This window comes from Achromobacter spanius (genome assembly GCF_003994415.1).
GTDB lineage: Bacteria > Pseudomonadota > Gammaproteobacteria > Burkholderiales > Burkholderiaceae_B > Achromobacter > Achromobacter spanius_C.
The window spans coordinates 3,976,794-4,090,674 of record NZ_CP034689.1; the positions used below are offsets into that span (position 1 = coordinate 3,976,794).

Here is a 113,881-nt window from a genome sequence, read left to right on the forward strand (position 1 = left end):
CGCTGGGTCGAACAATCGCGTTCGTACAGACAACGAACCTGCCCGTGTCGGTCAGCCAGAAACTGGAATTCAATATGCCTTGGGTTGCTCAGCAGCTTTTCCAGGTACAGGTCCGATCCACCAAAGCTGCGCTCTGCGATCAGCCGCGCCCGCGCCCATTCGGCGTCGACATCCTGCGGGCCGTGCAGGGGAATCATGCCGATGCCGCCGCCGCCCGAGGCCGGCTTGATCAAGACCGGATAACCCAGTGCTTGCGCGGCCTGGCGCACCGCATCCAGGTCAGCGCCCAGCACCGCGCTGCTGGGCGCCATCGGCATGCCCAGCGCGGCCATGGCGTCGCGCGCCTGCGTTTTGTGCCCCAGCATCCGGATCCAGCGCGGCGACGGCCCCACAAAGACCATGCCCGCCTGTTCCACGGCCTGGGCAAAGTCCGCGTTCTCGGACAGGAATCCATAGCCCGGATGCAGCGCGTCCGCGCCGGTCTCGCGCGCCACGCGCAGCAAGGTGTCACGGTTCAGATAGCTTTGCGCGGCGGGCGCGGGGCCGATCGCCACCGCCGCGTCTGCTTCACGCAGATAAGGAAGATCGCGGTCCGCCTCGGAATACACGGCAACCGATTCCAGGCCCAGCGCGCGCAGCGCCCGGATGACACGCCGGGCAACCGCGCCCCGGTTGGCAATAATGACTCGTTTCATCTTGCGCTCCCGATGCGGTGTCATGGCCGATAGCCAAAGGCGCGCGGGCCGGGTTCGCGCAAGGGCATCACCACTTCCACGAACTCTTCCAGCACCTTGCGCGTGGTGGCGGGGTCGATGATGTCTTCCACGACAAAGGCTTCGGCGCTGCGAAATGGCGAGGTCAGGCCGCGCACGCGGGCTTCGATCTCGCGCATCTTGGCCTCCGGGTCTGACGCCGCTTCGATCTCGGCTTTGTAGGCCACCTCCAGCCCGCCCTCCACCGGCAAAGACCCCCACTGAGCTGATGGCCAGGCATAGCGGAAATTGAAGCGGCCCGCGCTTTGATGGCCGCCCGCCGCCACGCCAAAGGCTTTCCGCACGATGATGGAGCACCAGGGCACGGTGGACTGCGCCACGGCGGTCAAGGCGCGCACGCCGTAACGCATGGCGCCGGCCTTCTCGGCATTCAGGCCAATTTGGAAACCCGGCACGTCCACCAGGTTCACGACAGGCAGGTGGAACGTTTCGGCCAGGTCCAGCAGGCGCGTGAACTTCTCGGCGGCGGGGCCGTCCCAGCCGCCGCCGTAGTGATAGGGGTCGCTGGCGAATACCGCCACCGGCCAGCCATCGATACGCGCCAGGCCCGCGATCACCGCCCTGCCCCAGCGCTTGCCGATTTCCATGAACGATCCCTCGTCCATCAAGGCCGATACGATGGGCCGCATCTTGTAGACGGCGCGCGGATCGCTGGGGATGGCGTTGCGCAGCCAGTCCTGGTCGCCGGCAGCGCTGCCGGGGCTTGCCGCGCGCGGCGGCAACTCATGCACCGAGCGTGGCAGATACGACAGGAAGCGGCGCGCCATGGCGAAGGCGTCCGCTTCCGAATCGGCTTCATCATCCACCACGCCATTGCGGGTATGGATGTCGCTGCCGCCCAGTTCATTCTTTTCCAGGTTCTGGCCGATGCGCGCCACGACCGGCGGCCCGGCGATGAATAGCTGCGAGGTCTCGCGCACCATCACGGCGTAATGGCTGGCGGCCACGCGCGCCGCGCCCAGGCCCGCCACCGAGCCCAAGGCCAGCGACACCACCGGCACGGTGGCCAGATTTTGCGCCATCAGGGGCCACATGCGCAGCTTGGGCAACAAGGTGTGGCCCTTGATTTCGATATTGCGCACCGACCCGCCGCCGCCCGTGCCGTCCACCAATCGCAACAGCGGCAGGCGCAGATCATGCGCCATGCGTTCGGCCTCGACCAGCTTGTCGCCCACCGCGCCGTCGTTGGCGCCACCACGCACAGTGAAATCATCGGCGGCCACCACCACCGGCCGCCCTTCCACCTTGGCTCGGCCGATCAGCAGATTGGACGGCGTCAGGTCGGTCAGGCGTCCTTCGGAGTCGTACTCGCCGCTGCCCGTCAGCGCGCCCACTTCGCGAAACGAGTCCGCATCGACCATGGTGGCGATACGTTCGCGCACCGGCAGCTTGCCGCCTTCCCGATGCCGGCGCACCTTGGCCTCGCCGCCCATGCGCGCCGCCAACTCCTTGCGCAACGCCAGTTCTTGCAGTTCTTTATCCCAGGACACCTTGTGCTCCTCCCTGCCTGTTGCGATGGCGGCATGCGCCGCCGGTTCAGTCGATGCCGAATCAATCAATCTTGATGTTGGCGCGCTTGATCAGCGCTTCGTTCTGCTTGAGCTCGTCGGCGATCTTCTGCCGGAAAGCCTGCGGAGACTGCGTGGACGGATTGCCCTGCGCCGCCAGCCGCGCGCGCACGGCGGGGTCCTTGGCCACCGCCGCGATCTCGCGGTTCAAGCGGTCCACCACGTCGGGCGGCGTGCCGGCCGGCGCAAAGATGCCCACCCAGAACGAGATGTCGAAATCCGGATAGCCCAGCTCGGCCACGGCGGGCACGTCCGGCAGGTCGTGCCAGCGCTTGGCGGTGGACACGGCCAGCGCGCGCAGCTTGCCGGCCTTGATGAGCGGCACGCCCGACAAGGTGTCGAAACCGAAGTCGACTTCCTTGGACAGCAAGCCTGCCTCCATCGGCGCCGCGCCCCGGTACGGCACATGCAGCATCTGCACATCGGACATGGCGGCAAGCTGCGCGCCGGCCAGATGCATCAGGTTGCCGTTGCCGGCCGAGCCATAGCTGATGGTGTTGGGCTTGCTCTTGGCTAGCGCAACCAGCGACTTGACGTCGGTCACGCCCGCCACGCGCGGGTTCTCGGCGTTGATGGTCAGGATGAAGGGCACCGACACCACGGTCGTTACCGGTGCGAAATCCTTCAAGGGGTCGTATTGCAGATCCTTGTAGAGCAAGGGGTTGACGGTGATGGAACTGGAATTGCTGACCAGGATGGTGTAGCCGTCCGGCTTGGCCTGCGCCACGGCGCGCGCGGCGATCATGCCGTTGGCGCCGGTCTTGTTGTCCACCACGAACGACTGCCCCATGCGGGTGGACAGCGCGTCACCGACGATGCGCGCCACGGTGTCGATGGTGCTGCCGGGGCTGAAGCCCACAACGAACTTCACTGGGGCATTGGGATAGTCCGCGGCGCTTGCCGCAATCGGCGCGGCCGTGGATAACGCGATCGCACCTGCTGCCAGCCATGTTGAAACGGTCATGATGTGTCTCCTCCGAGGTTGCCTGATGCCGTGCCCCGCGCTACGTCGGCGCGGGGCTACGGACGCTTGCGTGCGCGGTTGCGCTTACTGCTGGGCGACGGCGCCAGACGCCTTGACGGCCTGGCCCCACTTCTTCTGTTCCTGCGCCATGAACGTGGCGAACGCCTGCGGTGTGCTGTTCACCACGTCGCCACCCATGGCCTCGATGCGCGTTTGCATGGCGGGCGTGGCGACGATCTTGGATACGTCTTCATAGATGCGTTGCGCCTGGGCCTGCGGCAGCGATGCCGGCGCCAACAGGCCGAACCAGGTGGCCGCCTCGAAGCCGGGCATGCCGGCTTCCGCGAGGGTCGGCACGTCGCGCAGCGCCTGCACCCGCTTGCCGTTGGCAACGGCAAGCGCCCGCAGCTTGCCGGATTCGATCAAGGGCAAGGCCGACGTGATCGTGGCCAGCATCATCTGCACCTGCCCGCCCGCCAGGTCCGTGAAGGCCGGTGCATCGCCTCGGTACGGCACGTGCGTGATGCGCGATTGCGTGGCGATCTTGAACAGTTCACCGCTAAGGTGCTGCGCCGTGCCATTGCCGGGCGATGCGAAGTTGACCGACGCGCTGTTCTCTTTCAGGTACGCCAGAAATTCGGGCAGCGTCTTGACCGGAATATCGGGGTTGACCACCAGCACCAGCGGCACCTTGGTCACCAAGGTGATGGGCCTGAAGTCGTTGACGGGGTCGTAGTTCAGTTTGCTGTACAGGTGGCCGCTGATGGTATGGGCGGACGTGGTCATGAAGAGCGTGTAGCCATCGCCCTTGGCGCGCGCTACCGAACTGGCGCCGATGGTGGTGCCCGCGCCCGCGCGGTTTTCCACGATGACGCTCTGGCCCCAGGCCTGCGTGAGTTTTTCCGCCACGGCGCGCGCCACCACGTCGGTGGCCCCGCCCGCGGGGTACGGCACCACCATCGTCACGGGTTTGGACGGATAGGAATCGGCGACTGCCGTTCCCGCGAACAGCGTCGTGGCACATGCCAGGGCGCACAACCAATTGCGTTGCATCGAGAGGTCTCCTCTTGTCATCGAATGACGGTTTGTATATTCTTATCGTTCCAGTAGACAGAACGCTTATTCTATTTTATATTTTTTCGCACGAAGCCTGTCAACGAATAAATGCATCCGGACGGCGCACGGCCGGTCCGGAATTTCCATCAAGAGAGGAACAACCCGTCATGTCCGAATCCTCGGAAACCCTTAAATCCATGCTGATTGGCGGTGAATGGATCGCCCAGGGCGATGCCGCATTCGCGTCGGTCAACCCGGCCAACGGCGCCCACAACTACCTGATCAGCGCGGCCTCCGATGCACAGGTGGACCAGGCCGTGGAAGCGGCCTGGCAAGCCCAGCGCCAGCCCGCCTGGCGCGACATGCTGCCGCACCAGCGCGCGGCGATCCTGCGCCGCATTGCCGACGGCATGGAACAACACGCGGACCTGCTGGCGCGTTTGCAGATGATTGAAAACGGCAAGGTCTGGGCCGAATGCAAGACGCAGGTGGCCAGCGCCGCGGCCACCTTCCGCTACTACGCGGGCGTGTGCGAAACCTTGGGCGCTGAAGTCACGCCAGCGCGCGGCAACTACCTGTCCATGACGCACTACGACCCGTATGGCGTGGTGGTGGCGATCACGCCGTGGAACTCACCGCTGACGATGGAAGCGCAGAAGGTGGCGCCCGCGCTGGCGGCCGGCAACGCCGTCATCCTCAAACCTTCCGAAGTGACGTCCTCGCCCGCGCTGGCGCTGGGCCGCATCGCCCTGGAAGCGGGCTTGCCGCCGGGCATTCTCAACGTGGTCACGGGCCTGGGGTCCACGGTGGGCCGCCGCCTGGTCGAACATCCCGGCGTGCGCATGGTGTCCTTCACGGGCGGCACCGCCAGCGGCCGGGCCATTGCCCACGCCGCCGCCGAAAAGCTGATGCCGGTGGCGCTGGAGCTGGGCGGCAAGTCGCCGCACATCGTGTTTGATGACGCCGATCAAGACGCCGCGATAGCCGGCGTGATCGGCGGCATTTTTGAAGGCAGCGGGCAGTCTTGCGTGGCGGGTTCGCGCTTGTATGTTCATCGGAGCATCGCGGAATCCTTTATCGCAAAACTGGTGGCGCGCGCGGGTCAGCTGAAGGTGGACCTGCCCGATGCCGCTGGCGCGCAGATGGGTCCGATCGCATCATTTGCCCATCGCGAAAAGATCGAAGGCATGGTCGACGCCGCCAAGCGCGATGGCGCAGAAGTGCTGCTGGGCGGACAGCGACCGGACGGCGCCGCGCTTGAAGCCGGCGCGTTCTACCGCCCCACCATCCTGGGCGGACTGGCGCGCGACGCGCACGTGGTGCGCGAAGAAATCTTTGGCCCCGTGCTGTGCGCGCTGACCTTCGACGACGAAGACGATCTGGTCGAGCAGGCCAACGACAGCGTCTACGGTCTGGCCTCCGGCATCTGGACGGCGGACTACCGCCGCGCCTGGCGCGTGGCCAAGCGCCTGGAAGCAGGCAGCGTCTGGATCAACACCTACAAGCAGCTTTCCATTTCCACGCCTTTCGGCGGCTTCAAGCAAAGCGGCATTGGCCGCGAAAAAGGCGTGAGCGGGCTGCGCCTGTACCAGCAATCCAAGGGCATCTACTTCGGCATGTAGGCCGAGCCGAATTTCGCTTTCTTTCTTCATTTTTCTTTCAGGGCCGCGACGACGGCCTCCCCTTCTTCGGAGACTATCCACATGTCTGAATTTCAACGAGCCGGCTTCATCGGCCTGGGCGTCATGGGCGAACCCATCTGCCGCAACCTGGCCACCAAGGGCGGGCTGCCCGTGCTGGGCTGCGATACCGACCCCGCGCCCTTGCAGCGCCTGGCTTCGCATGGCGTGGTAGCCGCGACCACCACGCAGATCATGCGCGAATGCGACGTGGTGTTCCTGTCGTTGCCATCCGGCGAAATCGTGGCGCAGCTTGCGCGCGCGGCGGATGGTTTGCTGGCCCATGCGCGCCAGGGCCAATTGATCGTGGACCTGAGCACCTCGCCGGTGGACGTCACGCGCGAACTCGCCGCCGAATTCGCGGCCAAGGGTGCCACCTTCATGGACGGCCCTGTCGCGCGCACACGTGCCGCCGCCGAAGCCGGCACGCTGTCCGTCATGATCGGCGGCGACGAGGCGACCTTTGCGCGCATCAAGCCGCTGGTATCCACGTTCGCCAACGAGATCACCTATTGCGGCCCGGTGGGCAGTGGCCAGGTCGTGAAGATCCTGAACAACATGGTGTTGTTCGAGACCGTGGTGGCGCTGTCGGAAGCGCGCGCCATTGCACGCCGTTCGGGGGTGGATCCGCAGGTATTGCTGGAGACCTTCACACGCGGTTCGGCCGATAGCTTCGCGTTGCGCAACCACGGCTTAAAGGCTATTCTGCCCGGTGAATTTCCCGAAAAAGCCTTCCCCGTGGACTATGCCCGCAAAGACCTGCGCTACGCGCTGGCACTGGCGGAACAGACCGGCGTAGAGGCACTGGGCGCCCGCAACGTAGACCACTGGTTTGACGCCGCGATGGCCCAGGGCCATGGCAACCGCTATTTCCCGGTCATCAGCCGGGTCATTGATCCGGACCCGGGAACCACCGCCTAATCATCCCTATCATTCCAATGAGCCGTACCCCTACTCAGGACAATTCCAGTGACGGCGTCGCCGCCGTCGAACGCGCCCTGACGATCGTCGGCGCCGTGGCCGAACGCACCGAGCCCATCACGCTTGCCGACCTTTCCCGAGCCACGGGGTTTTACAAGAGCACGCTCTTGCGGCTCATCGCCTCGCTTGAAAAAGCAGCCCTGGTGGTGCGCCGCGCCGACGGCCGTTATTCATTGGGGCCTTACGCCCACCACCTGGGACGCGCCTACGAAGCCACCTACCGGCTGACGGAAACCATTCTGCCGCTGCTGCAAGGCCTGGTCGACAAGGGCACGGAAAGCGCGTCGTTCCACGTCTATCACGACGCGCATTCCCGCGTGTGCGTGCTGCGCGTCGATTCGCACCATTCCACCCTGGACCGCATTCGCGTGGGCGATTTGCTGCCGCTGGACAAGGGCGCCGCCGGCAAGCTGCTGACGGCCTATCTGGTCGAAGGCAAGTCGCCCGCCGAAGTGGGCCTGATGCTGACATCCATGGGCGAACGCGACCCGAACTGCGCCGCCGTGGCCAGCCCGGTGTTCGGGCCGGACGGCGACATCTGCGGAGCCATCTCGTTGTCGGGTCCCAAGGAACGCTACTCGCCCGCCGCCGTCAAGAAGATGGCCAAGCTGGTGCAGGAAGCCGCGGCCGACGCCACACGGTCCCTGGGCGGACGCTGGCCGTCAGCAAAATAAAAAGCAGCGCAGTCCCTACACCGCCGTCCCCGCGTTTGGCCTGACCACGTCCACAAACCGTTGCAGCAACGGGGCGGCGTCATCGCGCCGGTACGCCAGCAGCAGGCGGCTGGTGGCGTCGGGCGTATCCAGGCTGCGATACACCACGCCGGGAATGCCGGTGCGCGCATAGGTGTCGGGCAGCACCGAAATGCCCATGCCGGCCGCCACCAGGCCGACGATCGTTGCGCCTTCACGAGCCTCTTGCATCAGGCGCGGCGCAAAGCCCGCGCGGCTGGCCAGCACCATCACGTGTTCGAACAAACCGCAGCCCAGGCCACGCGGAAACAGGATGAAGGGCTCGTCGGCCAGCGCCGCCATCGGCAAGGGGCTTTGCGTGGCGGCCAGCGCATGCCAAGCGGGCAGCACCGCCACCAGACGGTCGGTCCACAAGTCCAGCGTCTGGATGTTGGGCGGCGGGCAAAACAGCAGCGACGGGCGCAAGAAGCCCACGTCGATGCTCTTGTCGGCCAAGGCTTGAAGCTGCTGCCCGGTGGACATATGGATCAGGTCGGCGCGGGCGGCGGGATGGCTGCTGCGAAACGTCTGCACCACGCGCGGGAACGCTTCGGCCATGGGCACCGAGGCCGTGAACGCAATGCGCATTTCACCGGCCTCGCCTTGAGAAGCCAGCCGCACCACTTCGGCGGCACGGTCCAGATTACCCAGCGCGCGGCGCGCCTGTTCCAGGAACAAGGCCCCCGCCGTGGTCAGGGCGACGTTGCGTTTATCGCGTTCCAATAGCACCGCGCCCAATTCGGTTTCCAGGGCCTTGATCTGCAGGCTCAGCGGCGGTTGGCTTACATGCAAGCGCCGCGCGGCGGCGCTGAAGCTCAGCTCCTCGGCCACGGCAACAAAATAGCGAAGTTGGCGGAAGTCCAATTTATTTGAAAACCAAATAAGTCGTTGGTGGAAAAAGTATTGGACGATATTAGTCGCGCCCAAGCACCATGTCGACACGAGAACAAGCACACAGGAGACATTGATGCAGAAGACTTACCTCGCCCGTTTTGGCGTAACGCTGGGTTTGGTTGCCGGGCTGGCGGCGCCATTGGGCGCGTATGCCGCCGACACCTATCCCGACAAGCCGATACGCATCGTGGTGCCGTATGCGGCGGGCGGAGGCGTGGACATCGTGACGCGGCTGATCACGCAGAAAATGTCCGAAGAACTCAAGCAGCCGGTCATCGTGGACAACCGCCCCGGGGCCGCCACCAACATCGGCATGGAACACGTGGCGCGCGCCGAGCCGGACGGCTACACCTTGCTGACTGCGTCGAACACGCTGGCCAGCAATGCCGCCCTGTTCCCGAAACTGAACTTCAATCCCGCCAAGGACTTCGCCCCCATCGGCGCCATCGGCTTCGCGCCGTTGGTCGTGGTGGTGCGCAGCGACGCCAGCGCCAAGACCTTGAAGGACCTGGTGGCGCAAGGCCGCGCCAATCCCGACAAGCTGACCTATGGCTCGGCGGGCAACGGCAGCTCGGGCCACCTGGGTAGCGAACTGCTCAAGTCAGAGGGCGGCTTCAAGGCGCTGCACATTCCGTACAAGGGCGGCTCGCCCGCCGTCACCGACCTGTTGGGCGGCCGGCTGTCCTTCATGTCGATCAATCCGCTGGAAGTGGCCTCGCACGTCAAGGCCGGCAAGCTGCGCGCCCTGGCCGTGCTGAACCCGCATCCGGCCAAACTGCTGCCGGATGTGCCCACCGCCGCATCGCAAGGCCTGTCGGGCGCGGATGCCACCGTGTGGTGGGGCTTGGTCGGCCCGGCCGGCATGCCCGAGCCCGTGGTGAACCGTTTGAACAAGGCATTGCAGGCCGCGTTGGCCGACCCGGCCTTCCAGCAACGCATGAGCGAAATCGGCGCCGAAGTCACGCCGGGCAGCGCCGCGGACTTTGGCCGCTTCGTGGCCGATGAATCGGTGAAGTGGACCAAGGTGATCCGCGCAGCCGGCATCAGCGCGGACTGAACAGTCTTTATTTTCAGGAAGAAAGCATGAGCAGCACAACTCAAAACGGCCTGATCGTCAGCGCCCATTCGGCGGACTTCGTCTGGCGCGCGGGCGGCGCCATTGCGCTGTATGCGCAGCGCGGCTTCAACATGACCGTGGTGTGCCTGTCGTTTGGCGAACGCGGCGAATCGGCCAAGCTCTGGCGCGAGCCAGGCATGACGCTGGAAAAGGTCAAGGCGGCGCGGTGCGAAGAAGCCACGCGCGCCGCCTCGATACTGGGCGCGTCGGTGCGCTTTCTGGATTGCGGCGATTACCCGCTGCGCGTCAGCGACGACGCCTTGTTCCAGTTGGCCGACATCTATCGTGAACTGCGGCCGGCCTTCGTGCTGACGCATTCGCTGAAAGACCCCTACAACTTCGACCACCCGCTGGCGACCCATGTGGCGCAGGAAGCGCGCATCATCGCCCAGGCGCACGGGCATCAACCGGGCCAGCCCGTGCTGGGTGCGCCGCCCGTGTTTCTGTTCGAGCCGCATCAGCCCGAGCAATGCGAGTGGAAGCCCGAGGTGCTGCTGGACATTTCATCGGTGTGGGACGTAAAGCGCCGCGCGTTTGAGACCATGGCCGCGCAGGAACACTTATGGGAGTACTACACCCGCGTGGCCTTGCAGCGCGGCGTGCAGGCATCGCGCAATTCAGACCTGAAGATCACGCATGCCGAGGGCTATCAGCGGATATTCCCGCAAGTGACGGGAGCCTTCGCATGAGCGCGCGCGCCATCGCCGTTCGGAACATTGCCCGCGCCGAGCCCGCCGTGATCGATCGCCTGCAAGCGGCCGGCGTGTCCACCGTGCATGAAGCTCAGGGCCGTTCGGGTTTGTTGCAGCCTTATCTGCGTCCCGTCTGGCGCGGCGCGGCGATTGCGGGCAGCGCCGTCACCGTGTTGGCCCAGCCCGGTGATAACTGGATGCTGCACGTGGCGGTGGAGCTGTGCCAACCCGGCGACGTGCTGGTCGTGGCCTGCACCACCGAGAATCACGACGGCATGTTTGGCGAACTGCTGGCCACGTCCTGCGCCGCGCGCGGCGTGCGCGGGCTGGTCATCGATGCCGGCTGCCGCGACGTGATGGCCTTGGAAGCCATGCGCTTTCCGGTCTGGTCGCGCGCGGTCTCCGCCAAGGGCACCGTGAAGGCCACGCCGGGCAGCGTCAACGTGCCGGTGGTGTGCGCCGGCGCGCTGGTGCGGCCGGGCGACATCATCGTGGCGGATCAAGATGGCGTGGTGGTGGTGGAACGCCAGCGCGCCGCGTCAGTGGCGGATGCCAGCGAGGCGCGGCTGAAGAAAGAAGACGCCACGCGCGCCAGGCTGGCCGCGGGTGAGCTGGGCCTGGACATCTACGGCATGCGCGACAAGCTGCGCGCGGCGGGGCTGGTGTATGTGGATGGGCCGGATCAGGTCGAATAGCGGGGACGCCCCGGCCGCCAGAGCCGGGGGGGGTTACAGCGGAAGACACACCCGGGAGTCACACCGGGGAGTCACACCCGGAAATCACATCGCGTCAAACCAGGATTTCCATTGAGGCACGGCGTGCGCGTACGTGCCTCGGTGCGTGGTGGCGCCGGTTGAAATCGCTTCCACCTTGGCGTTGCCCGCCCCCATCGCGTGCTGGTAGGTGGCCGCCAACTGACCCAGGCCCGTGCTGATGGCTTCGTCTGTATCGCCGTAGTAATTGCGTACGGGCGTCTGGATCACCCAACGATATGACTGCGCCTGCGCCACCAGCCGGCCATAGGCGGATGCGGCGAAGAACTTCGGGTTGAAATACTCGGCCTTGATCAGCTTGCGCACATCGGTCGGCACGTCGGCGGCGTTGAACGGTTCACGCGCATAAGCCTTGCGCGACACCTCGTAATACGCCGGGTTGATCAGCGAACGCGCCAGGCCCGGTTCGCCGTAGTAGTTCTCGAACGAGAACGACGACAGGATGAACAGGCTGGTCACCCAGGTGGCGTCATTGGGGCGCGGGAACTGCAAGAACCCGTTCAGCGCCACGAACACATCAACCGGCGCGCTGGCCGTGGCGGTGGCCTGCACCGCCACGCCGGCCGCTTCCAGTTTTTCCAGAAAGGCCATCGTCACGAAACCGCCCTGCGACCAACCCGCCAGGAACAGCTTGTTGCTGCTGCGTTTCAGGTCGGCCAGCACGGCGCGGGCGGCAAGCAGCATGTCGTAGCTGGCTTGTTGATGGCTGCCCTTGACCATGTAGCCCTCGGGTTCGGTCGAGTCGCCCAGCCCGAAGTAATCAGCGCCGATCACCGCGTAGCCCTGCCCCGCGAATTGGGCAATCATCAGCTGCGTTTCTGGCGACTGTTCGGGGTACGAGGGCACCTCGTGTTTGCCGTACACCGTGCCATGCTGGTAGGACACCATCGGCAATGCGGTCTGGGCCGTGTCCGGCACGGCGACGAGGCCGGTGGCCACCGTCGGCAGGTTGCCGCGTTCAGGGATGACCGACGCGTAGCTGACGCGGTACAGATTCACCGCGTTACGCGCGGGCGTATAAGTGGCGCGCGTGCCGGCGAAATTCGGCGTGTCGGTTTGCAGGATGCGGTTGAGGCGTTCGGTGTCCCAGCGCGCAAGGAATTCGTAGCGCACGCCCGAGGCCAGCACGGCGCCTTCAGTGACCTGCGCCTTGGCCCCAGGCTCGGTCGCCTGCGCGGGCCCGCCCCAACCGCTTGCCAGGGCAAGCCCCACCGTCATGCAAAGGCTTGCCGCCAAACCACTGGCTCGGCTGCGTAAGACATGGCCCATTTGAATCACCCCTTGGTGCTATCGACCTGACGCGCAAAGATGGCGCGCCGCACTTACTTCGTTTTTCGAGGCGCGATTGTACTGTGGGCGCCCTTGGAAAATGAGGGCTGATCCGATCGGTCATGTGCAGCTTTGCTTGACAGCTTTGCTTGACAGCCCTCCTTGCGGCGCAAGAACATACGCCGATCTATCGAAACGCGTTGCAAGGACCTTCTGGCATGGCTGAATCCCCGAACGACACCGCCCCCCTGGCGCGGACGTGCCAAAGCCTGTACGCCACGCTGCGGCAAGACGCGCCGCTGGTGCAATGCCTGACCAATTTCGTGTCCATGAACATCGTGGCCAACGTACTGCTGGCGATGGGTGCGTCGCCCGCGATGGTGCACGCCACCGACGAAGCGCCGGAATTCGCGCGCATGGCCGGCGCGGTGGTCATCAACATCGGCACCCTGTCCACGCCGTGGCTGGAAAGCATGCTGCTGACCGCCGCGGCCGCGCGGCAGGCTGGCATTCCCTGGGTGCTGGACCCCGTGGCCCATCACGCCACCGCCTTTCGGCGCGACGCCGTGCGGCAATTGCTGGCCTTGCAGCCGAGCATCGTGCGCGGTAACGCATCCGAGATCATTGCGTTGGCGGGTGGCCAAAGCGCCGGCAAGGGCGTGGACGCGCGTGACGCCGTGGCGCAGGCGGAACAATCGGCCCGCGACATTGCCCTCGCGCATCGCACCGTGGTGGCCGTAACCGGCGAAACCGATTACGTCACCGATGGCAAGCGATCGGTGCGCATTACCGGCGGGTGTGCGCTGATGCCCCGCGTGACCGCCACCGGCTGCGCGCTGACGGCCCTGGTCGGCGCTTTTGCAGCGGTATCCAAAGACGATCCGTACACGGCGGCGGTTGCCGCCCTGTCCTGCTTTGCCATCGCCGGGCGGCGCGCGGGTGAACTGGCCGACGGCCCGGGCTCATTCGCCTGGCGTTTCCTGGATGCGCTGGCGGCCCTGGAAGCCGACTGCCTGACACGGGAATCGCCGCTGCGCTGAATTCGGGTTGCGGCAGGCATGGGGATGTCACCCATCTGGCCGCCGACATCTTGATGACAGCTTGGGCTGCTTACAATAGCGCTGTTGCGTCGCAACATTCCTCGAATCACCCCTAGCCCTCCCCCATGTCTCACCCTGTTTCCCCGCAGCACCGGCCCGCGCTGGTGCTGCTTGCCCTTGCTGTCGGCAGCTTCGCCATCGGAACCACCGAGTTCGCCACGATGAGCCTGCTGCCCTATTTTTCGCAGTCGCTGGGCATCGACGCGCCCACGGCCGGCCACGTCATCAGCGCCTATGCGCTGGGCGTGGTGGTCGGCGCGCCGATCCTGGCCGTGCTGGGCGCGAAGATGCCGCGCCGCCGCCTGCTGATCGCCCTGATGGGGCTGTTCGCCGTGGGCAACGGCCTGAGCGCCATCGCGCCCGACTATCACTGGATGCTGTTCTTCCGCTTTCTTAGCGGGCTGCCCCACGGCGCGTACTTCGGCATTGCGTCGCTGGTGGCCAGTTCGCTGGTGCCGGCCAACCGCCGCACCATGGCCGTGGGCCGCGTGTTCCTGGGCCTGACGGTCGCCACCATCATCGGCGTGCCCATGGCCAACTGGCTGGGCCAGGTGGTCGGCTGGCGCTGGAGCTTCGGCCTGGTATCGCTATTGGCGGTGCTGACCATGATCAGCGTGGCCGTTTACGCCCCCGACACGCCCGCCGACCGCAAGGCCAGCCCGCTGCGCGAACTAAGCGCGCTGGGCCGAGGCCAGGTCTGGATCACGCTGGCGATCGGCGCGGTGGGTTTTGGTGGTTTGTTCTCGGTGTACACGTACCTGGCCGACACGCTTACCGCCGTTACGCAAGTTGCGCCCAGCACCGTGCCCTTCGTGCTCAGCGCGTTTGGCGTGGGGCTGACGGTGGGCAACATGGTGGTGCCGATCTTCGCGGACCGCGCCGTGATGCGCACGGCGGGCTTGCTGCTGGTGTGGTCGGCTGTCGTGCTGGCGTTGTTTCCCCTGATGGCGCACAACGTCTGGCTGATCACGCTGAACGTCTTCCTGGTAGGCGTGGGCGGCGCGCTGGGCACCGTGCTGCAAACCCGCTTGATGGATGTGGCGGGTGATGCCCAGGGCTTGGCCGCCGCGCTGAACCATTCCGCCTTCAACACCGCCAATGCGCTGGGCCCTCTTCTGGGCGGCCTGGCGATTGCCGCTGGCTACGGCTGGACGTCCACCGGCTGGGTGGGCAGCCTGCTGGCCCTGGGCAGCATGCCCTTGTGGCTGTGGGCCGTGATGCTGGAGCGGCGCCACCGCGCCGCGCGCCAGGCTCAACTGGTCGCCAGCACGGAATCGGCATAACAGGCCAGGCCCCGCTAACGGTAATACACGCAGATGCGCTTGCCGCCGATGTCATGCACATCGATCGGCAGTTCATACAACGGGCTCAGCACCTCGGGCCGGATCAGTTCCGCCGGGGTGCCCTGGTGGGCCACGCGGCCCTGGCGCATCGCCACGATGCGGTCCGCATAGCTGGACGCAAAATTGATGTCGTGCAGCACCAGCACCACGGTCTTGCCCAGCTCGTCCGCCGCGCGGCGCAAGGTGCCCATCATGGCCACCGCGTGCTTCATGTCCAGGCTGTTCAAGGGCTCGTCCAGCAACACGTAGCGCGTGTCCTGGCACAGCACCATCGCCACAAAGGCGCGCTGGCGCTGCCCGCCCGACATCTCGTCCAGGTAGCGGTCCGCCAGCGGTTCCAGGTTCAGGTACGCAAGCGCGCGGTCGATGTGGGCCTTGTCGTCCAGCGTCAGCCGGCCGCCCGTGTGCGGATAGCGGCCGAACGCCACCAGGTCCCTGACGGTCAGGCGCAGCGGCAGGTGGTTGTCTTGCCGCAGGATGGCCAGGCGACGCGCCAGCTCGCGGCTGTCCGCGCGGGTCACGTCCAGCCCGTCCACCCGGATCTGTCCGGCGGACACGGGCAGCAGGCGGCTCACCATGGAAAGCAAGGTGGACTTGCCCGCGCCGTTGGGGCCGATGATGGCGGTTATGCCCTGGGCCGGCAGTTGCAGGGTGACGTCATCCACCACCACGCTATCGCCGTATTGCTTGCTGACTTCTGCGATGTCTATCATCGGCGCCCCTTGCGCAAGATCAGGGCAAGGAACATCACCCCCCGCCCACGAATTCAATGACCACGCTGACGGTGGTGTTCAAGCCCAGCACTCGCTCCAGCAAGGTCTGGCCACCCACCAGGAAGATGACGCCCAACAGCGTCGCGGCGGGCACCGTGTATTTGTGTTTGTCGGAGCCCATGGCCTGGTAGGCCAGGTTGCTGACCAACAGGCCGAAGAACGTCACCGGCCCGACCAGCGCCGTGGATACCGACACCAGCACCGCTATCGCCGCCAGCGTCAGCATCAGGCAGCGGCGATAGTCCACGCCCAGGTTCACGGCAATGTCGCGCCCCAGCGCAAGCACGTCGTAGCGATGGCGCAAGCGCCACACCACCAGCGTCGCCACGCAGACGGCGGCCAGCGCAATCGGCAAGAGCGACACGCGCACCGTGTTGAAGCTGGCGAACATGCGGTCTTGCAGCACCAGGAACTCGTTGGGGTCGATCAGGCGCACCACAAAATTGGACAGGCTGCGAAACAGCAGCCCGAAGACTATGCCCACCAGCATCATCAGATGCAGGCTGCGCACCGCATCCGAAAACAGCCAGCGAAACAGCAGGCAGGCAAACGCCGTCATCGCGCAGACTTCCAGCAGAAACGCGGCCACGGGATGCTCGGCGGCCACGGCGGCCTGGCCGAAGCCGAACACCACCACCGCCTGGATCAACAGGTACAGCGCGTCAAAGCCCATGATGGCGGGCGTCAGGATGCGGTTGTGCGTGACGGTCTGGAACAACACCGACGACACCGCCACCGCATACGCCACCAGCAGCATCGCAAGCAGCTTGCCGCCACGAAACGGAATCACGAACGACCACTGACCGTTGGCGCCCAAGGTCATGAACGCGATCACGCAAAGCAGCGCGGCGGCGGCCAGCCACTGCAGGCGCGCGGGTTGCGGCGGGCGCGGCACGGCGCGGGTAGCGCCAGAGAAAGCAGTATCAACCAAGGCGATTCCTCCGCAGTCGCAGCAAGCCCAGGAACAGGACGCTGCCGACCACGCCGACCACGGTGCCGATCGGGATTTCGTAGGGGTGAATCACCAGCCGGCCAATGATGTCGCAGGCCAGCACGAACACGCCGCCCAGCGCCGCCACCCACGGAATGGCGCGCCGCATGTTGTCGCCCAACACCAGGCTGACGGCGTTGGGCACGATCAGCCCCAAGAATGGAATGCCGCCCGCCGTCACTACCACCACCGCCGAAATGGCTGACACAATCAGCAGGCCCACGAAGGTCAGCCGCGCGTGGTTCAGGCCCAGGTTGGAGGCGAACTCGCGCCCCATGCCCGCCACCGTATAACGGTCGGCGGCGGCGTAGGCGGCGCATGCCAGCGCAAAGCCGATCCACAGCAATTCATAACGGCCGCGCAACACGCCCGAGAAATCGCCCGTGGTCCAGGCGTGCAGCGATTGCAACAGGTCGAATCGAAACGCCAGGAAGGTGGTTGCCGCGTGGATGACGCCGCCCAGGATCAAGCCGATCAACGGCACGATGAAGGGCGTGCGCAGCGGCACGCGGCGCAGCAGCGCCAGGAACAGCAAGGTGCCGGCCAAGGCGAAGGCCGTGGCGGTGAGCATCTTGCCGATCACCGGCGTGTCGGGCGCCAGCAAGGTAACAACCAGGATGCCCAGCGTGGCCGATTCCACGGTGCCGGCGGTGGTGGGTTCCACAAAGCGGTTGCGCACCAGCATCTGCATGATCAGGCCCGCCACCGCCAGCGCCATGCCGGCCAGCAGCAAGGCCAGCGTGCGCGGCACGCGGCTGACCATCAGCAGGCGCCAGGCGCGCTCGGCCTCTTCGCCCCCACCCCATAGCGCCGTAAGCGACAACGTGCCCGCGCCCAGGCTGACGCTGGCCACGCACAGCGCCACCAACAGCATCAACACCGCGGCCAGGCCGCCCCAACCGCTTAGCACCCGCCGCCAATTCACAAACGCCCTTCTTGTAAAACCGTCGTGCTGATTGCTTTCATGCCAACTACTTTCCCGCCGCCAACGCCGCCGCGATGTCGTCCACGTTCTGCTGCATGGCCGTCAAGCCGGCGCTGCCCAGCAAATACCAGTTGAAGCCGTTCAAATACACCACGCGCTTGTTCTTCCACGCCTTGGTGGGACGCATCAGTTCGTTGTCCAGCATGCGCTGCGCCGACACACCTTCACGGCCAATCGCGGCATCGCGGTCAATCACGAAGAGCCAGTCCGGGTCCATCTCGGCAATGAACTCAAACGAGACGGCCTGGCCGTGGTTCGACACGTTCAAATCCTTGGAGGCCGGCTTGATGCCAAACGCATCGTGGATGACGCCAAAGCGCGAACCCGGACCATAGGCGCTCATCTTGCCGCCGGTGGTCAGCACGATCAGCGCCGTGCCGGCCGTGGCCGCCTGGCCTTGCAGCGCGGAGATGGACGCGCGCAAGGCATCCAACTGCTGCTTGGCCTGCGCCTCTTTGCCGTAGATGGCGGCCAGGGTTTCGGTGTTGCGCGTCACGCTGCCGACCAGGTCGCGCGGGTTGGCGGTCAGGTCGATGGTGGGAGCCAGCTTGGACAGTTCATCGTATTTGGGCGCCGACCGGCCAGCCACGAAAATCAGCTGCGGCTGGGCGGCATGGATCACCTCGTAGTTGGGTTCAAACAGCGACCCGACTTTCAGGTAGCGCTCGTCGGCGTACTGCGCCAGTTGCGGCGGCAGCTTGGCCACCGTGGGCACGCCCGACACATCCACCCCCAACGCGTGCATCGTATCCAGCACGGCCATGTCCATGACGATGGTCTTGGTTGGATTGGCAGGCACGTTGGTTTCGCCGCGCGCGTGTTTGACGGACACGGTGGCCTGCGCCACGCACACCCCGGCCGCCGCGCTCAGCGCCAACGCGGCGCCCGCCTGTAGCAGCCAACGGCGGGCACAGCTCTTTTTTTTCAGCATCGTCATAGAACCCTCTGTGTATTGCGGGGGGACGAGAAGCGCCCCCCCTTGCTCATTGCGATCAGAATTTCACGCCCACGCCCAGCCAGTAACGGCGGCCGTCTTCCACGTACTCGTAGTCGTCATACGTGACCTGCTTGTCGAACAGGTTGTAGATGCCGGCATACACCGATACGGTCTTGTTCACCGCGTACGACGCGCCCATGTCCACGAAGGTATAGGACGGCGCCACCACCGCCGACGACGACGCGCCCGTGGTGGGCTGGCTTTCCTTGCCTCGGTAGTTCACGCGCGCCCAGGCTTCCAGCGCGTCCGACGCCTGCCAGTTCACCGTGGTGGTGAACAAATGCTTGGGCAGTTGGTTCAGCGGCTCACCCTTGTACTGGCCCGACTTCTGTTCCGACTTGGTGTACGTGTAGCTGCTGGTCATGGACCAGTCACGCGCCAGCGGCAGCTTCATGCTGGCTTCGACGCCACGCGACACGGCCTTGTCCACGTTCATGTAGGTGGTGGGATTGGAGCCGAACTGGTTGGGGCCTTCCGTGCATTGCGACAAGGGGCAAGCCACGCGGGTGATCTTGTCCTTGAAGTCGTTGTTGAACAAAGTCAGGCCGGCGTTGAAGCCTTCGCCATCGTCATACAGGATGCCGATTTCCTCGGTGACCGACTTCTCGGGCGTCAGGTCGGGGTTGCCGTACATGTTGCCGCCCCGGCTGACCTGGCCCCAGCCCGCCACCGTCTGGCGCAGGTCCGGTGCGCGAAAACCCGTGGACACGCCGCCCTTCAAGGTCCAGCGGTCAGCCATGTGCCACACGCCATACAGGCGCGGGCTGAAATGGGTGCCGAAGTTTTCGTCTTCGTCCATGCGCAGGCCGGTGGTGACGGCAAACGATTCGGTCAGGCGCCATTCGTCTTCAGCAAACAAGGCCCACTGATAGCGGTCGACCTTGCTGGGGCCGCCGGCCAGTTGGTTACCGGTCTGGTCGTTCAGGCGCTGGCTCAAATAGGTGCCGCCCAAGGTCAGCATGTGCGAGCCCAGCGGCATGGTCCAGCTGGTTTGCAGATTTAGGTTCTTGACCTTCATCTGACGCGAGCGGTTGTCAAACTCTTCCTGCTGCACATAGCTGTCCGACACGGCCCAGCCCCAGCGCCCGGTGTGCGACAGCGCCCACTTGTTGCTGCGGTAGTCGTTCTGGCCCGACGCCGGGCAGCCGGTGCGTGGGCACGCCACGCCCGGCTCCAGCGGGGCCACCGTCTTGCCCAGCGTTTCCTGCATTTTCTGGCGCATCGTGGTGGCTTCCAGCACGATGTCGTGGTCGCGGTTGGGCGTCAGCGCCAGCTTGGCCGTGACGCTGTCCGAATTGCGCTTGCGAAAGCCGTTGACGATGTCGTCTTCGTCGCGTTGCGAGGCCTGGCCGTAGATCTGCAAACCCAGCAAATCGTTCTTGATGGGACCCGCCAGGTAGAAGTTGCCCTGGTAGATGTCGCCCGATTTATTGCTTTCCTGAATGGTCGTGTCCATGCGGATCTCGCCGCCCCATTCATCGGGAACCTTGCGAGTGATGATGTTGATCACCCCGCCCATGGCGTCCGAACCATACAGCGACGACATCGGGCCGCGCACCACTTCGATGCGCTCGATGGCGGCCAGCGGCGGCGTCCAGCCGCCTTCCACGCCGGCGGAATCCGAGTTGGTGCGGGTTTCACGAGAGCTCTGGCGCTTGCCGTCGATCAGGATCAGCGTGTATTGCGGGCCCATGCCACGCAGGCTGATGTCCTGGCGGTCACCGCCACCCGTGATGATGACGCCCGGCACTTCCAGCAAGGCGTCGTTCACGTCGCGGTAGAACTTCTTGTCCAGGTCTTCGCGGGTGATCACGCTGATGGACGCGGGCGCATCCTGAATCTGCTGTTCGTAGCCACTGGCCGTTACCACGACGGTTTCCAGGGTCTTGGCTTCGTTGGCGTTCTGCGCCCACGCCGCCCCCGGGCCCATGCCCAAACCCGCTGCGCAAAGTGCCGCCGCCAACTGCGTGCGCGATGTCAAAACACGGCCGCCCAAGGCCAGATCGTTGCTGCTCATGATGCTCGCTTGCTCCCGTACCAGACCTTGCCGCGCCCCTTGCGCGGCCTTGGGTCTGCCTCTTATTTCTTAATGAAAACTATTCTCATATTAGAATTGAGGCCTTCGGAACCCGGCAAACACCTTTCCGCAACTTTTATCTTCTTCGCACTTCTTGACACTCCGGCAGGCGGCGTTCAGCCACACTACCGGGTGCGGAACCCCATCAGAATGCTCTTCTCACAATCAGCGCCTGCGCGCCGCATCCTGCTCATCGACGACGACGTCGAACTGGCGCAGATGCTGCAGGAATACCTTGAACCCAATCATTGCCTGCTCAGCCTGGCTCACACGGGCGCCCACGGGCTTGCCCTGTTGGCGCAGCACGACTACGACCTGATCCTGCTGGACCTGATGCTGCCAGATGGCAATGGCCTGGACCTGCTAAAGCAATACCGGCAACGATCGCGACGCCCGGTCATCATGTTCACGGCGCACGGCGGTGAAACCGACCGCGTGTTGGGACTCGAATTCGGCGCCGACGACTATCTGGCCAAGCCCTTCAGCCCGCGCGAGCTCAAGGCGCGCATGACGGCGGTGCTGCGGCGCTTTGAAGAAATTCCGGAAACCACCCGGCCCAGCCTGACGGTGGGCGCCTTGTCGCTGGACCCGGCCACGGGCCGCGCGCGGCTGGACACCGAAGAGGTGCCGCTGACAGGCGCCGAGCAGCGCATCCTGGAACTGCTGATGCGCGCGCCCGGCCAAGTGGTGGCGCGCGAGCAGATCGGCCTGTATGCGCTGGGCCGACGGCCTGACCGCTACGACCGCAGCATCGACACCCACATCAGCGCCTTGCGCAAGAAGCTGCATCTGGACCAGGCCAACGGCGCGCTGTCGATCCGCAACCTGCGAGGCCTGGGCTATGTGCTGGCGGGTTCGGCCTGATGCCCTGGTTGTTGCCCACGCGGTCGCTGTTCTGGCGCGCATTCCTGACGTTCTGGTCTGCCATGGCCATCATCCTGGTCTGCGGCATGCTGTTCACGGCGGCCGTCGCCTGGTATCGCATCAATTCCCTGGACGGCCTGAATCCCGCCAGCCTGACGCACGACGCGGAACAGGTGGCGCGCATCCATGGCGAAGGCGGGCTGCAACGCTGGGTCGAAGCGATGGACCAGCGCTATTCCGCGCTGAAGATCTACATCCTGGACGCAAACGACGCCGAAATCCTGGGCCGCACGCTGCCCGCCCGCATGCACGATTGGCTGAGCGCCTATCGCGCGGCATCCGATCGGCCCATGCAGGCGGACCTGCTTTCCCCCGATCCCGCGGGCCAACGCGTGTCATGGTGGCAACCCCAGCGTCTGGTGCTGCCTGATGGGTCCGAACGGCTGATGCTGTTCCTGCCCTTCGATTCCTCGCACTGGGAAGTGCTGGGGCTGTCGCCCGTGGCGCTGGCCTTGCTGCTGTTCGCGCTGGCCGTCACGGCGCCCTTCTGTTGGGCGCTGACGCGTCACGTCACCGCGCCCCTGACGCAGTTGCGCCACACCACGCATGCCTTGGCGGCGGGCGACCTGGACGCCCATACGCCGGCCAAGCTGGCCGGGCGCAAGGACGAACTTGGCCTGCTTGCGCGCGACTTCAACGCCATGGCGGACCGCTTGAAGGCGGTGGTGGATACGCGCGAACAATTGCTGCACAACATCGCGCACGAGCTGCGGTCACCGCTGGCCCGCCTGCGCCTTGCCAGCGAGCTGGCGCGCCGCAAGGACGAACGCCAGGACGTGCAACTGGACCGCATCGAACGTGAATGCGAGCGGCTGGACGCGCTGGTCGGCAGCACCTTGCGGCTGGCCCGCCTGGGCGCGCTGCCGGAACCGCGCGACGTGCTGGACCTGAGCGACATCGTCAGCGCGGTGGTGGACGACGCCCGCTTTGAAGCCAGCGAACAGCAGCTGCGTATCGTGTGGGAGCCGCAGGCGCCTGTGCCCCTCATCGGCGACCGCGACAGCCTGTCCAGCGCCATCGAAAACGTCATGCGCAACGCGCTGCGCTTCGCGCCCGCCCACAGCGCGATCCGGGTGCGGCTGCTGGAGCACGCCGATGTCGTTTGCGTAGAGATTGAAGACCGGGGGCCCGGGGTTGCGCAGGAAGACCTGGAATCCCTGTTCGAACCATTTTTCCGCGCCGCCTCGGGCGCCAGCACGCCGGGTTCCGGCGCGGGCCTGGGCCTGTCCATTGCCCAGGCCGCGGTGGCGGCACATAAAGGCCGCATCCGGGCACGCAACGTCTCGCCGCAGGGCTTGAGCGTGCGCATCGAACTGCCGCGCGAGGCGCGGCAACCGTTGTCCACCGGCATCAGAACGTGATGTTCGCCGATACCCACAAGCGGCGGCCTTCCAGCACCTGGCGGTACGAGTTGGTCCAGTTGGCGTTCGCCGCGGGCGTGGTGGAACCCACCTTCGTCGGACCGTAGTTCACGAAGTTCTTGTCGAACAGGTTGAACACCGACGCCGACAGGGTCACGTTCTTGTTGACGGTATACGACCCACCCGTGCTGGCCAGCCAGTACGGGTTGTAGAACACCTGCTCTTTTTCCCAGTTCATGTTGTTGAACTGCTTGGCGCGGTATTCGCCACGCGCCCACACGTTGAACTGGTCGTTGATGCGCCAGTTCAAGCCCAGGTTCAGGGCGTGGCGCGGCTGCGAGCCCAGGGGCTGGCCCTGCTTGTCGCCCGAGGTCACTTCGCTGGCGGTCAGCGTGTAGTTGCCGTTGAACGAGACGCCGCCGCCCAGCGGCACCCGGCCGCCCAGCTCAAAGCCCTGGATGGTGGCGGTATCGACGTTCACGCGCTGCGAAAAGTCCGCCACGGGGATGCCGTTGCGTTCCCAGACGCCCAAGTCCAGGCACCCGGCCACCGGGCCGCCCACGGCCAGGCAATTGGGCACGCTTTGGTTGTCGATCTTGTCCTTGAACTTGGTGTGGAATGCCGTCAGGTTGCCGGACAGGCCCTCGCCGTCGTCAAACAGCAGGCCCAATTCAGACGCGGTGCTGCTTTCCGGCTTCAGTTGCGAATTGCCCAGCAAGGGCTTGGTGCCCTGCGCGCCCAGGCCGATGATGCCGTCCGTCATCAAGTTGATGTCGGGCGTCTTGTAGCCCTTGCTGACACCGCCTTTGACCGTCCACATCGGCGTGGCGTTCCACACCAGGTAGCCGCGCGGGCTCCACTTGCCGCCGAATTGTTCGTTGCGGTCGTAGCGGGCGCCGGCCGTCAGCGCCAGGTCGTCGACAATGCGCCATTCGTCTTCGGCGAACAGCGCCCATTGATACTGGCGCTGGTCCAGCGGCGCGGACACCAGCGTGTCCTTGAAATGCTGTTCACGCCACTGCCCGCCCACGGTCAGGTTGTGGCGTTCGTTGAGCAGCGGCGTCGTCCACTTGGTGTCGAACACCCAGTTGTCGTATTCCAGGTCGCGCTTGTCGCCGTCTGTGGGGCGGCGCGGCGCATTCATCGGATTGGTGCGGCCGATGGTTTCGGTGGTGTCGTAAACAAGGCTGGTGTCGGAACTGAGCGAACCGCTGTAGCGGCCCAGGTGCGTCAGCGCGTAACGCTGGCGGTTGAACTTCAATTCGGGTTCGTAGCCGCCGCCCTGTCGCTTGGGCGCGATGCTGCTGTTCAGCGTGCCCAGTTCCTCGTTGCCGTTGTCATAGGTTTGCCAGTTGCTGTCCACGTCGAACAGCACGTCGTGGTTACGGTTGGGCGTCAGCGCCAGGCGCAGGCCCACGTTCTGTTGCGTGCTGTCGCCCAGGCCCGAAAAGGCGGCGATGTTGCCGGTGTAGTAGCCGCTGTCGGCTTCCGCCTGGTTGGCGGGGTAGCTGCCATGCGCGCTCAGCCGGCGGTAGTGGCCGCCGCGCAGGGTCAGGCCCAGCTTGTCGGTCTTGATGGGGCCGCTCAGGTAAAACGCCGCACCGTAGTTGTTGCCGTAGGTGTTGTCGCCTTGCGCGGTGCCGTCCAGCGTGATCTGGCCGATCCATTCCTGGCTGGTCTTGCGCGTGATGATGTTGATCACGCCGCCCATGGCGTCCGAGCCATACAACGTGGACATGGGGCCGCGCACGACTTCAATGCGTTCAATGGCGGCCATGGGCGGGATGAAGTTGGTGTCCACGTCGCCAAAGCCGTTGGGCCGCGCACCCGAACTGTTCTGGTTCAATCGCTTGCCGTCAATCAGAATCAGCGTGTAGTCGCTGGGCAGGCCACGGATGCTGATGTTCATGCCGCCCGCCTTGCCGCCGCGTTCCACCGTCACGCCTTCCACGTCGGCCACCGCATCGGCCAGGTTATGAAACGGCTTGGTTTCAAGCTGTTCACGCGTGATCACGGAAATGGACGCGGGCGCGTTCTTGATTTCCTGCTCGAAGCCGGCTGCGGTGACCACCACGGTATCCAGTTGCGCAACGCCCTGGGTGTCTTCCATGCCCCGGTTGGCCGACTGCGCGTGGGCCGCGCCGGTCATGGCGATGGCCATGACCAGGGGCAGCAGGCGGAAAGCTGGAAGGGTTGTGGGACGAACTGCCCCCAGGACGGTAACGCTTTTCTGAGTAGACATAAGGAATCGCAGGGAACCACCCGGGCGGGTGGCGCGCATCGCGCTGATTGGGATTTTTAACGAACGCCAATGATAGGCATTCCCAATAAGCGGTCCATCCTTTTGCCAGCTTTCATTCAGTTTTTAGAAAGCTTTCAGAAATTTCTTAGATCTGTGATGCATCCCTACGACAACTACTGTCATTTGCGTTAAAAATTCAGGGACGGATTTAGTCGTCGTCCGTCAGAATCGCGGCCGGCAAGCGCGGCAATACTCGCATCGCATTGGCCGTGGTGGCATGCGCCACCTGCGCGGGCGTGATGCCGCGCAGCTCCGCCAGAACGGCGGCGATACGCAGCAATTCGCCCGGCCGGTTGCGGCGCTGGGGCGGGTGCAGCCAGGCAGGAGGAATATCCGGCGCATCGGTTTCCAGCACCAGGTGCGCCAGGTCCACGTCCACCGCATGGCGGCGAATCTGCAAGGCCCGTTCATACGTCATGGCGCCCCCCATGCCCAGCGCAAACCCGTGATCAATGAACGCTTGGGCTTGCTGCGCGCTGCCGTTGAAGGCGTGCGCGATGCCGCCAATGGGGCCATGGCGACGCAGGTATTTCAGCAAAATGTCTTGCGACCGGCGCACATGCAGCAACACGGGCAGCTTGAATTCCGCGGCCATGTCCAGTTGGGCGGCATAGAACCGTTCCTGCCGTTCGCGCGCTTCGCCAGCGGAAATCTCGGGCACGAAAAAGTCCAGGCCAATTTCACCGATAGCAACAAAGCGGGGGTCGCCCAGGCACTGTTTGATGGTGTCGCGCAGCACGTCCAGGTCGGACTCTTGCGCGCGCTGCACGTAAAGCGGATGGATGCCCAGCGCGTAGGCGCCGCCGGCAATCTGGCCGGCCAGCCGTTGCACCACGGAAAAGTTGGCGCGTTCGATGGCGGGGATGACGATGGACCCGACGCCGGCTTCGCAAGCGTGGTCGGCCACCTGCTGGCGGTCGGCGTCGAATTCCGCGGCGTCCAGATGACAGTGGGTGTCGATCAGCATGGGCATGGCCTCCTTGGCGGAATTATGCACCCCTGCCCGGCTTACCCCGACACCAGCCTGCCGCTTTCCATCAACAATTGGCGGTCGGCGCGGGCAGCCAGTTCGGGGTCGTGCGTAACGATGGCGAACGCCGTACCCGATTCCTGGTTCACGCGGGTCAGCAGCTCAAACATCTTGTGCGCCGTGTTGCGGTCCAGGTTGCCGGTGGGCTCATCGGCCAGCACACACACCGGGCGCGTCACCAGCGCGCGCGCCAAGGCGACCCGCTGGCGTTCTCCGCCCGACAACTGACCCGGAAAATGGTCTTCGCGCGCGGCCAGGCCCACCAGCGCCAGCACCTCGCGCGCAGCCTCGCGGGCCTTGTCGCGGCTTTCGCGACGCACGATCAGCGGCATCGCCACGTTATCCAGCGCCGAAAATTCCGGCAGCAGATGGTGAAACTGGTACACAAAGCCCAGGCTGCTGTTGCGCACCGCGCTCTTCTTGGCTTCGGACAAGCCCACGGCCAATTTGCCGTCCACCGACACCGAGCCGCTGTTGGGCACGTCCAGCAGGCCAAGAATGTGCAACAAGGTGCTCTTGCCCGAGCCCGACGCGCCCACGATGGCGACCATCTCGCCGCGCGCCACCGTCAGGCTGACATCGCTCAGCACATCAATGCGGGCAGCGCCATCGTCGTAGAACTTGACGATATTTTCGGCTTGCAGCGCGGGGGTCAGGGCGTCTGCGTTGGGAATCTTAATCATGGCGCAGCACCTGTGCCGGTTGCAGGCGCGAAGCGCGCCAACTGGGATACAGCGTGGCCAGCAGCGACAGCACCAAGGACGTCAGGCCGATGGTGACGATGTCGCCCATTTGCGGGTCCGACGGCAACGCACTGATGAAATAGACTTCGCGCGGCAGGAAATGCACGCCCAGCAGGCGCTCGATGAACGGCACGATCACGTCCACGTTGTAGGCAATGGCAATGCCGCCCACCACGCCCAGCAAGGTGCCGATGACGCCGATCAAGGCGCCCTGCACCAGGAAGATGCGGGCCACTTCGCCCGGCCCCGCGCCCAGCGTGCGCAGGATGGCGATGTCCGACTGCTTGTCCTTCACGGCCATCACCAAGGACGACAGCAGGTTGAACGCGGCCACGGCGACGATCAAGGCCAGGATCAGGAACATCATGCGCTTTTCGGTCTGCACGGCAGCAAACCAGGTGCGGTTGTTGCGCGACCAGTCGCTGGCCATCACGTAGGGCGGCAAGACCTTCTTCAGTTCGACCGCCACTTCGGGCGCTTTCTGCATGTCGGCAATGCGCAGCCGCACGCCCGCCGTGCCGCTTTCGCGGAACACGCGCGCGGCGTCCTGGTTGTCCACGAACGCCAGCGACGAATCGTATTCATAGTGGCCCGACGAGAACACGCCCACCACGGTGAACTGGCGCATGCGCGGCGCGAAACCGGCCGGGCTGATCGAGCCCTGCGGCGCCATCATCAGCAGCGTGTCGCCCACTTTGACGCCCAGGCCATCGGCCAGCTCATTGCCCAGCACCACGCCGAAGCCGCCGGCTTTCAGGTCGGTCAGCTTGCCCGATACCATCTGGCGCGGCAGGTCAGACACGTTGCCTTCGGTGGCCGGGTCGATGCCCCGTACCTGCACACCCCGCAGCGCCTGGCCGCGTACCAGCATGCCCTGCGCCGCCACGAAGGGCGCGCCGGCCTTGACCTCGGGGTTCTGCTCGGCGGCGGTGGCAAACTGCTGCCACTGCTCAAGCACCCGCTCGGGCAAGGCGCCGGGGATATAGAGTTCGATGTGCGGCAGCACCGACAACATGCGGTCGCGCACTTCTTTTTGAAAGCCGTTCATCACGGACAGCACCACGATCAGGGCGGCAACGCCCAGCGCGATGCCCGCCATGGAACTGGCGGCGATGAAGGAGATGAAGCGATCGCGGCGCCCGCGTCGCTGGCGGATTCGGGCCATCCCGGCATAGCGGGCGCCTATCCAGAGTTCGTAGGGTATTTTTAGCACGTGCGCATTATGGCATTAACGGCCTGGAAATCGCGCCGCGGATGTGCGGTTCCACGACCAGCCGTGTCAAGCTATGGCAGGTGCCAACGCCGCTTAGTTCCCGCCGCCTTGCCAGACTACAATCCCCGCCATGCTGATCGTCATTCCGGGCGCCCTGCCCGCCCTTCCCGTTGCCGCCGAACTGGCCAAACTGCTGCCCGAGCGCGCCCCCACGCTGCACCACTGGTTGCAGGCCGGCACCGCCCGCGCCACGCCGTTTGATATGCGCGCCCACGGCTGTACCGCATTTGAATCCTGGCAACTGAACCGCGCGGGCTACCAGGCCGAACCCGGCCTGCTGCAAGGCGCGGGGCTGGGGCCCCTGCTGGCGGGGGACCAAGCCCCTGCCGGCCAGGCCGTTTGGCTGGCCGAGTTGGTCCACCTGGCATTGGGGGCCGATCAGGCCAACCTGCTGGACCCGGCGCAAATGGATTTGCGCGCGCAGGAATCCGACGCCCTGCTGGACACGGCGCGCCCGCTGTTTGACGGCACGGGCTTCGCCGTCCACGCGCTGTCACCCCAACGCTGGCGCTTGACGCTGCCCGAGGGCTTGCGTCCGCAGACCGCGTCGCCGCAGGTAGTGGCCGGCCACCGTCTGAACGAATGGTGGCGCCAAGACGCCGAAACCCGGCCCTGGCGCCGGCTGCTCAATGAAATCCAGATGGCGTGGCACGAACACCCCGTCAACGACGAGCGCGCCGCGCGCGGCCTGCCCCCGGTCAATGCCTTGTGGCTGTACGGCGGCGGCACACCCTGGACGGCCGCGCCTGCCAGTGCGGAATACGTGCTGACCGGGCTGGACACCCCGCAACGGACGGGCGACTGGTCCGGCTGGCTGGACGCCTTGGCCGAACTGGATGCGCAGCACCTGCGCCCGCTGGCCGGCAAGCATGGCCTGCCCGCCGCCCCCACCGAACTGCTGCTGCTGGGCGACGACCGCCAAGCCGCGCTGACCCTGAAACCGCGCGGGGGCCTGCTAGGCTTGCTGCCCGCGCCCAAGAAAAACTGGAGCGCCTGGTGGTCTCACCCCGCTTAACGACCCGACCCGCCGCCCTGGAAGCCTGCCGCATCCTGGAAGCGTCCGGCATCCATCCGCTGCTGGCCCGCCTGTGGGCCGCGCGCGGCGTCACGCACCCTGATCAAACCAAGCTGGCCTGGCCGTCGTTGCTGCCGCCCGCCGGCCTGACCCATTCCGCGCACGCCGCCGGCGTGCTGGCCGATGCCATCCAGGCCGGCAAGAAGCTCTTGATCGTGGCCGACTACGATTGCGACGGCGCCACCGCCTGCGCGGTCGGCCTGCGCGCCCTGTCCGCCATGGGCGCCGACGTTGACTTCCTGGTGCCGAACCGCTTTGAAACCGGCTATGGCCTGTCGCCCGCCGTGGTGGACCTGGCCGTGCGCCACCGCAGCGGCAAGCCCGACATCATCATCACCGTGGACAACGGCATCGCCAGCGTCGACGGCGTGGCCGCCGCCAACGACGCCGGCATCGGCGTGGTCATCACCGACCACCACTTGCCGGGCGACACCTTGCCCGACGCGCTGGCCATCGTGAACCCGAACCAACCCGGCTGCGGTTTCCCGTCCAAGAACCTGGCGGGCGTGGGCGTGATCTTCTACATGATGCTGGCCTTGCGCGCCGAACTGCGCCGCCGTGGCGTCTACCCGGCCGATGGCGGCCCGCGCCTGGATACGCTGTCAGATCTGGTGGCCTTGGGCACCGTGGCCGACGTGGTCAAGCTGGACGCCAACAACCGCCTGCTGGTCACGCAAGGCCTGCAACGCATGCGCAGCGGCCGCCTGCAACCGGGCCTGCGCGCGCTGTTCGCCGTGGCCGGCCGCGAGCCGCGCAGCGCCAATGGTTTCGACCTGGGCTTTGCGCTAGGCCCGCGCATCAACGCGGCGGGCCGTCTGGCCGACATGAGCCTGGGCATTGCCTGCCTGACCACCGACGACGAAGCCCAGGCGCTGGAAATGGCGCGAGAGCTTGACAACATCAACCGCGAACGCCGCACCATCGAAGCCGAAATGCGCGAGCAGGCGCTGGCCGCCATGGAAGAACCCAACGCGGCGGCGGGCGCCACGGTCTGCGTGTTCGACCCCGGTTGGCACCAGGGCGTGGTGGGCCTGGTGGCCTCGCGCCTGAAAGAAAAATTCTGGCGCCCCACCCTGGCGTTCGCCCCCGCGGGCGACGACGAGATCCGGGGGTCGGGCCGTTCGATTCCCGACGTGCACCTGCGCGACGCGCTGGACCTCGTGTCCAAGCGCCACCCCAACCTGATCCGCAAGTTCGGCGGCCACGCCATGGCCGCCGGCCTGACGCTGGGCCGCGCCGACTTCCCCGCCTTCGCCCCCGCATTCGACGCGGCGGTGCGTGAGCTGACCGGCCGCGACACGTTTGAGCCCGTCATCGAAACCGACGGGTCTTTGGAGTCGGGCTACGCCAACGCCGAAGTCGCGGGCATGCTGCAGCAACAGGTCTGGGGCGCCGGCTTTGCCGCTCCCTTGTTCCTGGACGAATTCACCGTGCGCAACCAGCGTTTGGTTGGTGAAAAGCATTTGAAGCTGTCATTGGAACGCGGGCATCAGCGCTTTGACGCCATCTGGTTCGGCCACGACCAATCGTTGCCGGAACACATACAGGCCGCGTACCGGCTGGAGCAGAACGTGTGGAACGGGATGGTGTCGGTACAGTTGGTGATCGAACACGCGGGGTAGAACACAAATTCACATCCGTAGGATGGGTGAAGCGCGGCAAAGTCCGCGCAAGAACGCAGGTGTAGAACGCGCGCAACCCATCAAACAACGCCGAATTCTCATGGGCCGTATCTATACGGTGGCGGCCGGCTGATGGGTTACGCGCGTCCCGCACCTGAATTCTTGCCAACGCCTTCCCGCGCTTCACCCATCCTACGATCAGCGCGCCCGCTCTATCCCATCCGTCCCCCCGTCTTACAACACCCGCCCGCGCTATTGCCTCATCCACGGTAAAATGCCAGGTTTCGCACAAAAGTCATCAGGAATCATCATGGAAGCCGAACGTCAGAACCAGCTCGCAGCCCGCCTCGCCGATTATGCGGAGCGCGAACAGGCTCTACGGAGGTATCTTTGACTACGATGCCAAAGCTGAACGCCTGCACGTTGTAAACGCTGAGCTTGAAGACCCGGCGGTCTGGAACGACCCCAAGCACGCCCAGGACCTGGGCCGTGAAAAGAAAGCCCTGGAAGACGTGGTGGAAACGCTCACCGGTCTTGGCACGGGCCTGGCCGACGCCAATGAATTGTTCGAACTGGCCGAGGCCGACGACGACGATTCCACCCTTGAATCCATCGAAAAAGACGCCGACGCATTCCAGGAAAAGCTCGAAAACCTGGAATTCCGCCGCATGTTCTCCAATCCGGCCGACCCGCTGAACTGCTTCCTGGACATCCAGGCGGGCGCGGGCGGCACGGAAGCGCAGGACTGGGCCTCGATGCTGCTGCGTCAGTACCTCAAGTACGCCGAGCGCAAGGGCTTCAAGGTCGAAGTCCTGGAAGAATCCGAAGGGGACGTCGCGGGCATCAAGTCGGCCACCATCAAGATGGAAGGCGAATACGCCTTTGGCTACCTGCGCACCGAAACCGGCGTGCATCGCCTGGTCCGCAAAAGCCCGTTCGATTCCTCCGGCGGCCGCCACACGTCGTTTGCCAGCGTGTTCGTGTACCCGGAAGTCGACGAATCATTCGAAGTTGAAGTGAACCCCGCCGACCTGCGCGTGGACACCTACCGCGCGTCCGGCGCGGGCGGTCAGCACATCAACAAGACCGATTCCGCCGTGCGCCTGACCCACATCCCCACGGGCATCGTGGTGCAGTGCCAGAACGACCGTTCGCAGCACCGCAACCGCGCCGAAGCCATGCAGATGCTGAAGTCCAAGCTCTACGAACTGGAAATGCGCAACCGCATGGCCGAACAGCAGAAGCTGGAAGACTCCAAGACCGATGTGGGTTGGGGCCACCAGATCCGTTCCTACGTGCTGGACCAGAGCCGCATCAAGGACCTGCGCACGAACGTTGAAATCTCCAACACGCAAAAAGTGCTGGACGGCGACCTGGATCCCTTCATCCAGGCCAGCCTGAAGCAAGGCGTTTAAGTTTGTCGCAGTACTTCCGCTAACCGCACCCAGAGGTCCACGAATGTCTGACACCATCGCAATCCTTACCGGCGCTTCGCGCGGCATCGGCGCCGCCATGGCGCGCGGCCTGCTCAAACCGGGCACCCGCCTGATCACGCTGGCGCGCCGCGAAGACCCCGAACTAGCCGCCTACGCGCGGTCGCAGGATGTGCAACTGGAACAACTGTCCGTGGACCTCTCGGACCTGAAGGCAGCGGAAACCGCGGCCGAACGCATCTGCTCGGCCCTGCCCCGCGATGCCAAGCGCTATCTGCTGATCAACAATGCGGGCACGGTGCACCCCGTGGCCGGCACCGACGCCTTGACCGACAGCGCGGCCATTACCGCCGCGTTCAATCTGAACGTCACCGCCGTCATGCTGCTGACCGCGCGCTTTTTGGCCGCCGTCGAAGACCTGAAGGCCGACCGCCGCGTGCTGAACATCTCGTCTGGCGCGGGCCGCAACCCGAACGCCGGCTGGGGCGTCTACTGCGCCACCAAGGCCGCGCTGGACATGTATACGCGCGTGGTCAAGCAGGAACAAGGCGATGACGGCGCGCGCATCGTCGCGCTGGCCCCCGGCATCGTCGACACCGACATGCAGGTCGCCATCCGTTCCAGCGACCCCGACAGCTTCCCGGCGCTGGCCAAGTTCCAGGACTTCCACGCCACCGGCAAGCTCGCTTCGCCCGCCAACGTGGCCGCCCGCATCCTTGCCTACCTGGATCGCGAAGATTTCGGCACGACCGAAATCGACGACATCCGCAATTACGACTGATCCCCTTACCATGACCGACCACTCGACCACTCCGGCACCCGCCCAGGATGAAAACCGCTTGATCGCCGAACGGCGCGCCAAGCTGGCCAAACTGCGCGAAACCGGGGTCGCGTACCCCAACGATTTCGTTCCGGACGCCCGCGCCGCCGCGCTGCACGACAAGTACGACGGCGAAGAACAGGAAGCCCTGGCCGCCGCCGCCGTCACCGTCAAGGTCGCCGGCCGCATGATGCTCAAGCGCGTCATGGGCAAGGCCAGCTTCGCCACGCTGCAAGACAGCACCGGCCGCATCCAGATCTACCTGGACCGTGGCACGCTGGGCGAAGACAACTACGCCGCGTTCAAGCAATGGGACATCGGCGACATCATCGCGATCGAAGGGTCGGTCTTCAAGACCAACAAGGGCGAACTGTCGGTGCATGCCGCCACCGCCCGCCTGCTGTCGAAGTCGCTGCGCCCGCTGCCCGACAAGTTTCACGGCGTGGCCGACCAGGAACTGCGCTACCGCCAGCGCTACGTTGACCTGATCATGACTGACACCACGCGCCGCACGTTTGAAGCGCGCAGCAAGGCCGTGGGCAGCATCCGCCAGTTCATGCTGAACGCCGGCTTCCTGGAAGTCGAAACGCCCATGCTGCACCCGATTCCGGGTGGCGCGGCGGCCAAGCCCTTCGTCACGCACCACAATGCGCTGGACATGGAAATGTACCTGCGCATTGCGCCCGAGCTCTACCTGAAGCGCCTGATCGTCGGCGGCTTCGAGCGCGTGTTCGAAGTCAACCGCAACTTCCGCAACGAAGGCGTCAGCCCGCGTCACAACCCTGAATTCACGATGATGGAGTTCTACGCGGCCTTTGCGGAATACCGCTGGCTGATGGACTTCACGGAAGAACTGATCCGCCAGGCGGCCGTCTCGGCCACCGGCAGCGCCGTGCTGACGTATCAGGAACGCGAGCTGGACTTGTCCAAGCCGTTCGACCGCCTGACCATCTGCGAAGCCATCCTGAAGTACGCGCCGGGCTACACCCAGGAACAACTGGACGACCCCGCCTTCGTGCGCGCCGAATTGAAGAAGCTGGGCGCGGATGCCGACGGCCCCGTGCTGTCGCGCGCCGGCCTGGGCGCGCTGCAACTGGCGCTGTTCGAAGAGACGGCCGAAGCCAAGCTCTGGAACCCCACCTATATCATCGACTACCCGGTTGAAGTGTCGCCGCTGGCGCGCGCTTCCGACACGCGCGAAGGCATCACCGAGCGCTTCGAGCTGTTCATGACGGGCCGCGAAATCGCCAACGGCTTCTCGGAATTGAACGACCCCGAAGACCAGGCCGAACGCTTCCGCTCGCAAGTGGAAGCCAAGGACGCGGGCGACGAAGAAGCCATGTTCTACGACGCGGACTACATCCGCGCGCTGGAATACGGCATGCCTCCGACGGGCGGCTGCGGCATCGGCATCGACCGCCTGGTCATGCTGCTGACCGACAGCCCCAGCATTCGCGACGTCATCCTGTTCCCGCACCTGCGTCGTGAAGACTAAAGGCTGCTTGGCCAAGGCCGCGTCATGATCTTCAAGATCTTGATGCTGCTGCTGATCGCGGCGGGGCTGATCTACTGGATCAAGCAACCCCGCCGCGTTCTGCCGGCTTCGCCCTATGTCTCCGCGCGGCCGCGCCGGCCGGTGTTCATTGCCTTGTGCATCGCCGCCGCGATCTCCGTGGCGGCCGCGATCTTGACGGCCCTGCTGTGGATGGGTGGTGTGGCCGGCGGCGTCACCGGCGGCGGCTATCACGGCGAAGCCGACTTCCTGCTGCCCGTATCCGCTTGCCTGCTGGCCTTGGGCGTGGCGTGCGCCGTGGCTGCATTCTTGAAGCGTCGCGGCTAGGCGCCGGCATCAGGCGATGGTGATGTGGGCCCACTCGGCGCCGACATCATCGGCGACGCGTCAGCATCCCCCTACAGCGGCCACGCGCCCGCCCCTTCTGGCAGTGTCGGCAACGACGCCGACAACATCGCATCAATGAAAGCCGCCGGCGCCAGACGCCCGTCCGGCTTGTACCACTGCACCGTCAGGTTCATTGCCCCCAGCACGCAGCGCTTGATGACGCGCGCATCGCCCTTGATCAGGCCTGCATCCACGGCCCCCGCCACCACCGACTGCCACATCGCCTCGTAGTGATCGCTTAGCGCCTTCACCGCCGACTGGCTGGGCGCGGACAAGCTGCGCCATTCGTACACCAGCGCGTTCATGGCGTCGCCGCCCGCCCCTTGCAGCATGCTCCACATGTGCACGCGAAACAGCGCCGCCAGGCGGTCGGCCGGCGCGTCGTAGTGCGCCAGCGCCCGTTCGCCGCCGTCGATCACTTCCTGGATGCCGTTGTTCATGACGGCCACCAGTATTTCTTCCTTGCTGCGGAAATGGTGGAACAGGCTGCCGGACTGCAAGCCCACGGCGCGGGCCAGTTCGCGCACGGTGGTGCGCTCGTAGCCGTGCTTGCAGAACAGCCTGCCCGCCGTCAGCACCAGCTCGCGGCGGCGCTCCGACTCCGTGCCTTCATCGCGCGGCGCGGCGGCCACGGTCTTGTTCATGGCGCTTCACAGTCTCTGGATGATGGTCGCCGTGGCCATGCCATGGCCGATGCACATCAGTTGCATGCCGATCTCGCCCTCGGTGGCTTCAAGCCCGGCCAGCATCTTGGCCATCAAGCCCGCGCCGGTCGCCCCCAAGGGATGGCCGTGCGCAATCGCGCCGCCCCACGGGTTCACGCGCGACGGCTTGGCGTCCAGCTCGCGCTGCCAGGCCAGCACCACGCTGGCGAAGGCCTCGTTGATTTCGATCCAATCGATGTCGTCCAGCGCCAGGCCGGCACGCGCCAAGGCCATGCGGGCGGCGGGGATCACGCCCGTCAACTGCATCACGGGGTCTGAGCCGACCGCCACCCGCGCCAGGAACCTGGCTCGTGGCCGCAGCCCGTCTGCCAGCGCCGTGTCGTGGTCGGCCAGCAATACCGCCGCCGCGCCGTCGGCCAATTGGCTGGCGTTGGCAGCGGTGACACCACCCTGCCCCGCCGGCCGCATCGCCGGCGCCATGGCCGCCATGCGCGCCGGGTCGGTAGTTTCGCGGATGCCTTCATCGCGATGCACAGCGGCCTGCGGACCAGGCAGCAATTCCGCGTGCAACCCGGCGCGCGCGGCGGCCCAGGCGCGCGCATGGCTTTCGCGTGCCCAGTCATCCATGTCGGCCTGCGACAAGCGCCAGTGCTCGGCAATGCGCTCCGCGCTTTCAATCTGGTGGATCAGGGCATGGCGTTCCAGCAGCGCCGGGTTCAGCGATTCAAAGCCCTTGAATTCGCTTTGCCCCAAGGTCACGTCCAGGAACATCGGCACCCGGCTCATGCTTTCGACGCCGCCCGCCACCACATAGCGCATATCGCCCGCCGCGATGGCTTGCGCGCCGAAGTGCACCGCCTGCTGGCTGGATCCACACATGCGGTTCAGCGTCACGCCGGGCACGCTTTCCGGCAGGGTCGACAGCATCGCCGCCAGGCGCCCCACGTTCGCGCCCTGCTCGCCCGCCTGGCTGACGCAGCCCGCGATCAGGTCCTCGACCTTTTCACCAGGCAAGCCGGCACGCGCCAGCAAGCCGTCCACCGTCTGCGCCAGCAGCGTGTCTGGCCGCGTGTCGGCCCACCATCCGCCGCGCCGACCGAACGGCGTGCGCACCGCTTCCACGATCACGGCTTCGTTCATGCCATCGTCTCCTCAACGTAGAGCATTTCAATTTCCTTGGCGTAGGTGCGATAGATGCTGGCCCGGCGCACTTTCATCGTGGCCGTCACCTCGCCATCGTCATGATCCAGTTCCTTGGTCAGCAGGTGAAAGCGCTTGATCTGCGACACCGGTGCAAGCCCCGCGTTGGCGCGCGACACTTCCTGCTGAACCAGTTCACGCACCTCGGCCGACTCGGCCAATGACCGGAAATGCGTGAACGCAATGCGGCGCGACTCGGCCCACTTGCCCACCGTGTCGAACTCCAGCTGGATCAGCGCCGACACGAACTTGCGGCCATCGGCAATGACGATGCATTCCTTCACATACGGGCTGCCCTTGACGGCGTTTTCAATTTCGGACGGCGTCAGGTTCTTGCCGCCCGCCGTGATCATGATGTCTTTCAGGCGGTCCACGATGCGTACGCGCCCGTCCTGTTCCGCCACCACGTCGCCCGTGTGCAGCCAGCCATCACGCACCGTATCCGCCGTGGCGTCCGCGTTCTTGTAATAGCCCTGGAACACCATGTCGCCGCGCACCAGCAGTTCGCCGGCGTCACCCATCTTCCACTCCACGCCCAGAATCGGTTCGCCCACCGTGCCTACTTTCACGCGGTCGGGATGCTGGCCGAAGATCATGCCGGCCGATTCCGTCAGGCCATACACTTCCACCAGTGGCACGCCCAGGGTGCGGAAATAGCGCACCACGTCAGGCGGGATGGGCGCGGCGCCGGTCATTGCGACGCGCACGCGCCGCAAGCCGATGAAGTTCTGCAAGGCGCGCAGCACCAGCCAGTACCACAGCGCATGCGTCAGTCGTTCGCCCGGGCTGTACTGCGCGGGCGACTTTTCCAGAAAGGGTGCGCAGCGCGCCAATGCCTGCCGGTACAGCCACTGCTGCAAGCGCCCCGCTTCCTGCATCTTGATCGAAATCGATGCGTGCAGCTTTTCCCAGATGCGCGGCACGCCCAGGAAGATCGTCGGCGCGACTTCGCGCAGGTCTTCCTGCACCGTGCGGATGGATTCGCCAAAGTTCACCTGCGACCCCAGATACAGCGGCACAAAGGTGGACAGCATTTGTTCGGCTACATGGCACAGCGGCAGATACGACAGATGCACGCTGTGCGCGTCCATCGACAAGCGGTCGGCGATGCCCGGCGCCACACCCCGCATGTTGCGGTAGCTGAGCATCGCGCCCTTGGGCTTGCCGGTGGAACCGGAGGTGTAAATCATCAAGCCGGTTTCATCCAGGCGCTGCGTATCCAGCGCGGCGTTCAAGGCCGCGAATTCCGCGGACTCACGGCGTGCCCCATCAGCTTCGATCTCGGCAAAGGTCACGATGCGCTCGCGCTCGGCCGGTGCATAGGAACGCAGCCCCTTGGTCTCGATCATCACAATGCGGCGCAGCAGCGGCAAGCGGTGCGCCACCTGCAACACCTTGTCGGTCTGCTCCTGGTCTTCACACACCACGAGCTCGACGTCGGCATGCTCCAGCACATAGCCCATCTCTTCGGCCGGGCTGGTGGGGTACACGCCCACGGCCACGCCCCCTACCGTGCCCGCCCCCAACTGGGTCAGCAGCCACTCCACCCGGTTCTCGGACACGATGGCAACCCGGCCGCCCACACTCAAGCCCAGGGCGCGCAGGCCGAGCCCTACGCGGCATGCCCGCTGCCAGTAGCCCGCCCAGGTCAGCGGCTTCCAGATGCCAAAGTCTTTTTGCCGGATGGCTATGGCCTCGGGCTGCCGCCGCGCCTGCTCGCGCAGCATCTGCGGCAGGGTCAGTTCGGGCCAAACGGCGGGGTCAATCAACGCAACCATGGCCTTGTCCTTCATGACAGCCAGCGCTTGCGGCGCTTGTAGTGCTTGATGTCGCGAAAGCCGCGCGCGTCGCCCGTGCCGCCCACGCCCAGATAGAACTCGCGCACGTCGGGGTCGGCGGCCAGCTTGTCGGCCGAACCGTCGATCACCACCTTGCCCGTTTCCATGATGTAGCCGTAGTGCGCCACGGCCAGCGCCACCGACGCATTCTGCTCAACCAGCAGCATTGACACGCCTTGCTCGGCGTTGATGCGCGCGATGATGGAAAAGATGTTCTCGACCAGCATTGGCGACAAGCCCAGCGACGGCTCGTCCAGCAGCATCAGCCGGGGCTGCGCGATCAGCGCGCGCCCGATGGCCAGCATCTGTTGCTCGCCCCCGGACAAGTAGCCCGCCAAGCCGCGCCGCCGTTCGAACAGGCGCGGAAAATAGCCGTAGACCAGATCGAAGTCCACGCGCGCGTCGGGCCGACCCGTCAGCGCGTAGGTGGCCGCCACGAGATTTTCTTCCACGGTCAGGTCTTCGAACACGCGGCGGCCCTCCATGACGTGCGCCAGGCCGGCGCGCACCAGGTTCTGCGGCTTGGTGCCTGCGGTGTCATCGCCGTTGAAGGCAATGTGCCCGCGCACCAGTTCCCCGTCCTCCAGGTCCAGCAAACCGGACACGGCCTTCAAGGTGGTGGATTTGCCGGCGCCGTTGCTGCCCAGAAGCGCCACGATGCTGCCGGCCGGCACCGACAGGGACAAGCCGCGCAGCACCTGCACCGCCTTGTTGTAGACGACCTCGATATTGTTGATGTCCAACACCGCCGCAGGCGCGGCGGTGTTGGCCGATGCCGATGTCTGTGCCAACTGCGCGCTTTGTCCCAGGTTCACAGCCGCCTCACTTCAGCACGATCCAGTCGGACGCCGGCACCATCTGCTTTTGCTTTACATCGGCGCGATAGATGCGGCCCACCGGAATGGAGTTGCCCTTGATCGTGACCGGCACGCCGATCAGACCGCCCGTGTCGAAGTCCTTGATGCCGTCCAGCGCGGCCTTCATGTTGGCGCTAGTCAGTTCCTTGCCGGCATCCAGTGTGCGCTTGGCCACTTCCGAAAACAGCATCGCCGCCAGGAAGCCCTGCATATAGCCGGTGCTTTGGTATTGCGGACGCATTTCGCGGATCTTCTTCAACATCGGCGCATCGCCCTCGGTGTCGTAGTAGTAGCGATAAGGCATCACGCCCATGAAGCCTTCGGCGTCTTCACCCATCTGCATCACGGTGGAGTTGTCCATGGTCCAGAACGTGCCCATGTAGCGGGTCTTCAGGCCCATGCGCTTGCCCTGCCCGACGAATTCCGGAATGGGCGCCAGCACATAGCCGTGGAAAATCGTGAAGTCCGGGTCGGCCCGGCGCAGCTTGATCACTTCGGTCGACACATCCACGCTACCCGGCGGCGTCATGATTTCGGTGGCGACTTTCAGCCCCAGCTTTTCCGCCACGGCGCGCGAGCTGGCAATGGGGTCGCGGCCAAACTCGGTGTCGGAATATACAAACGCCACTTTCGCGCCCGGTTGTTCCTTGGCGATGTAGCGCAGCAAGATGCCGAACATCTCGGTGTAGTCCGGCCCCAGCATGAACTGCGCCGGATACTTGGCGGGGTCATTCAGTTCAGTGGCGAACGACGCACCGGTCATCAGGATGTCGCCGGTGCGGTTCAATTCCGCGTTGATGGTCTTTGAAAAGCCAGTGGAATCGCCGTAGTAGAAATTCACCTTGTTCTGGCTGGTAATTTTCTTGAAGGCCGCCACCGACGCATCCACCTTGTAGGCCGTGTCTTCCGGCACGTAGCGCAGCTTGCGGCCCTTGATGCCGCCTTGCTCGTTGATGATCTTTACATAGTCGGAAATGCCGGCGTGGATGCCCTGGCCGGCAAAGGCGAACACGCCGCTCAAGGGAATGGACCCGCCCAGCACGAGGTCGTCCGCCGCCTGTGCTGCCGGCGCCGCCGCCAATGCCGCCGCCAGGCCCAACGGGGCCAACAACTTCGATAAACCGCTGCCTATCCGGATGCGCTTCATGATGTGTCTCCTTGGGTCTTGTAGGTGTTGCAATGCGTTTTGCAATCGGCCAGTCAGCGTTCAGGTCCGGAATGGCCACAGGTGGAAGAAGCGGCGCACGCGCCGCCAGATTTCCGCGAGCCCATGCGGCTCGAAGATCAAAAAGCCCACGATCAGCAGGCCGAAAACAATGGTGCGCACGGGCGACACGAGGCGCAGCGCGTCGCCGCCCACGGGCAGCCAGCCCACGATGAGCTTGAGCAGTTCGGGCACCATGGTCATGAACACCGCGCCCAGAATGGCCCCCAGGATCGAGCCCATGCCGCCCACGATGATGGCGGCCAGGAAGAAGATCGACATGATCAGCGGAAAGCTCTCGGGCGTGACGACGCGAAAGAAATACGCCCACAACCCGCCAGCCACACCCGCATAGAACGACGACAGGCCGAACGACAGCAGCTTGTAGCGCAGCAAGTGGATGCCCAGCACTTCGGCCGAAATGTCGCGGTCGCGGATGGCGATGAACGCGCGCCCGATGCGGGTGCGAAACAGATTCGCCGCGCCCAGCACCATCAGCACCGTCACCGGCACGATCAGCCAATAGATCTTGAAGGACGTATCCAGGTCCACGCCCAGCACGCGCGCGGGCGGCACCTGCAAGCCGCTGGTTCCGCCCGTGAATTCCCAGTTCGCAAAAATGAAGTGCGCAATGAACGAGGCGGCAATGGTCGAAATTGCCAGGTACAAGCCCTTTACGCGTAGCGACGGAATGCCCACCAGCAAGCCGCCCAGCATCGCCACCACGCCGCCGCCCAACAGGTTGACCAGCACCGGCGTGCCCAGCCGCAGTTCCATCACCGCCACGGTGTACGCGCCCAGCCCCATGAATGCCGCCTGCCCCAGGCTGACCAACCCGGTGTAGCCCGTCAGGATGTTCAAGCCCGTGGCGCTGGCGATGTTGATGGCGACCAGACACGCCAGGTACAGCCAATAGGCGTCCGCCACGAAGGGAAACAGCACGAGCGACGCCGCCAGCAAGGCCAGCCATACATGCTGGGTGCGCGTATCGAACAGGGCTTCGTCAGCCAGGTAAGTTTGCTTCGCGGTTGCGATGCGCATGGGTCAAAGCCTCTCGATTTCACGGGTGCCGAACAGGCCATACGGCCTGACCATCAACACCACGACCAGTACGATGAAAGTGGCCAGCAGCTTGAATTCACCACCCAGGTAAGCGCCCGCCCAAGCCTCCAGCAAACCGATGAACACGCCACCCACCAGCGCACCCGCCACGCTGTCCAGCCCGCCCACGATCACCACCACCAGCACCGACAGGCCAAACACGCCCATCGACGAGGAGATGCCGCCGATGGCGCCCACAATCACGCCGGATACGGCCGCCAACGCGCCGGCAGCCACCCACGCCAGCGAGAACACGCGCGGCACGTTAATGCCCATTGCGTAAGCCGCGCCCTGGTCGGATGCCGTCGCCCGCAGCGCCACGCCGCCGCGCCAGTAGCGAAACACCACCAACACCAGCAGCGCCAATACCACCGCCACCCAGAATCCGTAGAACACCTTGGGCGCGACGAACGCCTCGCCGATAATCACCGGCGAACGCGGCATGAACTCCGGCAGGCGGCGCTGATCGGCCGTCCAGATCAGTTCCACCGCACCCACCAGAATCGACGCCAGCCCCACCGTCACCATGAAGACAGAGATCGGGGCCTCGCCCAGCATTGGCCGTATCGTCAACCTTTCGACCAGCGCGCCCAACGCCCCCGACACCACCACCGCGCCGACGATAGCCAGCCATATCGGCCACGCCATGCTGGTTGCGAAGGCATAGAACACGTACGCGCCCAACATCAGGAATTCGCCGATGGCGATGTTCACCACCCGCGTCGCCTTGTAGACGATCACGAAAGCCAAAGCCGCCAACGCGTACAGGCCGCCGCTGCCCAAACCCGCCAGGCTCACTTCCACAAAGAACAGCGCATCCATCACGCGGCCTCCCGCAGGCGGCGGCGCAGGTCGCCCACATCGCCCGCGCCCAGATAGGCTTTGATGACTTCCGGGTTTGCTTGCACCTGGGCGGGCGTGCCGTCCGCAATCACCTGCCCGAAGTTCAGCACCACGACGTGATCTGACAGGTCCATCACCATGCCCATGTCGTGCTCCACCATCAGCACCGTCACGCCCCATTCAGATCGCGCATCCAGGATGAAGCGCGCCATGTCGTCCGTTTCTTCGCGGTTCATGCCGGCCACGGGCTCGTCCAGCATCAGCACCTTGGGCTGCATTGCCAGCGCGCGCGCCAGCTCCACGCGCTTGCGCAAGCCATACGACAAGGCCGCCACCGGAGCGTGACGGATATGGTCGATTTCAAGAAAGTCGATGATGCGTTCTTCGATGTCGGCCCGCAGCGCCATCTCTTCGCGGCGAGCCCGGCCAAAGTAGAACAAGGCGTCCAGCACATTGGTGCGCAGGTGCGCGTGCCGCCCCAGCTTGATGTTGTCCAGCACCGTCATGCCGCGAAACAGCGCGATGTTCTGGAAGCTGCGCGCCAGGCCCAGCCGGGCGCGCTCGGGCGCCGCTACGCGGGTGATGTCCCGGCCTTCAAATCGGATGTGGCCCGTGGCCGGTTTGTAGAAGCCGGAAATGGTGTTGAACAGCGAAGTCTTGCCCGCGCCGTTCGGGCCGATCACCGTGGTGATCGTGCCGGGCGCCACGCTAAGCCCCACGCCGGTCAGCGCCTTGACGCCGCCAAACGCCAAGGTAACCCCATCCACCTCCAGTAAAGGAGCGTGCTTGGACTGATCCACCATTTGTCTCCTCGCTGATTGATCGCGAAGTTTTTTTGCCGCCTTGGGCGGACATTTTTTAAACGATGAATCGGCAACCCGCGAGGCAGGAGATGCAACGAACCTGTCTTTACCTACGCCAATCCAGCGCTGGAAAATCGTTCTATGCGGTAGCACTATGCGTTACGCTAGGTCTGCTTAAAACAAAACCAAGCAAGCGCTCGGTTCAGACCATAGCATCGCGGTTTTTGGATCGACAGTTGGTACTTACCCGATAACGGAGACAAGCCATGACCCAGGAACTTCCGGCGTTTCAGACGCTGCTGTTGACTGCCGATGACGCCATCGCCACGCTGACGCTGAACCGCGCTGACACCCTCAACGCCATCGATGTTGCCATGGCGCGCGACCTGCAACGCGCCGCGCAGTGGATCGAAACGCAGCCCGCTATCCGCGTCGTGCGCCTGTGCGCGGCGGGCAAGGCATTCTGCGCGGGTGGCGACATCAGCATGTTTACGGGCGAGCCCGCGCAGGTCCGCGCCACCTTGCAGAATCTGTTCACGCCGCTTAACGATTTCGTGGCGCGCATCGCCCGCATGAACAAGCTATGGCTGGCGCAGGTGCACGGCGTGGCGGCGGGCGCGGGCTTGTCGCTGGTGCTGGCATGCGACCTGGCCATTGCCGAAGACGACACCCGCTTCATGACGGCATATCTGAAGCTGGGCGCCACGCCCGACGCCGGTATGACGCACGGCCTGGCCCGCGTGCTGGGCCCCAAGCGCGCCTTGGAGCTGCTGCTGCGGCACGATGCCTTCACCGCGCGCGACGCGCTGGCCTGGGGCATCATCACCCGCAGCGCACCGGCTGGCGAATTTTCCCAGGCCGCGGAACACTATGCCGAGGATTTGGCGCGCCACGCGCCCCACGGCATCGCGGGCGCGAAAGACCTGCTGCGCTCAGCCGAGCATGCCTCGTTGGAAACGCAGTTGGCTAACGAAACGGCGCGCTTTTTGGACTCGGCCACGCGCGTGGACTTCGCCGAAGGGGTGCAGGCGTTCCGCGAAAAGCGCGCGCCGGTGTTCAAGGGGCAATAACGCAACCGCGAGCTACCCCTGCGGATCGCTCCAGACTGGCGCTCGCTTGTTCACAAAGGCCGCCAGGCCTTCGGCCGCGTCAGGCGTGGCGGCGGCGTTGCAGAATACCTCGACCGCTGTGGCAAGTTTGCGGCGGTAGTCGTTGTCGTTGGCGAACACAAAGGCGCGTCGCCCCATCGCCAGCACCTGTGGCGGTTTTCCCGCCAAGGACTGCGCCAGCAGTCGCGCGCGTTCCAATAATTGCCCTTCGTTTTCCACGCGCGCCACCAGCCCCAGGCCGTGCGCTTCCTGCGCACTGAATGTCCTGCCGGTGAAGAGCAGGTCAAACGCACGGTGCTTGCCCACGATGGCAGGCAGATGGGCATAGTGGATCGCCGGCAACACGCCAACATCGATCTCTGGATAGCCGAAAGACGCGGTGTCCGCGGCCACGATCATGTCGCTGGAAATGGCGACCGTCATCCCGCCGCCCCGCACCGCGCCAGCCACGACTGAAATCGATGGTTTGGTCAGGTTGAACTGCGCATCGTAAAGCTTGATGTACAGCCGGGTCAGCAGCGCATGCACTTGAACCGGCGAACTGGCCAGCAGCTTCTTCATGTCCAGCCCGGCGCAGAACCGGCCGGGCAAGTCGCTGGCCAACAGCACCGCGCGCACTTGCGTGTCGGCGTTGGCGCGCTCAAGCGCGGCGATCAGCGCATCCAGCATGTCCACGTCCAGCGCATTGACTGGCGCGTGGCACAGATGAATTTCCGCGACCCGGTCGCGGACGTCGTAGCGTAGATAGGTCAAGACGGTTCTCCTGCTTCAGCTTGCAACACTGGCCGGATGTCCACGTGACAATCATCGAGTGCAGACCGAGCACCAATCGGGCTTCACCAGATCAGACCAAGCGCGCTGGCCAAACTGCCGCTGTCGCTGTCGGCAACCGCCGTAGCCGATCGGGTTGGCCGGATCATCATCAATGGCCGCTCACTCGCGTAATCAGCGTTTTAGATCAGCCCCATGCGCTTTTCCACGGCCTGCGCCCAGCGCCGCGCCACGGTGGGCGACGTCGCGCAGGTTGCCGATTCCGTCACCACGCGCACGGCGCGCTCCAGCAATTGGATGTCGGCCTCGTGTTGGCGTGCAACATGCGGGTCTTCGAAGAAGATCACACGCTGGCATTGATGTTCAAGCACCAACTCGGCGATCTGGGCATCACCGCCCAGCGGTCCGCTCAGGTAGCGATGCACCCAGGGCTTATCTTTCGGCCACCCGCGCGACCAGGCCAGGTCATTCAGCCGCCCGCCCGTGGTACCCGTCGCAACCCGACGCGCAAATTGCGACAGCACATCGAAATGCTCGCTTGCGAACGCCACCATCTCGTCCTTGAGCGCATCGTGGGCAATCATGGCCAAGGTCTGACCAGAAAAATTGAACAAGCGCGATACGGACGCATCCGGCGCCAGTCCCGCGTGCAGGCGTTCGACTTCCATCCATTCGATGGCGCCCGCCAAGGTCGAAATGAAAGGACGGCCGTGGGTGATGCACTGCCGCTTCAACGCCAGCGCTTCCGGAAAAATCGACGACGGATCCACTGGGTCGATCAGATAGATTGCCCCGTCAAAGGGCGCCTGCCCATCCCGCCCTTCGGTCACACGGGCCACCAGCTTCATCAGCCCGCCTTCGCGTCCGTAGGGATAGCGAACCAGGCCGCTATAGCCTTGCAGCATGCCTTCGCGCACGATGGCGTCATGCGTGCGGCCAACGGTGTGCAACTGCACGCCGAGCTCGCGTATCGTGGACGAACACGCGCGTAGCCAGGTGAACAGGGCGGCGTCGGGGGTTTCGTGGTGCAGACGGTTGGCGGCCAGGCCAAAGCGCAGTTGGGCAGCGGGCATCAGTAGACTCGAACAGGTAGGATGGTCACAACGTGCGGACCCTTGATGATACCGTGGCCGCCCTTGGCGCGGCATGACGGCCGCGCAAACAAAAACGCTCCCTGTCGGGAGCGTTTTTCGCGTCGGCGGGTCAGTCCGCTTCGTCTATCCAGGCCATCTGGATAGCCTCAAGGATTTTCTCGCCACAGTGGGCGGGGTCGTCGTTGAATTCAGGCAATGCCATGACCCATTCGCGCAACTGCGTAAAGCGCAGCGTCTTGGGGTCAACGTCGGGGTGCGCGTCGACCAGGGCGGTAGCTATGTCGTAGGTATCGGTCCACTTCATCAATGGCCCTCTTTGGCGTGGTTGATGGTGTACTTCGGAATTTCTACCGTCAGGTCTGTGTCGGTCACCAGCGCCTGGCACGACAGGCGCGACGTGGGCGTCAGGCCCCAGGCCTTGTCCAGCAGATCTTCTTCGTCGTCCGTCGCGTCTTCCAGCGCGGAATAGCCTTGCTTGATGACCACGTGACAGGTCGTGCACGCACACGACAATTCGCAGGCGTGCTCGATGTCGATGTGGTTATCCAGCAATACGCGGCAGATCGACACGCCCTTGGGCGCGTCTTCAATCACGGCACCTTCGGGGCAGTAGTCGGGATGAGGCAATACAGTCAGTTTCGGCATATCGTATTTTCAAGCAATCTCATCAAGTTTGCGGCCTGCCAACGCGGCGCGAATGCTGCGATCCATGCGGCGCGCGGCAAAGTCGTCGGTTGCAGCCGACAAGGCCAGCACCGCGGCTTTTACCGTGTCCACATCGTCTGCGGCCTGCGCATCGATGGCGGCTTGCAGACATTCGTCAACGCGCTTGCGTTCATCGGCGTCAAGCAAATCGCCGTCCACTGCCAGCGCGGCCTGCACCGATTCCACCAGTTGGCGAGCGTCCACCTGCTGTTCGCGCAACATGCGCGCGCGGGCATCCGTATCCGCCTGCGCGACACTGTCGGCCAGCATTTGCGCAATTTCGTCGTCGCTCAGCCCGTAGGACGGCTTGACCGAGACCGCGGCCTCGACACCCGTGCTTTGCTCACGAGCGGTCACGCTGAGCAGCCCGTCGGCATCCACCTGGAACGTCACGCGGATGCGCGCTGCGCCAGCCACCATGGGAGGAATGCCGCGCAGTTCAAATCGCGCCAGCGAACGGGAATCCGCCACCAGGTCGCGTTCGCCCTGCACTACATGAATGCTCATGGCCGTCTGGCCGTCCTTGAACGTGGTGAACTCTTGTGCGCGTGCCACGGGGATGGTGCTGTTGCGAGGAATCACGCGCTCAACAAGGCCGCCCATGGTTTCCAGACCTAACGACAGCGGAATCACGTCCAGCAGCAGCCAGTCTTCGCCCGGCGCGCGGTTGCCCGCCAGCAAATTCGCCTGCAACGCGGCGCCCAGCGCCACCACTTGATCGGGATCCAGATCGGTCAGCGGCTCGGTACCAAATACCTTGCCCACCGCGGCACGCACCACGGGCATGCGCGTTGCGCCGCCCACCATCACCACGCCGCGCACGTCAGTTGGCTTCAGCGACGCATCGCGCAAGGCACGGCGCGCGCAATCCAGGGTGCGTTCAATCAGCGGCTGCGCCAACGCTTCGAACTCAGCGCGCGTCAATACCAGGTCAACCTCACGCCCGTCAGACAGCGGCAGCTTCAGCGAGGCGCTATCGGCGGTCGACAGGGCTTCGCGCGCGGTGCGCGCGGCCATCAACAGGCCACGGCGGTCGGCGGGTGAAAATTCACCAGCGGCCAGCTTGGCCACCGCGTGGTCGGCGATCAAGGCATCGAAGTCATCACCGCCCAGCGCCGTATCGCCGCCAGTCGAAATCACTTCGAAAACGCCTTGCGTCAGACGCAAAATGGAAATGTCGAACGTGCCGCCGCCCAGGTCGTATACGGCATAGACGCCTTCCGAGGCATGATCCAGGCCATAGGCAATGGCCGCGGCCGTCGGCTCATTCAGCAGGCGCAGCACGTTCAGGCCAGCCAAGCGGGCAGCATCGCGCGTCGCCTGGCGTTGTGCGTCGTCAAAATAAGCGGGCACGGTAATCACCGCGCCCACCAGATCGTCGCCCAGTACGTCTTCGGCGCGCTGGCGCAACACCGCCAGAATCTGCGCCGACACCTCAACCGGGCTCAGGTCACCCTGCACCGTGCGAATACGCACCATGCCGGGTGCATCCACAAATTCGTAAGGCGCCCGCGTGGCGCGCGCCTCTTCCAACGAGCGGCCCATGAATCGCTTCACGGACACCACGGTGTTCAAGGGGTCTTCAGCCTGCTGCGCCAGCGGCTCGCGGCCGGTCGTGACTTTGCCACCAGGAAAATAACGCACCGCCGACGGCAGCAAGGCATGGCCTTGCGCGTCTGGCAGCACTTCAGCCACGCTGCTGCGCACCGCCGCAACGAGGGAATTGGTAGTGCCCAGATCAATGCCCACCGCCAGCTTGCGCTGGTGCGGCGCGGGCGACTCACCGGGCTCGGATATCTGCAATAAGGCCATGATTGTGTTCTTCTGGTCAGTGAGCAGCGGCGTGCTGGCACCCGCTACGGCGGGAGCCCCGCAACACAGGGTTCGCTATCCGGCGGGCTGGGCGTCTGCCAGCTCTTGCGCCAGCTTTTCCACGAACATCCATTCCCGCACTTTCAGGCCTGCGGCCGCGTAATCGCGCTCGTCGTCAAGCAGGCGCTTCAGCGTGGCGCGCATCGAAACTCGCGCCTCTTCCAGCTCAGTGCGCAACGCCGCCAAGGCATCAGCATCGTCGCGCGCGTCATCCAGCATCTCGCGCCACGTCATCTGCTGCATCAGGAAAGCCGTGTCCATGGACGTGTTGCTCTCGGTCTGCAAATCCACGCCTGCCTGTTCGCACAGATAGCGCGCCCGCAGCAAGGGATCTCGCAACACGCGGTAAGCCTCGTTGGCGCGCGCCGCCCACTGCATGGCGACGCGACGTTCCGCGGCACTGGCTGTGGCGTAGCGATCAGGATGCACCTGCGCGGCAACAGCGCGCCACGAGGTTTCCAAGGCTTGCGCGTCCAGATCGAAACGGGCGGGCAAGCCGAACAGCGTGAAATGGTCGTCTACAGCCAAGACTTACACCGTGAACGACTCGCCGCAGCCGCAGGTCGCCTTCTCGTTGGGGTTACGGAACTTGAAACCTTCGTTCAGGCCTTCGCGGGCGTAATCCAGCTCGGTGCCATCCAGGTAAGCCAGGCTCTTCGGGTCAATGAAGACCTTTACGCCAAAGCTCTCGAACACGACGTCTTCCGGCGCCGAGTCGTCCACGTATTCCAACTTGTAGGCCATGCCGGAGCAGCCCGTCGTCCTAACGCCGAGCCGCAAGCCAATACCCTTTCCGCGCTTTTGCAAGTAGCGGCCGATGTGATTGGCTGCCTGTTGGGTCAGGGTGACGGACATGATCAGCCTGCCACCGCTTCAGCCGGCGCCGAGTGCTTTTCTTTGTAGTTCTGCACCGCGGCCTTGATTGCGTCTTCGGCCAGGATGGAACAGTGCACCTTCACCGGCGGCAAGGCCAGCTCTTCGGCAATCTGCGTGTTGCGGATGCTCATGGCTTGGTCCAACGTCTTGCCCTTGACCCACTCGGTCACGAGCGAGCTGGACGCGATGGCCGAGCCGCAGCCGTAGGTCTTGAAGCGCGCGTCTTCGATCACGCCGGCCTCATTCACCTTGATCTGCAGCTTCATGACGTCGCCACAGGCGGGCGCGCCGACCATGCCGGTGCCCACCGACTCGTCCGACTTGTCGAACGAACCAACGTTGCGCGGGTTTTCGTAGTGATCCAGAACTTTGGTGCTGTAAGACATGTTATTTCTCCACGAATTTCTTGGCGCGGGCGCTTAGTGCGCAGCCCACTGCACGGTGTTCAAGTCAATGCCTTCCTTGGCCATTTCCCACAGCGGCGACATATCGCGCAGCTTGCCAACGCGGCTCTTGAGCAATTCAATCGCGTAATCCACTTCCTTTTCGGTCGTGAAGCGGCCCAACGTGAAACGGATGGAACTGTGCGCCAACTCGTCATTACGACCCAGGGCGCGCAGCACGTACGACGGCTCCAGGCTGGCCGACGTGCAAGCCGAACCGCTGGACACGGCCAGTTCCTTGATCGCCATGATCAGGGACTCGCCTTCGACGTAGTTGAAGCTGACGTTCAGGTTGTGCGGTACCCGCTGGTCCATGTCGCCGTTCAAATAGACCTCTTCGATCTGCGACAGGCCGTTCCAGAGACGGTCACGCAACATGCGGACTCGCTCGTTCTCGGTACCCATTTCTTCGCGAGCCAGGCGGAACGCCTCGCCCATGCCCACGATCTGATGCGTGGCCAGCGTGCCAGAACGGAAACCACGTTCGTGACCACCGCCGTGCATTTGCGCTTCGATGCGGATACGCGGCTTGCGGCGCACGTACAACGCGCCGATACCCTTGGGACCGTAGGTCTTGTGCGCCGAAAACGACATCAAATCGACTTTCAGCTTTTGCAGATCGATTTCCACCTTGCCGGTCGCCTGAGCAGCGTCCACATGGAAAATGATGCCCTTCTCGCGGCAGATCTCGCCCAGCGTTTCGATATCCTGGACGACGCCGATCTCGTTGTTCACCATCATGACCGATACCAGCACCGTGTCGGGGCGCAGTGCCGCCTTGAAGGTGTCCAGATCAATCAGCCCGTCGTCCTTTACGTTCAAGTAAGTGACTTCGAAGCCTTGGCGCTCCAATTCACGACAGGTATCAAGCACGGCTTTGTGCTCGGTCTTGACGGTGATGATGTGCTTGCCGCGTTCCGCGTAGAAATTCGCGGCGCCTTTAATGGCCAGGTTGTCGGATTCCGTTGCACCGGAAGTCCATACGATTTCGCGCGGGTCGGCGTTCACCAGCTTGGCGACTTCTTCGCGGGCGCGCTCAACCGCTTCTTCGGAATCCCAACCATAAGCGTGGCTGCGCGACGCCGGATTGCCGAAGTTTTCGTAAAGCCAGGGCACCATCTTGTCCACGACGCGCGGATCAACAGGTGTGGTGGCCGAATAATCAAAATAAATCGGGCGGGTGGTCATATCTACAACTCCTGATGCTGCTTATACGGTGGCATTGGCCGCTACGGCCGTGGTCGGGGAATTGGCGGCGGCATTGGCGCCCCCCACCCGATTGACACGCACCGCGCAGGCCTGCGCTTGATTGCTGGCTTCCTGCAATTGGCGCACGCGCTGCTGATCGACCAGATCTTGCAGGGACACCGAATCCAGGTAATCGACCATCTTGCGATTCAGCGTGGCCCAAAGCTCATGCGTCATGCACTTGCCCGGCTTGCCGTCATTGCCGCTCGTACAGTCCCGTTTACCGCCACAACTGGTGGCGTCCAGCGGCTCATCGACCGCGAAGATAATGTCTGCAACGGTCACGTTGCGCGCAAGGCGCGCAAGCGAATACCCGCCGCCCGGGCCACGCACGCTGTCCACGAGCTCGTGACGACGCAGTTTCCCGAATAGCTGTTCCAGATAGGAAAGCGAAATGTTCTGACGCTGGCTGATGGCCGCAAGAGTGACCGGGCCGCTATGCTGGCGCATGGCGAGATCGATCATGGCAGTCACGGCGAAACGCCCTTTGGTAGTTAGCCGCATGGTGGGTTCCCTGTGATTCGGCAATGGCCGCCAGCGAATCCAGCGGTCAATACCCGAGTAATTGGGTCAAGTATAGCCTATTCCCGACTAATTTGGTATGGCTCCAGGCCAGAAAAAACCGCGCGGTTGCGCGGTTTTTTCACTGCCAAGTACCTCAAGAGCCGCACTGCTGGCGGTTCTATGTAAAAGCGATCAGGCCGCTTGGTACTGGGTAGCGCGCTTGCGGACCAATTCCAGGACCCCCTGGCAGGCGTCTTCCAAATAATCGAGCACCTTGCCAAAGCCATCAGCGCCGCCGTAGTAGGGATCCGGCACAGTGGCCTCCTCGAACTCATTGGCGAAACGCATCAGCAACATCAGTTTGTGCTGATAGGTTTTGGGGCACTGTTGCTGCATGGCGGACAGGTTGTCCCAATCCATGGCGAGGATAAGATCAAAGTCGCGGAAATCTTCCGCAGTGACTTGACGCGCCTCACAGTGCGTAATCTCGTAGCCACGCTTACGCGCCGCAGCCTGCGCCCGGGCATCAGGCGCCTCGCCAATGTGAAACGCGTGCGTGCCCGCGGAGTCGATGCGAACCACATCGCCCAAACCCGCGTCGTTCACCAAATGGCGAAACACGCCCTCTGCGCTCGGCGAGCGACAGATATTGCCCATGCAAACGAAAAGTACCTTGGTCATCATGGGAGTAAGTGTGCGGGAAAACCCGAGATAAGGCAAGCTTTTTTTGCAAATGGACAATTGGGTACCAGCGTGCATTAAATTTAAATTTACCCAATTAAATCAGCGCATTACAGTCAAATTCAAATGCTGAGACTCATAAGAGAAAGGCGCTGACCCAGTGCGTAGCGAAACTGACGCCACTACACCATCAGGTCTCATGATTTTCAGCTTTATGTAAGCATGGTTGAATGCATGGACAGAGACCAAATGGTCACACAGCCCCGTCCAGAAGTACCCGCTGCTTCAAGGCGGTGAGCGCGTCGCGGGCAGCGGCTGCCTGCTCGAATTCCAGATTCCGAGCGTGGTCCATCATCAGCTTTTCAAGGCGTTTGAGTTCGCGAGCCAATGCCTTTTCATCCTTCAAGAACTCGGCCGGAACCGCAGCTTCCAAAGCGTCATGCTGCACCGGCGCGACGATGCCATCAATCAGTTCTCGCACTGCCTTGCGTACGCCGCGCGCTGTGATGCCATTGTCGATATTGAATTGCAACTGCTTGGCGCGTCGACGGCTGGTTTCCTCCATGGCGCGCTGCATGGAATCCGTAATACGGTCTGCATACAGAATTGCATGACCATTCAGGTTGCGGGCGGCCCGGCCGATGGTTTGAATCAGGCTGCGCTCCGACCTCAGGAACCCTTCCTTGTCTGCATCCAAGATCGCCACCAGCGAAACCTCGGGAATATCCAGGCCCTCACGCAACAGGTTGATTCCAACCAACACGTCGAACGTTCCGAGCCGCAAATCGCGAAGAATCTCCACGCGTTCGACCGTGTCGATGTCGGAGTGCAGATAACGGACCTTGACACCATGCTCGCTCAGGAAGTCAGTCAGATCTTCGGCCATGCGTTTGGTAAGCGTTGTCACCAGGACACGCTCGCCTAGCGATACCCGAGCCTTGATCTGGCCTAGCAAATCGTCCACCTGCGTGCGGGCTGGCAACACTTCCACCAACGGATCGACCAGGCCGGTGGGTCGCACAACCTGCTCGACCACATTGTCGGCATGCTCTTTTTCGTATGCCGCGGGAGTTGCAGACACGAACACGCACTGGCGCATCCGCACCTCGAATTCCTCGAGTTTGAGCGGCCGATTGTCCAGCGCGGACGGTAGCCGGAACCCATACTGCACCAGCGTTTCCTTGCGCGATCTGTCCCCACGGTACATGCCGCTGAGTTGCCCGATGGTCACGTGACTTTCATCAATGAACATCAAGGCATCGGAAGGCAGGTAATCAATCAGCGTGGGCGGCGGCTCCCCGGCAGCCGCCCCCGACAAATGGCGGGAGTAGTTTTCAATGCCTTTGCAGAAACCCAATTCCTGCAGCATTTCCAGGTCGAACCGAGTCCGCTGTTCCAGCCGCTGCGCCTCGACCAGGTGGCCATCGTCGACAAACCGCTTTACCCGTTCACGTAGCTCTTCCTTGATGGTTTCAATCGCACGCAACACCGTATCGCGGGGGGTGACATAGTGCGAACCGGGATAGACAGTGAAACGGGGCAACTTCTGACGAATGCGACCGGTCAGCGGGTCAAAAAGCTCCAGGCTTTCGATCTCGTCATCAAATAGGGTCAGGCGCAGGGCCAACTCGGCACTTTCTGCGGGAAAAATATCGATGGATTCGCCCCGCACCCGAAATACGCCACGGGTGAACTCAGCGTCGTTGCGCGTATATTGCATCGCCACCAGGCGCGCGAGGATTTCCCGCCGCGAGATCTGGTCCCCGCTGCGCAGAATCAGCACCATGGCGTGGTAGTCGCCCGGGTTGCCGATACCGTAGATGCACGATACCGTACCCACGATGATCGTATCGCGCCGTTCGAGCAGGCTCTTGGTGGCCGACAGCCGCATTTGCTCGATGTGTTCATTGATGGACGAGTCCTTCTCAATGAACAGATCGCGCGTGGGCACATAAGCCTCGGGCTGGTAGTAGTCGTAGTAGGAAACGAAGTACTCGACCGCGTTTTTTGGGAAAAACTCGCGCATTTCCGCGTACAACTGCGCCGCGAGCGTCTTATTGGGTGCCAGCACCAACGCGGGACGCCCCAAGCGGGCGATCACGTTGGCCATGGTGTAGGTTTTGCCCGAACCCGTAACGCCCAAAAGCGTCTGGAACATCAGGCCGTCTTCTATCCCTTGCTGCAGGCCCTCAATGGCGGCGGGCTGATCGCCCGCTGGGGATAGGGCTGGAACAGTTGATAGGGGCTGCCTGGATACTCGACAAAGCGGGGTTCGACGCTGGTTCCAGGCACGGCCTCAGACGCTGCCGGCACCACAGAATCCGTAGCGGGATTCTGAGCCAGATCTCCCGCGCCGCTTGGGTCTATTGGGCTGTTTGGCATGCTAGACTGTTCCAGGGTAAACCCCCCATTATCCACAGCACCTCGTACTGCGTCCACCCATCCTCATCAGAAGCCCATGAGCAACCTTTTCGATTCCGTCGAACTCGCGCCGCGCGACCCCATTCTTGGTCTGAACGAACAATTCAACGCGGATACGCGCCCGGGTAAAGTCAACCTGGGCGTGGGCGTGTACTACGACGATCAGGGACGGATCCCCCTGTTGGGCGCCGTTCGCAAGGCCGAAACCGCCCGCATTGAAGCCGCCGCCGCTCGCGGCTATCTGCCTATTGAAGGCATCGCCGGCTACAACCAGGGTGCGCAAGCGCTGCTGTTGGGCAAAGACTCCTCGCTGGCCGCGGCCGGGCGCGTCCTGACGACCCAAGCACTGGGCGGCACCGGCGCACTGAAGATCGGCGCTGATTTTCTGCGCCAACTGCTGCCCACCTCCAAGGTGCTGATCAGCAATCCCAGCTGGGAAAACCACCGCGCGCTGTTCGAGCGAGCCGGCTTTGAAGTTGGCACGTACTCGTACTACGACGCCACCACCCGCGGCCTGAATTTCGAAGCCATGCTGGCCGATCTGAAGGCAGCCCCGGCGCAGACCGTCGTTGTGCTGCACGCATGCTGCCACAACCCCACCGGCGTGGACCCCACGACCGAACAGTGGAAGCAAATCGCTGCGGTAGTAAAAGAAAACAACCTGGTTCCGTTCCTCGACATCGCCTATCAGGGCTTTGGCGAAGGTCTGACCGAAGACGCGGCCGTCGTGCGCATGTTCGCCGATCTGGACATGACCATGTTCATCAGTTCGTCGTTCTCGAAGTCGTTCTCGCTGTACGGCGAGCGCGTCGGCGCCCTGACGGTCGTCGCTGGCAGCAAGGACGAAGCCGTTCGCGTACTGAGCCAACTCAAGCGCGTCATTCGCACCAACTACTCCAACCCGCCCACGCACGGTGGCACGGTGGTGTCGACGGTTCTGAACACCCCTGAGCTCTTCGCCATGTGGGAAGAAGAACTCGCCGGCATGCGCGACCGCATCCGCCTGATGCGCAAGCAGTTGGTCGAGAAAATCAAGGAACACGGCGGCAAGCAGGACTTCAGCTTTGTTCTGGAACAGCGTGGCATGTTCTCGTATTCGGGCCTGACCTCGGCGCAAGTCGACCGTCTGCGCGAAGAACATGGCGTTTACGCCGTGTCCAGCGGGCGCATCTGCGTTGCCGCACTGAATAGCGGCAACATTGACAAGGTCGCTGCCGGCATCGCTGCTGTGCTGTAACTTCGCCCGCCAGCGGGTTCTTGCGAGCCTGCCTGACAAAACGGAGCCTTCGGGCTCCGTTTTGCATTCCGCCAGGCACCAGCTTGCTTTTTTGCGCTGCGTCCCCCAGAATGGCGCTGTATATATGTACAGTCCGCTCGCACCGGATCATCGCCATGGCCAGCAAACTTACAGATCGCCAGCAACAAATTCTGGACCTTATCCGGCAAACCGTCACGCGCACCGGGTTCCCACCGACGCGCGCCGAAATTGCCCAAGCCTTGGGTTTCCGTTCACCCAATGCCGCGGAAGACCACCTCAAAGCACTTGCCCGCAAGGGTGCTATCGAACTCACCGCTGGCGCTTCGCGTGGCATACGCCTGAAAGATGGTGGATCAGCGCCCGCACAAACATCCTCACCACTGCCCTCACTGTCGCAATTGCTGCTGCCACTGGTGGGGCGCGTAGCGGCAGGCAGCCCTATTCTTGCGGCCGAGCATGTGGAACGTGAAGTTGGCGTTGACCCTCACCTGTTCGCGCAAACGCCCGATTACCTGCTGAAGGTGCGAGGCATGAGCATGCGCGACGCCGGGATCCTTGAAGGCGACTTACTCGCCGTTAAGAAAGCGTCCGAAGCCCGCAACGGCCAGATTGTGGTGGCGCGTATTGGCGATGAAGTCACGGTCAAGCGCCTGCAGCGCATTAACGGTCATATCGAGCTTCTGCCTGAAAATCCAGACTTTCAAACCATCGTGGTCGAAGCCGACCAGGAATTTGCACTGGAAGGGATTGCGGTCGGCTTGATTCGTACGCACGCATTGCATTAAGCAAGCGCCACGCATTCGTCTGCGCAATAAAAAACCCCGCCACGTTCAGAACGTGACGGGGTTTTTATTTGGCCGCCCTCTTCTACCTCTAAGGACGGCCAAACCCAAGCAAGCAATCAGTGCTTAAGGACAGGGTCAGTTGAACCCGGTTCCGCCGGTTTGGCCACCAGCGGCTCCTTCACGGCCTCTTCCTCTGACAACGGCTCAGGCAGACGCTCCAAGGCCAGCTCCAGCACCTTGTCGATCCAGCGGACCGGGACGATCTCAAGGTGGTTTTTGACGTTGTCCGGGATCTCCGCCAAGTCCTTGACGTTTTCCTCCGGGATCAAGACCGTCTTGATGCCGCCGCGATGGGCCGCAAGCAACTTTTCCTTCAAGCCGCCGATCGGCAACACCTCACCGCGCAGCGTGATCTCACCGGTCATGGCGACATCGGCGCGCACGGGAATGCGCGACAACGCCGAAACCATGGCCGTGGTGATCGCGATACCCGCGGACGGGCCGTCCTTCGGCGTCGCACCTTCCGGCACGTGCACGTGCATATCGTGCTTTTCGAAGACGCTGTCGGCAAAGCCCAGACGACGCGCCCGTGAACGCACCACCGTGCGAGCAGCCTCAACGGATTCCTTCATCACGTCGCCGAGCGAACCCGTGCGCTGGATGACACCCTTACCGGGCATGTCCGCGACTTCGATGGTCAGCAAGTCGCCGCCCACTTCCGTCCAGGCAAGTCCGGTCACCTGGCCGATCTGGTTTTCCTTCTCGGCCATACCGAACGTGTAGCGGCGCACACCCAGATAGTCACTCAGGTTGTCGCCCGTGACATTGACCGACTTGACCTCAAGGGATTTGCCTTCAGCCTTGGCGCGATCATTCTGGGTCAGCAATTGCTTGATGACCTTGCGGCAGATCTTGCCCACTTCGCGTTCAAGCGCCCGCACACCGGCTTCCCGGGTGTAGTAGCGCACGATGTCGCGCAATGCGCTGTCGTCAACGGTCAGCTCGCTGTCTTTCACGCCGTTGTTTTGCATCAGCTTGGGCAGCAGATGGTCGCGAGCGATATGGATCTTTTCCTCTTCCGTATAACCGGACAGCCGGATCACTTCCATACGGTCCAACAGAGCCGGCGGGATATTCAGCGTGTTGCTGGTGGCCACGAACATGACGTCGGACAGGTCGAAGTCGACTTCGATGTAGTGGTCCTGGAACGTGTGGTTCTGTTCCGGATCCAGCACTTCGAGCAGGGCCGACGAGGGATCGCCACGGAAATCCATGCCCAGCTTGTCGATTTCATCAAGCAGGAACAGAGGATTGCGCACGCCGACCTTCGACATGTTCTGAACGATCTTGCCCGGCATCGAGCCGATGTACGTGCGACGGTGGCCACGGATCTCGGCCTCGTCGCGCACACCGCCCAGCGCCATGCGCACGAACTTGCGATTCGTGGCCTTCGCGATGGACTGCCCCAGCGAGGTCTTGCCCACACCAGGAGGGCCAACCAGGCACAGGATCGGCGCCTTCACCTTGTCTACGCGCTGTTGCACGGCAAGATATTCAAGAATGCGTTCCTTGACCTTTTCCAGACCGTAATGGTCGTTGTCCAGCACCGTCTCGGCGTTGGAGATCGAATTGTTAATCTTGCTCTTCTTCCTCCAGGGGAGGTTGATAAGCGTATCGATGTAGTTGCGCACCACCGTGGCTTCGGCAGACATCGGCGACATGAGCTTGAGCTTCTTGAGCTCGGCATCGGCCTTTTTGCGTGCCTCTTTAGGCATGTGGGCAGCGATGATCTTCTTTTCAAGCTCTTCGATGTCCGCGCCTTCTTCGCCCTCGCCCAACTCTTTCTGAATGGCCTTGACCTGCTCATTCAGGTAGTAGTCGCGCTGGCTCTTTTCCATCTGCTTCTTCACACGGCCACGAATCCGCTTTTCGACCTGAAGAATGTCGATTTCGGTTTCGAGCTGGGTAAGCAGACCTTCAAGGCGCTCGGACGTGCCAACGATCTCGAGCATCTTTTGCTTTTGCTCGAGCTTCAGCGGAAGATGCGCGGCGATCGTGTCAGCCAGGCGGCCCGCATCATCGATGCCAGCCAACGAGGTCAGGATCTCCGGAGGGATCTTCTTGTTGAGCTTTACGTACTGTTCGAACTGGGCGACGATCGCGCGGCGCAGGGCCTCGGTCTCGGAGCCTTGCATGGCGTCCGGTTCGATAGGCGTCACCTGGCAGGTGAAATGCGAATCGGCATCCTCGATGCTGCTGATGCGGGCACGCTGGGTGCCTTCGACCAGCACCTTTACGGTGCCGTCGGGCAGCTTGAGCATCTGCAGGATACCTGCAACGCAGCCGATCTCGTAGACGTCTTCAGGGGTGGGGTCATCCTTGCCGGCGGACTTTTGGGCCACGAGCATGATGCTTTTGCCCGCTTCCATCGCAACCTCGAGCGCGCGGATAGAGCGCGGACGGCCGACGAACAGCGGGATGACCATGTGCGGAAACACCACGACATCACGAAGTGGGAGCAGGGGCAGGTCGATCGGGTCGGAAGGCAGGGTCTGGCTGGCAGACATAGGAGGTTCCTCGGTATGACTCGGCGTATCGGGGACAGGGTGCTCGGGGTGTCCCCGAGCTATCCACGTCAGTTACGTCTGTTATGGGAACAATAGCCGAAAATTCAAGATCCCGGCTGCCGGATAGTCTAAAGGCCAAAAAAAATGCCCCGAAGGGCAGTCCTACGGCAAAAAAACCCGTTACAAGAACGGGCTTTTTTGAAATATTAGGCAGCGGCGTCGCGGACTTCGCCGCGCTCGGGCTTGTCCTTTTCACCGGCCTCGTCAGCGTAGATCAGCAAGGGCTTGCCCTCGCCTTCGATCGCGTTTTCGTCCACGACCACTCGCTTCACGTTGCCCTGCGAAGGCAGCTCGTACATGGTGTCCAGCAGCGTTTGTTCAATGATCGAACGCAAACCACGAGCCCCCGTCTTGCGCTTCAGCGCCTTGCGAGCGATGGCTTTCAATGCTGCCGGGCGCAGGTCAAGTTCTGCGCCTTCCATGGCGAACAGCTTCTGGAACTGCTTGAGCAATGCGTTCTTAGGTTCGGTCAGGATTTGAACCAAAGCCGCTTCGTCCAGCTCGTCCAGCGTGGCGACCACGGGCAGACGACCGACCAGCTCCGGAATCAAGCCGAACTTGATCAGATCTTCGGGTTCGACTTCCGAGAACAATTCGCCCACGCCACGTTCAGACTTGGCCCGCACCGACGCCGAGAAGCCGATACCGGACTTTTCGGTACGGTCGCGGATGACCTTTTCCAATCCGTCGAAGGCGCCGCCCACGATGAACAGGATATTGGTCGTATCGACTTGGACAAAGTCCTGGTTGGGATGCTTGCGGCCACCCTGCGGGGGCACCGAAGCGACCGTACCTTCGATCAGCTTCAACAAAGCCTGCTGCACGCCCTCGCCCGACACATCGCGGGTAATGGACGGGTTGTCAGACTTGCGGGAAATTTTGTCGATTTCGTCGATGTAGATGATGGCGCGCTGCGCCTTCTCGACTTCGTAGTTGCAGTTCTGCAGCAACTTCTGAATGATGTTCTCGACGTCTTCACCGACATAGCCGGCTTCGGTCAGCGTCGTGGCGTCAGCCATGACGAAAGGCACATTCAGCATGCGCGCCAGCGTCTGCGCCAAAAGCGTCTTGCCGGAGCCCGTGGGGCCGATCAGCATGATGTTGCTCTTGGAGAGTTCGACTTCGTCACCCTTGATCTCGCCGTGACGAATGCGCTTGTAATGGTTGTAGACCGCCACGGCCAGCATACGCTTGGGCGAGTTTTGCCCAATGACGTACTGGTCGAGGAAAGTCTTGATTTCGGCCGGAGTGGGCAGTTCGGAACGAATCGCCGCGCGCGCGGTAGCCTGCGCTTCTTCGCGGATGATGTCGTTGCACAGATCTATGCACTCATCGCAGATGAATACCGACGGACCCGCGATCAGCTTGCGGACTTCATGCTGGCTTTTATTGCAAAACGAGCAATGCAGCACTTTTGCGTCTGCCGATCCCTTTTTTTCAGGCATATTTGTTTCGTATCTCAGGTAAAGATGCGCCGGACCGGTAAGAAGTCCAGCGCATGCGCTTACTCAAACTTGATGGCAGCGGGTTCAGATCAACCGGGAAGTCAGCCTTCCGAACGGGAGTTCATTACCTTGTCCACCAATCCATACGATACCGCATCTTCGGCGGACATGAAGTTGTCACGTTCCGTGTCCAGGCCAATGCGTTCCATCGACTGGCCGGTGTTGTCGGCCAGAATTCGGTTAAGACGTTCGCGCAGGTCCAGGATCTCGCGAGCCTGGATCTGAATGTCGGACGCCTGCCCCTGGGCGCCGCCGGACGGCTGGTGGATCATGATCCGCGAATTGGGCAACGTGAAACGCTTGCCCTTTTTGCCCGCCGCCAGCAGGAACGCGCCCATGCTGGCCGCGAGGCCCGTGCACAGGGTGGAAACGTCCGGCTTGATGAACTGCATGGTGTCGAAAATGGCCATTCCCGCATACACCGACCCGCCGGGCGAGTTGATGTAAAGGGAAATGTCCTTGTCAGGATTCTCCGATTCCAGGAACAGCAACTGCGCCACAACCAAGTTGGCCGTTGCGTCATTGACCGGACCCACCAGGAAAATGAGCCGTTCGCGGAGCAGACGCGAATAGATGTCGTAGGCGCGCTCGCCGCGCCCCGACTGCTCGATAACCATGGGAATGTAGCCCAGGCCGGTGGGGGTCACCGAAGACCCGCCATTCATTGCCGCATAGAAATCGGTGAATCTCTGCATAGTGTTACGCCATCCCCATCAACTGATCGAAAGGCACCTTTTCGTCGGTGACCTTGGCCTTTTCCAGAACGTGCGCGACAACGTTGTCTTCAAGCACGATAGCCTCGATTTCAGCACGACGCTGGCGGTCTGCCAGGTAATAGCTGACAACCTGAGCGGGTTGTTCGTAGTTTTCCGCGAATTCTTCGATGCGCGCACGAACTTGCTCGGGCTTGGCTTGCAGTTGAGCTTGCTTGACCAGTTCCGACACCAAGAGGCCCAGGCGGACACGGCGTTCGGATTCAGTCGAGAAGGCTTCTGGCGGGATCGGCACGGACTCGGCGTTGGGGATGCCACGCTGCTTGAGCTCTTCACGGGCAGCGGCGACACGGCCTTGCACGTCGTTGTCGACCAGTGCCTTCGGCACGTCGAACTTGCCGGCTTCGACCAGGGCGTCCATGACGCTGGACTTGGTACGGCCAGCCGAACGAACCTTGACTTCGCGCTCGATGTTGCTGCGGATGTCGGCCTTCAGCTTTTCGACGTCGCCTTCGGCTTGGCCGAGCGACTGGGCGAATTCGCTGTTCAGTTCGGGCAGGACGCCTTCAGCCACTTCCTTGACGGTGATGGTGAATTCGGCGGTCTTGCCGGCAACTTCCACGCCTTGGTAGTCGTCCGGGAACTTCAGTTCGAAGACCTTGGTTTCGCCAGCCTTCAGGCCGCGGGCGGCTTCTTCGAATTCCGGCAGCATGCGGCCTTGGCCGAGCACGAACGGGAAATCTTCGGCCTTGCCACCTTCGAACGGCACGCCGTCGATGGTACCGGCGAAGTCCAGCGTGACGCGGTCGCCGTCTTGCGAGGCGCGAGCTTCACGAGCTTCGAACGTGGCGCGCTGCTTACGCAGGACGTCCAGGGTTTGTTGAACTTCGGCGTCGGTGACGGCGGTTTCGTAACGGGTGACGGCCAGGGCCGACAGATCCGGGACGACGACTTCAGGGTACACCTCGAACGTGGCGGTAAACGCCAGCGTGTCATCGGTGACGCCTTCAGTCTTGGGTTCCAGGTTCGGGGCACCAGCGACGCGCAGCTTCGCGCCGTCGATGGCTTGTTCGAACGCACGGCCAACTTGGCTGTTGATCACGTCGTAGCGAATGCTGGGGCCATGGCTACGCTCGAGCATGGCGAGCGGAGCTTTACCCGGGCGGAAGCCGGGGACCTTGGCGGTTCGAGCCACGCGCTTCAATTGCGCCTGGACTTCCTTTTCGACGTCGGCCACCGAGACGGCCAGATCAACACGGCGCTCCAGGCCGGAGAGGGTTTCAACCACAGGCTGCATTAAAAGACCTATTTTCCGAGAGATGAGATTACGGGCGGATAAACGTGCCATTTTACCGGAAACTTCCGGAACCCTGACGCAAAGGGGCGCGAGTCCCGGATTTGCCCGGATACTCGCGCCCCGTTTTCCGCCCAAAAAGGGAGAGCAAACGTCGCTTCGACGCCTTATTTGGCCTTGGCGATGCGGTCTTCGATGTGTTGAGCGCGCTTGGCCGAGGACGGGTGCGAGCTCATCATATCGCTCTTGCCGCCATCCAGCTCGGCAAGCTTCTGGAATGCCGTCACCAAGCCGCGGGTATTGAGCTTCTTGGCCTGCAACTGGTCGAACGAATAGTCGTCCGCCGCGCTTTCCTGAGATTGCGAGAACTGCGCGTTGATGAACTTCTCGGTCAGATCACCCAGTTGCGACGCGTTCAGGGCGGCAACCGTGGCGCCCCCCGCAGCGCCTGCCGCATCGCGCGCGGCCGACACCGTATAGGCGGTCTGCATGGCCTTCTTGCTATGGCCCAAGGCAACGTGACCGATCTCATGGCCCACCACGCCCATCACTTCGTCGTCCGTCATCATGTCCATCAGGCCGCTATAGACGCGGATGCAACCGTTGGCCATGGCCCAGGCATTGACGTCCTTGGTGATGTAGACCTTGTAGCTGGCTTTCTGGCCATTAACACTGCCACCCAACGCCTTCGCGATCTTCTGCAGGCGCGCGTCGTACTTGCTGCCCGGCGCGGCGATCTTCTCCTGTGCATCGCTTTGCGCGCAAGCCTTGTCAGACAGCGTCTTGATTTCAGCATCGCTCAGCGTGGCAGCTTGTACGACCTTGCTGCCGGCGCCCACCAGGCCGCCGATGTCGAAGGCGTGCGATACGGAAAAAGGGGCAAGCGCAACGGCCAACGCGGCAACGGTGTAGCGGATCTTCATGGGAACAAACTCCTATTGGCTAACTCTATGCGAGCAAGGCGGCAATTCTATATACGCCGAAAGCTCTCCAAGCGTTTCGCCACAGAGTTTCGCAAATGCCAGTTTCGCTTACATAAAAGTCGGGCAAACGCGGCCCGGACGTGCTAACAGCGTCGATAAGCGCAACGGCAAACTGTCATAAAAATCTGCTGCCGGCGTTACGCTGGGGTTGTTAGAATTGCCGCCGCACTTTTATTGCACACCAACATACGGCTCGCACCCAACATGATTGAAAATCCCCCTCCCCGCTTAGGCATGCTGCCCAATCTGATCTTCAGTTCCCGCTGGCTGCAACTGCCGCTGTACCTGGGCCTGATCGTTGCGCAAGGCGTCTACGTCATGCTCTTTCTGAAAGAGCTTTGGCACCTTGTGACGCATGCCAGTAGCTTTGGCGAAATGGAGATCATGCTGTTGGTGCTGGGACTGATCGATGTGGTCATGATCTCGAATCTGCTTGTCATGGTGATCGTGGGGGGATACGAGACGTTCGTGTCGCGCCTGCGCCTTCAGAATCATCCGGACCAGCCGGAATGGCTGAGCCATGTCAACGCCAGTGTGCTCAAGGTGAAACTGGCGATGGCAATCATCGGCATTTCGTCGATCCACCTTTTGCGCACCTTTATCGAGGCCGGCACGATCGGCACGCCGAACGCGCGGTTCACCGAAGCGGGCGTGATGTGGCAAACCATCATTCACGCACTGTTCATTTTGTCCGCGCTGGGCATCGCGCTGGTGGACAAACTGTCGACTTCGCCCACCCATAAGCACTAGAGTCGTGGCGGCGGCGTCAGCTGCAAAAAAAAGCCTCCGCACATTGCGTGTGGAGGCTTTTTTCATGGGTCGAACACCGGGTGCGCCCGGCACGCCACCCCAAAAATGTCAGGCTGCGACCTTGATGTTCTTGGCGCTTGGGCCCTTGGGACCGGTGCCGACCTCAAAGGTGACGCGCTGGTTTTCCTGCAGCGACTTATAGCCTTCGCTGCGGATTTCGGAGTAATGAGCGAAAAGGTCTTTGCTGCCGTCGTCGGGCATGATGAAGCCGTAACCCTTTTCGGCGTTGAACCACTTAACGATGCCGGTTGCCATGGAGTGTCCTTGAACCTAAAAGAAGCGATTGCTCGCGGGGCGCCAGATCATCAAGGATGGGAGAGGAAGCAACCGCAGCACCACTGACGGCGACAAGTTGACGCAGACCGCGTCGCTTGAGAATCTCGCTGAACCCAGTGTATTGGTGAACCCTGAAAAACGTCAAACACGCGGATGGTCGAATCGCGATGGCTTGCGGGCCGCAACCGGCCGCACCAAATTGACGAACATTTTCACCTTGGCAGGAATGGATACACGCCGACACCCGATGAGCGGGCAGTCACGCCCCAGCACCGTGGTTGGCGTCAACCGGCGAAGCCGCCCTCGGCAAGGAAATCTTGTTCAGCTTGGGTCGTCTGCCTGCCCAGCGCGGCGTTGCGATGCGGGAAACGACCAAAGCGCTTGATGATGTCGCGATGCAGAACTGCCCAACGCAGCGTATCCGCATCCAGGGGTTCCATCAGAGCCACGCCACGATTTTGCATTGCCAGACTTTCCGAATGCTCAAACGGCATATAAAAGAACTGCCGCAAAGGCCTCGCCACCGCCAAATCGTGGCCCGCGGCGATTGCGCGCTCCGCGAAGTACTGCGCTAAAGGATCGGTGGCAAACATATGCGCCGTGCCGCGAAAGGCGTTGCGGGGAAACTGATCCAGCAAGATCATCAAGGCGAGCGCGCCGTCAGCATCTTCCTGCCAGGCATCCAACTGCCGAGAAGCGGCTGCCCAATGCGCGGCTTCGAAGCGCCGGCGAAACTCGGCATCAAACGCATCGCTCTTGGCGTACCACTTCTGGGGGCCCGCATCGGTCCAGAAAGCAACCACATCCTGCGGCTGCTGCGTAAGGGGCTTGGGCGTGTGAGATGTCATGGGAAACGATCCTGGAGGGCCTACGGTGCGGCGCTGGCCAAACGGGCGCGGGCTTGCTGCGTGAACTTGAAAGCATAGCGCGCAAAAATAAAAAAAGCCCCCGAAGGGGCTTTTTTGCGAAAAATCAGACCTTTACAGGACCTGAATCTTCGTGGCTTGCGGGCCCTTGGGGCCATTGGCCGTCACAAAGCTGACGCGCTGGTTCTCTTCCAGAGACTTGAAGCCAGAACCCTGGATTTCGGAGAAGTGAGCGAACAGATCCTTACCACCCGCTTCCGGGGTGATGAAGCCATAGCCTTTTTCCGAATTGAACCACTTAACGACGCCGGTTTCCATACTGTATTTCCTAGAGATAATGGGCAAATGCCCGGAGGTCACGAATCAATCAAGGAGGGGACAGTAGAACAATAACGCTGAGCCGGAAAAGGCACGGCACTGAACGAAAATCGCAACGCTTGTGATCGTGTGCCGACACTATCGTTATATTCCCCTCACAAGTCAATATAATCCTAAAAAATACGTGCCAATAATGCAACAAAGAGAAACTGGGTTGAAAATCCGCACGTTTTCATAGGCAAAACTTGTCCCTGCATAGGTGTAAACACCCATACAACATAAAAAAACAATCAGGGCTTATTTAAATGCCGTCTCAACGCGTATGTCTTTCATACGCCTTTTGGATCAGCACTTTGGTTTGCCGTCAGGCTTACTGGTCGATAGGTAAACCCAACAGATCGAGCGCCGCGCCGAAAGCATCGGAACCCGAGCAAAGGAAAACCGCCACGTCGCCTGGATTCATATTCTCCAGGACCTGGTCGATTTGTTCTTGCGCATTATCAACATTGTCGACATTTGAAGCGTGTATATCCGCTCCGGCCTCGACTTTTTCGATGGGGACGATGTCAGCGATCGCATTGAGATCGGTTACGCCCACCACCACGTAAACGCTGATGGGCCCGCCATCCAGCGTCGTGAGCAGCTCGACGCCGCCCGCTACGTCGGCAAGGTGCCGACTTACTATTTCCATGTTCAATCTTCCTTGATCAGCGGGCCTGGCCCGCTTGGACGCACGCACCGTGAAGGTGCAATCTCACGCCCAGGCGCGACTATAACAGCCTTAGCCTAATGTTTTTTGACATTCGGGCCCAAAGACTGTCGGGCGGCCCCAGAAGTGGCCGCCACGCGACGGCAGCGCACCCCGGCGTCGGTCAGGACGGCGATGAGCGGCTTCTGGGCAGCCAGGAAGGCGTCCTTTTCGTCGCCAGCCAGCTTGCAGATGAACATCTGCGCCTGCAACTGGGTCCGGCGCGCGCGCCGGTTGTCGGCCTCTTGGGCCAGCCAGTCGCCGATCCAGGCCGAAGCGGCGTCGGGGTCGGCCTGCAGCTTGACGTGGCCCAGCAGGTCGAAAATTGTCACGCCGTCGATGCGTTCGTCTTCACCGCGCGTGAGGTAAAGCTTGGCAGCCTGGCCCGAATAACCAGGGACCACGGCGAGGCAATCGCGTTCAGCGGGTTTCTTCATAAAGTTCTGTACTTAGGTGTCGGTTGTCTAGAACCATGGACTGTAACCCGGCCTTGCGCCCCGTCGCATTGGCGCCAAGGAACTCTGCTATCGTCGCTCTACCATTTTTCTTACGGTGAACATCATGCAACGCGATTTTGATCTGGTCGTCACGATTCTGGGCGCCCTGCGCGACGCGCCCGGCCCCAACCTGAGCACACACGACATCAAGAACGCCGCCTTGGCTCCGCACCCGGAAGAACAGGGCTTGCAGGTCATTGCGCATCATCTGGATCTTTTGGCGGATGCCGGCCTGGTCAAACAAGTGAGCGAGACGGCAGCCAACGCGGCGGCGACCCGCTGGCGCATCACCTGGAAGGGTTACGACGCCCTGGAACAGGATGAGGACGACGAAGATGATGACGTCTTCGACGCCGAAGAGTAAGCAGGCGGCCTGGGGCTCAGCGGCGCTGAAGGATGCGCCGCGTGAGCAGGGATGCGGCTGTGCCGATCACCAGGCTGAACATGAAGGCGGCAATGGCCAGCATTGCCGACAAGTCGTTGAAGCCGCCGTGGCGCGATAGCAAGACCACGGCTACGCAGACCGCGGCGGCCAACGCAACCACGCCCAGCAGTACCTGTTTGACGGTGCGCAAGCGGCCGCAGAACGAGCCGCCCACCAGCGCGGCCGCCACCATTGCAGCCATGGACCAGAACAAATATTCATACTGCATGACGCGTCTTCCCCTAGGGCGTTGAGGCGACCGCATTATAGGCGTGCGGCCTGCCCGCGCGAAGCCTCGAAGTTCAAGGCGACACCCCTGCCTGGCACCTTGCCAAACTCAGGTTTACCAGCCGCGAAACCGTTCCCATCGGGCCACCACGCCTTGCTCGCCGGCCCGCACAACGTTGTAAGCGTCGTGCTGGGCGCACGTGGCGCAGGCGTGATTGGGGACGATACGCAGCTTCGTACCCAAGGGCAGATCAGGCAAGCGGACGCCGCTGCCCGCGCGCAGCTTGATGATGCCCTGCTCCTGGTTGGTATCCGCCAACAGCAAATCGGGATAGACCTTGCCCTGCGCATCGCACACCAGGCCGTACAACTGATCGACGGCCTGCCTGGCGGTGCCGCGATCGCGCGACATGGCCATCCACCCCGCATCGACCAGAATCCAGCCTTTCTCGGGTTGGTGTCCAATCACGGTCGTCAGCACGGTTGTGGCGATGTCGTCCACCGAACAGACACCCAGGCCAGCCATCACCAGGTCGAAAAATACATACACGCCCGCGCGCACTTCCGTCACGCCTGCCAGGCTGCGAGCGAAATGCGCGGTGGGCGTGGACCCTACGCTGACGACCGGGCATGGCAGCCCGGCGGCACGGATGGCGTCAGCGCAGCCGACCGCCGCTGCGCGCTCCTGCTCAGCCATGTCGGCGATGGCCTCCGGGCTGCGGCAACCATAGGATTCGCCCGCATGGGTCATTACGCCGCGCAGGCAATCCGCATCGGCCAACACTCGGGCAATCGCCAACAGTTGCTCGTGGTTGTCCGGTTGCACGCCAGCACGATGCCCGTCACAATCGATTTCAATCAATGCCGGGAGGGGCACGCCCGACGTCTTGGCCTGCGCCGCCACCGCCCCGGCCGCATCAACGCTGTCGACCACCACCGTCACATCCACCCCGCGCTGGCGCAACGCCAGCACCCGCCCTAGCTTGCCCGGCGCCACACCCACCGCGTAGAGCAGATCGGTAACGCCCGCCGCAGCGAACTGCTCGGCTTCCTGCAACGTGGAAACCGCCGCCGGCCCTCTCGGGCTACTCATGACGCGGCGCGCCACGTCGATGGATTTGGGCGTTTTCAGATGCGGCCGCAACTGCACGCCGTGCGAGGCCATCAGCGCGTCCAGGCGTTGAATGTTGCGCGTCATGCGCGTTTCATCCAACAGCAGGCACGGGGTCTCCAGGCTGTCTAGTGATGTCGGAAATCGGACGGGAGTCATAAGGGGGTCTCGGAAAATGAACAGAGAATGCGGAAATTTCTGGTTTGATGCCTGGAAGTATGGCGCGTCCCTGTCCTGCCGTGTTTAATACAGGCTTAATTTCTTATTAATTCCAAACTAAATGATTACCAGTGACGACCTGCGCTTTTTCCTGAGTTTGGCGGCCACCCCGTCGCTTGCGCAGGCTGCGCGTGCGCTGGACGTGACGCCCCCCGCCGTTACGCAACGGTTGCATGCATTGGAAAAGCGCCTGGGCGTGCGGCTCGTGAACCGCTCGGGACGAGGCACCGCATTGACCGACGAGGGCCGCTTGCTGGCCTTGCGGGCGGGACAAATTTGCGGCGAGCTGGGAAATCTGGCCGATGAACTGGCAGGCCGCCGCGGCGTCGTGGCGGGCCATTTGCGCGTGATTGCCCCCTTGGGTTTCGGCCAGCATTATGTGGCGGCCCTGGTGGCCGGTTTTCGGAATAGCAGCGAGAACGTCACGGCCAGCCTGCTGTTGTCGGACGGCCCGCCACGCCTGGCCACCGACAACTGGGACGTAATGGTGCATATCGGCGAACTGCGCGACTCTACGCTGGTGGCCTACCCGCTGGCGCCAAATCGCCGCATCCTGTGCGCGTCTCCCGCGTATCTGGCGCGCCACGGCGCCCCCGCGAAACCCGAAGACCTGCGGGACCACGACTGCATCGCCTTGCGCGAAAACGACGAGGATGTGACGTTGTGGCGCTTCCGGCGCGGCCGGGGTCCCGCGGTTGGCGTTCGTATCACGCCTGTCCTGTCCAGCAACACGGGGGCCGCCGCGCTGGAATGGGCCCTGGCGGGGCAGGGCATTGTCGTGCGATCGGAATGGGATGTAGCCGACCACCTGAAAACGCGCGCATTGGTGCCGCTGTTGGCTGGTTGGAATCTGCCGGACGCCAACGTGGTGGCGTTGGTGAAGTCACGCCAGGAACAGTCGGCACGAACCGCAGGCTTTTTGGCGTATCTACGCGATGCCTTCGCAACGGTTCCGTGGCGCGACCAAACATAACAGCCACCCGACACCGCGCCATGCTAATCCAGCATGGCTTCCGCTTCGATTTCAATCAGCCATTCGGGCAGCGACAAGCCGCTGACAATGACCCACGAGGATGGTGGCGGGTCCGCCGGAAAACGGTCGCGCAGCGCTTGGGCAATGACTTCCTGATCCTCACGCGCCGTTTCGCAGATGTAAATGCGCAGCATGATGACCTGCGCCATCGTGCCACCCGCGGCCGTCAGCACGCGCGCGATGTTGTCGAGCGCGGCCTCGGTTTGCTCTTGAAGCCCCGGGCCGACGGTGCGTTCGTTGATATCCACGCCGACCTGGCCCGACAGCAATATCCTGCGCTGCCCGGTGACAATCACCGCCTGGCTGAATCCGTACTGGACGGTGTTGAAAACGGTATCGGGATTGACCACGGTTCTGGACATGCTGCGCTCCTGTGAACAGCGCGCCCCGCAGCGCGCCAAAACGGCCATTCTAACGATAGGCCTTTCACATTGCCGCGCTTGCCGCAGGGCGCGCTCGCGCGCCCGGCAAGGCTACCAGCAGCACGACCGCCCCTGCCACGACCGCCGTCCAGAAGCCCGCCTGCACGCCGTAATGGTCGACGACCCAACCGGCCATGGCCGCGCCAGCGGCCACGCCCGCCCCCAACCCAGTGACCAACCACGTCAACCCTTCGGTCAGGCGTTGGCCCGGCACACTGCTTTCCACGAGCGCCATGCCGATAATCATGGTTGGTGCAAACGACAAGCCGGCCAGCAACACGCCCAGTGACAGCGTGATCAGGTCATTCACCAACAGCAGCGGCAAGGTCGTGAACGCCGTCACGGCTGCCGCGATCGACAGCATGCGGCCAAGCGGCATTTGAAACTTCATGACGCCGAACACCAACCCCGCCACGCACGATCCCAGCGCATAGGCCGACAGCACGACACTGGCGCCTGCCGGCACGCCCTGAGCGCGAGCGAAGGCCACGCTCAACACATCAATTGTGCCAACGATGACGCCCATGGCCGACATCATGGCCACCAGCGCGAGCATGGATGGCATGCGCAGCACCGACGCCTCGCGCCCTGCCTGCCTGAGCTGTACCGCGGGTGCGGTGGCGCGCTGCAGCACAAAGGCCGTCACACCCACGGCCAACAGCAACGCGGCGGCCAACGGCCCTGCCTGTGGAAACCAGGCCACGCTAAGCCCCACGGCCAAGGGAGGCCCGAGGATAAAGCTGATTTCGTCCGCCACGGACTCCAACGCGTAAGCGGTGCGGAGTTGCGATTGATCGCGGAAGATCTCTGTCCAGCGCGCGCGGATCATCGCCGGCATGCTGGGCAAGGTGCCGGCCAAGGCGGCGAATAGAAACAGCGTCCAGTCCGGTGCGCCCCATTGCACACACGCGGCCAGGCAGATCAGGGCCGCAACGCAGAGGGCGGCTGCCACCGGCAGCACCCGGCCTTGCCCATGGCGATCCACCAAACGTGAGATACGTGGTGCCAGCAGAGCGGTGGCCAAGGCGAAAGTCGCGGCCACGGCGCCAGCCAGCGCATAGGAGCCTTGCACCTCGGAAAGCATCGTGATGATGCCGATGCCGATCATCGGCAAGGGCAGACGAGCAATGGCGCCGGCCACAACAAAACCGGTTGCACCAGGCGCTTTGAACAACTCGCGATACGGATTCGGCACCGATAACCTTTTGAATATTGAGTGGACGGGCAGATCCTATTCACATACATTGCGTATGTCAATTAAGATACGCACCGTATGTCACTGGAGAGCCGCATGCCCCCCACCCGCCCGGAAATGATCGCGTCCACGCGCAGAAAACTGCTGGCCACCGCCAGGCAGGCATTTGCGCATGAGGGGTATGCCGCGACGTCCATGGACGATTTCACCGCCGCGGCCGGACTGACGCGAGGAGCGTTGTATCACCATTTTGGTGACAAAAAAGGTTTGCTTGCGGCCGTGGTCAAACAGATCGACCATGAAATGGACCAACGGCTGAATGCCATTTCGGACAAGGCGCCCGACGCCTGGAGCGCCTTGCGCGACCGGTGCCGCACCTATCTGCGGATGGCCGCCGAGCCCGAGATCCGCCGCATCGTGTTGCAAGACGCCAGGGCAGTTCTGGGCATGGCCCCAAACGCGGCGCAGCAACAGTGCGCCGCGTCTTTGGCAGCGTTGCTGCAGCGCCTGATCGACGAATCCGTGATCGAAGCCGGCAACCCGCAGGCGCTGGCGCAACTTATCAACGGAGGCCTGACAGAAAGCGCATTCTGGATTGCCGACTCGGCATCGGAACCCCAACGCCTTGAAGATGCCCTGCATGCCCTGGACCTGATGTTGCGCGGCTTGCTGCGGCTCTCATAATGGGCTTATTATCCAAGCGAAAACTTGTTTAATTAAATTGGAGAGCCCGTGGCCACCACCCCGACCCTTGAGTCCAGCGCGTCCTGGGGCGACTTGCTGCACGGCGCCAATGCGCTGCGATCAATCGCCCTGGCGGGCGGCGTGGCCCTGCATGCCATCAACGTCTACATCGTCACCACCATACTGCCCAGCATCATCCAGGATATCGGGGGCCTGGAGTATTACGCCTGGAACACAACCCTGTTCGTGGTGACGTCCATCGTCGGGTCGGCGCTGTCCGCCAAGCTGATCGAAACGCTGGGGCCTCGCAACGCCTATCTTTTGGCTGTTGCCGTGTTCAGCAGCGGCGCGATCATCTGTGCGCTGGCGCCCGGCATGCCGGTGCTGTTGGTCGGGCGCAGCGTGCAGGGACTGGGTGGCGGCATTCTTTTCGCTTTGAGCTATGCGTTGATACGGTTGGTATTCGACGCCCCGCTCTGGACGCGTGCCATGGCCCTGGTGTCGTGCATGTGGGGCGTGGCAACGCTGTCCGGACCCGCGATCGGCGGTATCTTTGCGCAAACGGGGCACTGGCGCATGGCATTCTGGGCGCTGCTGCCGGTGGCCGCCGCGCTGGCGCTGATCGTCGCCTTCAAGGTCGGGGGACGGGCGTCGGTGCCGCCAGCGGCGCCCACTTCCTTGCCGCTGCGCACGCTGGGGCTGCTGGTCGCTTCGGTGCTGGCAGTGACGCTGGCCAGCCTGTCGACTCAATGGGGTTGGAACGCAGCGGGCATCGCAATAGGACTGGCCATCGCCGCGGCCGTTGCGCGCGTGGACTCGCGCGCCCACAACCGCTTGCTGCCCACGGGCGCCTACTCCATCGGCGCGCCACTGGGTGCGTTGTATGCCGTGATGTGCCTGGTGGTGGCGGCCATCGCCACCGAGATATTCGTACCCTACTTTCTGCAGATCATTCATGGGATGACGCCGTTGACCGCCGGCTACATGACGGCCGCGATGGGCGCGGGTTGGACGTTCGCCGCCATGCCCAGCGCCACACGCACCGGACCCGCCGCCGACCGCCTGGTGCGACTCAGCCCCGTCGTGATCCTGGCTTCGTTGATCGGGTTGTCGGTGATGACACCTCAAGCATCGATCCTGGCATCCGTCGCCGGACTCGTCGCATACATCGTTGCACTGATGGGCGTGGGTTTCGGTATTGGCCTTGCCTGGCCGCATCTGCTGACGAAAGTCTTCACGGTCGCCCCCAAGGGCGAGGAAACACTGACATCATCGTCGATCACCACCGTCCAACTTTATGCCGCCGCGCTGACCGCGGCGCTGGCGGGAGTGGTCGTCAATAGCGCCGGCCTGGCCGACCCCGGCGGCGTCGACGGAGCTCGCCACGCGGCGCGCTGGCTATTTGCCGCCTTTGCACTGGCGCCCGCGTTGGCGTTGCTGCTGCTGCCCAGAGTGACCCGCGCCACGTAAGCGCCCATTCGGCACCTGGCCCCGGCGCGTTACCGTCAGAACTTGGACTATTCGAACCGCAAATACAGCAAAGGCGGTATAGAACGTCACACGTGTCTTTGCTACGCTCACAGGCACCTGAAGAAGGTGGCGCCCATGAGCAACAAGATTCGAGTCCTTTGCGTTCAGCCCTCGTCCGTGGCCGCACGATTCGCCTTCATGGCGATCGCTCTGCGGTGGTCTTTGGGCGTTACCCCGCGCCCTACGCGGTTGATGATCGGGCCGCATGACCTGGAGCCGATCGGGTCGGAACCCGCCTTCTGGCGTTTCGCGATGCGGCATGCTCTCTTTGGCCAATCGTTCCTGGTGACGCGCGGCGGCCACTGGGACGTGGCGGCGTCGGTGGATGGAGACGAAGTCCATGCTTTTGGGCGAAAATTTGCCCTTAGCCAGTGCCTGTATTAAATACTTCCGGATTGCATGCGGCGGCGCGATCAATGCCCAGGGATTAACGCCCGGGATTCGCCCCATTCACATGCCTGAACCGGGCTTGCGTTGAAAGGCCGCCATTTCCTCGGCAGTCCAACGCTGCCGCGCTTCGTCTTGACAGCACGAGCGAAAGACCAGGGCGCCTACGTCCAGGAATCGGTCCACATCCGCATCCGTCAGCTTGCCCTGCACCTGCAACAGGCAATCCGCGTAGGCGGACAGCACCCCATCCCAACCGTCCAACTGGTCCGACGCGACGGGTTGAGAAATCATGCGCGCCATCATTTCACTATGGTCCATTCGAATGCCCCCCTCGGATACCGCACCCTCGCCGGCGCGCGCCGACCGTGCGTGCCCGATATCCAGCAAGTGCCATGCCCAAATCCCATCGACAGCTAGGCTCATGCTCTGGAAAGACATCTGCTGACTAACGCCGTGGCGCCACATCCGGCGCCCTGCCCCGCAACAGCGCGTCGGGATGCGTCTGAAGATAATCGGATAGCTCCCGCAACGAGCGGGCGGCTCGGCTCAGCTCGCGCAGGGCGGTGTCGGTGCTCAATGGCAAACCTGAATCAGGCGTCAGCAGCGCGCTCAAGGCAGCGAGTGACCGGTTGGCTTGTCGCAGCATGGCCTGCGCCTCGGGAGCCAACTGCGTATCCATGCGCTTGAGCAGACGGGACGCGCCGCGCAGCGCGCCCGCCAGCTCCGCGCCAATGGCATCAAACGGCACGTTGTCGACCTTGGTCAGAATGCTGTTCAACTGCTGCTGCAACTGATCCAGGTTGTTCGGCACGGTGGGGATGAAAGGTCGGTCTTCCATCTTGAATGCTACCGGTGGCGCATCGGGAAATTCGGCCAGCGCCACATACAGTTGGCCCGTCAGCAAGTTGCCGATACGTAACTGCGCCCGCGTACCGCGCTCCACCATCGCGGTCAGCAATTTGCCGCTTGGGTGGGAGGTATCGGCGCCCGAAAACTCTTTGATGCGCCGGAAGGTTTGCCCTCCCAAGCGTTCGGGATAGACCGTGGCGGAGACCTCCGCAAAGAACAGTTTGGTGACGTCGTCGAAATCCAGGTTGATCGCGTCCACCTGCCCGATGATGACCCCGTAGGCGTCAATCGGTGCGCCGACCGTCAGGCCACGCACCGATTGGTTGAAGCGCATGCGAATCCGCAACGGCACGCCATCTGGCTGGGCGCGGGCAGCGGCTTCATTGGGATAGATGGTGTAGGTGGCGCCGTCTGCGGCGGCTTGGGGCCCGCTCTGGTTCAATGTATCGAAGGCCACGCCGCCGATGAGCACCGACACCAGCGACTGCGACCGCATTTGCAAGCCACGCGAGTCCACGCTGAAATCCACACCGCTTGCATTCCAGAAGCGCGTACTGGGGTTGACGTAGGCATCATTGGGCGCATCAATAAAGACTTGCACGTCCACGCCATCCCCGCCCTTGGACAGGCGGTAGCTCACCACCTGTCCCACCGGAATACGGCGGAAATACACGGGCGAGCCGATATCCAGGGAACCCAGATCGGCAGCATGCAGCGTAAAACGCTTGCCGGCGCGATCCTGAGCCACTTCAGGCGGTATTTCCAGACCAGTGAATTGGGTTTTCCGTTCGCCCGAAGCCCCCTCTTTTCCCGCGCTACCCACCGGGTCCAGACCAATGTAGGAGCCCGACAGCAGCGTGCCCAGGCCGGAGACGCCACTAAGGGTCAAGCGCGGCCTGACCACCCAAAATACGGTGCCCTCCCGCAGCAGGCTGGCGGCGTCATTGTCAACGCGAATGGTCACCACCACACCGTTGCGTTCAGGGTTCAGGCTGACGCGCTCCACCAGTCCGACCGTGACCTCTTTGTACCGGACCTGCGTCTTGCCGGCTTCCAGCCCTTCGGCCGTTTGGAAGTGGATGGTAGCCGTGGGACCCGCGTTCAGCCAGGCCTGCACCACCAGCAGCAATCCGCCGATCACGGCAACCACCGGCACCAGCCATATCCACGAGATGCGGCGGCGCGCTTTGCGCGACGCAACGGTTGCTGCGGCGGAACCAGACTCAGCCATCGAGGATATCTCCTTCGTGTACGCAGCAGACCCGATCGCCCGCCAGCAAGCGCCTGGAATAGCGGGTAGCATGGCCCTCCTATTTGGAGGAAGTCAACGTGAATATCGCCATCCGCCCCGCGACCCTCTCGGACGCGGCCCAGATCTATGCCTTCATCACTGAACTGGCCGTCTACGAACGCGCCGCGCATGAAGTGATCGCAAGCGCCGACGACGTCGCCCGTACCCTGTTTGCCCCCGGGGCGCCCGCCAAGGCCCTGATGTGCCTAGCGGACGGGAAACCCATTGGGTACGCCGTCTATTTCTACAGCTATTCCACCTGGCTAGGCAAGAACGGCATTTACCTGGAAGACCTGTACATCACTCCCGAGCACCGCGGCATTGGCGCCGGACGCGACCTGCTGCGCCATTTGGCGCAGGAAGCGGTGGCCAACGGCTGCGGCAGGCTGGAATGGAGCGTGCTGGACTGGAACCAGCCAGCCATTGATTTTTATGTGTCGATCGGCGCGAGGCCGCTGGATGAATGGGTGCGCTACCGCCTGACGGACGATGCACTCAAGCAATTCGCGGAAGGCCGCCGCCAGCCGGCCTAGAACTCGGGCAGATCAAACAGCGTGTGCAGTGTGGAGCTGGGCGCGGGCACCGACGCAAGCACCTCGCGCCCGGCGTCGGTCAACAGGACTCGGACGGGGCGCAGCGCCACACTGGTGCCGTCCACGCTGATGGCGGTTTCCACGTCCGCCCCGCCCTTGATCATGTCGATCACCTCGGACGCCGACGCCGTAGCGGGTTCGGTGACCCAGCCCGGCACACCACGCTCGGCCTGGCCCCAACGCACATAGGCGATGTGCCCGCTGATGGGTTCTTTTCGAACGGCGACGATCACATAAAAAGACATCCAGGCCTCCCTAAAGTGGTGTGGCCAGGATCGTATAGCAAGTTGACGGGGGCGGCATACCCGCCCCCATCACGGTTCGATATCGATGGCGGCAAAGGATTTCACCAGATCGTCCAGTTGCTTGAGCTGGGTCAGGAAGGGTTCAAGCTTGTCCAACGGCAACGCGCTGGGACCGTCGCACTTGGCATTTTTGGGGTCGGGGTGGGCCTCCAGGAACAGGCCCGCCAAGCCAACGGCCATTCCAGCACGGGCCAGTTCGGCCACCTGCGCGCGCCGGCCGCCCGATGCCGCATCCAGCGCCGAGCGCTGCTGCAAGGCGTGCGTTACGTCAAAAATCAGCGGACGGTTGTTCGTCACTTTTTTCATGACGCCGAACCCCAGCATGTCGACCACCAGATTGTCGTAGCCGAAGCTGGTGCCACGGTCGCACAGAATCAGCTTGTCGTTACCGGCTTCGGTGAACTTCTCAACAATATTCAGCATCTGGGTCGGGCTGAGAAACTGGGGCTTCTTGATGTTGACCACGCGCTGGGTCTGCGCCAGCGCCACCACCAGATCCGTCTGCCGGGCCAGGAAGGCGGGCAACTGCAGGATGTCGGCCACTTCCGCGACCGGCGCGGCCTGCCAGGGTTCGTGAACGTCAGTAATGACCGGCACGCCGAATTCCTTCTTGACCGCTTCGAAGATCTTCATGCCCTCTTCCAGGCCCGGCCCCCGGTAGGAATGGATTGACGAGCGGTTCGCCTTGTCGAAGGATGCCTTGAACACGTAGGGAATGCCCAGCTTGCGCGTCACGCGTTGGTATTCTTCGCACGCGCGGAGCGCCAGATCCAGGGATTCCAGTACGTTGATACCGCCAAACAGCACGAAGGGGCGATCATTGGCGCAGTGGATCGACGAAGAAATAGCGACTTCTGGGGCGGTCATGATGGGCGAATCCTGTAAAAATTTTGCGGGTGACAGTGCGTAATGTACAACCTGCCCAAACCGAAAAATGCATGCGCCGCCCAAGACGGCCCAGCGGCTCGGGTCGACGTCCTCTCTGCTCTTGATGGCGTTATCGCTGGACGCGACCGATATCCCTGTCCACAATGACCCGTCACGGACCGGCCATTGTGCCGGCCAGCATTCGACTCAAAGGCGGACTCATGGGTTTTTTAGACACACTGTTCCGGCGCACGCCCTCGCCGGACCAGTTCGCCAAGCTGTTCGTGGCAGCGGCGCGCAAACAAGGCTTCGACGGTGATGTCGTCTACAAGGCCGACGAATTCCGGCTGCTTCTGGGCGAAGGCTCGTACTTCAATCTGCATAATGCCTACCACGCCTACTGCAACACGCAGGGGGCGCAGCAAAAGCGCGCCTTGCAGGGTTATGTATCAGCCTTGGCCGGCAGCAAGCAGACGACGCCCCAGCGGGCCACCGAAATCAGGCCGATGCTTCGCGCCGTGATCCGCAGCCGTACCGCGCTGGAGGACGTGCGCCTGCATCACGTTCGCACTGAAGGAGACGATAGCGCCTTCCACCCTGCTTTCCAGCCATTTGGCGACGATTGCGTGGTGCTGCTGGCGCTGGACCACCCCGACGCAATCTCCACACTGACCAACGGCCCCGAAGCCGCATGGCAGTTGACGTACGACGAGGCCCTGGCCATTGCCATCGACAACCTGCGCGACGCCCCGGACAACTTCACCGAACTTGCACCCGGCGTTTTCCGTGGAGGATGGGGCGACGGTTACGACATCAGCCGTGCCTTGCTGCCCGACATGATCGAACGCGTGCCGGTACGTGGCAGACCGGTCTTCATGATGCCCACGCGCGATGTGCTGCTTGTTACCGGTGACAACGACATCAACGGCATGACCGCGATGGTTGAACTGTGCCAGCAGGCGCTTACGCAAGGCCGTTCGGTCAGCGCGCACATGTACCACTACAACGAGCGACAAGCACTGCGCTATGTACCGAAAGAATCATCGCTCGCGCAACGCCAGGCGCACCTGGCCCGCCTGCTCGACAAGTCCGACTACGACGCGCAGAAGGCCACGCTGGACCATATCCACGAAGAACAGGGCATGGACATCTACGTGGCCAACTACAACCTGTTCACCGCGGATGACGATCCAGTCACGTCGTTCTCGTTGGCATCATGGACGCGCGGGGTGGACACATCCCTGCCCAAGGTGGATCGCCTGGCGCTTGTACGCCCCGAGGCCGAAGACGAGATCGGCGAAGTCCGGGTGGTGTCATGGGAACAGTCGGCACATCTGCTGGAGCCGCTGCTGAGCAAAGAACCGGGGTACCCGATCCGGTATCGCACTCGCGGCTTTCCTGAAGATGCCCAGCTTGCCGAATTGGACGAAGTACCGTAGCAAGTGCGGCAGCCTCAGCCCTTGAGCTGCCGCGCCTCCAGGCTCCACAACACGGGGTCGCTGGTGGACACCCCCACCGCGCCGTGCTTCATGGCAATGCCGATGTCCGCCTGGTTGCTGACGAACCCCGATGCAACAATGGGTGGCAGCGCTTGCAAGTCTTGCTTGGCCATGTGCGTCAGCATGGGCGCGGGCATCAGCTGAACCAGATTCGGGTCGCTTTGTTCCAGCGCCTTGACGCTGCGCGGCCAGGTCGAGCGGTCGGTCACAAACACCTTTTGCATCGTGACCATGCCCGCCCGGTTGGCGCGCTGGATGGTGGCCACGCGGGTGGATACCAGGCTGGCCACACCGATGTCGGCCAGGTACTCCACCCCACCCTTGTCCTGCGACAGGCCCTCGCAACTGTCGATATTGACGATGGCGAATTTGCCCGCGCGGTTCAAGGTGGCGATGACGGGCGCCAGCTTGCGCAGTTCGACGTTGGCGACGATACCGATTTCGGCCACGCTGCCCACGAAGGTATTGATCTGCTCAAGCCCGTACAAAGTCGCAATGACCGGGTGACGCGCCAGGCATGCCCCAAATGACCTATCCATGGTTATCGATCTTCCTGACCGTAAAAGCGCTGATCGCTCAAGCCCAGCTTGCCGGGATTCAACAGGTTTTGCGGGTCCAGTTGGCGTTTGACGGCAAGCATCACGTTGAACGCGCCGCCCAGCGATTCCTGCATGTACGGCGCCCGCAACAGGCCCACGCCATGGTGATGGCTGAGCGCGGCATTATATTTAATCAGCACGGCGTTGGCGGCATCCCAGGCAGCGCGATACCACGTGCCGCGCTGCTCAACCGCAACGTCACCGCGCAACGAAAAATACAGGCAGGCGCCGTCCACGTAGGCATGCGACTGATGCGCGGACCCCGCCAGCGTGCCCGGCACCGCGTTCACCGCCGCCACCACCTCGTCGTAGATGGCGGCCAGATCGCTCCAACGTCCCGACATTTCCAGCGTATCGGCCACGAAGCCGGGGCTGCGCTTGAAGCCTTCGGCGCTCTTTCCAGTCAGGTAGCGCGTTTCCAGCCAGCGTTCGAAGATGGCGTCGCCGTCGAGTTTTTCGCCCAGCTCCTCGCAGACGCCTTCGCTTATCTGCATGACCGCGTCGACCATCTGGCGCGCGCCCTCGTCGGCCACCAGCAACACGTTCAGGTCAGGCCGGTTGAACTGCACGCCGCTTTCCAATTCGTCGTACAGGCGCAGCGCCGCGGGGTTTGCGCCGCGCTGCATGATCTCGCGGCAGGCATCCAGGCCGATGGCAAAGGTCTTGAAACCGTAGGCGATGGCGCGGCCATAGTCGGGTAACCGATGTAGCTTCAGCCGCAAGCGCACAATCACGCCCAGCGTGCCTTCCGACCCGATAAACAACTGCTGAAGGTCCGGCCCCACCGCCGCGCGCGAGTAACCGCCCACCGAGACCAGGCTGCCATCCGCCAGCACCACGTCCATGCCGAACACCATGTCTTCGATCTTGCCGTAGCGCGTGGACAGTTGCCCCGCCCCGCGGCAGGCCGCCCAGCCGCCCACGGTGCTGATGCCGAACGACGACGGCCAATGGCCCATCGTCAATCCGTATTCGTTCTGGATGGTCTGTTCAAACACATCGCCGAACATGCCGGCTTCGACGTCCACAATCTGGCTGTCGCGGTCCACCCCGATCAGCTTGTTCAATTGGCACACATCCAGCACGATGCCGCCGCGCACGGGCAAGGCCGCGCCGGTGACGTTGCTGCGGCCGGCTGACACGGTGACCGGAATCCCTTCCGCATGCGCAAGACGCATGACGGCCTGCACCTGCTCCACCGACGACACCGCCACGATCACCGCGTGTGGGGTCGCGGGCTTGCCGCCCGTCTCCGACACCATCGACCCCGCCCACCAGTCGCGGGTCCAGGCCACCACGTCGCCCGTGGCGGTCAACACGTTGTCGGCCACATGGCGCAAGGCGTCAAGCTGGGCGTCGGTGACGCGCACGGGGTCGCGCTGCAAGCCGGGTTCGGTGCCGGAGTCCGTCAGCGTTGCCGCATAGGCTGGCGGCGTGTGTGCGCCCACCACGTAGTTGCCCCGGTTGTAGCCGCGCTTGATGGCTTCTTTACTGATCATTCTTCGTCTCCCATGAGTATGGATTTTTCGAGCTTGATAGCAGCCAGGTAATCGTTGACCTGCTGCGCGATGGTGGCGGGCGGCAAACCGAGTTCCGCCTGCAAGATCTGTCCCACCCGGCCAGCCGCGTGCGCCGAGGCATCGCGCGCCATCAGGCGGGTACGCATGCGCCTGGCCAGCACATCTTCGACGGTGCCCGCCATTTCATGACGCACCGCGTAAAGCACTTCGGCTTCGGTGTACGGCAGGCCGTGGACGATGGGCGCCAGCAATGCCGGCGACGCCTGCATCAGGTCGCTGACAAAGCGCGCCTCGGTGCCGTACCGTTCGCCCAGATGCGCCGACATGCCGCCGGACGCCACGATGGCTTGCGGGTCGTAGCCGGCCGCCCCCAGCAGATACGCCTTCTTGGTCTGGCAGGCGTTGCGCTGCCCCAGCACCTGCTGCGCGGCATCGATGGTCTGTTCCGCCATGTGCCGCGACGTGGTGAGCTTGCCGCCCACAATCGTGACCAGGCCGTCGGCCGACACGCGGATCTCGTGGTTGCGCTTGATCTCCAGCGTCTTGCCGCCTGGCGGCGCCACCAGCGGACGACAGCCCGCGATGCTGCCCACCACGTCTTCGGCTTGCAGGTCGGTCTTTAACGCCGAGCGCGCGCCTTCCAGCAGGAAGTCCAGCTCGCGCCGCGTGCAGTGCACGTCGTCCAGATTGCCGTCGTAGTCTTCATCGGTCGTGCCCAAGTAAGACACGTCGCCCCAGCGCGTGATGGTGGCGCGGCGGCTGCGGCCGGGCACGGGAATGGTGACGGTGCAGTCGTTGCGGATTTTCATCCACGGCACGGCCACGTGCACGCCCTTGGCAGGGCGCACATGCAAGGCGGGCTCGTCGCCTTTTTTCGCGCCGGTCCAGTCGCGCAGCCACACCCCCGTGGCCATGATCACCACACGGGCTCGCGCGCGGATTTCGCGTCCGTCCGCGTGCACGATCGCGCCGTCGACCTTGCCTTGCGCGTCTCGCGTTACCGCCACCGCCTTGGCGTGGTTGGCCACCGCCGCGCCGTGAAAGGCGGCGGTGCGCGCAACCGTCAGCGTCAGGCGCGCGTCGTCCACCCGGGCGTCGTAGTAAAGAAAGCCGCCCAGCAGGCCGTCTTCTTTAAAGGTCGGACAATGCGACAGGACTTCCGGCGCCGTCAGCTTCTGATGCAGGATGCCTTCGCGCCAGCCGCCGGCCATGTCGTAGGTCCACAGCAGGCTTTCAAACGCCTTGGACAAGCGCTTGTCGAACACCCCGCCGCGTTCCAGGATGGGAAACAGGAACGGCAAGCGCTGCACCAGGTGCCGCGCATTGCGCCGCAAGCGCTGGCGCTCGTGCAGGGAATGGCGCACCAGTCCCAGGTTGCCCTGCTCGATGTAGCGCAACCCGCCGTGCACCATCTTCGATGACTTGGACGACGTGCCCGAGGCAAAGTCGTCTTTCTCGATCACAGCGACACGGTATCCGCGCAAGGCGGCATCCAAGGCGGCATAGGCGCCCGTGATGCCGCCCCCCACGATCAACATGTCGAATTGTTCACTGCCCAACCGGTCCAAATGTTCCTGCCGGTTCAGGCGTAATGGCTCGGTGCTGGTCATGTCGGCCCGGTCCTTTCTGGGCTGTCTGGATAGCCACCCGATCATTTCTGCAATGCCTCCTGGTTGTCTTGCTTGAACTGTTTTACGTGCCCCAATTCCGACCCCACGCGGGCGTGCCACAGGGCGCGGCGGCGCGCGCGTTCGTCGGCATCGACAGCGGGCTCGAACACGGCGTCGGTCACGATGGTCTTGCGCGCCTCGTGCAGCGAGGGCCACAGCAAGCCCGACGCCCCCGCCAGATAGGCGATACCGCGCAGGCTGGCGCGGTCCGCTTCTTGCATGCGGCGTATGGGAATGCCGATCAGATCGGCCTGAATCTGCAGCAAGGGATCGCTGCGCGAGAGGCCTCCACCCACGACCAATTCCGACACCCGAACGCCCGACGCTTCCTCGTCCGCCTCGATGCAGCTGGCGACCGAGTGCGCGATGCCTTCCAGAATGGCGTAGGCCACTTCGGCCTGCGTGGTGGCCATTGACACACCCGTCAGCGAGGCGCGCGCGGCCGCTTCCATGCGCGGCACGCGCAGGCCGGTCAGCGCCGGCACGAAGGTCACGCCGTTTGACGAGTCCACCGTTTGCGCCAGCGCGCTGATCTCGTGCGCATCCTTGAACCACTTCAGCTTTTCGCACACCCAGTTCAGCGCCGACCCGGTCGTCGCCACAAAGGTCTCCACCGCGAAGTGCGACACCCCGCCCTGGCGGCGCGCCATCATCGTCAGCGAGCCGTCGGACATGCCCGCATTCGCGGGGGGCTCCGTGCCGATGATCAGGTCCACAAAGCTGCCGGTGCCATGCACACACATCGCCTGCCCACGGTCCAGGCAGCCCAGGCCGATGGCGCCCGCGTGCTGGTCGCCGGCCGATGCCAGAATCGGCACGTCGATGCCAAGGACCTCGGGGCGGGTGCGCCCAAAGTCATCGGCGTCCTGACGCAGCGTGGGCAAGAGCTCGTGCGGGAAGCCTAGTTCCTGCGCCCATTCCAGGTAGTAGCGATGGTCGGCCAGCACGTAGGCACCCGCGGATGTGGCGTTGGTGGGCGTGGTCACGCATTCGCGCCGTTGCGAAAAGTGCCACAGCAACCAGGTGTCCACGGTGCCAAACGCCAGCCGCTTGTCGCGCCACGCATCCGCCACCTGCGGTGTATCTCGCAAATGGCGCGCGGCCCACAGATACAGCGAGCGCACTCCCACCGGCCGACCGACACGCTCGCGCAGCCGCGTATCCCATTCCGGCGCCAGCAGGTCCAAGTCATCCACAAAGCGCGTGTCTTGCCAGACCATGGCAGGCACCAGTGCGCGGCCCGTGTGCGTATCCCACAGCACCGCCGTGGCGCGCTGCGTGGCCAGCGCCAGCGCAACGATCTCCTGGCCGGCGCGCTGGGCATCCGCGATGGTGGCGCGGCAGACCTCGATGGTGCGATCCAGGATGTCGTTGGCGTCCTGCTCCACCACGCCCGGCCTGGGCGAGTCCACCTGCAAGGCCGCGTACTGCAAGCAAGACACCTGCCCATCGGCGGACACCGTGGCGGCGCGCGTGCCGGACGTGCCCTCGTCTATGGCCAGAATCACATTTTTGTTTGTCATCGCGAGGCTTTCCCAATGGCGGGGTCCAGGGCGGGCAGCAGGGCGTCATCCTTGAACTGCGGCGCGCCGGCTTCGTTGTCGGGGTTGATGGCGGTGCGGGTGGGATCCCACTTGATCACGAAGCAGATGATGCTGGCCACAAGCGGCACGATCGACAGGATGAGGAAGGTCTTCTCCAACCCATAGTTCTCGCGAAAGAGCGGAAACACCAGCAGCCCGATCGCGGCGCCCGTCGAACCCAGCGCGCCAATGATGCCGTTGGCGCCCGCCCGCAATTCGCTGCGAAACGACAGCGACGACAGGCTCTTGCCATTGGCGCCCGGCCCCCCGGAGTGGAACAGGATGAACAGCGAGGGCACGATGACGGCCACCCACAGCGGCATCTTGCCGTGGAAGGTGCCCAGGATCAGCAGCATCAGAAACACCGCGGCGAAACCGAACGCCGACGCGCGCCGCAGCCCCAACTTGCGGCCGATGTAGGGCGACAAGAAGCCGCCGAAGATGCCGAACACGTTGAACACCAGGGCGCCGATGGTGGCGAAGATGAAGTCCTTGCCGAACAGGGCGGCGCTGATCAAAGGCAAGTACCAGCCCACGGCGAAATACTGGATCGACTGACCGATCTGGACCGTGGCAGCCAGAATCGTGCGCGGCAGGTAGACGCCGCGAAAGATCAGCAACACGTTGGCCATGCCGCGCTTGGCCTGGTTGGTTACCGGCACCCGCTCATGCACGGGCGCGGCGGCGAAGGGTTGGCCATAAATGCGGGTCATGGCGCGCGCCGCCTGCTCGACTCGCTCTTTGCGGGCTAGCCAGATCGGGCTTTCGATCATGTAGCTCAGTTGCAGCACCAGGATGACGACGGCGAAGATGGCGGTGGCCGCCACCGAATAACGCCAGATCGAATCGCCCACGTCCCAAGAGAAGAACAGCATGGCCAGCAACAGATTCGTGCACACGGCCGTGTACCACATGCCCTGCCAGGTGTTCAGTCGGCTTTTGAATTTCAGCGGCGTGAACTCGGCCAACACGGCCATCGCAATGGCGAAGTCGATGCCGTAAGCCGCGCCGACAAAGAAGCGGCCCACCAGGATGACGTCAAAACTGGGCGCAAACATCACCAACAGCGCGCCGATCACGGCCAGGAACTTGGCGATGATCAAGGGCCGGATGCGGCCCCAGCGGTCAGCCATCCACCCGCCGATGGGGTTGAAGGCGATAGCGACCCAGGCCGCGAACGACGTCATCAGCGCCACCTGCCCGGCGGTCAAGCCCAGGTCGCGCGTCATGGGGCCCAATGCCGCGCTCAGGGCGGAATTGGCGAATGCATCCAGAAATAGTCCGCCCAGCGCCAGCCACCAGATAAGGCCGGCCCGGCCAGTAATACCGGGGCGTGAATCGATATAAGCGATGACATCGTCGATGCCACGTATTTTTACGGTCGATGATTGCACAGTCGTCTCCTCTTGGAATTATTTCTGTAAGAGGTCGACGCAAACTGCGCGCAATAAAAGACCACCCTACAGATGGTCTTTTATCTAAATCTGTGCGGTGACTTTATGGGCTGCGCAAAGGGGTGTCAAGAAGAAGGCGTATCGGGATAAACCCTGTTTCCCGGCGTTTTTTTGGGCTTGAAAAAAGTATCCAAAGGGTCGGAAAAGGATAAGGAATGCGATTAATTTATATGTTTTTTTCTTTATTTTTCAATGACTTGCATTAATTTTGCAAGTAGGCAAACTACGCGCATTCTGAAACTCCACCCACCAAGCCGAAAGAGGATTCCCATGCGCTTAATCACCGATCAAGAACTCAGCAATATGTCGACCGAGAACAAGCGTCGCCGTCATTTGGAACTGGATAAGAAGCTTGAAGTTGCGGCCAGCCGTGGCTGGGCCTGCGCCCACCGCATTGAAGCCACCCGCGCCAAGGTGCACGCGGCGATCCAGTTGGACGTGGAACTGGGCCGCGATGTTGAGCAGCGCACGGAAAAGCGGCGCGACCGCGTGAAGCTCAAGAACTGACCGGCTGAATCCGAGGGACCAGCCCAGCTGGCCCAAAAGCAAAAAACCCCCTGGCTGAACAGCCAGGGGGTTTTGTCATATTAGTGGTGCGAAGGAGGGGACTCGAACCCCTACACCTGTTACGGCGTCAGGACCTAAACCTGGTGCGTCTACCAATTTCGCCACCTTCGCTAAAGGTCAAGCCCGCTATTGTAGCTTGCTTGTTAAAATCTTGCGTCATGAATCCGCGCCTCGATGCTTTACACCCCTACCCGTTCGAAAAATTGCGCGCGTTGCTGGCCTCTGCCAGCTCGCAGCCGGACGGCCTGACGCCTATCAATTTGTCGATTGGCGAGCCCAAGCACGCCGCGCCCGAGCGCGTGGCGGAGGCGATCCGCAACCATATGGAAGGCTTGTCGGTCTACCCCTCGACCAAGGGCGACCCGGCGCTGCGTCAGGCGATATCGGACTGGTTGGCGCGCCGCTACAGCATTCCCGCACCCGACGCCGACACCCAGGTGCTGCCGGCGCTGGGATCGCGCGAAGCGCTGTTCGCCTTCACCCAGACTGTGATCGACCCGTCGGCCGGTTCGGTGGTGATCTGCCCCAACCCGTTCTACCAAATATATGAAGGCGCCACACTGCTGGCGGGCGCCACGCCTTACTTCGTCAACGCCGACGCGCTGCGCAACTTCGCCAGCGACTGGAACCAGGTGCCCGACGCCGTCTGGAAGAAAACGCGGCTGGTGTTCGTGTGCTCGCCGGGCAACCCGGCCGGCAACGTCATGTCGCTGGACGAATGGGAAACGCTGTTCAAGCTGTCTGACCGCCACGGTTTTGTCATTGCGTCGGACGAATGCTATTCCGAGATCTACCTGGACGAAGGCGACGCCCCGCTGGGCGGCTTGCAGGCCGCGCGCCGCCTGGGCCGGGACGACTACCGCAACCTGGTGTGCTTTTCCAGCTTGTCCAAGCGCTCCAACGTGCCCGGCCTGCGTTCCGGCTTCGTGGCGGGTGACGCTGCGCTTATCGGCCGCTTTCTGCTGTATCGCACGTATCATGGCAGTGCCATGAGCCCGCTGGTATCGGCCGCCAGTATCGCCGCCTGGACGGACGAGGCGCACGTGAAAGACAACCGGCGTCTGTACCGTGAAAAGTTCGATGCGGTCGTGCCCATTCTGGAAAACGTGCTGGATGTGTCACGGCCGCAGGCTTCTTTTTACCTGTGGGCGGCCACGCCGGGCTCGGAAACGGCGTTCGCGCGCGACCTTTACGGCCGCACGGGTGTTACCGTTCTGCCGGGCAGTTTTCTGGCGAGGGAGGCACACGGTGTGAATCCCGGCCAGGGCCGCATTCGTATTGCGCTGGTGGCGCCCTTGGCTGACTGCGTGCAGGCAGCCGAGCGCATCGCCCATTTTGTACACACTTCTGTTTGATCAACCTTTAAAAGCTGAGCCGCTATGACTCTCGACCTGCAGACCACCATCGAAAAAGCCTGGGACGACCGGGCCAACCTGACGCCCGCCGACGCCAGCGCCGAGGTGCGCGAGGCGGTGGAACACACCATCGACGGGCTGGATCTGGGCCGCCTGCGCGTGGCTGAAAAAATCAACGACGACTGGGTTGTGCACCAGTGGATCAAGAAGGCCGTGCTGCTGTCGTTCCGCCTGAGCGACAACGCCATCATGGGCGAAGCCCCGCTGCAGTTCTACGACAAGGTGCCGCTCAAGTTCTCGGAATACGGCGACAACGCCTTCAAGCAAGGCGGCTACCGCGTGGTGCCGCCCGCCGTCGCCCGCCGCGGCGCCTTCATCGGCCGCAACGTCGTGCTGATGCCGTCCTACGTGAACATTGGCGCCTACGTCGACGAAGGCACCATGGTCGACACCTGGGCCACCGTTGGTTCGTGCGCCCAGATCGGCAAGAACGTCCACCTGTCGGGTGGCGTGGGCATTGGCGGCGTGCTGGAGCCGCTGCAAGCCAACCCCACCATCATTGAAGACAACTGCTTCATCGGCGCCCGCTCGGAAGTCGTTGAAGGCGTGGTCGTGGAAGAAAACTCGGTGCTGGCCATGGGTGTGTTCCTGTCGCAAAGCACCAAGATCTTTGACCGCGCCACGGGCAAGATCACGTACGGCCGCGTGCCCTCGGGTTCGGTCGTGGTGCCGGGCTCGCTGCCGTCGGCTGATGGCTCGCACAGCCTGGCTTGTGCCGTCATCGTCAAGCGTGTCGATGCGCAAACGCGCGCCAAGACCAGCATCAATGATCTGCTGAGGGCGTAATGAGCACGTCTGCCGTACTGGATCTGGTCAAGGACCTGATCGCCCGTCCGTCGGTCACCCCGGCGGACGAAGATTGCCAGGCGGCGCTTGCCGCCCGGCTGGAGCGCATCGGCTTTACGTGCGAGACCATCGCACAAGGCGGCGTCACCAATCTGTGGGCCCGGCGCGGCAGCGCCGCGCCGCTGACCGTGTTCGCCGGCCACACGGATGTGGTGCCTCCGGGTCCGCGCGAAAAGTGGGATAGCGACCCGTTCGTGCCCACCGAACGCGACGGCTGGCTGTACGGCCGTGGGGCGGCCGACATGAAAAGCTCGATCGCCGCCTTCGTGGTGGCGGCCGAGGAATTCGTGGCGGCCCACCCCCAGCACGGCGGTTCGATCGCGCTGTTGATCACGTCGGACGAAGAAGGCCCGTCCATCGACGGTACGGCCATCGTTTGCGACGCCTTGAAGGCACGCGGCGAAAAGCTGGATTACTGCATTGTGGGCGAGCCGACTTCCGGCGATGTGCTGGGCGACACCTGCAAGAATGGCCGCCGTGGCTCCTTGTCGGGCAAGTTGACGGTAAAGGGCATCCAGGGCCACGTGGCGTACCCACACCTGGCACGCAACCCGGTGCACCAGTTGGCGCCGGCGCTGGCCGAGATCGTCGGCATCGAATGGGACCAGGGCAACGAATACTTCCCGCCCACGACGTTCCAGGTGTCGAACCTGAATTCGGGCACGGGAGCTACCAACGTGGTGCCGGGCGAAGCCGTGGCGCTGTTCAACTTCCGCTTCTCGACGGCCAGCACGCCGGAAAGCCTGAAGTCGCGCGTGCATGCGGTGCTGAACAAGCACGGCCTGGAATATGAACTGGACTGGGATCTGGGCGGCGAGCCGTTCTTGACCCCGCGCGGTTCGTTGACGGATGCGCTGGTGCAGGCCATTCACGCTGAAACCGGCGTCACCACCGAACTGTCCACCACCGGTGGCACGTCCGACGGCCGCTTCATCGCCAAGATCTGTCCGCAGGTGATTGAGTTCGGCCCTGGCAACGCCACGATCCACAAGGTGAATGAACGCATCGAAGTGGCCTCGCTGGAGCCGCTTAAGAACATCTATCGCCGCACGCTGGAAAACCTGCTCTTAGCAAAGTAAAACGCCGCTACGCGGACGCTCTGCCCCCCTTCAGAGGGGGGTGTTTTTTCCCCGCTTCGGCAAACTGAACGGGGAATACAAGGCCTGTTATGTATCAATCCGCCCGCCAAGAATTGCTGACCCTGCGTGACCTCATCCGCTATGGGGTATCGCGCCTGAACAGCGCCCAGGTGGCGTTGGGGCACGGCAGCGACAACGCCTGGGACGAGGCGGTCTACCTGACGCTGCACGCCCTGCACCTGCCGCTGGACACGCTGGAACCGTTTTTGGATGCCCGCGTCGTTCGTGAAGAACGTGACCGCGTGCTGGACCTGCTGGAACGCCGCGTCACCGAGCGCGTACCCGCCGCCTACCTCACCAACGAGGCCTGGCTGCGCGGTCACCGCTTCTACGTGGATAAGCGCGTCATCGTGCCCCGCTCGCCTATCGCCGAACTGCTGGACCAAGGGCTTTCACCCTGGGTGCAGGACGCAAGCGCCGTGGAAAACGTGCTGGACATGTGCACCGGTTCGGGCTGCCTGGCCATCCTGTCGGCCATGGCCTTCCCCTACGCCCACGTGGATGCGGTGGATGTGTCGGCCGACGCGCTGCAAGTGGCCCGTCGCAATGTGGACGACTACGGCCTGCAAGACCGGCTGGACCTGCACGAAAGCAATCTGTTCGACGCCCTGCCCGCACGCCAGTACGACGTCATCATCTGCAATCCGCCTTATGTGAACAGTGGCTCCATGAATGTGCTGCCGCAGGAATACCGCCATGAACCGCATCTGGCGCTGGCCGGCGGCGAGGACGGCATGGACCTCGTGCGGCGCATTCTGGCGGCGGCCCCCCAGTACCTGACGCCCGACGGCGTGATCGTGCTGGAGATCGGCCACGAGCGCGACTTCTTCGAAGCCGCCTTCCCACAGTTGTCGCCCGTCTGGCTGGACACGGAAGAAGCCTCGGACCAGATCCTGCTGCTTACCCAAGAGCAACTCAGCCTGTGATACGCGCTACTGGATTGACCCTGCGCCGTGGCACGAAAGTGCTGTTGGATAACGCTGAATTTGTCGTGCACCCGGGCGAGCGCGTTGGCATCGTCGGCAAGAACGGCGCGGGCAAGTCCTCGCTGTTCGCGCTGCTGACCGGCGCGCTGGACCTGGACGCCGGCACGGTGAACCTGCCCGCGGGTTGGCGTATCGCCAGCGTCAAGCAGGAACTGGATGCCGACGACCGCCCTGCCCGCGAATTCGTCATTGACGGCGACACGCACCTGCGTGAGTTGCAGGCGCGCCGCGCCGAACTCACGGACGACCAAGGCACGCAGATCGCCGAAGTGGAAGCCGCGCTGATCGAAGCGGGCGCCTGGAGCGCCGCGTCGCGTGCCGAGCAGTTGCTGGCCGGCCTGGGTTTCAAGCCCAGCGAATGGATGCTGCCGGTCGAGAGTTTTTCCGGCGGCTGGCGCATGCGCCTGGCCTTGGCCAGCGCGCTGATGGCCCCGTCCGAACTGCTGCTGCTGGACGAACCCACCAACCACCTGGATCTGGACGCGATGCTGTGGCTGGAGAAATGGCTGGGCGCCTATCCGGGCACCGTCATGCTGATCTCCCACGACACCGAGTTCCTGGACGCGGTGGCCAAGTCCATCTTGCATTTCGACCACGCCAAGCTGGTGCGCTATCGCGGGGGTTATGGTGATTTCCTGACGCAACGCGCCGAGCGCCTGCGCCAGACCAATATTGCCTACGAACGCCAGACCCGCGAAACCGCGCGCCTGCAAGGTTTCATTGACCGCTTCAAGGCCAAGGCGTCCAAGGCCAAGCAGGCGCAAAGCCGGGTCAAGGCGCTGGCGCGCATGCAGGTGCTGGCGCCGCTGCATGCGGAAGCGGGCATCGACATTCGCATCCCCTCGCCTGACCAGGTGCCCGACCCGCTGCTGACGCTGGAGCACTTGTCCGCCGGCTATACCGACGCGGCGGGCAACACCATTCCCATCCTGCGCGACGTCACGCTCATGGTGCGCGCGGGCAGCCGTGTGGGGGTGCTGGGCGCCAATGGCGCGGGCAAGAGCACGCTGATCAAGACCCTGGCGGAAGAAATCCCCGTGCAGGCCGGAGAACGCCGCGCCTCGCGCGGCTTGGCCATCGGCTACTTTCACCAGCATCAGCTGGACATGCTGGACGTGGACAGCACGCCTATCGCCCATCTGGCGCGCCTGGCGCCGGAAACGCGCGAACAGGAACTGCGCAATTACCTGGGCGGCTTCGGTTTTTCTGGCGACACGGTCACCAGCAAGGTCGGCCCGATGTCCGGCGGTGAAAAGGCGCGCCTGGCGCTGTCCTTGATCGTCTGGCAAAAGCCCAACCTGCTGCTGCTGGACGAACCCAGCAACCACTTGGATGTGGAAACCCGCGAGGCCCTGGCCGCCGCGCTGGCCGACTTCGGCGGCAGCATGCTGCTGGTTTCGCACGACCGGCACCTGCTGCGCACCACCGTGGACAGCTTCTGGATCGTCGCGGACGGCGCGGTGCGCGAGTTCGACGGCGACCTTGAAGACTATCGGGATTGGCTGGCTGCGCGCAATGCCGGCGAACGGGCGGAGGCCGCACGCGAAAGCGCCGAAGGCAGCGAACCCGTTGTAGACCGGAAGGCGCAGCGTCGGGCCGAGGCAGAACAACGCCAACGCCTGTCAGCGCTGCGCAAGCCGCTGGAATCCAAGCTGGCCAAAGTCGAGGCCGAGATGGAAAAACTGCGCGCCAAGCTGCACGCGCTGGATGCCATCATCGCCGACGCCGATCTGTATTCCGATGCGCGCCGTGCGGAACGCCAGAAGGTCATGGCCGAGCACGGAGAACACGGCAAGCGCATGGACGAACTGGAAGAGCAATGGCTTGAAATCCAGGGTTCGCTGGAAGAAATCGATCAAAGCGAAGCCTGACGCAATAAAAAACGGGGGGCCAACAGGCCCCCCGCTCATCCGTTTACGAGTACGGACGTTCGCGCAGGCGGGTGTGATTATCGACCACGGTGTCGATCACTTCACGCAGGATGGTTTCGGCCAAGGCAGGCGGCACGCCCGCTTCTTCGGCCAAACGGCGGATGCGCTCGACCTGCTGGGTTTCCCTGACGGGGTCCACCAGGTCCATGCCGTGGTTGGTTTTCAGTTCGCCCAGCATATCCGTGCAGCGAAAGCGCACGCCCAACAGCAGCATGATTTGCTGGTCGATTTCGTCGATCTCGGCACGCAGCGACGCCAGCTCGGCTTTTGGGGACTCGTTGTTGGCCATGTTTAACCCTGAACAATATCAAGCTTCGCGATACCCAGCGCCAAGGTCTTGGCGCCCACGTCGCGAAACTGGATTTCTGCCTGGGCGTCCTGACCGGCCCCGCTCAAGCCAATAATCGTGCCATCGCCAAACCGCGCGTGATGCACGCCCTGACCCACACGATACTGCTTGTCGCCCACCGTGACACCGCTTGCGATGCCACGAGGTTGACGCGGCGCAATGGTATTGGTGGCCTTGCGGCCGAATGCGTCGCCACGGTTGCCACCGCCCCAACCAGCGCCCGTGCTGCTGAGCGGCGCCAGGCCGGCCTTGGGCGACAGCCACTTCAGATGCTCTTCGGGAATCTCGTCCAGGAAGCGCGAACGCATCGCGTAGCGCGTCTGGCCATGCAGCATCCGGCTTTGGGCCAGGCTGATGTACAGGCGCTGCCGGGCGCGCGTGATCGCCACATACATCAGACGGCGCTCTTCTTCCAGCCCCGACTGCTCCAGGATGCTGTTCTCGTGCGGGAACAGCCCTTCTTCCAGGCCGGTGATGAAGACCGCGTCGAATTCCAGACCCTTGGCGGCATGCACCGTCATGAGCTGGACCGCGTCCTGGCCTTGTTGGGCCTGGTTGTCGCCGGCTTCCAGTGCGGCGTGCGACAGGAAGCCCGCCAGCGGCGTCAACCCGTCGGAAGCCACGATGGGCGCGTCAACCACGCCGGGCATCAGCGTCGACGAGGTGGCCTGGTCGGGCACCACACCGGCAGGCATGCCGTCGTAGTTTTCTTCGGACGCAAACACCGCAGCGGCCGTGATCAACTCGTTCAAGTTTTCCAGCCGCTCGGCGCCTTCGCGTTCCGCCTTGTAATGGGCATTCAGGCCGCTGGTCTCGAGCATGTGCTCAACCATTTCCGGCAGAGGCAGGTCGCGCGTTTCTTCGATCAGGCGATGAATCAGTTGGGCAAACTGGGCCAGGTTGGAACCGCCCTTGCCGCCCACCAACGCCACCGCGCCGTACAGGCTGGTGTCGTGCGCGCGGGCTGCGTCGGCCAGTTGCTCCAGCGTGCGCGCACCAATGCCGCGTGTCGGGAAATTGACGACGCGCATCCACGAGGTATCGTCGTGCGGGTTGGCCATCAAGCGCAGATAGGCCAGCGCGTGCTTGATTTCCTGACGTTCGAAGAAGCGCAGCCCGCCATAGACTTTGTACGGAATGCCGGCCGAGAAGATGGCGTGCTCGATCACGCGCGATTGCGCGTTGCTGCGGTACAGAACAGCGATCTCGCGGCGCAGGCTGCCGTCATGAATGAGCGAACGGATTTCGTCCACGATCCATTGGGCTTCCATGCCGTCGGAAGGCTGTTCGATGACACGCACCGGTTCGCCTTCGCCCTGGTCCGTCCACAGGTTCTTGCCCAGGCGGCCGCTGTTGTGGCCGATGAGTGCGTTGGCGGAATCCAGGATGTGGCCGAACGAACGGTAGTTCTGTTCCAGGCGAATCACGGTGCCATGCGCATAGTCGCGCTCGAAGTCGGACATGTTGCCGACGTTCGCGCCACGGAAGGCGTAGATGGACTGGTCATCGTCGCCCACGGCGAAGATGGCGGCGCCACCACCGGCCAACAGGCGCAGCCACTTGTATTGCAGGGTATTGGTGTCTTGGAACTCGTCCACCAGAATGTGGCGGAAGCGGCGCTGGTAATGCTCGCGCACCGGCGCATTGCGCGACAGCAGCTCATAGGCCCGCAGCAGCAACTCGGCGAAGTCGACCACGCCTTCGCGCTGGCATTGGGCTTCGTAAAGCTGATAGATCTCGATCAGGCGGCGGCGATGGGCATCGTAGGCCTCGACGTCTTGCGGACGAAGGCCTTCTTCCTTGGCACCATTGATGAAGCGCTGCACGTCGCGCGGCGGGTACTTTTCATCGTCGACGCCATTGGCCTTCATCAGGCGCTTGATGGCGGCAAGCTGATCGGTGACATCCAGGATCTGGAAGCTTTGCGGCAAGCCGGCATCACGGTGGTGCGCGCGCAGCATGCGGTTGCACAAACCGTGAAACGTGCCGATCCACAAGCCACGCGTATCGATCGGCAGAATCGCCGACATACGCGCCAGCATTTCGCGGGCTGCCTTATTGGTGAACGTGACTGCCAGCAGCCCAAAAGGCGAGGCCTGGCCGGTTTGAATCAGCCAGGCCATGCGGGTAGTGAGTACCCGGGTCTTCCCGCTGCCCGCCCCGGCCAAGACCAGGGCGTGCTGCGGTTCTAACGTTACTGCGGCGCGTTGTTCAGGGTTGAGCTTCTCTAGCATCATGCCGCGTAGCGGCGCAGATGTTGAGCAAATTGCTCGAGCCCGGCGATGCCGCTTTGCTGGGCGCGCTGGCACCAGGCCTGCAGGTCATGAAGAAGCTGTTCGCTGCTGGCGCTGGAGCTTTCCCAGATGCGGCCGAGTTCACGACGCATTTGCACCAGCGTCGACAGCGACTTGTTCTGGGCAATGGCGCTGTCCACGGCAGCCAGGGTTTCCGGCTGGAGGATGTCCTCGTTGCGGTGCAGGGCACTACGCACCTGACGCAGCTTGGTATAGCCGCAATCCGCGTTGCCTTCCTGGCGCGAGGCCTTCAACTTGTTCATTTCTTCGCGAGCGGCGCTCTTGATCACGTCCGCGTAGCGGGCCATGACTTCGTAGCGGTGCGTGATCACGCCTTGCAGCGTGCGCAGATCGATGCCGGTGCGGGTGTCGTCCAGCTTCAGCTTGGGCGCAACCTTCTTGATCTTGGCCAGGCCAAAGAACTTCAGGATGTTGATGTAGGCCCAGCCGATGTCAAATTCGTACCACTTGGCCGAGAACTTGGCCGACGTGCCGTGGGCGTGGTGGTTGTTGTGCAGCTCTTCGCCGCCAATCACGATGCCCCAGGGGAACACGTTGGTGCTGGTGTCCGGGCTGTTGTAGTTGCGGTAGCCCCAGTAGTGGCCGATACCGTTGACGACGCCGGCTGCCCAGAAGGGAATCCAGGCCATCTGAACCGCCCACACCGTGACGCCGACAGCGCCGAACAGGGCGACGTCGATGGCAAGCATGGACAACACGCCCCACAAGCTGTGCTTGCTGTAGACGTTGCGTTCGAGCCAGTCGTCAGGCGTGCCGTGGCCGAACTTGGCCATGGTTTCCTTGTTGTTCGATTCTTCGCGGTACAGCTCCGCGCCGCGGAACAGCACCTTCCAGATGCCGAACAGCATGGGCGAGTGAGGATCGCCTTCCTTTTCGCACTTGGCGTGGTGCTTGCGGTGAATGGCGACCCATTCCTTGGTGACCATGCCGGTCGTCATCCAGAGCCAGAAGCGGAAGAAATGCATGACGGCTGGATGGAGATCCAGACCGCGGTGCGCTTGGCTGCGATGGAGGAAGACGGTGACCGCAACAATCGTGATGTGCGTCACGACCAAGGTGAAAACGACAATCTGCCACCAAGTGGCTTGGGTCAGACCGCCGGCAATGAAGGAGAGGATGTAATCCATAAAGCTGTTATGAGCCTCGCTTGTTAAGTGCCTGAAGTTTAGCTTACCTTTGCCGACTTATGACAAGGTAGTTTCAAAATAGTTTTTGAGCGAAATCAAGGACTAAGCCCTGCTTTTAGAGCAAAAAAAGCCACTCTCGCGATCACTTCGGACAGATCGCGAGGCTAGCCTTGCGGACATGCGGCGCTTTGGGCCGGCTACCCCTGATAGTTGCGGGGTATTCGCAAAGACACCAGATTTTGGCCACCATCCGCAATTAAAGTTCCTGTCAGCAAAGGCGCTGGGGGAATACATGGTGTCTCCCCCGACAGTTTTTCCCAAGACATATGCGCAGGGCAAAATTTCACCCCTAAAATGCCGACGAACTGTCTCATTTGCCCCACTGATGCTGCTGACAAAACCCCGTCCCTTATTGTTTTCGGCCCTTGCCTTCCTTGCGCTGGTGCTACACACCCCCGTGTCCGCCCAGGCAATGAAGTCGGGTGACGTGGCCGTGTTGGCGTCGTACTACGAAATTCGCGGGTCGGACTGCCTGGCACTGCGAGCACCGTACGTGGTGATCACGGAGAAGCCCCGCCTGGGCAAGGCCAGCATCGTGCAGACTCGCGGACAATCCAGCGATTCTGGCCGCTGCGCCTATAAGTCCGTGGCGGTGTCCCAGGTGGTCTATATTGCCGACCAGCCGGGCTCGGACACCCTGGCCTGGCAGGTGAAATACCAGAACAAGACCTTGGGCACCCGTCGTTACAGCGCCACGGTGGGCGTCACGCCGGCCAGATAGCCAGCGCGCGCCGCACAGGGTGTCAGGCCGGCTTGCCCGGTGCCTCGGTGTCAGCCCCGGTGTCTACCTCGGTGCCAGCCTCGGCATCAGCCATGGGTTCCATCACCGGTTTACCCTCAGCCGCCTCGGCTTCGACCGGCGTGGCCTTGACCCCGCTTTCCGCCAGCACTTCCTGGCTGCCGTCTTCCGCCAGGTCAGCGTCAACCGCTACGCCTGCCGCCGCCGGCTCCGCTGCCGCGCCCTTCTTTTTGCGCTCGAATACCGCCGCGAAAAAGCCGTCGGTGCCATGCACGTCGGGACGCAATTGCAGATACGGGCCTTCCAGCTTCAGCGTTTCGCAGCGCGAGGCCAGGATTTCGGCGGCATCAAGACGTTCGAAATCAGGGTGGCTGGCCAGGAAACGTTCGGCCTGCACCTCGTTTTCTTCCGCCAACAGGCTGCAGGTGGCATAGACCAGACGTCCACCCGGCGCCACGCAACGGGCGGCACTATTCAGGATGCGTTCTTGCAACTGCCCCAGTTCAGCCAGCGCCTGGGGGTGCTGGCGCCACTTCAGGTCAGGATTGCGGCGCAAGGTGCCGATGCCGCTGCACGGCGCATCGACCAGCACGCGCTGGGCCTTGCCGGCCAGGCGCTTCACGCGGGAATCGTTTTCGCTGTCGATCACGACAGGCACCACGTTGGACAGGCCACTGCGCGCGAAACGGGGCTTGGCGCGCGCGAGACGGGCGGCCGAGACGTCGAAGGCGTACAGGCGGCCGGTGGAGCGCATCAGCGCCCCCAGCAGCAGCGTTTTGCCGCCAGCGCCCGCGCAGAAATCGATGATCATTTCGCCACGGCGCGGGGCAACCAGCAGCGCCAGCAACTGGCTGCCTTCGTCCTGCACTTCGATGCTGCCGTTTTCGAACTGCGGCCAGCGGTTGATTGCCGGACGCCCTTCCATGCGGATGCCCCACGGCGAATACGGCATGGCTACGGGTTCGTAGCGGCCGGCGCTTTGCTGCAATTCGGTCAGCATGGCGTCGCGTTCAACCTTGAGGGGGTTTACGCGTAGGTCCAGGCTGGCCTGGCGATTCAGCGCTTCGACGAGGGTGTCCGGGCTGTCCATCAGCGCCAGGCGCTCATCCAGCCAGTCGGGAATGCTGCCGCGAATGGCACGCGGCAAGGTCGACAGGTCAATTTGCGACACGCGCTTGAGCCATTCGGCCTCAGCGGCGTCCATGCCCTCTTCCAGCGCCTCGGCACCCAGCGTCGCGTTCAGGCCCAGGATGGCCAGGCGGCGCGATGCGGGTCCCACGCCGCTTTCGCCAAACTGGCGATAACGGCGCAGATGGCGCAGCACATCATAGACGGCCTCGGCAACCTCGGAGCGATCGCGCGCGCCCAGGTTGGGGTGGTGACGCAGCCAGTGCGACAGCGCGGCATCAGCCGGATAGGTCCATTGCAGGATTTCGCCCAAAACACGCTGGACTTGATCGATGCGGATGGCTGCATAAGACTGGCGGGGACGATTGAACTGCGGCTTTGGCGCGTTCTGATCACGACTGCCCTGATGGGCATCGCCACCACGTTGGCCAGCATATTGGCCGCGTTCACCACGGTCGTCGCCGCGCGGGCCGTCATAGGACGGACGCGAATCCGAACGGTCCTGGCTTTCACGGCGATCCGAAGCATAGGAACCACGTTCACCGCCACGGCTGTCACCGCGCGGGCCATTGCCGTACGACGGGCGCGAATCCGGACGACCCGAACCTTCTCGGCGCTCCGAGCCATAGGAACCACGTTCACCGCCACGGCTATCACCACGCGGGCCATTGCCGTACGACGGACGCGAATCCGGGCGGCCCGAGCCTTCGCGACGCTCCGAGCCATAGGAACCACGTTCGCCGCCACGGCTGTCGCCACGCGGGCCATTGCCGTACGACGGGCGTGAATCCGGACGACCCGAACCTTCACGGCGCTCCGAGCCATAGGAACCACGTTCACCGCCACGGCTGTCGCCACGCGGGCCATTGCCGTACGACGGACGCGAATCCGGACGGCCCGAACCTTCACGGCGCTCCGAGCCATAGGAACCACGTTCACCGCTACGGTTCTCGCCACGCGGGGCGTTGCCGTACGACGGACGGGAATCCGGTCGGCCCTGACCTTGACCCTGGCCTTGTCCCTGGCCGCTACGGCGCTCCGAACCGTAGGATGCCCGCTCACCACCGCGGTTTTCACCACGCGGGGCGTCGTAGGACGGACGGGGCGCCGGGCGGCCGGCATCGCGGCTGGGGCGCTCTTCACGCCCCCGTTCGGCGCGTTCGCGCACCGGCGCCTCGCGGGCTTCGCCCTTGGGACGCGAGAAGAAGGACCGACCGTCGCGCCCTTCGGAGGCGGCCCTCGGGGAGCCTGCCGGACGAGAACGCGGAGATTGGGGTTTAGTCATGGTGTGTTCCAGTAGGGCGGAGGAGTTCCGCCCGATAAAAGCGATTCAGGGCCGCTCAGGCGGCCGGCGACCAGGTGAAAAGGCGTGCGGGATCCCCCTGCACGTCCACCCGATGGTCGTTTGTCAGGGTAACCCGGCCTTCGGCCAACCAGCGCACGGCAGCCGGAAAAGCCTGATGTTCCACGGCCAGCACGCGGTTGGCCAGCAGTTCCGGCGTATCCCCAGCCAAAACCGGCACACAGCCCTGGGCAATGATGGGGCCGTGGTCCAGGACCGGGGTCACGAAATGCACGGTGCAGCCATGCACGCGCACGCCGGTGGCCAAGGCTTGGGCATGCGTATGCAGGCCAGGAAATGCCGGCAACAGCGATGGGTGGATATTGACCAGGCGGCCGGCGTAATGGTTGACGAAGCCTGGCGTCAGCACGCGCATGAAACCGGCCAGGATGACGTAATCAGGCGCATAGCGATCGATTTCGGCGGCCAGGGCAGCATCGAAAGCCTCGCGGCTGGGGTAGTCCTTGTGGTACAGCGCTGCCGTGGGGATGCCTTGGGCGGCGGCCCACTCCAGGCCGCCCGCATCCGGTCGGCTGGCGATGACGGCGGCGATGTCGGCCGGCCAGCCCTCGTTGCGGCAGGCTTCGGCCAACGCCTGCATGTTGCTGCCCCGCCCCGAGATCAGGATGACAAGGCGACGCTTGGTAAGTTGTGTGTCCGGCAAGATAAAGAATCCAAAGATTGCCCCCCACGCGCCCCAGAAAGGACGCGGTTCGCGTGTGCCCGCGGGCTTGTCCGTCATCATTCAAGCGCCATGAAAACCCGCTGGCGCACAACTGATTGGGGGGATTGGAACAAACCCGGAATCCAAAATTGTAAACTCTCGCTCGTGAAACCATCGCTGCGTATCTACCGATCCCTGCCTCCGCCCGACCGGCGCGCTCCTTGCGCGCTGACGATCGGCAATTTCGACGGCGTCCATCGCGGGCATCAAGCCATGCTGGCTCGCGTCTGCCAAGCCGCTCGCGAGCGCGGTCTTACCCCTTCCGTGATGACCTTCGAGCCGCATCCCCGGGAGTATTTCGCCACGCTGAACCAACGCCCCGAATTGGCGCCCACCCGAGTCTCGGGCTTGCGCGACAAGCTGTCGGCGCTGGCCCGCTATGGCGTGTCCCAAGTGGTGGTGCAGCGGTTCAACGCCCGCCTGGCTGAAATGTCGGCCAATGCCTTCATCGAAAACCTTCTGGTACAGGGCCTGCAAACCAAATGGCTGCTGGTGGGCGAAGACTTCCGTTTTGGCCACAAGCGCAGCGGCGACATCGACCTGCTGCGCGAAGCCGGCATGCACCACGGCTTCGAGGTGCAGACACTGGCGGACGTGGCCGACCAGCAAGGCCATCGCATTTCAAGTTCCGAGGTGCGCACGGCGCTGGCCGTGGGCGATCTGGACCGCGCCCGCCACCTGCTGGGCCACCCCTTCCATATCAGCGGCCACGTCATCCACGGCCAGAAGCTGGGCCGCACCCTGGGCTACCCCACCATGAACCTGCGCGTGGCCGAACGCTGCGCCGCGCGCTCGGGCATTTACGTGGTGCAGGTCTATGGGCTGGCCGACCGGCCCCTGCCCGCCGTGGCCAGCCTGGGCGTGCGCCCAACCGTCGAAGACCGCGGTCGAGTGCTACTTGAGTCACACCTGCTCGAAGACACGATCAATGCTTACGGTAAACTCGTACGCGTCGAATTCCTGCACAAGCTGCGGGACGAAGAAAAGTTTCCTGACCTCCCTTCCCTGACTGCCGCCATCGCCGAAGACGCGCGAAACGCGCGCGCTTATTTTGCCGTTCATGGACTATAAAAAGACCCTCAACCTGCCCGATACCCCCTTCCCCATGCGGGGCGACCTTGCCAAGCGCGAGCCCGCCTGGATTTCGCAATGGGAGGAAAACCACGTCTACCAGGCGATCCGAGCAGCCAGCCGCGGCCGGCCCCGTTTCGTGCTGCACGACGGCCCGCCCTACGCGAACGGCGACATTCACATCGGCCACGCGGTCAACAAGATCCTGAAGGACATCATCGTCAAGAGCCGCAACATGGCCGGCTACGACGCGCATTACGTGCCGGGCTGGGATTGCCATGGCATGCCGATCGAAATCCAGATCGAAAAGAAATTCGGCAAGCACCTGCCCGTGGCGGAAGTGCAGTCGAAGGCTCGCGCCTACGCGCTTGAGCAGATCGACCGCCAGCGCAAGGATTTCAAGCGACTGGGTGTGCTGGGCGAATGGGATCGCCCGTACATGACCATGAACTTCAGCAATGAAGCCGACGAGATCCGCGCGCTGGGCCGCATCCTTGACAAGGGCTACGTGTTTCGCGGCCTGAAGCCCGTGAACTGGTGCTTTGACTGTGGCTCGGCCTTGGCCGAAGCCGAAGTCGAATACGCCGACCGCGTCGACCCCGCCGTTGACGTCGCCTTCCCGTTCGCCGAACCCGCCAAGCTGGCGGCGGCGTTCAAGCTGGATTCGGTGGATGACGGCGCCATCGTCATCTGGACCACTACGCCCTGGACCATCCCGTCCAACCAGGCGCTGAACGTGCATCCGGAAATCGAATACGCGCTGGTGCGTGTGTCGCCAGTGCCCAAATTCGGCCCGCTGCTGCTCGTCGCGAAAGACCGCGTCGAAGCCTGCCTGAAGTCGTGGAACCTGGAAGGCGAAATCATCGCCACGGCACCCGGCGAAGCGCTGTCCGAAATTGAATTCCGCCATCCGCTGGCGCAGTTCAACGACGCCTACGACCGCCGCGCGCCGATCTACCTGGGCGACTATGTCACGGCCGACTCGGGCACGGGCGTCGTGCACTCGGCCCCAGCCTACGGCATCGAGGACTTTGTGTCGTGCAAGGCGCACGGCATGAAGGACACCGACTTCATCAGCCCCGTCATGGGCGACGGCAAGTACGTGGACAGCCTGGCCCTGTTCGGCGGCCTGTCCATCTGGGACGCCAACCCCAAGATCGTCGAAGCGCTGACTGAAGCCGGCGCGCTGATGCACGTCGAAAAGCACAAGCACAGCTACATGCACTGCTGGCGCCACAAGACGCCGATCATCTACCGCGCCACCAGCCAATGGTTCGCCGGCATGGACGTGGCCCCGAAAGACGGCGGCCCGACCCTGCGCGAATCGGCCTTGGCCGGTATCGACGCCACGGCCTTCTACCCGGCCTGGGGCCGCGCCCGTTTGCACGCCATGATCGCCAACCGCCCGGATTGGACCCTGTCGCGCCAACGCCAGTGGGGCGTGCCGATGGCCTTCTTCGTGCACAAGGAAACCGGCGAACTGCATCCGCGCACGTCTGAACTGCTGGAACAAGTGGCGCAGCGCGTGGAGAAAGACGGCATCGAAGCCTGGCAAGCCATTGAACCGCGCGACCTGCTCGGCGATGAAGCCGACCAGTACGAAAAGAACCGCGACACGCTCGACGTGTGGTTCGATTCCGGCAGCACGCACGCCACGGTATTGGGCGGCAAGGACGGCGAGTTCGCCGGTTCCCACGGCGCTGAACTCGGCTGGCCCGCCGACCTGTACCTGGAAGGCTCGGACCAGCATCGCGGCTGGTTCCATTCGTCGCTGCTGACGGGCTGCATGCTGTATGGCCAACCGCCCTACAAGGCGCTGCTGACGCACGGCTTCGTGGTGGACGGCCAGGGCCGCAAGATGAGCAAGTCGGTGGGCAACGTGATCGCACCCCAAAAGGTGTCGGACTCGCTGGGCGCCGAAATCCTGCGCTTGTGGGTCGCTTCCACCGATTACTCGGGCGAACTGTCCATCTCGGACGAAATCCTGAAGCGCGTGGTCGAGGGCTACCGCCGCATCCGCAACACGCTGCGCTTCCTGCTGGCCAACGTGGCCGACTTCGATGCGGTGTCGCAGGCGGTGCCGTATGGTGATCTGTTCGAAATCGACCGCTACGCGCTGGCGATGACGGCGCAGATGCAGTCCGAAGTGCACGCCAACTACGAACGCTACGACTTCCACCCGGCGGTCTCGCGCTTGCAGACGTTCTGCTCGGAAGACCTGGGCGCGTTCTACCTGGACATCCTGAAAGACCGCCTGTACACGTCGGCGCCCAATAGCGTGGCGCGCCGCTCGGCACAGACGGCGCTGCTGGACATCACCCAGACGCTGCTCAAGCTGATGGCGCCGATCCTGTCCTTCACGGCCGAAGAAGCCTGGAAGGAACTGGTGGGCTCGGCGCTCAAGCACCAGGCCGACGCCGCCCGCACGACGATCTTCACCGAGGTCTATCACGCGCTGCCGCCGTTTGCCGATGCCGATGCGCTGTCGGCAAAGTGGACGCGCCTGCGCGCGATCCGCGCCGAGGTCCAGCGCAAGCTGGAAGAAGTGCGCACAGCGGGCGACATCGGTTCGTCGTTGCAAGCCGAAGTGGATCTTTACGCCAGCGGCGACGACCAGCAATTGCTGGCCAGCCTGGGCGACGACCTGCGCTTCGTGCTGATCGTGTCGCGCGCCACCGTGCATGCAGGCGACGGCGAAACCCGCATCGACGTCACGCCGTCCACGCACAAGAAGTGCGAACGCTGCTGGCACTGGCGCCTTGACGTGGGCCAGGACGCGGACCACCCCGAGATCTGCGGCCGCTGCGTGTCCAACCTGTTCGGCTCGGGCGAAGCCCGCGACAAGGCGTGAACATGGCCCGCCCCTCCGATTCGGGAGTGACGGGCGCGGCGCCCGCCCGCGCCGCCCCGGCGCGCGTGGGCGGCTGGCTGGCGCTGGCCTTGCTGATCATCGTGCTGGACCAGTTGACCAAGGTGTACTTCAACACCTCGTTCCAATATGGCGAACGCGTCAACGTGCTGCCGGTGTTCGACTTCACGCTGATGTACAACCGGGGGGCCGCGTTCAGCTTCCTGGCGTCCGAGGAAGGCTGGCAGCGTTGGCTGTTCACGGGCTTGGGAATCGTGGCGGCCGTGGTCATCACGATCATCTTGCGGCGCACGCACGGCCAACCGCGCTTCAGCCTGGCGCTGACGCTGATTTTGGGCGGCGCCGTCGGCAACGTCATCGACCGCGTGGCCTATGGCCACGTAGTGGACTTTCTGCTGTTCTACTGGAACGACTCCTACTTCCCCGCCTTCAACCTGGCGGACGTCGGCATCAGCTGCGGCGCGGTGCTGTTGGTGCTGGACGAACTGCTGCGCGCTCGCAAGAAGCCGCAAGCCTGACCGAGGCCAGCCAGGATTTAAAACCTGGCTTGAGCCGGACGGCGAGCCGAACGGCGAGCCGGGGCGCAACGCCTCGGCCGCCGTGCTTCACGCAGGGTTTTGTCCTATTTGATACCCCCTGAATGCATGGCGAACGGCGCAATGCCGCAATGCAGAATAAAATCACCGTCCATTCCTCGTTTTCACGGCGCTGAACCGCCGCCACGCCCTCATGCTCGATCTCGCCCGCAAACGCATCGTCCTAGGTCTGACCGGGGGCATCGCCTGCTACAAAATCGCCGAGCTGGTGCGGCGCATGACCGAACAAGGCGCCACCGTGGACGTGGTAATGACCGAGGCGGCCACGCACTTCATCACCCCTGTGACGATGCAAGCCCTGTCGGGCCGGCCGGTGTTCGTGGACGCCTGGGACGCGCGCGTGCCCAACAACATGGCGCACATCGACCTGACGCGCGGCGCCGATGCCGTGCTGATCGCGCCCGCCAGCGCCGACTTCATGGCCAAGCTGGCGCACGGTATGGCCGACGACCTGCTGTCCACCTTGTGCCTGGCACGTGCCTGTCCGTTACTCGTGGCGCCCGCCATGAACCGCGAAATGTGGGCCAACCCGGCTACCCAACGCAATGTTGAACAATTGCGGGCTGACGGCATCAGCGTGCTGGGCCCGTCGGCGGGCGAACAGGCTTGCGGTGAGACTGGTGACGGCCGCATGCTGGAATCGCATGAACTGCTGGCCGACCTGATCGCCTTCTTCCAACCCAAGTTGCTGGCGGGCCGCCACGTGTTGCTGACCGCTGGCCCCACGTCTGAACCCGTGGACCCCGTGCGCGTGCTGAGCAACCGTTCGTCGGGCAAGACCGGTTACGCCCTGGCCCGCGCCGCGCGCGAAGCCGGTGCCCGCGTTACCTTGATTACCGGCGCCACGTTCCTGCCCGTACCGCGCGGTGTGACGGCGCTATCGGTCATGACCGCGCGCCAGATGCATGACGCCGTCATGGCCAGCGCGGCCGATGCCGACATTTTCATTGCCGTGGCCGCCGTGGCCGACTGGCGCGTGAAGAACGTCAGCACGCAAAAGCTGAAGAAAACGAGTGAAGGCGGCGGCGCGCCGCTGATGGAATTTGAACCGAATCCGGACATCCTGGCCGAAGTGGCCAAGCTGGAAAACGGCCCATGGTGCGTGGGCTTCGCAGCCGAAACCGAGAAGCTGGCCGAACATGCCGAAGCCAAGCGCCAGCGCAAGGGCATCCCGCTGCTGGTGGGCAACCTGGCGCACAAGGTCATGGATGCGGACACCACCGAATTGGTCCTGTTCGACGAACATGGCGCGCATCCCCTGCCCGCCGGCGACAAGCTGGAAGCCGCCCGCCGCCTGATCGCGGAAATCGCCGCCCGCTTTCCTACGTAGGATGGGTGAAGCGCGCGAAAGCCAGGGCAAGAAACGTAAGGCCGAACGCGCGTAACCCATCAAGCGGTGCGTCCGTTGTGGCTGAAGTTGCTTTGGTGCTGGCGGTGCTTGATGGGTTGCGCGCGTTCGCCGTTGTTCTTCTTGCCTTGGGTTTCTCGCGCTTCACCCATCCTACTGACCGCGGCCCATGGTCTGTAGGTGCGCCATGGAGCCGTATCGCGCTTGCAACGCAGCCCACTCCGCTTCATCGTAGAACGTCATCGCGCCTTGGCCGTACAGCTTGGCGATTTCTATGCAGAAGCGCATCGCGACGTCGGCATCCACAGCGTTGGTCACGCCAGTAGCGCAACCGGGCACGGTGGTTTGCGCGGTCAGCGCCACGCCCACGACGGGCGCATCGGTGAGGGTGGCCGGCTGCATCAGCGAATTCACGTGCCACAGGCCATTTTCATAAGGCGTGATGTCTTGCGTGGTCAGCGGCAGGGTCACGGGAAGTTCACCGCTGACCCAACCCATCACATCCAGCATCGTTTCCGGAACGCGCAGCAGATAGCCCTGCTTGGCCACCGGCGTCAGCGCCACGCCGCGCTTGTTCACCAGGCGGTTGCCGCGCGTGGTGTCCACGGACAGGATCGCGTCCATGCGCGGGTCCACCTCGTGCGACATCATTTCGCGCATGGGAAAAGGCGAACGCATCATCGGCACGGGATGATGCGGGCGCGTGCCGGCACGCGGGCAGATGTGCGTGCGGATGCGCACGGTGCCCGGCATCACGTCGCCCTGTCGCGCCATGGCCATCAGCTTCAGCGCGGCGGCAATCGCCACGACCGCTCCATCACTATCGGACACCAGGCCCGTCACGGCGGGCCGTGCACCGATGCCGCCCAGACGGCCGACGATGCCCAGTTGCGGCGCGAAGGGATCCAGGCCGGGAATGACGATGGACAGAAAATCGGTAGCAGCGCCGTCGCGTTCCAGGTGGGTGACTTCCACTTCGCAATCGCCGGCGTCGCGCAACACCTTGGCCACCGCTTCGCCGCTGATGCGCGCCGACGACAGCAGCTCGATGGTGTCGATCACCTGCTTCATGCCGGAATCTCCAGCGGACCCGGGCGAAACACGCGCGGCTCTTCGCTGCCCAGGAATAACGGAGCGTCGTGTGGGCCGATTAGTTCGACCTGCTGACCGCGCACACGCAGGCCCGATCCTTCGGGCAGCCCCAGCACCGGCATCGCGGGGTTCAACACGCAGAACTCCGCCAGGCGTTGGGCGCGCGTTTCGCCACGGTGTCCGGGCGGATGCGCGTTGGTGTAGTGCGGGTTGATCTGGAACGTAATCAAGTCCAGGGCATCGAAGCCGCCCGGGTCGGTAATGGGCATGTCATTGGTGGTGCAGATGGTGGGGCACGTCAGGTTGGACCCAGCACTCCAGCCCAGATACGCCGCGCCTGCGCGCACGCGACGCTTGACCACGTCCAGCAAGCCTTGGCGACGCAATTGCCCCAACAGGTTGAACGTGTTGCCACCGCCCACGATGATGACGGCGGCATTTTCCAGCGCGGCTGCGGGGTCCGCTGCACGATGCAGGCCTTCGATAGCCAGGCCCGTGTCCGCCAGGGCCGAGGCCACCAGCGCGGTGTAGTCGTCCCAATCCCGCGTGACGCCGGCGAACGGCACGAACACGGTCGGCGCGCCTTGCGGCAAGGATTCGATCAGTTCGCGGATGTCCGACAAGGCGTGTACCAGGTAGCCGGCGTCGCTGCTGGAATTGCTGAGTAGCAAAAGGTTCATGGGATAGGTTCCGTCAGGGGATGTTCGAGGTGAGCGCCCGCGTGGGCGCGTCGACAAGAGAAAGGTCTCAAGCCAGCAGGGGGTTTAAGCCCAAGGGTTCACGCCAGCCAATAAGGGTCGTGCAGTTCGCGGCCCAACGCCGCCACCTGTTGCAGCACTGAATCTCGCAAGCGCGCCACGCGCGCCGCATCGGCCTGGAACGACACAAACGACAGACACAGGCCGCGCAATTCGCCAGTGGCCGGGTCACGTACCGCAGCCGCCACGGCGCCAATGCCGGGCATGGCCTGGTCAATCGCCACGCCGCAATGGTCAGCGCGGGTCTGCTCGACCAGGCGAGCCAGGTCGCCGACGGTGGCCGGGCAATCACGGCCTTCCATCGGCAAGGGCTGCGCTGGGTCGGCACCGTACAGCGCTTGAAATTCAGCATCGCTCAAGCGCGACAACAGCGCCCGGCCCATCGCCGTGCCGGACGCATTGCGGCGCGAGCCAGGCGGTGACAACACCTGCACCGGATGCGAGCCATTCAGGCGTTGCAGCACCACGGTTTCACGTTGGTTCAAGGTGGACAAATACGCGGTCAAACCGCTGTCGTCGGACAGGCGGGTCAGCACCGCGCGGCAGGCTTCGTCCAGCGGCGTTGCGGCCATGCCGGCGCGCACGGCCTGCGCTAGCAAGGCCCCCGCACGATAGCGACGCGTGGCGGCGTCCTGATCCAGCATGCCGTAATGCTGCATCTGGTTCAGCAAGCGAGAGGCCGTGCTCTTGGGCATGGTCAGCCGTGCGGCGACGTCGGTAAAGCTCAGCTCCGTCGCGCCTTCCGCATACAGCGACAGCACGCGTTGTACTCCATCTAGAATGCTCATGGTGTTCCATAAAATGGAACTTAAGTTCCTTAATATAGGACAAGAATAAAACATGCGGCAGGAAGTGGTCAATATGAGGATTGTCGGGACATGGATGTGTGCCCAAGGGCTGCCTCGCTCTTATCCCTTTTTATTTATTCATTAATTAATTCATTTGATTGATTCATTCATATGAATGATTTATAGTCACCGCTTGCTAACACCCTCTATGGAGCAACACACCCATGTCCCCCGCCCCCCTTTCCCTGACCGAGCGCGACAGGCGCTGGCAACTTGCCCGCGACCTGATGGCGGCCGAACACCTGGACGCCCTGATTGTGTACGGCGATCGCGAAGCCGCCGCCCCGGCAGGTTTTGCCCATGACTGTTACTTCACCAACGACCGCCCGGGATCAATCGTGGTGTTCGTCGGCGACGAAGCGCCGCGTGTCTATACCTTTGCCTCGCTGATGGTGGCCGACCACCTGCAAGCCGCGCTGCGCGGAGACCTGCAATGGATCGCTCCGGAACAGCTGTTTGTCGGCAAGACGGGCCGCGACGTCGGCGCCTGGCTGGCCAGCCGGCAATTGAACGGCGCCCGCATCGGCGTGATCGGCCTGGAGCCTTACCCTCCCTTCTATTTCGACGGCGCCATGCCCGCGCGCACGCTGCAAGGCCTGGAAGCTGCGTTGCCGGATGCGGTATTCGTGCCCGTGTTCCGCCCGTTCTTTCAGCGCGCAGCGGTGAAGAGCCAAGAAGAACAGGCCATGATCCGGCACGCCGCCAGCATTGGCGAAGCCATGAGCGAAACCCTGCGCGTCACGGCCAAGCCGGGCGTGTCCGAGGCAGACCTGGTCGCGGCGGTCACTGCCACGTGCTTTTCCATGGGCGGCTATACCGCCGAAATCCTGCTGGGTTCCGGGCCCGAATACGTGGGATGGGGGCCCGCCGCCTGGCAGTACCGTGCGCAAGCGCCCCGGATCTTGCAACAGGGGGACGTGGTGCTGTCAGAGATCTTTGCGCTGTACGGCATGATGGAAACCCAGCACCAGGCGGCGGTGGCGATCGGCACGGTGCACCCGGACATCCTGCGCGCAGCCGAGGTTGCCCGCGCCAGTTACGAAGCCGGGGTCACAGCGTTAAAGGTGGGCAATACCTTCGGCGATGTGGTCGACGCCATGGAAGCACCGCTGCTTGAGGCCGGCGGCTGGCATGTGCATCCCTTGATTCACAGCATCAATCCCTATGGGCCGGTAGGCTTTGGCACCGCCCCTGGCATAGAATCCCTGCCCGAAGCCGCGCGCTATGCAGACCTGCGGCGCCTGCCCACCGTGGGGCGCGACGTGCCACTGCAAGAGGGCATGTGCTTTGCCTTCGAACCGAATTGCGCCTTTGATCGCCATCTGGCTAATATCGGCGGCACCGTTCTCGTCGGCCTCACGGCCGGAGTGGAACTGAACCAAAACTCAACGTGGCTGATGCACGCAGACGACTAGTCACACGCGGGCAGCCAACTCCAAGACATCGATGCACGATCAAGACACTCTCAACGCACGCTCCCGCGAAACGCGCGACCGGCTGATCCGGGCAGGCCTGGCGCTGTTCAGCCGCCATGGGCTGGACGGCGTGCGGACCCGGCAACTGGTCGACGCGGCAGGCGTGAACCAATCCGCTATTCCCTATCATTTCGGGGGCAAGGACGGGGTGTATGCAGCAGTGCTTGAGCAGGTGGCCGCCCACATCGCCGAGCGCCTGGGCCTGCCGCGCCCGGCGGCGACGTCGCCAGATTCCGCCCGTGCGGCGCTTCAGTTGCTGATGCAGGATTTTGTATCGGCACTGTTGGATTCAGAAGCGTCGGCCGCCAGCAGCCTGCTGCTGGCGCGCGAACAGCTACAACCCACCGAGCAATTCGACGCGTTGTATGGGCAGTTGTTCCAGCCGCTGCACGAGAACATTGCAAACCTGGTAGCGGACATCCGTGGGCAAACGCATGGAGATCGCGACACCATTCTGCGCGCCCACGCCATCCTGGGCCAGGCGCTTGCCTTCGCGGTAGCGCGCGAGGCGCTGCTGCGCCGGCTGGGTGTCCAAACCTTGTCACCCAAGGACATCCAGAACATCGTGCAGATGGTCGGGAACATGGCGATTAGCGCCTGTTCCTGACCACGCACATTCCCCGCTACTTCGTCGACAATTCCGACCATTGCGCCAGCGGCAACGGCGGCTGCGCATGCAGGATGCGGGCAAGCACCCGCTTCAATTCCTCCCAACCGCCCCGCTCGCTGGGCCAACTGGACGGCGTGACCGGCTTCCAACCGCCCTCTGGCGTGCGCTCGGCCATCTTGAAGCGGAAGGTGTAGTGCCCCGCCATGCCCATGCGCAAATCGCTCACGACCAAGGCGTCGCCGATGGCGTCATAGCGCAGCCAATCATCCGTGAACCATTGCAGGCGCTGGTGCAGGGGCACATCATCCAACGCTTGCGCCAGATCCAGGTGCAGCGGCTGGCGCAGCCATTCCGGCGGGTCCCGGTCGAACAGGCTGCTGACGGCTTCGTAGTAGCTGCCATCCGGCGTCTTGGCAATGACGCGCCAGACCAGGGTATTGAACGGCATCGACACGGCCCGCAGCTCGGTTACCGCGATGCCCTGATCGCGCATCGCCTCGCGCACCCGGTCTTCCGCCGCCATGCGGCTGGCCAGGCCGAAGCCCAGATACGCGGTGCTGAATACCAGCACGCCGGCCAGGAAGCGGCGTGCACGTTGCGTCACCCCGACGGCAATGGCGTAGAACACGGCCAGCAACATCGGCACCGTGTAGACGGGGTCAATAATGAAAATGGCCGACCAGCTTTCGGGTATGGTGGTCATCGGCCAAAAAAGCTGCGTGCCATAGACCGTGAACGAATCCAGTATCGGATGCGTCACCAGCACCAGCCATATTGTCAGGAACAGCCGTCGCCCGCTATACGGTGCCTGTGGCCAGTATTTGCGTATCAGCCAGGCAAGCAGCATGGCCAGGCCGGTCAGCACGAACACCGAATGGGAGAAGCCCCGGTGGTAGGTCATGAGGGACACGGGGTCGGG

105 protein-coding genes, 1 tRNA gene and 2 pseudogenes (2 of these 108 only partly in view) are annotated in these 113,881 nt (G+C 63.5%); 40 read left to right on the plus strand and 68 right to left on the minus strand.

Annotated features, from left to right (window positions below; all coding sequences use genetic code 11):
* The 4 genes from ELS24_RS18095 to ELS24_RS18110 form a co-directional block, all read right to left on the minus strand.
* Window positions 1-695 carry the 5' portion of an acetyl-CoA carboxylase biotin carboxylase subunit gene (locus tag ELS24_RS18095; RefSeq protein ID WP_127184941.1) on the minus strand. The gene continues 670 nt to the left of window position 1, outside the view, so only the first 695 of its 1,365 coding nucleotides appear in the window; its start codon is at window positions 693-695; its stop codon lies beyond the left edge, outside the window.
* Window positions 696-715: 20 nt separating this feature from the next.
* Complete coding sequence (locus ELS24_RS18100) at window positions 716-2,263, minus strand: acyl-CoA carboxylase subunit beta (RefSeq protein ID WP_127184942.1); 1,548 nt, start codon at window positions 2,261-2,263, stop codon at window positions 716-718.
* Window positions 2,264-2,324: 61 nt separating this feature from the next.
* On the minus strand, window positions 2,325-3,305 hold the full coding sequence (locus ELS24_RS18105; RefSeq protein ID WP_127184943.1) for a Bug family tripartite tricarboxylate transporter substrate binding protein: 981 nt from the start codon (window positions 3,303-3,305) through the stop codon (window positions 2,325-2,327).
* Window positions 3,306-3,389: 84 nt separating this feature from the next.
* The gene (locus tag ELS24_RS18110; protein WP_127184944.1) at window positions 3,390-4,358 is read right to left on the minus strand and encodes a Bug family tripartite tricarboxylate transporter substrate binding protein; all 969 of its coding nucleotides are present in this window, start codon (window positions 4,356-4,358) and stop codon (window positions 3,390-3,392) included.
* Window positions 4,359-4,528: 170 nt separating this feature from the next.
* On the opposite strand from ELS24_RS18110, the gene ELS24_RS18115 reads away from it, so the two are divergent.
* From ELS24_RS18115 to ELS24_RS18125, 3 genes are all read left to right on the plus strand, one after another.
* Complete coding sequence (locus tag ELS24_RS18115) at window positions 4,529-5,983, plus strand: aldehyde dehydrogenase (RefSeq protein ID WP_127184945.1); 1,455 nt, start codon at window positions 4,529-4,531, stop codon at window positions 5,981-5,983.
* Window positions 5,984-6,064: 81 nt separating this feature from the next.
* Window positions 6,065-6,961, plus strand: a complete 897-nt coding sequence (locus ELS24_RS18120) for an NAD(P)-dependent oxidoreductase (RefSeq protein WP_127184946.1) — start codon at window positions 6,065-6,067, stop codon at window positions 6,959-6,961.
* A 17-nt stretch (window positions 6,962-6,978) separates the two neighbouring features.
* Window positions 6,979-7,695 carry an IclR family transcriptional regulator gene (locus ELS24_RS18125; RefSeq protein ID WP_050445326.1) on the plus strand — a complete coding sequence of 239 codons (717 nt, stop codon included), beginning with the start codon at window positions 6,979-6,981 and terminating at the stop codon, window positions 7,693-7,695.
* A gap of 15 nt (window positions 7,696-7,710) precedes the next feature.
* Here the strand turns inward: ELS24_RS18125 and ELS24_RS18130 are convergent, their stop codons facing one another.
* The gene (locus tag ELS24_RS18130; RefSeq protein WP_127184947.1) at window positions 7,711-8,616 is read right to left on the minus strand and encodes a LysR substrate-binding domain-containing protein; all 906 of its coding nucleotides are present in this window, start codon (window positions 8,614-8,616) and stop codon (window positions 7,711-7,713) included.
* Between the two features lie 103 nt (window positions 8,617-8,719).
* Between ELS24_RS18130 and ELS24_RS18135 the strand changes: the two genes are divergently transcribed.
* From ELS24_RS18135 to ELS24_RS18145, 3 genes are read left to right on the plus strand one after another with little or no spacing between them, the layout of a single operon-like run.
* Complete coding sequence (locus ELS24_RS18135; protein WP_127184948.1) at window positions 8,720-9,703, plus strand: Bug family tripartite tricarboxylate transporter substrate binding protein; 984 nt, start codon at window positions 8,720-8,722, stop codon at window positions 9,701-9,703.
* Window positions 9,704-9,729: 26 nt separating this feature from the next.
* The gene (locus ELS24_RS18140) at window positions 9,730-10,452 is read left to right on the plus strand and encodes a PIG-L deacetylase family protein (protein ID WP_127184949.1); all 723 of its coding nucleotides are present in this window, start codon (window positions 9,730-9,732) and stop codon (window positions 10,450-10,452) included.
* Complete coding sequence (locus tag ELS24_RS18145) at window positions 10,449-11,150, plus strand: 4-carboxy-4-hydroxy-2-oxoadipate aldolase/oxaloacetate decarboxylase (RefSeq protein ID WP_127184950.1); 702 nt, start codon at window positions 10,449-10,451, stop codon at window positions 11,148-11,150. The genes ELS24_RS18140 and ELS24_RS18145 overlap by 4 nt, the downstream gene beginning before the upstream one ends.
* An 84-nt stretch (window positions 11,151-11,234) precedes the next feature.
* On the opposite strand, the gene ELS24_RS18150 is transcribed toward ELS24_RS18145, so the two are convergent.
* Window positions 11,235-12,497 (minus strand): alpha/beta hydrolase, encoded by a 1,263-nt coding sequence (locus tag ELS24_RS18150; protein WP_164741267.1) that lies wholly within the window; start codon window positions 12,495-12,497, stop codon window positions 11,235-11,237.
* Window positions 12,498-12,715: 218 nt separating this feature from the next.
* On the opposite strand from ELS24_RS18150, the gene thiM reads away from it, so the two are divergent.
* Window positions 12,716-13,537: a hydroxyethylthiazole kinase gene (thiM, locus tag ELS24_RS18155; protein WP_127184951.1), complete on the plus strand. Its 822-nt coding sequence runs from the start codon at window positions 12,716-12,718 to the stop codon at window positions 13,535-13,537.
* 125 nt (window positions 13,538-13,662) lie between these two features.
* Window positions 13,663-14,880, plus strand: a complete 1,218-nt coding sequence (locus ELS24_RS18160; RefSeq protein ID WP_127184952.1) for an MFS transporter — start codon at window positions 13,663-13,665, stop codon at window positions 14,878-14,880.
* A gap of 14 nt (window positions 14,881-14,894) precedes the next feature.
* Here ELS24_RS18160 and ELS24_RS18165 read toward each other — a convergent pair whose 3' ends face one another.
* The 5 genes and pseudogenes from ELS24_RS18165 to ELS24_RS18185 form a co-directional block, all read right to left on the minus strand.
* Window positions 14,895-15,653: an ABC transporter ATP-binding protein gene (locus ELS24_RS18165; RefSeq protein ID WP_127184953.1), complete on the minus strand. Its 759-nt coding sequence runs from the start codon at window positions 15,651-15,653 to the stop codon at window positions 14,895-14,897.
* A pseudogene (locus ELS24_RS18170) lies at window positions 15,650-16,536 on the minus strand (iron chelate uptake ABC transporter family permease subunit). The gene ELS24_RS18165 and the pseudogene ELS24_RS18170 overlap by 4 nt, the downstream one beginning before the upstream one ends.
* A gap of 100 nt (window positions 16,537-16,636) precedes the next feature.
* Window positions 16,637-17,578: an ABC transporter permease gene (locus ELS24_RS18175; protein ID WP_127186387.1), complete on the minus strand. Its 942-nt coding sequence runs from the start codon at window positions 17,576-17,578 to the stop codon at window positions 16,637-16,639.
* 97 nt (window positions 17,579-17,675) lie between these two features.
* Entirely contained in the window at window positions 17,676-18,626 is a 951-nt protein-coding gene (locus ELS24_RS18180) for a siderophore ABC transporter substrate-binding protein (RefSeq protein ID WP_050445318.1), read from the minus strand.
* Window positions 18,627-18,681: 55 nt separating this feature from the next.
* Window positions 18,682-20,703, minus strand: coding sequence for a ligand-gated channel protein (locus ELS24_RS18185; protein WP_127184954.1), 2,022 nt, complete (start codon window positions 20,701-20,703; stop codon window positions 18,682-18,684).
* Window positions 20,704-20,913: 210 nt separating this feature from the next.
* Here ELS24_RS18185 and ELS24_RS18190 point away from each other — a divergent pair, with 210 nt between their 5' ends.
* Window positions 20,914-21,627, plus strand: a complete 714-nt coding sequence (locus ELS24_RS18190) for a response regulator transcription factor (protein WP_050445316.1) — start codon at window positions 20,914-20,916, stop codon at window positions 21,625-21,627.
* The gene (locus tag ELS24_RS18195; RefSeq protein ID WP_127184955.1) at window positions 21,627-23,048 is read left to right on the plus strand and encodes a HAMP domain-containing sensor histidine kinase; all 1,422 of its coding nucleotides are present in this window, start codon (window positions 21,627-21,629) and stop codon (window positions 23,046-23,048) included. The genes ELS24_RS18190 and ELS24_RS18195 overlap by 1 nt, the downstream gene beginning before the upstream one ends.
* Here the strand turns inward: ELS24_RS18195 and ELS24_RS18200 are convergent.
* The 4 genes from ELS24_RS18200 to ELS24_RS18215 all read right to left on the minus strand — a co-directional run bounded on the left by ELS24_RS18200 (window position 23,038) and on the right by ELS24_RS18215 (window position 28,288).
* Window positions 23,038-25,290 (minus strand): TonB-dependent receptor domain-containing protein, encoded by a 2,253-nt coding sequence (locus tag ELS24_RS18200; RefSeq protein WP_240669334.1) that lies wholly within the window; start codon window positions 25,288-25,290, stop codon window positions 23,038-23,040. The two genes, ELS24_RS18195 and ELS24_RS18200, sit on opposite strands and share 11 nt — an antisense overlap.
* A gap of 208 nt (window positions 25,291-25,498) precedes the next feature.
* On the minus strand, window positions 25,499-26,317 hold the full coding sequence (locus tag ELS24_RS18205; protein WP_127184956.1) for a TatD family hydrolase: 819 nt from the start codon (window positions 26,315-26,317) through the stop codon (window positions 25,499-25,501).
* A gap of 41 nt (window positions 26,318-26,358) precedes the next feature.
* The gene (locus ELS24_RS18210; RefSeq protein ID WP_127184957.1) at window positions 26,359-27,063 is read right to left on the minus strand and encodes an ABC transporter ATP-binding protein; all 705 of its coding nucleotides are present in this window, start codon (window positions 27,061-27,063) and stop codon (window positions 26,359-26,361) included.
* Window positions 27,056-28,288, minus strand: coding sequence for a lipoprotein-releasing ABC transporter permease subunit (locus tag ELS24_RS18215; protein ID WP_050445312.1), 1,233 nt, complete (start codon window positions 28,286-28,288; stop codon window positions 27,056-27,058). The genes ELS24_RS18210 and ELS24_RS18215 overlap by 8 nt, the downstream gene beginning before the upstream one ends.
* Before the next feature lie 178 nt (window positions 28,289-28,466).
* Between ELS24_RS18215 and ELS24_RS18220 the strand changes: the two genes are divergently transcribed.
* The 6 genes from ELS24_RS18220 to ELS24_RS18245 all read left to right on the plus strand — a co-directional run bounded on the left by ELS24_RS18220 (window position 28,467) and on the right by ELS24_RS18245 (window position 35,186).
* Window positions 28,467-29,411 (plus strand): hypothetical protein, encoded by a 945-nt coding sequence (locus ELS24_RS18220; RefSeq protein ID WP_127184958.1) that lies wholly within the window; start codon window positions 28,467-28,469, stop codon window positions 29,409-29,411.
* Window positions 29,393-31,093 (plus strand): single-stranded-DNA-specific exonuclease RecJ, encoded by a 1,701-nt coding sequence (recJ, locus tag ELS24_RS18225; protein ID WP_127184959.1) that lies wholly within the window; start codon window positions 29,393-29,395, stop codon window positions 31,091-31,093. The genes ELS24_RS18220 and recJ overlap by 19 nt, the downstream gene beginning before the upstream one ends.
* A 310-nt stretch (window positions 31,094-31,403) precedes the next feature.
* Window positions 31,404-32,508, plus strand: a protein-coding gene (gene prfB, locus ELS24_RS18230; protein ID WP_100856261.1) for a peptide chain release factor 2 whose coding sequence is annotated in 2 segments (ribosomal slippage) — window positions 31,404-31,484 and window positions 31,486-32,508 — 1,104 coding nt in all. Because the reading frame shifts where the segments join, the coding sequence is not laid out codon by codon here.
* Window positions 32,509-32,551: 43 nt separating this feature from the next.
* Window positions 32,552-33,307, plus strand: a complete 756-nt coding sequence (locus tag ELS24_RS18235) for an SDR family oxidoreductase (RefSeq protein WP_127184960.1) — start codon at window positions 32,552-32,554, stop codon at window positions 33,305-33,307.
* Window positions 33,308-33,317: 10 nt separating this feature from the next.
* Window positions 33,318-34,841, plus strand: coding sequence for a lysine--tRNA ligase (lysS, locus tag ELS24_RS18240; protein WP_127184961.1), 1,524 nt, complete (start codon window positions 33,318-33,320; stop codon window positions 34,839-34,841).
* A gap of 24 nt (window positions 34,842-34,865) precedes the next feature.
* Window positions 34,866-35,186: a hypothetical protein gene (locus ELS24_RS18245; RefSeq protein WP_050445307.1), complete on the plus strand. Its 321-nt coding sequence runs from the start codon at window positions 34,866-34,868 to the stop codon at window positions 35,184-35,186.
* A 71-nt stretch (window positions 35,187-35,257) separates the two neighbouring features.
* Here the strand turns inward: ELS24_RS18245 and ELS24_RS18250 are convergent, their stop codons facing one another.
* The 8 genes from ELS24_RS18250 to ELS24_RS18285 form a co-directional block, all read right to left on the minus strand.
* On the minus strand, window positions 35,258-35,890 hold the full coding sequence (locus ELS24_RS18250; protein WP_127184962.1) for a TetR/AcrR family transcriptional regulator: 633 nt from the start codon (window positions 35,888-35,890) through the stop codon (window positions 35,258-35,260).
* 6 nt (window positions 35,891-35,896) lie between these two features.
* On the minus strand, window positions 35,897-37,051 hold the full coding sequence (locus ELS24_RS18255; protein WP_127184963.1) for a thiolase family protein: 1,155 nt from the start codon (window positions 37,049-37,051) through the stop codon (window positions 35,897-35,899).
* Entirely contained in the window at window positions 37,048-38,889 is a 1,842-nt protein-coding gene (locus tag ELS24_RS18260) for an AMP-dependent synthetase/ligase (RefSeq protein WP_417219198.1), read from the minus strand. Before ELS24_RS18260 ends, ELS24_RS18255 begins: the two co-directional genes overlap by 4 nt.
* Window positions 38,890-38,900: 11 nt before the next feature.
* Window positions 38,901-39,695 (minus strand): ABC transporter ATP-binding protein, encoded by a 795-nt coding sequence (locus tag ELS24_RS18265; RefSeq protein ID WP_050445398.1) that lies wholly within the window; start codon window positions 39,693-39,695, stop codon window positions 38,901-38,903.
* A 76-nt stretch (window positions 39,696-39,771) separates the two neighbouring features.
* Window positions 39,772-40,953 carry an ABC transporter substrate-binding protein gene (locus ELS24_RS18270; RefSeq protein ID WP_050445304.1) on the minus strand — a complete coding sequence of 394 codons (1,182 nt, stop codon included), beginning with the start codon at window positions 40,951-40,953 and terminating at the stop codon, window positions 39,772-39,774.
* A 60-nt stretch (window positions 40,954-41,013) separates the two neighbouring features.
* On the minus strand, window positions 41,014-42,051 hold the full coding sequence (locus tag ELS24_RS18275; protein ID WP_100856268.1) for a branched-chain amino acid ABC transporter permease: 1,038 nt from the start codon (window positions 42,049-42,051) through the stop codon (window positions 41,014-41,016).
* Between the two features lie 3 nt (window positions 42,052-42,054).
* Window positions 42,055-42,933, minus strand: coding sequence for a branched-chain amino acid ABC transporter permease (locus ELS24_RS18280; protein ID WP_127184965.1), 879 nt, complete (start codon window positions 42,931-42,933; stop codon window positions 42,055-42,057).
* Entirely contained in the window at window positions 42,933-43,757 is an 825-nt protein-coding gene (locus ELS24_RS18285; RefSeq protein WP_050445301.1) for an ABC transporter ATP-binding protein, read from the minus strand. Before ELS24_RS18285 ends, ELS24_RS18280 begins: the two co-directional genes overlap by 1 nt.
* Before the next feature lie 266 nt (window positions 43,758-44,023).
* On the opposite strand from ELS24_RS18285, the gene ELS24_RS18290 reads away from it, so the two are divergent.
* Complete coding sequence (locus ELS24_RS18290; RefSeq protein ID WP_127184966.1) at window positions 44,024-44,827, plus strand: enoyl-CoA hydratase/isomerase family protein; 804 nt, start codon at window positions 44,024-44,026, stop codon at window positions 44,825-44,827.
* A gap of 12 nt (window positions 44,828-44,839) precedes the next feature.
* Here the strand turns inward: ELS24_RS18290 and ELS24_RS18295 are convergent, their stop codons facing one another.
* From ELS24_RS18295 to uvrB, 12 genes and pseudogenes are all read right to left on the minus strand, one after another.
* A complete protein-coding gene (locus ELS24_RS18295) occupies window positions 44,840-45,619 on the minus strand; it encodes an enoyl-CoA hydratase/isomerase family protein (RefSeq protein ID WP_127184967.1) in 780 nt (259 codons plus the stop codon).
* A 200-nt stretch (window positions 45,620-45,819) separates the two neighbouring features.
* A complete protein-coding gene (locus tag ELS24_RS18300) occupies window positions 45,820-46,710 on the minus strand; it encodes a methylglyoxal synthase (RefSeq protein ID WP_050445298.1) in 891 nt (296 codons plus the stop codon).
* A 130-nt stretch (window positions 46,711-46,840) separates the two neighbouring features.
* Window positions 46,841-47,035: a Fe-S cluster assembly protein IscX gene (gene iscX / locus ELS24_RS18305; RefSeq protein ID WP_050445297.1), complete on the minus strand. Its 195-nt coding sequence runs from the start codon at window positions 47,033-47,035 to the stop codon at window positions 46,841-46,843.
* Window positions 47,035-47,376 (minus strand): ISC system 2Fe-2S type ferredoxin, encoded by a 342-nt coding sequence (gene fdx / locus ELS24_RS18310; RefSeq protein ID WP_006225293.1) that lies wholly within the window; start codon window positions 47,374-47,376, stop codon window positions 47,035-47,037. Before fdx ends, iscX begins: the two co-directional genes overlap by 1 nt.
* A 9-nt stretch (window positions 47,377-47,385) precedes the next feature.
* Entirely contained in the window at window positions 47,386-49,248 is a 1,863-nt protein-coding gene (hscA, locus tag ELS24_RS18315) for a Fe-S protein assembly chaperone HscA (RefSeq protein WP_127184968.1), read from the minus strand.
* A gap of 75 nt (window positions 49,249-49,323) precedes the next feature.
* A complete protein-coding gene (gene hscB, locus ELS24_RS18320) occupies window positions 49,324-49,836 on the minus strand; it encodes a Fe-S protein assembly co-chaperone HscB (protein ID WP_127184969.1) in 513 nt (170 codons plus the stop codon).
* Between the two features lie 3 nt (window positions 49,837-49,839).
* Window positions 49,840-50,163: an iron-sulfur cluster assembly protein IscA gene (gene iscA / locus ELS24_RS18325; RefSeq protein WP_050445294.1), complete on the minus strand. Its 324-nt coding sequence runs from the start codon at window positions 50,161-50,163 to the stop codon at window positions 49,840-49,842.
* 2 nt (window positions 50,164-50,165) lie between these two features.
* Window positions 50,166-50,570 carry a Fe-S cluster assembly scaffold IscU gene (iscU, locus tag ELS24_RS18330; protein ID WP_127184970.1) on the minus strand — a complete coding sequence of 135 codons (405 nt, stop codon included), beginning with the start codon at window positions 50,568-50,570 and terminating at the stop codon, window positions 50,166-50,168.
* 33 nt (window positions 50,571-50,603) lie between these two features.
* Window positions 50,604-51,815, minus strand: a complete 1,212-nt coding sequence (locus tag ELS24_RS18335; RefSeq protein ID WP_050445293.1) for an IscS subfamily cysteine desulfurase — start codon at window positions 51,813-51,815, stop codon at window positions 50,604-50,606.
* A 21-nt stretch (window positions 51,816-51,836) separates the two neighbouring features.
* Entirely contained in the window at window positions 51,837-52,379 is a 543-nt protein-coding gene (gene iscR, locus ELS24_RS18340) for a Fe-S cluster assembly transcriptional regulator IscR (protein ID WP_050445292.1), read from the minus strand.
* Window positions 52,380-52,571: 192 nt separating this feature from the next.
* Window positions 52,572-53,063, minus strand: a complete 492-nt coding sequence (locus ELS24_RS18345; protein WP_006225301.1) for a low molecular weight protein-tyrosine-phosphatase — start codon at window positions 53,061-53,063, stop codon at window positions 52,572-52,574.
* A 250-nt stretch (window positions 53,064-53,313) separates the two neighbouring features.
* A pseudogene (gene uvrB, locus ELS24_RS18350) lies at window positions 53,314-55,442 on the minus strand (excinuclease ABC subunit UvrB).
* Window positions 55,443-55,518: 76 nt separating this feature from the next.
* Here uvrB and ELS24_RS18355 point away from each other — a divergent pair.
* Complete coding sequence (locus tag ELS24_RS18355; protein WP_127184971.1) at window positions 55,519-56,718, plus strand: amino acid aminotransferase; 1,200 nt, start codon at window positions 55,519-55,521, stop codon at window positions 56,716-56,718.
* A gap of 155 nt (window positions 56,719-56,873) precedes the next feature.
* Window positions 56,874-57,524: a transcriptional repressor LexA gene (lexA, locus tag ELS24_RS18360; protein WP_050445290.1), complete on the plus strand. Its 651-nt coding sequence runs from the start codon at window positions 56,874-56,876 to the stop codon at window positions 57,522-57,524.
* A gap of 116 nt (window positions 57,525-57,640) precedes the next feature.
* Here lexA and lon read toward each other — a convergent pair whose 3' ends face one another.
* The 5 genes from lon to ELS24_RS18385 form a co-directional block, all read right to left on the minus strand.
* Entirely contained in the window at window positions 57,641-60,091 is a 2,451-nt protein-coding gene (gene lon, locus ELS24_RS18365; RefSeq protein ID WP_050445289.1) for an endopeptidase La, read from the minus strand.
* Between the two features lie 206 nt (window positions 60,092-60,297).
* Window positions 60,298-61,596 (minus strand): ATP-dependent Clp protease ATP-binding subunit ClpX, encoded by a 1,299-nt coding sequence (gene clpX, locus ELS24_RS18370; protein WP_050445288.1) that lies wholly within the window; start codon window positions 61,594-61,596, stop codon window positions 60,298-60,300.
* A gap of 101 nt (window positions 61,597-61,697) precedes the next feature.
* Window positions 61,698-62,351: an ATP-dependent Clp endopeptidase proteolytic subunit ClpP gene (clpP, locus tag ELS24_RS18375; RefSeq protein WP_050445287.1), complete on the minus strand. Its 654-nt coding sequence runs from the start codon at window positions 62,349-62,351 to the stop codon at window positions 61,698-61,700.
* A gap of 4 nt (window positions 62,352-62,355) precedes the next feature.
* Entirely contained in the window at window positions 62,356-63,666 is a 1,311-nt protein-coding gene (gene tig / locus ELS24_RS18380) for a trigger factor (RefSeq protein WP_127184972.1), read from the minus strand.
* 164 nt (window positions 63,667-63,830) lie between these two features.
* Window positions 63,831-64,586, minus strand: coding sequence for a M48 family metalloprotease (locus tag ELS24_RS18385; protein WP_050445285.1), 756 nt, complete (start codon window positions 64,584-64,586; stop codon window positions 63,831-63,833).
* A 264-nt stretch (window positions 64,587-64,850) separates the two neighbouring features.
* Here ELS24_RS18385 and ELS24_RS18390 point away from each other — a divergent pair, with 264 nt between their 5' ends.
* The gene (locus tag ELS24_RS18390) at window positions 64,851-65,396 is read left to right on the plus strand and encodes a TIGR00645 family protein (RefSeq protein WP_050445284.1); all 546 of its coding nucleotides are present in this window, start codon (window positions 64,851-64,853) and stop codon (window positions 65,394-65,396) included.
* A gap of 108 nt (window positions 65,397-65,504) precedes the next feature.
* Here ELS24_RS18390 and ELS24_RS18395 read toward each other — a convergent pair whose 3' ends face one another.
* From ELS24_RS18395 to ELS24_RS18420, 5 genes are all read right to left on the minus strand, one after another.
* On the minus strand, window positions 65,505-65,711 hold the full coding sequence (locus ELS24_RS18395; RefSeq protein WP_006225311.1) for a cold-shock protein: 207 nt from the start codon (window positions 65,709-65,711) through the stop codon (window positions 65,505-65,507).
* Between the two features lie 305 nt (window positions 65,712-66,016).
* Window positions 66,017-66,580: a DUF924 family protein gene (locus tag ELS24_RS18405; protein WP_127184974.1), complete on the minus strand. Its 564-nt coding sequence runs from the start codon at window positions 66,578-66,580 to the stop codon at window positions 66,017-66,019.
* 132 nt (window positions 66,581-66,712) lie between these two features.
* Window positions 66,713-66,916: a cold-shock protein gene (locus ELS24_RS18410; protein ID WP_006220190.1), complete on the minus strand. Its 204-nt coding sequence runs from the start codon at window positions 66,914-66,916 to the stop codon at window positions 66,713-66,715.
* A gap of 370 nt (window positions 66,917-67,286) precedes the next feature.
* The gene (locus ELS24_RS18415) at window positions 67,287-67,607 is read right to left on the minus strand and encodes a hypothetical protein (RefSeq protein WP_127184975.1); all 321 of its coding nucleotides are present in this window, start codon (window positions 67,605-67,607) and stop codon (window positions 67,287-67,289) included.
* Between the two features lie 95 nt (window positions 67,608-67,702).
* Complete coding sequence (locus ELS24_RS18420) at window positions 67,703-68,101, minus strand: hypothetical protein (protein ID WP_127184976.1); 399 nt, start codon at window positions 68,099-68,101, stop codon at window positions 67,703-67,705.
* Between the two features lie 124 nt (window positions 68,102-68,225).
* Here ELS24_RS18420 and ELS24_RS18425 point away from each other — a divergent pair, with 124 nt between their 5' ends.
* A complete protein-coding gene (locus tag ELS24_RS18425; RefSeq protein WP_050445396.1) occupies window positions 68,226-68,525 on the plus strand; it encodes a DUF2513 domain-containing protein in 300 nt (99 codons plus the stop codon).
* A 16-nt stretch (window positions 68,526-68,541) separates the two neighbouring features.
* Here ELS24_RS18425 and ELS24_RS18430 read toward each other — a convergent pair whose 3' ends face one another.
* Window positions 68,542-68,814 carry a hypothetical protein gene (locus tag ELS24_RS18430; RefSeq protein ID WP_050445280.1) on the minus strand — a complete coding sequence of 91 codons (273 nt, stop codon included), beginning with the start codon at window positions 68,812-68,814 and terminating at the stop codon, window positions 68,542-68,544.
* Window positions 68,815-68,928: 114 nt separating this feature from the next.
* On the minus strand, window positions 68,929-70,011 hold the full coding sequence (locus ELS24_RS18435; protein ID WP_205736918.1) for an alanine racemase: 1,083 nt from the start codon (window positions 70,009-70,011) through the stop codon (window positions 68,929-68,931).
* Between the two features lie 193 nt (window positions 70,012-70,204).
* Here ELS24_RS18435 and ELS24_RS18440 point away from each other — a divergent pair, with 193 nt between their 5' ends.
* Entirely contained in the window at window positions 70,205-71,116 is a 912-nt protein-coding gene (locus ELS24_RS18440) for a LysR family transcriptional regulator (RefSeq protein ID WP_050445278.1), read from the plus strand.
* A gap of 23 nt (window positions 71,117-71,139) precedes the next feature.
* Here the strand turns inward: ELS24_RS18440 and ELS24_RS18445 are convergent, their stop codons facing one another.
* Window positions 71,140-71,538 (minus strand): RidA family protein, encoded by a 399-nt coding sequence (locus ELS24_RS18445; protein ID WP_127184978.1) that lies wholly within the window; start codon window positions 71,536-71,538, stop codon window positions 71,140-71,142.
* Window positions 71,539-71,602: 64 nt separating this feature from the next.
* The gene (locus ELS24_RS18450; RefSeq protein WP_127184979.1) at window positions 71,603-72,793 is read right to left on the minus strand and encodes an MFS transporter; all 1,191 of its coding nucleotides are present in this window, start codon (window positions 72,791-72,793) and stop codon (window positions 71,603-71,605) included.
* A 96-nt stretch (window positions 72,794-72,889) separates the two neighbouring features.
* On the opposite strand from ELS24_RS18450, the gene ELS24_RS18455 reads away from it, so the two are divergent.
* From ELS24_RS18455 to ELS24_RS18465, 3 genes are all read left to right on the plus strand, one after another.
* Window positions 72,890-73,477 carry a TetR/AcrR family transcriptional regulator gene (locus ELS24_RS18455; protein WP_127184980.1) on the plus strand — a complete coding sequence of 196 codons (588 nt, stop codon included), beginning with the start codon at window positions 72,890-72,892 and terminating at the stop codon, window positions 73,475-73,477.
* Window positions 73,478-73,525: 48 nt separating this feature from the next.
* Entirely contained in the window at window positions 73,526-74,947 is a 1,422-nt protein-coding gene (locus tag ELS24_RS18460; protein WP_050445274.1) for an MFS transporter, read from the plus strand.
* A gap of 135 nt (window positions 74,948-75,082) precedes the next feature.
* Window positions 75,083-75,391: a hypothetical protein gene (locus ELS24_RS18465; RefSeq protein WP_050445273.1), complete on the plus strand. Its 309-nt coding sequence runs from the start codon at window positions 75,083-75,085 to the stop codon at window positions 75,389-75,391.
* A 66-nt stretch (window positions 75,392-75,457) separates the two neighbouring features.
* Here ELS24_RS18465 and ELS24_RS18470 read toward each other — a convergent pair whose 3' ends face one another.
* Together ELS24_RS18470 and ELS24_RS18475 are read right to left on the minus strand one after the other, a co-directional pair.
* Window positions 75,458-75,715, minus strand: coding sequence for a hypothetical protein (locus ELS24_RS18470; RefSeq protein WP_127184981.1), 258 nt, complete (start codon window positions 75,713-75,715; stop codon window positions 75,458-75,460).
* 127 nt (window positions 75,716-75,842) lie between these two features.
* Window positions 75,843-77,477, minus strand: coding sequence for an intermembrane transport protein PqiB (locus tag ELS24_RS18475; protein WP_050445272.1), 1,635 nt, complete (start codon window positions 77,475-77,477; stop codon window positions 75,843-75,845).
* Window positions 77,478-77,575: 98 nt separating this feature from the next.
* On the opposite strand from ELS24_RS18475, the gene ELS24_RS18480 reads away from it, so the two are divergent.
* The gene (locus ELS24_RS18480) at window positions 77,576-78,070 is read left to right on the plus strand and encodes a GNAT family N-acetyltransferase (protein WP_050445394.1); all 495 of its coding nucleotides are present in this window, start codon (window positions 77,576-77,578) and stop codon (window positions 78,068-78,070) included.
* Here ELS24_RS18480 and ELS24_RS18485 read toward each other — a convergent pair.
* Together ELS24_RS18485 and kdsA are read right to left on the minus strand one after the other, a co-directional pair.
* A complete protein-coding gene (locus ELS24_RS18485; protein WP_050445271.1) occupies window positions 78,067-78,375 on the minus strand; it encodes a hypothetical protein in 309 nt (102 codons plus the stop codon). The genes ELS24_RS18480 and ELS24_RS18485 overlap by 4 nt on opposite strands.
* 69 nt (window positions 78,376-78,444) lie before the next feature.
* On the minus strand, window positions 78,445-79,302 hold the full coding sequence (gene kdsA, locus ELS24_RS18490) for a 3-deoxy-8-phosphooctulonate synthase (protein WP_050445270.1): 858 nt from the start codon (window positions 79,300-79,302) through the stop codon (window positions 78,445-78,447).
* A gap of 221 nt (window positions 79,303-79,523) precedes the next feature.
* Between kdsA and ELS24_RS18495 the strand changes: the two genes are divergently transcribed.
* Window positions 79,524-80,741, plus strand: coding sequence for a hypothetical protein (locus ELS24_RS18495; RefSeq protein WP_127184982.1), 1,218 nt, complete (start codon window positions 79,524-79,526; stop codon window positions 80,739-80,741).
* Window positions 80,742-80,755: 14 nt separating this feature from the next.
* On the opposite strand, the gene ELS24_RS18500 is transcribed toward ELS24_RS18495, so the two are convergent.
* The 5 genes from ELS24_RS18500 to ELS24_RS18520 are packed head-to-tail and all read right to left on the minus strand — an operon-like array spanning window position 80,756 to window position 87,567.
* Window positions 80,756-81,340, minus strand: coding sequence for a glycerol-3-phosphate responsive antiterminator (locus tag ELS24_RS18500; RefSeq protein WP_050445268.1), 585 nt, complete (start codon window positions 81,338-81,340; stop codon window positions 80,756-80,758).
* 2 nt (window positions 81,341-81,342) lie between these two features.
* Entirely contained in the window at window positions 81,343-82,899 is a 1,557-nt protein-coding gene (locus ELS24_RS18505) for an FAD-binding oxidoreductase (RefSeq protein ID WP_127184983.1), read from the minus strand.
* Complete coding sequence (locus ELS24_RS18510; RefSeq protein ID WP_127184984.1) at window positions 82,896-84,575, minus strand: glycerol-3-phosphate dehydrogenase/oxidase; 1,680 nt, start codon at window positions 84,573-84,575, stop codon at window positions 82,896-82,898. The genes ELS24_RS18505 and ELS24_RS18510 overlap by 4 nt, the downstream gene beginning before the upstream one ends.
* The gene (locus ELS24_RS18515; protein ID WP_127184985.1) at window positions 84,572-86,113 is read right to left on the minus strand and encodes an FGGY family carbohydrate kinase; all 1,542 of its coding nucleotides are present in this window, start codon (window positions 86,111-86,113) and stop codon (window positions 84,572-84,574) included. Before ELS24_RS18515 ends, ELS24_RS18510 begins: the two co-directional genes overlap by 4 nt.
* Window positions 86,110-87,567 carry an MFS transporter gene (locus ELS24_RS18520; protein ID WP_127184986.1) on the minus strand — a complete coding sequence of 486 codons (1,458 nt, stop codon included), beginning with the start codon at window positions 87,565-87,567 and terminating at the stop codon, window positions 86,110-86,112. The genes ELS24_RS18515 and ELS24_RS18520 overlap by 4 nt, the downstream gene beginning before the upstream one ends.
* A 330-nt stretch (window positions 87,568-87,897) precedes the next feature.
* Between ELS24_RS18520 and ELS24_RS18525 the strand changes: the two genes are divergently transcribed.
* The gene (locus ELS24_RS18525) at window positions 87,898-88,134 is read left to right on the plus strand and encodes a toluene tolerance protein (RefSeq protein ID WP_127184987.1); all 237 of its coding nucleotides are present in this window, start codon (window positions 87,898-87,900) and stop codon (window positions 88,132-88,134) included.
* A gap of 84 nt (window positions 88,135-88,218) precedes the next feature.
* Here ELS24_RS18525 and ELS24_RS18530 read toward each other — a convergent pair.
* Window positions 88,219-88,305 (minus strand) — tRNA-Leu (locus tag ELS24_RS18530).
* A 47-nt stretch (window positions 88,306-88,352) separates the two neighbouring features.
* Between ELS24_RS18530 and dapC the strand changes: the two genes are divergently transcribed.
* The 5 genes from dapC to ELS24_RS18555 all read left to right on the plus strand — a co-directional run bounded on the left by dapC (window position 88,353) and on the right by ELS24_RS18555 (window position 94,451).
* Window positions 88,353-89,549 carry a succinyldiaminopimelate transaminase gene (gene dapC / locus ELS24_RS18535; RefSeq protein ID WP_164741268.1) on the plus strand — a complete coding sequence of 399 codons (1,197 nt, stop codon included), beginning with the start codon at window positions 88,353-88,355 and terminating at the stop codon, window positions 89,547-89,549.
* Between the two features lie 24 nt (window positions 89,550-89,573).
* On the plus strand, window positions 89,574-90,395 hold the full coding sequence (gene dapD, locus ELS24_RS18540; protein ID WP_050445261.1) for a 2,3,4,5-tetrahydropyridine-2,6-dicarboxylate N-succinyltransferase: 822 nt from the start codon (window positions 89,574-89,576) through the stop codon (window positions 90,393-90,395).
* Window positions 90,395-91,534 carry a succinyl-diaminopimelate desuccinylase gene (gene dapE / locus ELS24_RS18545; protein WP_127184989.1) on the plus strand — a complete coding sequence of 380 codons (1,140 nt, stop codon included), beginning with the start codon at window positions 90,395-90,397 and terminating at the stop codon, window positions 91,532-91,534. Before dapD ends, dapE begins: the two co-directional genes overlap by 1 nt.
* A gap of 89 nt (window positions 91,535-91,623) precedes the next feature.
* Window positions 91,624-92,520 (plus strand): 50S ribosomal protein L3 N(5)-glutamine methyltransferase, encoded by an 897-nt coding sequence (prmB, locus tag ELS24_RS18550; protein WP_127184990.1) that lies wholly within the window; start codon window positions 91,624-91,626, stop codon window positions 92,518-92,520.
* Window positions 92,517-94,451 (plus strand): ABC-F family ATP-binding cassette domain-containing protein, encoded by a 1,935-nt coding sequence (locus ELS24_RS18555; protein WP_127184991.1) that lies wholly within the window; start codon window positions 92,517-92,519, stop codon window positions 94,449-94,451. The genes prmB and ELS24_RS18555 overlap by 4 nt, the downstream gene beginning before the upstream one ends.
* Window positions 94,452-94,494: 43 nt before the next feature.
* Here ELS24_RS18555 and ELS24_RS18560 read toward each other — a convergent pair whose 3' ends face one another.
* Genes ELS24_RS18560 through ELS24_RS18570 form a run of 3 tightly spaced genes read right to left on the minus strand, consistent with a single transcriptional unit; the run spans window position 94,495 to window position 98,302 of the window.
* Window positions 94,495-94,800 carry a chorismate mutase gene (locus tag ELS24_RS18560; RefSeq protein WP_050445255.1) on the minus strand — a complete coding sequence of 102 codons (306 nt, stop codon included), beginning with the start codon at window positions 94,798-94,800 and terminating at the stop codon, window positions 94,495-94,497.
* 2 nt (window positions 94,801-94,802) lie between these two features.
* The gene (locus tag ELS24_RS18565; RefSeq protein WP_127184992.1) at window positions 94,803-97,097 is read right to left on the minus strand and encodes a UvrD-helicase domain-containing protein; all 2,295 of its coding nucleotides are present in this window, start codon (window positions 97,095-97,097) and stop codon (window positions 94,803-94,805) included.
* The gene (locus tag ELS24_RS18570) at window positions 97,094-98,302 is read right to left on the minus strand and encodes a DesA family fatty acid desaturase (RefSeq protein WP_050445253.1); all 1,209 of its coding nucleotides are present in this window, start codon (window positions 98,300-98,302) and stop codon (window positions 97,094-97,096) included. Before ELS24_RS18570 ends, ELS24_RS18565 begins: the two co-directional genes overlap by 4 nt.
* A gap of 457 nt (window positions 98,303-98,759) precedes the next feature.
* Between ELS24_RS18570 and ELS24_RS18575 the strand changes: the two genes are divergently transcribed.
* The gene (locus tag ELS24_RS18575) at window positions 98,760-99,083 is read left to right on the plus strand and encodes a hypothetical protein (RefSeq protein ID WP_230695369.1); all 324 of its coding nucleotides are present in this window, start codon (window positions 98,760-98,762) and stop codon (window positions 99,081-99,083) included.
* A 22-nt stretch (window positions 99,084-99,105) separates the two neighbouring features.
* On the opposite strand, the gene ELS24_RS31610 is transcribed toward ELS24_RS18575, so the two are convergent.
* Both ELS24_RS31610 and purN read right to left on the minus strand, forming a co-directional pair.
* A complete protein-coding gene (locus ELS24_RS31610; RefSeq protein ID WP_417219209.1) occupies window positions 99,106-100,569 on the minus strand; it encodes an RsmB/NOP family class I SAM-dependent RNA methyltransferase in 1,464 nt (487 codons plus the stop codon).
* Window positions 100,570-101,569: 1,000 nt separating this feature from the next.
* Entirely contained in the window at window positions 101,570-102,172 is a 603-nt protein-coding gene (gene purN, locus ELS24_RS18585; protein WP_230695379.1) for a phosphoribosylglycinamide formyltransferase, read from the minus strand.
* A gap of 228 nt (window positions 102,173-102,400) precedes the next feature.
* Here purN and ELS24_RS18590 point away from each other — a divergent pair, with 228 nt between their 5' ends.
* From ELS24_RS18590 to coaBC, 4 genes are all read left to right on the plus strand, one after another.
* A complete protein-coding gene (locus ELS24_RS18590; protein ID WP_127184993.1) occupies window positions 102,401-103,366 on the plus strand; it encodes a bifunctional riboflavin kinase/FAD synthetase in 966 nt (321 codons plus the stop codon).
* Window positions 103,356-106,217, plus strand: a complete 2,862-nt coding sequence (gene ileS / locus ELS24_RS18595; RefSeq protein ID WP_127184994.1) for an isoleucine--tRNA ligase — start codon at window positions 103,356-103,358, stop codon at window positions 106,215-106,217. The genes ELS24_RS18590 and ileS overlap by 11 nt, the downstream gene beginning before the upstream one ends.
* A 2-nt stretch (window positions 106,218-106,219) precedes the next feature.
* Window positions 106,220-106,753: a signal peptidase II gene (gene lspA, locus ELS24_RS18600; RefSeq protein WP_050445248.1), complete on the plus strand. Its 534-nt coding sequence runs from the start codon at window positions 106,220-106,222 to the stop codon at window positions 106,751-106,753.
* A gap of 211 nt (window positions 106,754-106,964) precedes the next feature.
* Window positions 106,965-108,161: a bifunctional phosphopantothenoylcysteine decarboxylase/phosphopantothenate--cysteine ligase CoaBC gene (coaBC, locus tag ELS24_RS18605; protein ID WP_050445247.1), complete on the plus strand. Its 1,197-nt coding sequence runs from the start codon at window positions 106,965-106,967 to the stop codon at window positions 108,159-108,161.
* A gap of 171 nt (window positions 108,162-108,332) precedes the next feature.
* Here coaBC and ELS24_RS18610 read toward each other — a convergent pair whose 3' ends face one another.
* The 3 genes from ELS24_RS18610 to ELS24_RS18620 form a co-directional block, all read right to left on the minus strand.
* The gene (locus ELS24_RS18610; protein ID WP_127184995.1) at window positions 108,333-109,250 is read right to left on the minus strand and encodes a DUF1177 domain-containing protein; all 918 of its coding nucleotides are present in this window, start codon (window positions 109,248-109,250) and stop codon (window positions 108,333-108,335) included.
* On the minus strand, window positions 109,247-109,951 hold the full coding sequence (gene pepE, locus ELS24_RS18615) for a dipeptidase PepE (RefSeq protein ID WP_050445243.1): 705 nt from the start codon (window positions 109,949-109,951) through the stop codon (window positions 109,247-109,249). Before pepE ends, ELS24_RS18610 begins: the two co-directional genes overlap by 4 nt.
* Window positions 109,952-110,049: 98 nt before the next feature.
* On the minus strand, window positions 110,050-110,817 hold the full coding sequence (locus ELS24_RS18620) for an IclR family transcriptional regulator (RefSeq protein WP_050445241.1): 768 nt from the start codon (window positions 110,815-110,817) through the stop codon (window positions 110,050-110,052).
* 224 nt (window positions 110,818-111,041) lie between these two features.
* Here ELS24_RS18620 and ELS24_RS18625 point away from each other — a divergent pair, with 224 nt between their 5' ends.
* Window positions 111,042-112,292 (plus strand): M24 family metallopeptidase, encoded by a 1,251-nt coding sequence (locus ELS24_RS18625; protein WP_127184996.1) that lies wholly within the window; start codon window positions 111,042-111,044, stop codon window positions 112,290-112,292.
* Window positions 112,293-112,323: 31 nt separating this feature from the next.
* Window positions 112,324-112,959 (plus strand): CerR family C-terminal domain-containing protein, encoded by a 636-nt coding sequence (locus ELS24_RS18630; protein ID WP_127184997.1) that lies wholly within the window; start codon window positions 112,324-112,326, stop codon window positions 112,957-112,959.
* 16 nt (window positions 112,960-112,975) lie between these two features.
* Here the strand turns inward: ELS24_RS18630 and ELS24_RS18635 are convergent, their stop codons facing one another.
* On the minus strand, window positions 112,976-113,881 hold the 3' portion of the coding sequence (locus tag ELS24_RS18635) for a metal-dependent hydrolase (RefSeq protein WP_127184998.1). The gene runs 135 nt beyond the window's last position; 906 of the gene's 1,041 nt are visible here — the last part of the coding sequence; the start codon falls outside the window, past its right edge; its stop codon occupies window positions 112,976-112,978.

Bases quoted from the DNA above. Each gene is read 5' to 3' on its own strand.
- ELS24_RS18425 (WP_050445396.1), top strand. From the start codon at position 68,226: ATGCAACGCGATTTTGATCTGGTCGTCACGATTCTGGGCGCCCTGCGC.
- pepE (WP_050445243.1), bottom strand. From the start codon at position 109,951: ATGAACCTTTTGCTACTCAGCAATTCCAGCAGCGACGCCGGCTACCTG.
- clpP (WP_050445287.1), bottom strand. From the start codon at position 62,351: ATGCAGAGATTCACCGATTTCTATGCGGCAATGAATGGCGGGTCTTCG.
- lon (WP_050445289.1), bottom strand. From the start codon at position 60,091: ATGTCTGCCAGCCAGACCCTGCCTTCCGACCCGATCGACCTGCCCCTG.
- ELS24_RS18430 (WP_050445280.1), bottom strand. From the start codon at position 68,814: ATGCAGTATGAATATTTGTTCTGGTCCATGGCTGCAATGGTGGCGGCC.
- ELS24_RS18455 (WP_127184980.1), top strand. From the start codon at position 72,890: ATGCCCCCCACCCGCCCGGAAATGATCGCGTCCACGCGCAGAAAACTG.
- ELS24_RS18180 (WP_050445318.1), bottom strand. From the start codon at position 18,626: ATGACGATGCTGAAAAAAAAGAGCTGTGCCCGCCGTTGGCTGCTACAG.
- ELS24_RS18440 (WP_050445278.1), top strand. From the start codon at position 70,205: ATGATTACCAGTGACGACCTGCGCTTTTTCCTGAGTTTGGCGGCCACC.
- hscA (WP_127184968.1), bottom strand. From the start codon at position 49,248: ATGGCCTTATTGCAGATATCCGAGCCCGGTGAGTCGCCCGCGCCGCAC.
- fdx (WP_006225293.1), bottom strand. From the start codon at position 47,376: ATGCCGAAACTGACTGTATTGCCTCATCCCGACTACTGCCCCGAAGGT.
- ELS24_RS18110 (WP_127184944.1), bottom strand. From the start codon at position 4,358: ATGCAACGCAATTGGTTGTGCGCCCTGGCATGTGCCACGACGCTGTTC.
- ELS24_RS18175 (WP_127186387.1), bottom strand. From the start codon at position 17,578: ATGCTGTTGGTGGCGCTGTGCGTGGCCAGCGTCAGCCTGGGCGCGGGC.
- ELS24_RS18220 (WP_127184958.1), top strand. From the start codon at position 28,467: ATGCTGATCGTCATTCCGGGCGCCCTGCCCGCCCTTCCCGTTGCCGCC.
- ELS24_RS18570 (WP_050445253.1), bottom strand. From the start codon at position 98,302: ATGGATTACATCCTCTCCTTCATTGCCGGCGGTCTGACCCAAGCCACT.
- ELS24_RS18160 (WP_127184952.1), top strand. From the start codon at position 13,663: ATGTCTCACCCTGTTTCCCCGCAGCACCGGCCCGCGCTGGTGCTGCTT.
- ELS24_RS18140 (WP_127184949.1), top strand. From the start codon at position 9,730: ATGAGCAGCACAACTCAAAACGGCCTGATCGTCAGCGCCCATTCGGCG.
- ELS24_RS18410 (WP_006220190.1), bottom strand. From the start codon at position 66,916: ATGGAAACCGGCGTCGTTAAGTGGTTCAATTCGGAAAAAGGCTATGGC.
- ELS24_RS18260 (WP_417219198.1), bottom strand. From the start codon at position 38,889: ATGGTTGCGTTGATTGACCCCGCCGTTTGGCCCGAACTGACCCTGCCG.
- ELS24_RS18500 (WP_050445268.1), bottom strand. From the start codon at position 81,340: ATGGATAGGTCATTTGGGGCATGCCTGGCGCGTCACCCGGTCATTGCG.
- tig (WP_127184972.1), bottom strand. From the start codon at position 63,666: ATGCAGCCTGTGGTTGAAACCCTCTCCGGCCTGGAGCGCCGTGTTGAT.
- ELS24_RS18495 (WP_127184982.1), top strand. From the start codon at position 79,524: ATGGGTTTTTTAGACACACTGTTCCGGCGCACGCCCTCGCCGGACCAG.
- ELS24_RS18420 (WP_127184976.1), bottom strand. From the start codon at position 68,101: ATGAAGAAACCCGCTGAACGCGATTGCCTCGCCGTGGTCCCTGGTTAT.
- ELS24_RS18470 (WP_127184981.1), bottom strand. From the start codon at position 75,715: ATGGACCATAGTGAAATGATGGCGCGCATGATTTCTCAACCCGTCGCG.
- thiM (WP_127184951.1), top strand. From the start codon at position 12,716: ATGGCTGAATCCCCGAACGACACCGCCCCCCTGGCGCGGACGTGCCAA.
- ELS24_RS18280 (WP_127184965.1), bottom strand. From the start codon at position 42,933: ATGGATGCGCTGTTCTTTGTGGAAGTGAGCCTGGCGGGTTTGGGCAGC.
- ELS24_RS18515 (WP_127184985.1), bottom strand. From the start codon at position 86,113: ATGACAAACAAAAATGTGATTCTGGCCATAGACGAGGGCACGTCCGGC.
- ELS24_RS18270 (WP_050445304.1), bottom strand. From the start codon at position 40,953: ATGAAGCGCATCCGGATAGGCAGCGGTTTATCGAAGTTGTTGGCCCCG.
- ELS24_RS18390 (WP_050445284.1), top strand. From the start codon at position 64,851: ATGATTGAAAATCCCCCTCCCCGCTTAGGCATGCTGCCCAATCTGATC.
- ELS24_RS18150 (WP_164741267.1), bottom strand. From the start codon at position 12,497: ATGGGCCATGTCTTACGCAGCCGAGCCAGTGGTTTGGCGGCAAGCCTT.
- ELS24_RS18245 (WP_050445307.1), top strand. From the start codon at position 34,866: ATGATCTTCAAGATCTTGATGCTGCTGCTGATCGCGGCGGGGCTGATC.
- ELS24_RS18625 (WP_127184996.1), top strand. From the start codon at position 111,042: ATGTCCCCCGCCCCCCTTTCCCTGACCGAGCGCGACAGGCGCTGGCAA.
- dapC (WP_164741268.1), top strand. From the start codon at position 88,353: ATGAATCCGCGCCTCGATGCTTTACACCCCTACCCGTTCGAAAAATTG.
- iscA (WP_050445294.1), bottom strand. From the start codon at position 50,163: ATGTCCGTCACCCTGACCCAACAGGCAGCCAATCACATCGGCCGCTAC.
- ELS24_RS18290 (WP_127184966.1), top strand. From the start codon at position 44,024: ATGACCCAGGAACTTCCGGCGTTTCAGACGCTGCTGTTGACTGCCGAT.
- ELS24_RS18335 (WP_050445293.1), bottom strand. From the start codon at position 51,815: ATGACCACCCGCCCGATTTATTTTGATTATTCGGCCACCACACCTGTT.
- ELS24_RS18115 (WP_127184945.1), top strand. From the start codon at position 4,529: ATGTCCGAATCCTCGGAAACCCTTAAATCCATGCTGATTGGCGGTGAA.
- purN (WP_230695379.1), bottom strand. From the start codon at position 102,172: ATGCAGGCGTTGGCCGAAGCCTGCCGCAACGAGGGCTGGCCGGCCGAC.
- ELS24_RS18345 (WP_006225301.1), bottom strand. From the start codon at position 53,063: ATGATGACCAAGGTACTTTTCGTTTGCATGGGCAATATCTGTCGCTCG.
- ELS24_RS18120 (WP_127184946.1), top strand. From the start codon at position 6,065: ATGTCTGAATTTCAACGAGCCGGCTTCATCGGCCTGGGCGTCATGGGC.
- ELS24_RS18465 (WP_050445273.1), top strand. From the start codon at position 75,083: ATGAGCAACAAGATTCGAGTCCTTTGCGTTCAGCCCTCGTCCGTGGCC.
- ELS24_RS18255 (WP_127184963.1), bottom strand. From the start codon at position 37,051: ATGAACGAAGCCGTGATCGTGGAAGCGGTGCGCACGCCGTTCGGTCGG.
- coaBC (WP_050445247.1), top strand. From the start codon at position 106,965: ATGCTCGATCTCGCCCGCAAACGCATCGTCCTAGGTCTGACCGGGGGC.
- ELS24_RS18355 (WP_127184971.1), top strand. From the start codon at position 55,519: ATGAGCAACCTTTTCGATTCCGTCGAACTCGCGCCGCGCGACCCCATT.
- ELS24_RS18205 (WP_127184956.1), bottom strand. From the start codon at position 26,317: ATGCTGATCGACACCCACTGTCATCTGGACGCCGCGGAATTCGACGCC.
- ELS24_RS18200 (WP_240669334.1), bottom strand. From the start codon at position 25,290: ATGTCTACTCAGAAAAGCGTTACCGTCCTGGGGGCAGTTCGTCCCACA.
- ileS (WP_127184994.1), top strand. From the start codon at position 103,356: ATGGACTATAAAAAGACCCTCAACCTGCCCGATACCCCCTTCCCCATG.
- ELS24_RS18300 (WP_050445298.1), bottom strand. From the start codon at position 46,710: ATGCCCGCTGCCCAACTGCGCTTTGGCCTGGCCGCCAACCGTCTGCAC.
- ELS24_RS18395 (WP_006225311.1), bottom strand. From the start codon at position 65,711: ATGGCAACCGGCATCGTTAAGTGGTTCAACGCCGAAAAGGGTTACGGC.
- ELS24_RS18285 (WP_050445301.1), bottom strand. From the start codon at position 43,757: ATGGTGGATCAGTCCAAGCACGCTCCTTTACTGGAGGTGGATGGGGTT.
- ELS24_RS18525 (WP_127184987.1), top strand. From the start codon at position 87,898: ATGCGCTTAATCACCGATCAAGAACTCAGCAATATGTCGACCGAGAAC.
- iscX (WP_050445297.1), bottom strand. From the start codon at position 47,035: ATGAAGTGGACCGATACCTACGACATAGCTACCGCCCTGGTCGACGCG.
- ELS24_RS18385 (WP_050445285.1), bottom strand. From the start codon at position 64,586: ATGAAGATCCGCTACACCGTTGCCGCGTTGGCCGTTGCGCTTGCCCCT.
- ELS24_RS18145 (WP_127184950.1), top strand. From the start codon at position 10,449: ATGAGCGCGCGCGCCATCGCCGTTCGGAACATTGCCCGCGCCGAGCCC.
- ELS24_RS18125 (WP_050445326.1), top strand. From the start codon at position 6,979: ATGAGCCGTACCCCTACTCAGGACAATTCCAGTGACGGCGTCGCCGCC.
- ELS24_RS18250 (WP_127184962.1), bottom strand. From the start codon at position 35,890: ATGAACAAGACCGTGGCCGCCGCGCCGCGCGATGAAGGCACGGAGTCG.
- ELS24_RS18435 (WP_205736918.1), bottom strand. From the start codon at position 70,011: ATGACGCGCAACATTCAACGCCTGGACGCGCTGATGGCCTCGCACGGC.
- lspA (WP_050445248.1), top strand. From the start codon at position 106,220: ATGGCCCGCCCCTCCGATTCGGGAGTGACGGGCGCGGCGCCCGCCCGC.
- ELS24_RS18210 (WP_127184957.1), bottom strand. From the start codon at position 27,063: ATGATTAAGATTCCCAACGCAGACGCCCTGACCCCCGCGCTGCAAGCC.
- ELS24_RS18135 (WP_127184948.1), top strand. From the start codon at position 8,720: ATGCAGAAGACTTACCTCGCCCGTTTTGGCGTAACGCTGGGTTTGGTT.
- ELS24_RS18190 (WP_050445316.1), top strand. From the start codon at position 20,914: ATGCTCTTCTCACAATCAGCGCCTGCGCGCCGCATCCTGCTCATCGAC.
- ELS24_RS18620 (WP_050445241.1), bottom strand. From the start codon at position 110,817: ATGAGCATTCTAGATGGAGTACAACGCGTGCTGTCGCTGTATGCGGAA.
- ELS24_RS18235 (WP_127184960.1), top strand. From the start codon at position 32,552: ATGTCTGACACCATCGCAATCCTTACCGGCGCTTCGCGCGGCATCGGC.
- ELS24_RS18215 (WP_050445312.1), bottom strand. From the start codon at position 28,288: ATGGCCCGAATCCGCCAGCGACGCGGGCGCCGCGATCGCTTCATCTCC.
- lysS (WP_127184961.1), top strand. From the start codon at position 33,318: ATGACCGACCACTCGACCACTCCGGCACCCGCCCAGGATGAAAACCGC.
- ELS24_RS18275 (WP_100856268.1), bottom strand. From the start codon at position 42,051: ATGCGCATCGCAACCGCGAAGCAAACTTACCTGGCTGACGAAGCCCTG.
- ELS24_RS18105 (WP_127184943.1), bottom strand. From the start codon at position 3,305: ATGACCGTTTCAACATGGCTGGCAGCAGGTGCGATCGCGTTATCCACG.
- ELS24_RS18195 (WP_127184955.1), top strand. From the start codon at position 21,627: ATGCCCTGGTTGTTGCCCACGCGGTCGCTGTTCTGGCGCGCATTCCTG.
- kdsA (WP_050445270.1), bottom strand. From the start codon at position 79,302: ATGACCGCCCCAGAAGTCGCTATTTCTTCGTCGATCCACTGCGCCAAT.
- dapE (WP_127184989.1), top strand. From the start codon at position 90,395: ATGAGCACGTCTGCCGTACTGGATCTGGTCAAGGACCTGATCGCCCGT.
- ELS24_RS18475 (WP_050445272.1), bottom strand. From the start codon at position 77,477: ATGGCTGAGTCTGGTTCCGCCGCAGCAACCGTTGCGTCGCGCAAAGCG.
- ELS24_RS18560 (WP_050445255.1), bottom strand. From the start codon at position 94,800: ATGGCCAACAACGAGTCCCCAAAAGCCGAGCTGGCGTCGCTGCGTGCC.
- dapD (WP_050445261.1), top strand. From the start codon at position 89,574: ATGACTCTCGACCTGCAGACCACCATCGAAAAAGCCTGGGACGACCGG.
- ELS24_RS18565 (WP_127184992.1), bottom strand. From the start codon at position 97,097: ATGATGCTAGAGAAGCTCAACCCTGAACAACGCGCCGCAGTAACGTTA.
- ELS24_RS18510 (WP_127184984.1), bottom strand. From the start codon at position 84,575: ATGATCGGGTGGCTATCCAGACAGCCCAGAAAGGACCGGGCCGACATG.
- lexA (WP_050445290.1), top strand. From the start codon at position 56,874: ATGGCCAGCAAACTTACAGATCGCCAGCAACAAATTCTGGACCTTATC.
- clpX (WP_050445288.1), bottom strand. From the start codon at position 61,596: ATGCCTGAAAAAAAGGGATCGGCAGACGCAAAAGTGCTGCATTGCTCG.
- ELS24_RS18165 (WP_127184953.1), bottom strand. From the start codon at position 15,653: ATGATAGACATCGCAGAAGTCAGCAAGCAATACGGCGATAGCGTGGTG.
- ELS24_RS18185 (WP_127184954.1), bottom strand. From the start codon at position 20,703: ATGAGCAGCAACGATCTGGCCTTGGGCGGCCGTGTTTTGACATCGCGC.
- ELS24_RS18485 (WP_050445271.1), bottom strand. From the start codon at position 78,375: ATGTCTTTTTATGTGATCGTCGCCGTTCGAAAAGAACCCATCAGCGGG.
- ELS24_RS18405 (WP_127184974.1), bottom strand. From the start codon at position 66,580: ATGACATCTCACACGCCCAAGCCCCTTACGCAGCAGCCGCAGGATGTG.
- ELS24_RS18415 (WP_127184975.1), bottom strand. From the start codon at position 67,607: ATGGAAATAGTAAGTCGGCACCTTGCCGACGTAGCGGGCGGCGTCGAG.
- iscR (WP_050445292.1), bottom strand. From the start codon at position 52,379: ATGCGGCTAACTACCAAAGGGCGTTTCGCCGTGACTGCCATGATCGAT.
- prmB (WP_127184990.1), top strand. From the start codon at position 91,624: ATGTATCAATCCGCCCGCCAAGAATTGCTGACCCTGCGTGACCTCATC.
- iscU (WP_127184970.1), bottom strand. From the start codon at position 50,570: ATGTCTTACAGCACCAAAGTTCTGGATCACTACGAAAACCCGCGCAAC.
- ELS24_RS18505 (WP_127184983.1), bottom strand. From the start codon at position 82,899: ATGATCAGTAAAGAAGCCATCAAGCGCGGCTACAACCGGGGCAACTAC.
- ELS24_RS18445 (WP_127184978.1), bottom strand. From the start codon at position 71,538: ATGTCCAGAACCGTGGTCAATCCCGATACCGTTTTCAACACCGTCCAG.
- ELS24_RS18630 (WP_127184997.1), top strand. From the start codon at position 112,324: ATGCACGATCAAGACACTCTCAACGCACGCTCCCGCGAAACGCGCGAC.
- ELS24_RS18610 (WP_127184995.1), bottom strand. From the start codon at position 109,250: ATGAAGCAGGTGATCGACACCATCGAGCTGCTGTCGTCGGCGCGCATC.